The following is a 115,343-nucleotide window of genomic DNA, read 5'->3' on the forward strand; positions in this document are numbered from 1 at the left end:
GTCATGCATGACAGGAGGCGACTGTGCGTGCGGTGCTTGAAAAGCCCAGAATCTATCGGCTTGCGGATCGATCAGTTGTTCATCGGTGGTCGTCACATGGACATCGACTAGTGAATCAGAACGCGGGTCTGGCAATCCAAGCTGAATCCATTTTTCGAAGACTTGGATCTCGGAGCGATCCAGGCGGTTCTGGGGAGGCATCTGCAAAGCTTGGTCCTGGTAACGGACTGCATGAAGCAGCAGACTTTGATCGGGAGCCTTCGCAACAGCCGCTGGACCCGAATCACCTCCCGACAGAATCGCAGCTCTTGAGTCCAGCGAAAGCCCTCCATCGTGTTCTTCGGCCGAATGACACTCGAAACATCGTTCGATCAGTAGGGGCCGAACTTCGCGTTCGAAAAACTCGATCTCAGCACGCGAGAATTTCTCCGCCGCAGTAACTGAATCGGAATTCGTTGTGGTGCCAAATCCGACACAAACGAACACAGCAACGGCCATCCAACGAGAGGACATGGGATGCTCGTTTTGGCAGGTGGGGGGATTTGTGGGGGCGAGCCAGAAATTTTTAGGGCGAGCCCCGAGGTGGGAGTGATTTCTAGTTTACCGTTCCTCGAATCGCCCAGCATTGAATCGCCCTGCATTGAACTCCGATTTCTATCAGGAAACATTAGCCGAAGTCCGGTGCGAATCAGAATGACAAGCAACGAGTGTGTTTTTTGCAAATTCATTGCCTTGTTCCCTCGGATCAAGGGTTTCTGGCAACGAAGTTGCTATCGCGGTGTGCTGACAGATATCACGTCCAAACAGATCGATTATCGACCAATTGAAAACGATACGGAGGAGCTTGGACGCAAATGGACCAACCGACCTGACAATCCGTGGTCACGCAAAAGGAAGCGAGACGACTTGAAAGTGCCTCTATTTCCGAATTCGCAGTTAGGCAAAGCTTTGCGCATGCACGTCAAAGACCGCCTGCCGAACATGACCAATCGCGATCGAGATGAAAGAGGTAGTGGGGGTTCAATCCGTATTCATGCCGATACAATTCTCGGTGACTGCCGCAGATAAGATTCTGCACCCGCTCTGAAAGAAGATCATTCAGCACATGCCTCACGATACAACCGATACGCCAGAACAAGTCACCAGCCCCAGTTTTGTCATTGGGATTGGAGCATCCGCGGGCGGACTGGAATCGCTGGAGCGTTTTTTCGATGGTGTCGATGACTCATTGAAGGCGACCTTTGTCGTCGTCCAACACCTGTCGCCCAACCACGAAACGATGATGGATTCGTTGTTGAAGCGGCACACGGATATGCCAGTAATGATTGCCCAGGAAGGGCAGCAGTTGCACACGAATCACGTCTATGTGATGCCTCCGAAAAAGGAAGTAACGCTTGACGGGTTGACGATCCGACTGCACGATCAGAACCGCAGTGAACTGCCCCATCTGCCGATCGATCGATTTTTCAGTTCTCTGGCACGAGTCCCAGGCGTTGCCAAGGCCGGCGTGGTTTTGTCAGGAACCGGAAGCGACGGTTCGCGCGGTGTCGTGGCGATCAATCGAGCTGGTGGCGTTGTCGCTGTGGAGTCCGAAGCAACGGCGAAGTTCTCCGGCATGCCGAATGCGGCTGCCGCGACTGGTATCGTTGATTACACACTTCCACCGCAATCGATGGCTAATCAGTTGGCCTGTTGGTTCGCTGAGCATGACGATCTGGGAACCTGGGACAACCGAGACGATGAGCAGCAACAGATTTTTCGGTTGCTGCGCGATCATTGTCACATCAACTTTGCGAACTATAAATCGTCAACGGTGACCCGACGATTGGATCGTCGCCTGGCCATGCGTGGTGTGCAATCGCTGAAGGAATACGTTGCTGTCCTGCAAGCGGAACCGGACGAGGTTGATGAACTTTACCGCGACATGTTGATCGGTGTGACAAAGTTCTTCCGAGACCCGTCTTGTTGGGATCTTTTGCAAGAGAAGATTGTCGACAAGCTGTTTAAAGATGCCGACCCGAAAAAAGGTTTGCGTGTTTGGGTCTCCGGGTGTGCGACCGGCGAAGAAGCTTATTCGATGGCGATGATGCTGCACGAAGCGCGCGAGCGTCTGCAGTCACCTGTCTCATTCAAAGTGTTTGCCAGTGATGTGCATCCGGGATCAATCAAAATCGCGGCTCAAGGTTACTATCGTTCTGAAACGCTGACAAACGTATCGCTGGATCGACTTGAGAAATACTTTGTCCGTAGTGGCGACGGCTACCTGATTTCAAAAGACATCCGCTCCTCGGTCGTTTTCGCGATCCACAACATCCTGCAGGATCCTCCGTTTACCGACATCGATTTGGTTTCTTGTCGGAACCTTTTGATCTACTTCGATTCGCATGGACAACGAAAAGCACTTTCGATGTTTCACTTCGGTCTTCGGCAAGGAGGTGTATTGTTCCTCGGTCCGAGCGAAACGACTGGAAGGCTAAGCAATGAATTTTCGACGATCGATGAAAAGTGCAAGGTGTTTGCCAAACGCCGAAACGCCAGACTGCCGCAAGGCATTGATCTTCCGTTGCAGATACAACCAAAGCTGAATGTCGATCCCTACGCATTCCAGTCCGATCGATCTCCGCAGCGCGAGCGAATGCGGAATTACGATCGCATCCTTGATCACGTAATGCCGGCGACGGTGCTTGTTAATTCGAATCGACAGGTTTTGGAAAGCTTTGGAGGAATCGAACGGTATCTACGCGTCCCACGACGATTGTTCAGTAACGACTTGCTGGACGTCGCGCCAGCGGACCTGCAGGCACCGCTTTCAGCGTTGTTTCGCCGTGTGCAGAGGGATCGCACGAAGGTCCGGCTGCCTGTCACCGGAGTAGAACTTCCCAATGGAGATTTGGGTGATCTGGATATTGTGATGGACCCGGTCCCGGGGGCGTCAGAGGAAGTTCCACTTTACCTTATTCGTTTCACTGTCAAAGAAACGGTACGCCTTGAAGTACTTGATCGTGATGCCGATGCTGCGACGGTTCAGATCGAAAAAGATGATCGCGAATTGTCTGAACGAATTCTGACACTTGAGGACGAACTGCGTCACTCCCGTGAAAACCTGCAGGCCACGATTGAAGAACTGGAATCAAGCAATGAAGAATTGCAATCGACCAACGAAGAATTGATTTCATCCAACGAGGAATTGCAGAGCACAAACGAGGAACTGAACAGCGTTAACGAAGAGCTGCATACCGTTAACGTTGAATACCAAAGCAAGAATGCGGAACTTCGTGAACTGAACGACGATATCAATCACCTCTTCGGCAGCACCGATATCGGGACCATCTTTCTAGACGGTTCACTGGCGATTCGACGTTTCACACCCCGTGTCGCGACGGTGTTTGATCTCCGCCCACAAGACCTCGGGCGTTCGCTTTCCTCGTTCTCGCACACGCTGAATATCGATGATCTAACGGAGCTAACTTCGAAGGTTCTTCATGACGGTGAAAAGTTCGAGCAAGAGGTCGAAGATCGTTATGACAATCACTACGTGCTGCGACTTCATCCCTACCAGATCGAAGAACAGATCGCCGGTGTGATCCTTACACTGACCGATATCACTCGGTTGGTCGAATCACGTCGTCTTGCAGAGAAATATCAACGCCGGTTGCAGCGTGCGATCGATGCGGTACCGATTTTGGTCTCGTATGTCAGCAGTGATGAAGTTTACCAGTACGCCAATCAAGCTTATTTCGATTGGCTAAAACGAGATCGAGATGAAGTCATTGGCCGTAAAGTCAAAGATGTCATTGACAGTAAAGCGTACGCGAACGGCCAGCCGCACATCAAATCCGTACTCGAAGGACATTCGCAGTACTTTGACCAAGAGTTAAAGACGCCGAAGGGAACGATCAATCTTGCCGTTTCGTACATTCCTGACATCAACCGAAAGGGACGCGTTGTCGGCTTTTATGTTTCCGCAGCCAATGTGACATCGCTTAAACGTGCCGAGAGGGAACTTGCAGCGGCGGTCGAATCGGCGAAGAGCGCGAACCGTGCGAAGAGTGACTTTCTTGCGAAGATGAGTCATGAGATCCGCAGCCCGATGACTTCAATCTTGGGATTCGCGGATATTCTGGATGAGCAATTGAATGATCCCGACAATCGAAGTGCGATCGACATCATTCGGACCAACGGTCAGCACCTGCTAAATCTGATCAACGAGATTCTGGATCTGTCGAAGATCGAATCAGGTAACTTGGAGTTAGAAAAGGATCACTTCGATCTGCCATCGCTGTTGATGGAGTGCCACAACACTGTCTTGCCCAAAGCAGAGCGTGGACAAGTTGAACTGCAATTCGAAGTCGATGAATCAGCAAAGGGAAGTATCTGCAGCGACCGTCGCCGCCTGCGTCAGATCGTTTTAAATTTGCTGACCAATGCGGTGAAATTTGCCGCCGGCGGGCACGTTTCACTGCGTTGTTCGCGTTGCGAAGATTACTTTGTTATTGCCGTAAGCGACGATGGCTGTGGGATTGCGAAGGAGTCTCTGCCGCAATTGTTTCAACCTTTCTGCCAGGCAGACGACACTTCGATCCGTCGACACGAAGGTACCGGCTTGGGGCTGACGATTACAAAGCAGTTGGCCAGCCAAATGGATGGCGATGTTTCCGTCGAAAGCAAGCTGGGGGAAGGATCCACGTTCACAGTGCGGTTGCCGTGGATCGAAGGAAAGGCGGAGGAAACGATCGAAGATCCACAGCTTCGTCAAAAACAGCTGCCGAGTCTGAATCAGAAGAAAATCCTAGTGATCGACGATCGGCGCGACATCCGGTTCATCGCGGAACATATCTTGGTAGATGCGGGGGCACGCGTGACCACCGCAGAAAACGGCCAAGATGGGCTAGACAAAGCCCGTGCCGCAAATGAGTTAGCGGACCCGTTTGATTGTGTTGTCACCGATATCCAGATGCCAGAAATGGACGGGTACGAGACAGCAACAAAAATGCGTAGCGAAGGGTATGCTGGACCCATTTTGGCTTTGAGCGCTTCGGCAATGGCATCGGATCGTGCCGAAGCTTTGGCAGCTGGATGTGACGAACACTTAGCCAAGCCAATCAACCGAACGCTGTTCATTCGAACGATCGCTCGGCTGATCGGCTTGCTGGAGCGGTAATGATGGTTGTCCAACTACCAGTGGTTCAATACGCAATCGATAAAGAAGACTGTTTGCTTGATCTGAACGATCAGTGGACGGAGTTTGCGGTTTCAAATGATGCTGGCGCTAAATTGCGTCCCGAGTCGGTAATCGGCAAACCGATCTGGGATTACATACGTGATCCCGATTTGCAAACGATTTACCAGCGATTGATTGCACAAGTCCGCAAACACGGATTTGAAATCGTCTTTCCCTTTCGCTGTGATTCTCCGCTATTCCGACGGTACATGCGGATGTCGATGTCGAAACGCGACGATGGCAGTATCTTGTTCGTCAGTCGAACGGAAGAGATCGTTAAGCGGAGCGAAAGCGAGATCCGAGTCGGGCGTGCATATTCCGGGAGCCGCATCGTTCGACAATGCAGCATGTGCAACTTGTTTCAGTTGAGCGACAAAACTTGGGGAGAGGCGGACCAGCTCGTTTTGCAAGACAACACGCTTGCGGGAAATGCACAGCCAAGTCTGATCTGGGGTGTCTGTGAGCCCTGTCGAACACGCATGAAACAAGTGCACGAAGAAAGATTCGGTCGGGCCGAGAAGGCTGACTGACCTTCAGTTCGTCGGTGGATAAAGAAAGTTGCGAAACGTGGCGGTGATAGGGTGCGGCGCCTCGCGATGGGGCACGCTCCAGTAGGGTTTCTCGTCCAATCGTGCTTCCAGTGCATAGGAAGTCATCGGCGCCAACGCCACATACCATTGCGGTTGTTCTTCGTCGCCTTTGCGCGCTTCAATCAGAACAAACAGTTCTGGGTCGGTACCGTGAGCGAACACAAAAACGGCGCCGTCAACGACGTTCTCTGTTTTGTATCGATAGAGCGGCTTGGACATCAGTTCGAGCTGGTACTCACTGGTTCCTTCAAAGTCATCGCCGACCGAAAATCTTTGGGCGATGCGACGCATTTGCAATAGCCGCATGGCAGTCGAAGCACGAGGGGCCACGTCGTTGGCAATTGGTTTGAATTCGATACCAGGCTTGTTGGGCGTCCATGCTTTTCGACCGTTGTGGCTAAATGTCATCGGTGCTGTCCCCAGCGACTGAAATTCATGCAGCCAGAGCCGTTCTGACTTTGGGATCAGGAAGACTTGTGCCGCGGCAACAGGGCGTCCTTCTCGGTTTGCCCAAAAGAACAGGCCACCATCGTGAACGCCGCTGACTGGATTGGTCCAACGAAGAACGGGACGTTCGATGAATTTGATAGGATCTCCCGAAGCGTCTTTGACTTCGTACGCTGCACCTGATTGCTGCATGAACTCCAGTCTCGCATCGTCGGACTCTTTCATCGATGGCGGCTCTGCAGCGAAAAGTTGATTGCCAACTGTGGCAAAAACGACGGCGATCAGCAGAGTTCTGAACATGGGTGTCCGCTTGTTGAAATTGAATTTTGGAGTAGTTATAGGCAGCGTGTCTATTTTGGGCTGCGTGTCGTCGGCTTGTCAAATCAAGTCCAACGTTTCTAGGCGGAAGATCGGGATGATGCAGCCTGTGGCGTCTGCGAAGTCCGCCTGAACTGCGAAGTGGCGAGATCAGGTATGATACAGAGGCTGGCCGCGATTCACGGGATTCATCTCTATCGTGATGCTGCCTTTTCCGATCGCTAGATAGGTCGAAGCTATCGGTATTTCCTCAAGACCTCCCCGCCACCACCGAATTGAAACAATCCGAAATGGACCATCGCTATAGATCCATTGTCATCGCGTTCGTTCTGACTTACGCAAGCTGTCTCTGTATGTGTAGCCGCTTAAAGGCTGCCGAGCCGATGGGGATCGCAGTGGAGCTGAGGTCGCAGGATCGGCATTCATCTGATTCGCCATATTTGCCGAAGATCGATAAGCAAACTTGGAAGGCTCAGGAAACAGCAATCATCGTTTGCGACATGTGGGATTCGCATCACTGTTATCGTGCTGTCCAGCGGGCGACTGAAATGGCGCCCCGCATGAATCGCTTGATGAATGTGCTCCGCGATCAAGGTGTGACGGTCATCCATGCTCCCAGTGGCTGTATGGATGCTTATCAAAATCACCCCTCGAGGCAGCGATCGATTAGCGAGCCCAAGGTGGACGAACTTCCCGACGATATAACGAAGTGGTGTTATTCGATTGCGGAAGAAGCTGCTCAGCAGTATCCGATCGACCAAACCGATGGCGGCGAAGACGATACCGAAGGCGAGCACGAGGCATGGAGAAATACGTTGCTGATGCAAGGCCGGAATCCAGACGCACCCTGGACCAAGCAAATGGACCTGCTGCAAATTGATCCGCAATCGGATTGGATCAGCGACCGAGGTGATGAGATCTGGAGCATCTTGGAAAACCGATCCATCAAGAACGTGATGTTGGTCGGTGTGCATACCAACATGTGTGTGTTGGGGCGTCCCTTTGGGTTAAGGCAATTGGCCAAGAACGGTATGAATGTCGTCTTGGTCCGCGACCTGACCGACACGATGTATAACCCGGCGGCGAAGCCCTATGTCAGTCACTTTACCGGTACGGATCTGATTGTCAGTTATATCGAGCGAACGGTATGCCCGACCATCAGCAGTGATCAAATTCTAGGTGGCAGCCCACATCGTTTCCGTAATGACGATCGACCTACGATCGCGATGATGATCGGTGAATCGGAATACAACACTGCTGTGTCACTTCCAGCTTACGCGCTCGAAAACTTGGGCAAGCAATACCGGGTTGTCTACGTGCTTGAATCGCTGGATGCAGCAGATGGATTTGTAGGGCTAGAACAATTGGAGCAAGCGGAATTGTTAATTGTCAGCGTCAGAAGAAAGCTATTGCCAATCAAGCAGTTGGAGTTGGTTCGGCAATTCATCGAATTGGGAAAGCCCGTGATTGGAATTCGTACGGCAAGTCATGCGTTCTGCCTAAGAAATCCTGAATCAGCTAAACAGGAATCCAAAGCGGAGTTTGCTCAGTGGCCGGAATTTGATTCGCAGGTCTTTGGCGGGCACTACACCAATCATCACGGAAACAATTTGGCGTCGTTGGTCTCATTCGTCGGCGAACCGGGGCAGGAGAAAGGTCAATCGACAAACCCGATGACCAGTTCCCTGCTGCAGGGCGTTGATAGGCAACCTTTTCAGCAGGGTGGATCTCTGTACAAGGTTCGTCCACTGGCCGATGGAACGCAGGTTCTCGCGGTCGGCCGAGCTAACGGAGTAGAGGAAGAGCCCGTCGCATGGACCTATCAGCGATCCGATGGCGGTTGGTCTTTCTACACGTCTCTAGGGCACGAGAAAGACTTCCTTTCTGCCCCATTTGTGCAGATGCTGACGAACGTCATTAATCAACGATGTGAGCCGAGAATCCCGGCGTCACACTAGAACGTTTGTTGACGATCGTGCCTTTTTAAAGTTAGTTTAAGGTGAAGCGAAACGAACGCCTGTTCGTCATCGAGTTCGCATCCCAAAATCGTGACTTGCGTCTGTGAAATCGCACATATGGTGTGCGATCACAGAAAAGTCGGAATGGGCCCGCCTGTATAGTCACATTGCCCCGAAGACTAGGTCGGGCCCCTTCCGGACTACCAATGACGGTACACCACGATTTTTGGTGCTGCTCACCTTGTAAGTGAATCCCCTAATAAATTTCGCGAGTTGAGTGCAAATCGTCGCGAAGCTGTGTTGCGGAACCCCCTCGATGCTAAACAAATTTTCCGGCAATGACGCTGTACCCCCGACTGTTCTTCAAACAGGCGTGGATTTGGTTCCGCATTCCACTTCAAGCTTGATCGAGTTCGTTCAAACGGCAAATCGTATCGCCGCGATGATTGCCGCAGCGCTTGAAAAAGGGGACTCATTCGAACCGTTAATCAACACAGAGTCTGATCTGATCTACGTCAAGTCAGCCGACCAACGTTTGCTTTGTTCCAACGAAGCGTACCGGCGTGTTTTCACACCAGATGAATTGCCCGTCGGACGATTCGGCGCATCGTTTTTGCACAAAACGATCATTCCGATTTCCGAAGCCTCCGACAGATTGATTCTTGAAGGCTGCATGGAACTGCTCTTTGAACACTACGGTCGAGATTCAGAAGGGCAGTTGTCACTATTTAGGACGGCGAAAAAATCACTCATTGGTGTGGGGCAGGGATCGTTCGCGATTCTTGGGATTACGCGAGTTGAGAAGACCTTCATCGATTCGGACAACGAAATCGCCAAGGGGGCTTTGCTTGCCGATCAATGGCGCCGTTTCAACGAACTGCCGGAACTGGATCGCCAAATTGCGATTTCGCTCGCACGAGGTATGACGGCCATGGAGATCGCTCAGGAGCGTGAGGTTTCGAAGCGAACGATCGAAAATCATCGCAACACGATTCTTCAGGAGTTGGGCGTCGGATCTCCGCTCGAGATGATCAAGCTTCTGGTCCGTCTCCAAGAGAAAGGCTTTGGCGATCTGGGGGTCTAGTGTTTCGTTCCATCGGAAAAGTAGGGTTAAAGCCCTATAATCCGCAAAGCGTTAACGGCGGTTATGGCACGGATAACCGGGGCTAACGCCCATCGGCTCATCCGGAACAGAAGGCGACCTATGAGCCGCACCGCGTTAGCGGCGGTTATGGCGTGGACAACCGGGGCTAACGCCCATCGGCTAATCTGAAACAGAAGGCGACCTATGAGCCGCACCGCGTTAGCGGCGGTTCTCGCTCGGGCAACCGGGGCTAACGAGCAACCGGCTAATCTGAAGAAGATCTTCGCCCCAATCTTGTTGAACGTGTACGCACAGTGTTCAACAAGAATACCCGAGATATTGTGTTCCAGGAACTATTCGAAAGTCCCGTACTTCCAGGTGACTGTTGTCGGAGGGTGTAATTCGGTCTGACCGATCCCTTGATTGACAAACTCGCCATCGATTTTAAAGGTCCACCCCATTCCTGAGGTTGTGCCTTTTCCGTCAATGGATTCAATGAATGCGGTGGTGCCGCTGCCGCGGAAAGCGATTTGGGCAGTCCCAACCCGTTGCATGACGGTTTCAAGTGTTGAACCATCGGAAACGTTTTCAACGTCCTCGGTGATCACGTTTCCGTCACCCGGATCGATTTCTATCGAAACTATCCCATCAGGTTGTGGCCTGACCGTGCTTTCTGTTTCGGTCTGACTGGTACATCCAAGGACGAGTGCGACGAGCAGGAAAGCGCTCATCGCCATCAACTGTCTACGTATCATTAGTTATGGTTCGACCCACCACCGGTGGCATTCAAACGGGCAAAGAAGTCTGGCAGGTGTCCAACATAGCAGTTGCAGTGTTTGCAGACACTCGCATTCTTCGAAATTGCCACACCACAACGGGTGCATGGTCGCAAGCTCGGTTCTTCTGCCACCGGAGCGGCGGGAATCGCCGGTGCGTCGCCCAACATGCGTACAACAGCCGTATCGGTGACGGCCTCACGAATTTGGTAGCCGAAGACAAACTTCTCTTTGCATCGTGGGCATCGAACCGTCTTTCCGATCAGTTCGCTACCGCCACGGACTTTGTGGCCTCGTGGACATTTACACGTCACGCGTTCTGCGTTCATTTCACTCATGGTATTAACTCCCCCTCTTCCTATGATTGTTGGGAATCCATTCGCATTGGTTTGAACCCCGGGGTGACAGGCCAGTTTCGCACGAATCCGTGGCGCGACGCGTTGACTTTCGCGTCGTCGATGACTGACCGGCATATCGTTGGTGCCGTTACTAATTTCCGGGGCACCCCTTGATTGGGGTTAACTGTTCAGATTCGAGCTCCGCTGCTCGATCTTGGTCCTTCAAACTGATCTACATTGAAAGACCCGGTTTCGTGGAAAATGTTCGAAATGCCAACCGAGTAAATTCAACTGACAGAGGTACTGCTGGCCTGCATCAACGCCATTGCGGCATCATCAACGCTGGCGATTTATCTAGAGAACGCCAACAAGCCAATTCGCAGGAGAAAAACGGCGAGGGAAACTGCCCCAATGAAGGTGCACAATTGCCCTCGCAGTGTTTTTCCGAACACGTTCCGTGATTTCGTTTCTGCAGGTGTATAGAGTTTTATCGGCACCTGAACAGCGGCATCTTCGAAGTGCTACATTGAAGGAAGAGAACCATCCCTTGAGATCAATCGATTGCGAAATGCGTACCCGAAACCAAAATGTCGCACAGTCTGGGGCTTTACAATCCGGACGCTTACGAAGCATCTGTTCAGGTAAGCGAAAGGCGGTCCTGGCTTCTGTCCTCGGTTTATCTGTCGTGGCCTACAACGTTGTGCTGGTCGCGGACGACAAACGGGCCCCTGCCCCGAAGTTTGACGACAATTCGACTCGAGGCATCTTCTTTAACTCGATCGGTGACGCGATCCAGGGCGAAAGGCCTTCGCTGCAATCGCTTCGCAAGACTCAGATGGTTGTCGCTGCCAATGCCGGCGGCGGTACCAATGGCGAATCCGATGCACCCGACGGCAGTTGGGACAAACTGGTATCGGCCACTTCGCTTGAAGACGAAATTAAGCGAATGAAATTGCACTACGACAATGTAGTGACAACGCCAGGCCCGTTTAAAAGCGGCGGATACGAAGAAGCGAGATTAGACCTGATGGTGCTCAGCAGCATGTTCGCTGTGATCTCAGAGTACAAAGGCCAAGTGCGTTGGAAAGACGATGCCGCCGCCGCACGCGACCTATTGGGCCGAACGGCATTCAATTGCAACGCCGGTACCAATCAAGTTTTTAACGAAGCGCGAGCCCGCAAAGATGACTTGCAAGACTTGATCAGTGGCAGCGGCTTGCGAGGTCGGAAAGCCGAAGACGGAAATGACTGGGCTTCGATCGCCGATCGTGCACCCCTGATGGAGTACGCAGAATCGCTAAACGATCAGTTGCGTGAAGCGACCACCAGCAAGGAACTGGTCGAAGCAGAACCGGGTGACGCACGGCGGCCTGCGGAGCTGCTGGCGGTGTTGTCCGAAATCCTTATCAAAGAAGGAATGGATGAAGCGGACGACGGCGACTATCAAGCCTACAGCCGAGCGATGCGTGACGCGGCTTTAGAAGTTAAACGTGGTGTCGAGCTGAAAGACTATGGCATGATCAGCAACGGAGTCGGCGCCATCATGCAGTCTTGTGACAACTGCCACGGTGAGTACCGCTAGGCGGTTATCCATTTGCCGAATGATCCTTGGCCGGACGATTGCTGACCACGATCATTTCGACTGAAAAAAAAGAGCCAGGCAGTGAAAACGGAATCGTTCCACTCCTGGCGTCATTGATGTGCTGCACAATTTCATCTGTGTGCAACTTCAACAGCATGCGGGCAATCGGCGACTACTGTGCTTTCTTCAGTGTCGACATGTATTCGACGAGGTCAACCAAACCTTGTTGGCCAAAAACGTGATGCAAGTTTTCTGGCATGATCGACTTCTCGCTCTTCTTCATCGTTTCGATGTCGTCACTGGCGATCTTTCGATCAATCGCATCCGCGGTTCGAATTACAACTTCGTCGTCCGTTTCGGAAACTTTCAATCCAGAGATGACTTGCCCATCAGCTGTCAGAACGACGAAGTTTTCATAGTTGTGGCTGATCCCGGCACTTGGCAATAGGATTGCGGTAAGCATCGCTTCGCGCGAAAGCTTGTTTCCGATCTCGGAGAGGTTGGGGCCGACATCTTTGCCAAAGCCGTCGACGATATGACAGTTCGCGCAAGTTGCGGTGCTGCGGAAAAGTGACTTTCCACGTTCGACATCGCCTTTTTGCTTCGCTAGGCGGTCGACGGGTGGCAGCGGCTGTGAATCTTTTTGCGCCGGCTGTGGTAACACTTCAGCAGCGGAATTGCGGATCTCCGCGTCGTCGCTTCGAGCGAGCATCGCACCTGCAATCAACAGGGTGTCACCGACAAGCGATTTGTCTTTCGCTTGTTCGATCAGCTTTCGTTGACCACCTTTGCTGCGTGCAAGCGCCGCAACGGCAGCTCGTCTGAGATCAAAGTCTGCTTCAGCATTCTTACTCAGTTCGCTCAACAGCCATACGGATCGGCCGTTGCCTAGCAGTCCGAGAACCTCTGCGGTCGCGATAGCTTGATCTTTTGACACAAGCTTATTTCGAATTAGCGTCCGACCTTCTTCCATATCCAGCAGCAGTTCAGCGGCTTCAACGGCTGCCGATTTGTTCTCTGAATAAACTGTTTCGATCAGTTGCTGCTCGATCCCTTCAGGCTGAAAACGCTTCACCAGTTTGATGAATTCGGGGGTGCCTTGAGTTCGTTGGATCTGTCGTTCGATCGCAGCTTTTACTTCGGGGTGCTTTCGGTAATCGAATCCTTGCATGCGTTCGATCGCTCGAACGGCAATCGCGTCTCGCCTTGCCAGAGCGGCATCATCGCTGGGGCTGGCTGATGTCGCCAACGGAATGTCACAAGTCAGCGCTAACATTGCGGCAAACGCTAGTCTTCGCGTGTGGATCAGTTGAAGTCTTGGGTATCGCATGAATGGTCTATTGAAATTGTTTTGGGGATTTGAATAGCGATTAAACCTTGAAGTCAACAAGTCGCTATGGGAGCAATCGCTTTAGCACTTCGTTGCGAACTTCAGCGGGGTGAAATTCAAGACTTCGGAAGTAACGATCCGTTTCATTCAGTGATCGAGAAGGATCAGAGATCAGCGACACCATTGCCTCGGCGGCTTTGGGAGCACGAACTCGCCAAACAATGTCGCGACCGGATTCCGTATCCCAGTGGCCTTTGACATCCTTCAAATAAGCATCAAAACATTCGGCCGCGCGTTGGTCGCTACCGATCCCGAGAGCTTCCAAGTACCAACGGTCTTTGCCCTCGTATTGCGTCGCAAGTTTGGCCCAGATTTTCGGCATCGCAGGGCTTTCGTCGTATCGCAAGGCGATTGCCAGTTCTCGGCGAACGGCAGGCGAATCATCCTCAGCCGCGTCACCGAGCCAGCTTGATGGTTGCTCGGTCAGTTGTTTTGCCAACCGAATCGCGGCGATGCGCAGGTGGGGATTTTCGTCCGTCAAAGCTTTTTCGACATAGTGTTGGCCGCGACCAGGAATCTTGCCCAGCAACCAAAGTGCGCGAGCTCGGAATCGAGGGTTGGAGTCACCGTATAGCTTCAGCAGCTCTGCTTCGGCGGAGGTTCCCATCGCGTGCAGCGTTTGCCATGCACGTGCCTGGATGGCTCGGTTGGGATTACGCAATGCGCTCACCGCACCTGCCGCAGTTGAATAGTCGTAGTTGGGGACGATGTACTTCGAATCTGGCGGAGCGACTCGGAACAGTCTTCCGCGATCGATATCGCCCTGGCGGTGGCCACCGACACCTGGATCGTACCAATCGGTAACAAACAGAGAACCGTCGGGAGCAACACAAACGTCCGCGGGGCGGAACCAGCGATCTTCGGTACCGGTCAAGATCGGCTCGATGGTGGCTGTGTAACCGGCCCCGTCGACCGACGTCGGATAGGCTCGGACCGTGTTGGGGCCTGGGTCGCAGTGAATGATCTGGTCCCAAAAGCGTTTGGGAAGCAAGCGGCCTTCGTAGAAACAAATGCCACTGGGTGAACCAGCACCGGTTTGCAACAAGTTAGGAACAACACCGGGGTCATTGAGATGCCAGTGGCGATGCATGATTTCTTTTTCGATATTCATGCGATCGTCACGCCATCCGGCACCGGTAATTTCGTCGCGATAGCCGTAGTTGCCGTGTTCCATGACGAAGTTGATTCGCGTCCCGCGGTTGCCATCGTCATCGTTATCGCTTTGCCAAATCGTGCCAAAGGAATCGACTGTGGTTTCCCAGTTATTGCGGAAGTTGTGTGCAAGGACTTCGAAATTTGATCCGTCCAGGTCACATCGGAACGGCATTCCGCCGTAAAGCGGTGCGCCGTTGTCGACGACAGCGCGACCGTGGATATCGATCACGGTGTTTCCATTGGCGTCTTTGACTTGTTCTCCGGTGTTCCCAAAATTCCAATACAGTTTTCCGTCGGGGCCGAACAGGAATGAGTGTCCGGAGTGATCGTGTTGTGGGTTTCCAACGCCCGTGAAGATCGCCGTTTTGGATTCAGGGATGTCGTCACCATCGGCATCGGTAAATCGCCACACGTTTGGCGATGCGGTCACGATGACCTCTCGACCTTTGGGGCCATCGAGAACACAGATACCCATCGCCGAATCGACATCGCGACCTTGGTAAAACGTTTTGGTTTCATCCATCACCCCGTCGCCATTGGTGTCTTCGAGGATCAAAATGCGGTCGCCTTCGGGGCGTGACCCGTTGTTGCCACGATAGTTCATCACGTCACACACCCAGGCTCGGCCTTGGGTATCGATGTCCAGATTCGTCAGGCTTCGCAGGACCGGTTCGCTTGCCGACAGAGTCAGATCCAGTCCCTTGGCGACCGAAATGCCGCTGACTGCATTTTCCGGTTCACGTTGGGCTCCGCTGTCGGCGTTTCGAGCGACCGAACTGACGGTTGTCGGTGCGGCATCGGCATAGACTAAGAAACGGACGCTGGTTGCTTGTCCGTTGTTTTGATCGGTTCCACCGTTATCAAGGCCTCCGATGGCTGTAAATTTCGTGCAGCCTTTTGGCAATTGAAAGTGGATCAAGCTATTGGCGTGGGTACCGATTGCGTGACTGCCAATCGTTTCGCCTTTAACCGACCAGCGTTGTCCATTGCAGTTGGCGTCTTTTCGAACCGATGCCCAACCCGAGGTCGCGGATTTCCATCCGAGTTCGACAAGTGACTGGGGACCGGCGGCGCTGTGCACGGTCGGGTCAATCCAGTCTGCCCAGTCGCACGAGTATCCATCGCCTCCGTCATCGACGATTAGGTACAAGTCACGGACATCGTTGATCGGGACCTCGATCTTGACTCGGTTGCCAGGCGTCTTCGTGGTGATGACGTCACTGGCATACAGTCGACGTGCTTTCGATGATTTGGCAGTTTGAGGCTTTTCAGATTTGTTGGCCTTGCTGTCGGCTGACGCATCGAGATGGAATTTCTCGATGACTTGTTCCTTGTTGAAATTCTTGGGTTGATCGTAGTCTTGATTTTCAAGCAGGTCGTCAAAGCCAACCTGCTCTTTGCCCAAGCTTGCGCCGGTCGGATCAATTTCCGAGCCCGCGGTCCAAAGGATGGCGTTGGTGACCAGTCGGCGAATGTTGTCGTTGCCCCAGTTCCAGTGATAGTGACCACCGGTGAAGCCGAACGAGCGACCTCCATCGGCACGATCATAGGCCCAAGCAACCGTTTGAGGTTCTCCGGCGGCAACACTCTTTCGCACGATGGGGTTCCCGCTATGTGCTCCATCGGGACGCTTCATGGTGTGTTCAGGTGCGACGGCGGCCAAAATCGGAGTGATCTTTCCGCCTTCTTTGAATCGCATGTGGAAGTACCATTCGTCGTCGGCGGAAAACGATTCCACTCCCCGCGTGATGGGATGGTTTGGCAATGAGTTAAATTCGGCAACCCAGTGTGGATTCACGCTGTAATTGATTTCGAAATGTCCGCCAAGCAGGTCAACCCAATCGTCACCTGGCTCACCCGGAACCATCTCGACAGCGTAGTGCAAGCAGACCAGTCCACATCCTTTGCTAAGTCGCTTGCGAAGCTGATCACGGTGCTCGATCGCAATGTGTCGTCCACCACCATCGCAATAGATCACGATCGTGTCGGCATCTTCGATTTGTTGTTCGCTTGGCCACTGGCGAACAATCGTGACTTTTGCGTCAGAGCTTTTCTCGATCGCGTCTTGAAGGATTCTCAGTCCGGCAAAGTGTTCGTGGGCGCCATAGTTGTGGGACCGAGCACCGGCGACCATCAGGACATTTTTCGTGTCAGCTGCGGACCCAATCGAGTGGGTGAAAAGTAGTAGCTGGACGAGCAGCGTCATCGCCCAGCAACGATGTTGACACATCATGTTGAAGTGGCCTTTCGGGGGGAAGCTTATTGGGTGGGAAAGCAGTTAGGGAACCGAAGATACCCAGCGGTTAAGGGGCTCAATCGGTCCGTCCGCCTAGTTTAGCAAACCGTTGGAGCGTCATAGTTGACGCGCGGACAGTCTAACAAGAATTCGCCATTGGGGCACGACTGCAGCCGAGTGATCTTCGACGGGCTAGCGCTTTGACAAATGGGGAATGGCTGTTGGCTAGAAAAAAGACGGTTGTCGTTCCGCCCTCATTGAAATTCCACGCGAGTAGCACACACCATACTGGTGATGCGATCCAAGGATCGGCAAGGCTGTTCTAACGGAATCTGCTGCCCTATGCAGAGCGAGCAAGTTCATCACGCCAGTTGGGGTACCCCACCTCGATTCTTGGGTGGATTTACGATTAAGCTGGTGGGAGGGAACTCGAGGGCTTTTTACAGTATTGTGCTTCTACTGAGTGATTTCAGTGAATCCTTTCGAGACCCTTGTTTCAGTAAGATTCGTATTGGTGTCACCACATCGCAAGCGTAATCGCCGCGCGAGTTGAATTTGAACGATTAGGATTGCGATGGAGATCGATCGGCAACGAATACAAGATGACTTGCGCGGGATCGTGCGGGGCGATGTCTTGTGCGATGACGTATCGCGAACCTTGTACTCGACCGACGCCAGCATCTATGAACTGCAACCCATCGGAGTTGTTCGGCCCCAGTCGGCTTCCGATGTCGTTGCGATCGTGCGTTACGCGTCTGAGCACGATTTGCCGATCCATCCGCGTGGCGCCGGAAGTGGCGTCGCTGGAGAATCGATCGGTCCGGGATTGATCTTGGATTTTTCGCGATACATGCGTCGCATGCAGATGGATCGCAATGACGGCCGTGTCGTCGTCGAAGCCGGAATGACGCTGGCGGAATTGAATCGGGGTATCCGGTCGTCCGGCCGTTGGTTTGGGCCTGACCCGGCAACGCGTAGCATCACAACAATGGGCAGCGTGCTTGCGACCAATGCGTCCGGCAGTCACTACTTGCGCAGCGGATCGGCACGTGACAATATTCATTCGCTGCGCGTTGTCACGATGGAAGGTGAGTTGCTGAATCTGTCCAAGCACCAACCTTCGCAAACGGGCATTCCCGGTCGGTTGGCTCGCGGCTTGGTCAGCATCCGCGATCAACATCGCGAATGTATTGAGGCCCAGGCCGCATCCGCACCGGCACGCGGCGGCTATCGGTTTGACGGAGTGATCGACGAAGATAACAACGTTGACTTGGCAAAGTTTCTGTGCGGAACTCAAGGAACACTCGCTTTAATCGTCGAAGCGACAGTAAAAACGGAGAACATCCCAAGGCATCGAGGTGTCGCGGCTCTGTTCTTTCACCGTTTGGAATCTGCCGCCCGAAGCGCTGTTGTTTCGCTCAAGCACGGCCCAGTTGCTTGTGACATGATTGGCCGTCGCTTGCTAGGCATCGCAAGGGAAACTGAACGGCAATTCGGCAACATGTTGCCGCGTGAAGCCGAAGCGATGCTGTTGCTGGAACTGCAAGGCGATTCGCTGGCCGAATTGAACGATCGAATTGATTTGCTTAAAAGCGAACTGACCCGAGGTCCCGACGGCGCGTTCCAAGCGTCCTCGACCACCAACCAAAAACAACGCGATCAGTATTGGAAGCTTTGCCGCCGCGTCACACCACGGTTGGGGCGCCTGCGTGGCAAGGAAATGCCGATCCCATTTACAGAAGACATCGCCGTCGATCCGCAAAAGCTTCCCGAAGCATTAATCGCGATCCAGAAAACACTTCGTGATCACGAATGTACGTCAACCGTTTTTGCGCACGCGGGGCACGGCCAGCTTCACATTCGGCCGTTCTTAGATCTGTCCATCGCCGAGGACCGAAACAAGATTCGGCAGGTCGCCAATGACGTCGCAGAGGTCGTCTGGAAAATGGGCGGCCAAGTCTCAGTCGAACACGCCGCAGGGTTAAGCCGCAGTGCCCTTTTGCCAAAACAATACGGCGACTTTTGGTTAGCGATGGGGCAGATAAAACGTCTCTTCGATCCTCACCATCGACTGAATCCGGGAAAGCTGTTCGGCGCCGTCCTGCAGCAGCCCGATGAAAACCTTAGACCGATCGGTGATTCGATCCAAGTCGTCTCACCTGCGAGAACGCTGATCGAAGCATCCGAACGCGTCGTTCAGGAATCACGTTTGCAAAATGGCACGGTCCCACAGTTGCCGGTGATGCAACATTGGCCAGCGAATAAGATGATCGATCAGGTCACGCATTCGTGCAACGGATGTGGACGCTGTAGGACGACCGCGGTTGATGAACGGCAGTGTCCGGTTTATCGAACGATGCGGAAAGAAGAAGCTACGCCCCGTGCCAAGGCGAATTTATTGCGGGGTGTGTTAAGCGGTAAAGTCGACGTCGAATCACTTGCCAGCGATCGGGCAAAATCGGTTGCCGACCTGTGCTTTAACTGCCACCAATGCCGTGTGGAATGTCCGTCGACGGTGGACATTCCAAAAATTGTCGGCGAGATCAAAGCCCACTATGTCGCGACAAATGGATTGCCGTTATCCGAACGTCTATTCACACGCCTGGACTCGATCGCCAGTATCGGTTCGAGGTTGCCGCGGATTTCGAATTTGCTGCTGAAGAATCGTGTCACACGTTGGCTTGCTGAGCAGATGTTTGGGTTAGTGTCGACACGGCAATTGCCATCGATCGCCGATACCAGTTTCGTTCGCTACGCGGCCCGCCGTCGCTGGACAAAGCGAAGCGAATCAGAAGGCACCAAGGTGCTCTATTTCGTCGACCACTATGCAAATTACCATGATCCCGATGTCGGTCGCGCACTTGCAGAGGTCCTGCAGCAAAACGGCATCGGACTCTATGTGCCCACATCCCAGTCGGGCAGCGGGATGGCCAGGATCACCGCTGGCGACTTAAAGGGGGCACGCCGGATCGGGCGTCGAAACCTTCGACTTTTGGCCGAAGCGATCCGAAGCGGTTACACCGTCGTGGCGACCGAACCGTCGGCAGTCCTATGCCTCAAACATGAATACCCAAATCTGTTCGACGATGAAGATGCCTATCTGGTCGCCAAACATTCATTCGAGGCGTGTGACTTCTTGATGCATTTGGATCGTGAAGGAAAACTTGATCGCCAACTTAATCCAGTCGATGCACACTTTGCTTACCACCGCCCCTGTCATCTACGGGTGCTTGATCCTGACTTGGCCGCTGTCGAACTTCTGCGATTGATTCCAGGTTTGCTTGTCGATCATGTCGAAGGCGGTTGTAGTGGGATGGCTGGTACCTGGGGGTTGCAGCGAAAAAACTATCGCAACAGTTTGCGGATCGGTTGGCCGATGATTTCTGCGATGCGTTCCAGCGGTATTCCGATCGCATCGACCGAGTGCAGTGCGTGCAAAATGCAGATCGAACATGCCGCTGGGATGCAAACGATTCATCCCATCAAGCTTCTGGCCTACGCATATGGACGACTTCCGAAAGTCGGTGAGCAATTAGGCCTGTTGAAAGGGGGCATGGCATGAAAATCGAAATACTCTTGTTCGCCGCCTTGCGTGATGCAGCCGGGGAATCGTCGATCCGAGTCGACGCGGACGGGATTGAAACCGCAGGTGACTTGATTTCTACCGTAGCAGACGTTTTGCCCGAAGTTGCCCAGTTGATTCGCCACAGCCGGCTTGCGATCGATGGAGCCTATGTGGGTGAGCAAACGGCAATTGATGCATCCGCATCCGAGTTCGCTTTGATCCCACCTGTTAGCGGTGGCTGACCCATCAGACGCATTCATTTCTAGCGAAAGATCCAACCTCATCATGGATGACAAGAAGTCCATTCTCATTCGTCTCGTTCACGCCCGCATCGATTTGGCCCAATGGTCAGATGTTCTCGCGGATCCTGATACCGGGGCTCATGCTTGGTTCTCGGGCGTGACCCGCCGGAAGACGAGGGATCAATCCGGGACCGTTCGCGTCACGAAGACGCTGTACTACGAAGCTCATGAATCGATGGCTTTGCGACAGCTCAGGCAGATTGCTGAAGATGCCAAGCAAAAGTTCAACCTTTTCAATGTCGTGATCGTCCACCGTCTTGGTGAAGTCGCGATCGGCGAATCGAGCGTTTTGGTCGGCTGCAGCAGTGCGCATCGTCGCGAGGCGTTTGAAGCCCTGCCGGTCATCATGGATGAATTAAAGGCCGACGTGCCGATTTGGAAACGGGAAATGTTTGTGGATGAAACGACGCAATGGATACACCCGTGAATCAGCGTATCTATCTTGATCATGCCGCCACCAGTGTTCCTAAGCCGGCGGCGACCGTCAACGCGATGATGCAACAAATGCTTCATCACGAAGCCTCTGTAGGACGCGGTGCGTATCGCAGTTCTGTCCGCGCTTCGGCAAAAGTTGCGGAACTACGTGCCGAGATCGCTAGATGGATCAACGCACCGAGTGCGAATGAAATAACGTTGCAGTCCGGAGGCACTGAAGCGTTAAATTTGGGGCTGTTCGGGTTGCTACGTCCCGGAGATCACGTTGTGACATGCGCTGCCGAGCATAACAGCGTCCTTCGCCCAATCCACGAATTATCACGCTCGCAAAGTGTGGATTGCAGCATCGTTGACGTCGATGGGCAAGGATTGGTCAGTGTCGAAAGCGTGATGAACGCTCTGCGTCCGAACACTCGAATCGTTTCGATTCTTCATGCCGCAAATGTTAATGGTGTGGTCCAACCGATCGCGGAGATCGGCGCGGCTCTAACACAGCAATTTGAAGTTGATCTGAAGCCAATTTTAATGACCGATGCGGCTCAGTCGTTTGGCTACCTTCCTATCGATGTGCAAACACAGGGTATCGATTGTCTAGCGGCTCCCGGTCACAAAGGCGGCCAAGGTCCACTTGGGACCGGGTTCATGTACCTCAATCAACGCTACCATTCAAAGTTGCGTCCGATCGTTTTTGGCGGAACTGGCAGCCAGTCAGACGACTTGGAAATGCCAATGAGTTTTCCCAGTTCATTTGAAGCAGGCAATATGAACGTCCCCGCAATGGCAGGTTGGTTAGCCGGACTGGCTAGTTGCCGCGGTGAAAAATTAGCTGCCGATTGCGTGTCAGAACGTTATCGATCACTAGGCAAGTTGGCTGAAGAACTTTATCTGCGGCTTGAACGGATCCCGGGAGTGCGGGTGATCGGTCGTCCGGATCAACTGAGGTTGCCAATCGCCAGCATCGAAGTTGATGGAATGGGGGCCAGTGAAGTGGCAGCAATCCTGGATAGTGAGTTCGGTATCGAAGTCCGTTCTGGATTGCATTGTGCAGCGTTAATTCACCAAGCCATTGGCTCGCCAACGGACGGCACGCTCAGGATTAGCTGCGGTGTCGGAACAACTCTGGATGAACTCGACGCTTTGTCCAGTGCCTTGGAAGAACTGCTTGGTGTGATCCCTAACTGACAAGTTCAGCTAGCGAGACCAGCGGGCTAATTCAACGGGCCAGCTTTTGGCAAAAGCGTTCAGAATCGAACTGTCGAACGACGATGTGACGGTAAAAAAAACAGCTGCGAGAATCTCGCAGCTGTTTCGATTGTCTTCTTGATGGCGACTAGCAGGTTTTACTGATCTGCTTCGCCATAGCCTACGACTTGGTACAGGTGGAACGTACCTTTACCATCAAGGCCGATTCGGATGTAGCGAGCTTGAATGGGTTCGTCGAAGTCGATCATCCACTCGCCTTTCATCTCATCGGCCGACCAGACTTTGTCATAGCTTTCGCCGTCAACACTCGTCCAAACCGTCAGGCCTTCGGCGCGGCTATGGAATTGACTTTCCTTTCGATTGACCAATCGCAAGTGTTTGATCTTCGAAGGTTGGGCGAGACGGATTGTGATGTAGGGCGAGTCGACATCGTGCTCGGAATGGAACGCGAAGTCAAAGTCTTGCCGTGCATCCTTGGTCAACAACAGATGTGCGTCATTGTTCCATGTCCCATTGCTGAAGTTCGGACCGAATTTAATCGCGGCGTCGTAAGTGATTTCGCTGCTGCCATCGTGTGAACGCAATTCAGGGGCTTTCTTGTAGGCCGGACTGATCCAGCCATCTTTGGAAGCCTTGTACATATTGCGTCGGCTGGAGAGGAACTCAATCAGATCCAAGAATTCGATCGGAGCGATTTGCTTGGCCAAGCCTTCGGGCATCGAGCTCGCTTTCATCGGCTTTTCGATTTCAATGTCGTCCAGCAAGATCGTTCTTTGTTTTCCATCAGCGATTCCCAAAGTAACTTTCTCTTTGTCCTTGGCGATCACAAAACCGTTCACGGTGTCACCATCAACTGTCAAAATATTGACTGTCTCGTAGCCTTTGCTGATCTCAGCGTTTGGCATCAGGACGGACCTAATGATCTGATGTTTCTGCATCCGCGAACCGATATCAGTCAGGTCTGGGCCAAACTTTTTGCCTAGTTCGCCAATCTGGTGACAGGCCGAGCAGACTTGCACGTAAACACGTTCACCTCGCTGGGCATTTCCACCACGCAGGTTGGCGAGTTGACCGATCGCTCGATTGCGTTCTCGCTCAGATGCATCAACGTTTTCTGCAATCTCAAGCGGCAAGACCGCTGCTCCACCAGGCCCATTGATACGGCGATAACGGATGAAAAAGGCTTTGGCGGCTTCAGAACTGCCAGCCAAGAAGTTCTCATCGCGTTCGATATCATTCCACATTGGCTGCAACGCATGCAGCGTGTGCTCCAGTGTGTAGTCCAGCCAATAATCCATCGGATGATTGGTCACGCTTAGCGCCAGTGCGACCGCGTCTGGGGTCTCCAGGAAACTGATGCCTCGAACTGCTTCAAGTCGGACGCGTGGGTGCGGGTCTGATGTTGCTTCGGCAAGGTATTCGTGGGCGGAATCGATTCGCGTGATTTCGTTGGTGATTGTGTGAATCGCTGCTGCACGAGCGAGCGGATTATCGCTGCCCAAGATGCGATCCAACAGCGAGGTGTCGACCTTTCGGAAACTCTCTTGGATCCACATCGCTTCACAAAGTTGCAGCGGGTCGGTCGTGTCTGCGACCCAGCGATCGATCGCTGCCATCACTTTGGCTTCATCACGATCACGGAGAACTCGTCGAACTCGGTATCGGGTTCGCAATTCAGGAACGAGTAATTCTTCTAGCAGTCGCGCCTCTGACATGTAGGACAAGTCGACCTTATCCAAAAGCGGCTTGTTCTTATTGACTAGACGATAGACACGACCGTGCGTGTGGTCACGATTGGGATCACGCTGTGAGTATTGCATGTGACCGATCAAGGCATTGCACCAGTCACCGAACCAAACGGCACCGTCGGGACCAATTTTAGGATCGACGGGGCGAAAGATCATGTCGGTGGATGAAAGCAGGTCTTCCACACGTTGGCCTTCATACCCAGCCTGGTCTTCTTGTGCATTTAAAGTGAAACGCGGCATCCCGTGCATGTTGATCACGCACGCGTAAATGAATTGGCCTTGGATTTCATCGGGCAAGTGACGCGACAGCAGGAATTCGTTTCCAACCGCTGGTCGCATACCTTGATTATCGAATACGGGTTCCAACGTCTTTCTTGTGTTGACTTCTTTTCCGGCCAAAGGCGAAATCCAGTGCTGCCGCGCGTTGGTGCCGTCGCCAATGATACCGTTGCCCCATTGGTCGAAGACCAAACACCACGGGTTACCGTATCCCGGTGTCCGGTAGTGGAGAAAGCGACCGTTCTTTGGGTCGTAGACATAGGCGCCACCGGTGCCTTTATTGCGAAAAGGACCCCACGGAGTTTCCAACGTGGTCGATAGCGCGATGCCTTCAAGCATGTGAAGGTAACCACCATGCGAGAACTCCCATGCACCCATGGTGTGGTGCGTGTCGTCTGTGGCGATTCCGTCAATCAACTGAATGACTTCGTCGGCTTTGTCATCACCATCGGTGTCTTTAAGAAACAGGATGCGAGGTTCGTCAACGACCAAAACTCCATCGTCATAGAATTCGAAGCCGGTTGGGCAAATCAGCTTGTCATAGAATGTTTTGCACTCATCAGCCTTTCCATCGCCATCGGTGTCTTCAAAAATCAGCAAGCGATCGCTTGGCGGTGCCGCACCCGGCTGCCATTGCGGATAGTTCGGCATGCACGAAACCCACAAGCGACCTTTTGCGTCGAACGCCAATTGGTTCGGGTTCGCAAGTTCTGGAAACTCACGTTCAGAAGCAAAAAGTTTGACTTCCATTCCGTTTGGAACGGACATCATATCGATCGACTCTTCCGGGGTTGGGTAAACCAGCTCGGTGGGTTCACGCATCTTCCGAAAGTTGTCGTCGCGTGTACCAAACATGGTTTCCGGAATGACGACTTCACCCGTTTGCGAATCGTCGGGGGCGTCGGCAACAGGTTCGTTCTGGACCAAGTCCCAGATGTACTCGTCGCGGACTTCAACCATGTTACGGATCTTTCGGTATTCACTTGGGAACGTCTCTGTATCCCACGTACGGCGTCCGCCATAGACATACCAACCGTTTAGCATCCGATAGTCTTGCAGGTGTAGCCAAGACTTGTCATTGACCCATCGCTGAACCGTCGCGAAGTCGGCTTCGCTAGAGTCAGCTTGTTGCTCGAACAGGCTCTCCTGTAGCTGCGTGGCAATAAGTTCATCGCCAGCTTGATTTAGATGAATTCCGTTGATGGTGTATTGAGAACCTGGTGTCTCGGCAAACGCTTTGTCTGTCGCGGTGAAAAGATCAACAAATGGCAGATTCAATTCGTTTGCCAGTTGCTCGATCGCGTCGCGATAAAGCTTTAGCGTGTTGTTGCGTTCGGTGACATTCGGTTCCAGATCATTGCCAGTCGATTCGAATGCTGCTGGGCTGATCAGGACAAACTGTGCGTTGCCGCTGGAGTATTTTCCGTTGACGTATTCGAGGTAGGACCGATAGTCATTGATGAATTTCTCAATCGCTGCCGGATCCGAACCGGCGTAAGACTCGTTCGTTCCAAAGAAGCACAGGTAGGCTTCGGGGGCGAACACTGACAGCGGATCGTCGATATCGGTGTAGTTGCTGGGTCGTTGTCTGACGGAGACTTCGTCGGCCGGCCAACAGAAATTTCGGAATTGAAGTTCCTTGTCTGGGTGCGCCAGATGCAGGTTCGTTTCGAAATTGCCATACAGGTTCATCCGTTCGCCGAGCGAACTGCCCACCGATACAATTTTCAAACCTTTGCGAAGCTCAAGCTTGGGGCCATCGGCATTACAAGATTGCGACAGCGCCGTCGTCAAGGAAAACGCGGCTAGCAAACAAATCAAACGCTTCATGTTTGTCCTTTGCGATATAAACCATGTCCAAGTTTTAAGAGAAGTGTTGGACAAAGATTGAGGTAGGAGTGGATGGGGCGGGAGGTGCCAAATTGTCGTCGCCGAATTGAGATGGCGTACAACGATCTGGAACCAAATGGCGTCGCGTTCGCCATGATGCAAGTATAGCTTAAACGACAAAATTCTCAGCACCCCGACGCGATTTCGCAGGCCCAATTTATCGATTTGGTTGCTCGCACAAATCGCCGTTGCGCTGGGTTTCCGAAGCGTACAGCGATAGGGACGCTGGTGAATCTTCCTGGCGAGGATGCAATCGTCCGTGATTTACCGGCCGAAAGAGAAGGTGGGTTCACAAGACCGCCCAGTGGGGAGGCTCAACTTGGCAACCAGTCCCGTTCGCACTTTCGTAACCGATGCCAGTTAAATTATTGGGCAAGTGAATTTAGCGAACTGATGTTTCGGACACATTGTATTTTCAATCAGACTCGCGGCTTTCGCTGTCCTGTTTTGCGCTTACTTAGTAGACCGGCTTTTACCGATGACGGAAACGAACACGACCGCCGCTTGTAGCGATGAGAACGCTGCGCAGCGGTGCTGCGACTGGAAGGGTGCGGCGCTTCGAGGTGCCTTGGTGTGTGGCAGTTTGTCAGCTGTGATTGTCTTGTGGACTTGGCTGGTGGGCGGCCGAGCTTTGGCGGAGCGAGCCATGACTGACCTGGCGATGCCAACAGCTCTTTTGTGGCTGATCATGCTATTTGGAATCACGGCCGCCAGGTACTGCAAACAAAAGGCAGCGGCCCGTGTTTGCGCTTTCGTGTTTCTGTTTGTATTCGTGTTTTTCAACCCGATGGTGGCAGGGCCGCTGTATCAATCAACCGAATTCGTACCCGACAAAGATCCGGTGAGCAGTCTGGAAGAACCGCTTGATGCAGTGGTCTTGTTGGGAGGTTTTGCAACGAGAAATGATTTTGGCCAAGCTCAGCTGAACAATGATGGTGAAAGGCTGATGACGGTTGCGAAGCTCTGGTATGCGGGAAAGACGAAGACGATCATCTGCACCGGCACGGCTCACGTTGGCCAGAACCATCCGTCGGTGCTGTCACGCGAGCTGTTGCAGTCGATTGGTGTGCCTGAGGAAGTGATCTTTGAAATCCCTGGCGAGAACACTTCGCAGGAGATGGAATCGATGGAATCTTTCCTGGCCGACCCGCCCCGTCTGTGGTCTGCCAAAGTCGCATCCAGTGATTTGCGTCTCGGTCTAGCAACCAGTGCTTATCACATCCCGCGGGCACTACGTCTGGCAGAACGCAGGCAGTTGGACTTCATACCGATCCCTTGCGGTTTCAACGCAACGGAGTCGGCTTGGACGCCGCGAGAGTTGATACCGAATGCTGGAGCGGCAAAGAAGATCGCATCGGTTTGCAAGACATATCTTGCGGCGATGGTTGGAAGGTAGCATGGCGCTGCATCGCCAGTTAATATCGCTAGCAAGATGCTATGTTGAAATCGATATGTCAGAGCGCTCCACCGCATGGCTGGAAAGATCGCAACTCTGAGGAGCTGTAAGCGGGTCCCGATGATGCGTGTGACAATCCCCCAGGATCATGGGCAGGCGCCGCAGGCTAGCAAGTGAGATCAAACAGAACGCGACCCCGACGAATAGGAGACTGTGGGGGTTAGTTTCTCGGGCGTGGTGGTCAGTCGCGTTTGGGGGAGCCTATTTCGCGGAGATCAGCACCCGTAGATGGGCCGGGCAGGATGGCGGTGGACCTTGCCGATTTAGGCCTGCGAGCTCCGATGGAGGGATGGCCTGATTCTTGATATCTTTTCACTAGTCTGTTCTCTTGTCATCTGACCAAAATGAGGTGACGGCATTCCGCTACCGGGTGGTTTTTCTGAAAAAACTCCGGGCGGATACCCGCCAAAGAACAGAAAAAGTCGAGAAGCGAACATAAACTCTGTCCGAAATTCGAGTTTTTCACGAATTTTGAACGTGAGGGCGTTTGCCTTTCGCATAAAACCGTCCAATCTGGGCATGACGAAACCGCCTGGATTATCGGACAATGAAAACAGCTGGATGAGGTTCGCGGGACATTTTTGACCCTACCGTGGTTTTATGGCCGCTTACTTTCCCAAATTGGATTAGCTTCAAAGTGGGGGAGAGAGTTTTGGGTGGTGATAATGCCTTATCCATCGCGGGGTGCATCTTTTTGATGTCACCCCATGTGGACGATATAAACGTTTACGCTGAGAGAGTTAACCTGAACGAGATTAACAATTCGTCACTCGTTCATTTGAGCCTGAAAAGCTTTTACCCCCCAAGAGCTAGGAGAATCAATGAGTAAGAATGTGTTAGTGGCGGACGATCACTTGGTAATTCGGATGGGCCTGAAAGCGATGCTTGAGGGAACAGATCTCGTCGTCGCGGCTGAAGCATGCAATGCTGCTGAAGCGATCGCCGAAGTCGAGAAGTCGACCCCTGATTGCGTGCTGATGGATATCCGCATGGAAGGTGGTGACGGCCTTAACACGCTCGGTCGACTGAAGCTGGATTATCCAGATCTGCCGATCGTTTTGTATTCGGCTTATGACAACCCGACTTACATCGCCCGTGCGGTTGCACTGGGAGCGGCTGGGTACGTTCTGAAGTCGGCTCCGAAAGAGCGTTTGATCGACGCCCTGACGACCGCTGCCAATGGCGAATCAGCTTGGACTCGCGAAGAACTTCGTCGTGTCACAGGTGCTTTGGCAACTCCACGATTGAGCCAAGATCTGGATGTCCCTTTGACTCATCGCGAGAGTGAAGTTCTGCGTCAAATGGCGCAGGGTTTGACCAACAAAGAAATCGCCAAAATGCTGGGCATCAGCTACGAAACTGTGAAGGAACACGTCCAGCACATCCTGCGAAAGATCGGTGTGACCGACCGAACCCAAGCTGCCGTTTGGGCGGTTCGTCGAAACCTCGTCTAGTTGACGGTCTTTCCAATCATCAACATCGAACGGTTGTTATGGAGCAATTCCTGACAACCGTTTTTTAATGCGCTGCCGTGGCTGGCATGGCTGACGCTGCTGGTGTAGCTGACGTGGACGGAGCAAACCGTTTGCACGGCAGCGACGGGAACAGTCGTCTTCGAAGCTCGAAAAAGCGGACCACATCCGGCTCAATTGCTTCGTGTGTATGTCAGGGTGACACCGACTTTAGATACGCCATCAGCTCCAGGATCTCTTCCTTGGTGTATTGATCCAAAAGAGCTTTAGGCATCATCGACGTAGCACTCCTTTTGGTCAGTTCAATGTCGTCTTGCTGGATGACAATGGGTTCCTTGTCGTCGGGGCTGCTGACCATCGTTAGGATGTCGTCGTTCTCATCGAGCACAATTCCCGAGTACGTTTTTCCTTCCGTGGTCAAAACCGTTTGCATCGCGTACTTGCTATCGATTTTATGAGACGGTTCTAGGATTTCACGCAGGATCGCCATGTCGTCTTGTTTCCACCGAGCATAAACGTCTGTCAGTTCAGGCCCGACAACTCCGCCGCTGCCCTTGACCTTGTGGCAACCGACACAGGACGCTTCGTTGAAGATTTTCTCTCCGATGGACGCTGACCTACCGGCCAGTCCGTCGCCAAGGTTGTCGCGGAAGTCGTCGATGGACCACGCTTTGACGAATGAACGGTTGCTTCCGAGTGGATTCACCGGTTCGGTCGGATTCTGATTCCAAGCGTCTAAGTCCTCCACGACGATCATGACGCCGTACATGCGGTACCAGTGTTGCGGGAAGGTGCAAACATAGGGGTACTCACCAGGCGTTTTCGGAGCCGTCAAGGTAATTCTGGCCGACTTGTCCGGCGCGATCAGATCACTCGCCGCAAGGATATTTGTTGACTGTGGCACGTAGGGCAGTCCATCGGTGCCTTCCGGGCCTGCTGTTAGGCCAGCCATCGCTACGCTTTTCAGTGTTCCCGGTTGTGTGACAACCAGGTTGTGAGGCATCAGATCGTGGTTTTCAAGTAGGATCTGAACCGGACGTCCGGCTTCGACAGCGAAATAGGGAACGTCGTACCGCATCTCTTCTTCGACGGTTCCGATTCGAACAACTCGTACCGCGACTTCCCTCAGGCGACGCCGAAGTGCCTTTGCCGCATTCGGTTCCACGACGGTCAACAGACGATCGACCGACCGCATCGCGTCGATAAATCCGTCGGTTGTTCGGTTTGCCGGTTCGGTCTGTTCGGCAAAGGCCACAAGCACGCTCGCTGCTTGTGCTGACGCGGCCGCGTCGAAAGATTGAGTGGGAAGTCGCAGCAGCCCTCGGCACGCACTGACACGAAGATCGGCATTGTCCACGAGACCGATCAATAGGTTGAACGTGTTGTGGGGCTCTCCAGGGATCGTTGCCAGTGCAGAGATCGCCGCACGCCGAACAGTGATCGAAGGCGACTGCAGCTGTGATACCGCAAATTCTCGCTGAGCGTTCTGAAGGGAGTCACTCGGCAACAATGCGACAGCTGAAAGCCTGGCGTTGATCGCCGAGTCAGAGTCCCTGCAAAGGATATCGATGTCTTCCTGTTGGCCGGCCACAATCAATGCGGCCATCGCGACGGCGCTTTTCATTGCATCGCTGTTACCAACCAATTCAATTAGCTGTTCTTTCTGCCCGTTGAGTTCCTCTGGAGGTTGGTCCAGCAGAGTTTTGCCGAGCAAGTTGACCAATCGCTTTGATTCAGAATCCGAACTTTTGATTCCAGTGATCGCGGAGAGCAGCTCCGTTGTAAACGTCGTATCGCGAAGTTTGACCAACGCGTTAAACGCTTCTTCGCGCACTCCGGATGTCATTGCCGAACGCAAGGTGATCGCTTCGTACACGGGAATGTACTTCGGATCGTCCGTTGAGCGTTCGACCATCAATAAACGAGTGTCATCCAGACGCCCAAGTTGATAGGCAACGATTCGTGGAGACTTATCCAAGAATATCTTAGGTGCGTTGTTTTGCTGGGCACTGGCGTCTGTACTTGCAGCCAACAACGCGATCGCCAACGCGGCGCGTTTCAAAAGTGGAGCGTCCATAGATGATAGATTCGGAGGGGCAAAGTCTTGGTTGTCGGAAGATCCAGCGAGCGTGATTTGAACGCTTCCGCTAGTTTTCTTCCAAAGCACGCATGGTTTCATCAAGCGTGTATTGCAAGTAGTCGTCCATCTCGTATTCCAAGACACCGAGAGCCATTTCGACTGCCGATTCTCCGTTCAGGAAACTCGCAGCACGAACACCTTCCAGACGTACCGTCGGATGCTTGTCGTTAATTGCTTTCGCGATCCGATCTGCCGCATCATCGATAGCGTGCAGCATGTGCGAGATCAAACGGACGCAGGCGGCACGGGCGCGATGGTTGTCCGATGACGATAGCTTGTCCAACAGAGGCCGATGGATTTGGTTGTGTGTTTGATACATCCACAAAGCCTCCATCTGATGGTGCTCGATCTCTGGATTGGATGCGTCAAGACTTTCGATCCAGGACTCCAACGACGCAATCACCTCTTCGCTGCTGCGTGCTGCGAGTTCACGACGAGCGCGATAACGCGTTCGGTCTTCGGGACTTTTTAGCAATTCAAGCAACGCCGCGATCGGTTCACCTTCGATCTTTGCAGGCTCCAATAAAGGGCGATCTTTGCATGTGACACGCCAGATCCGGCCGTGCGAATGATCACGGTGAGGTTCACGTAGATTGTGTTGCAAGTGGCCGATCAAAGCATTGTGCCAATCGACGATATACAACGACCCATCGGGGGCGAATTGCATATCCACGGGACGGAAGTTGCCGTCGCGGCAAGACAGCAACGCCTCCTTTTCTTCACCGACGAATCCACTTCCTTCTTCGGATTCGCGGATCTGATGGTTCAAGATTGCGCGTTCACCGATAACGTTTGTGACCAGAAAGTTGCCTTGCCATTGCTCGGGAAAGTGACGACTGGAAACGATCGCGCATCCGGCAAGTGGACGGATACGTTTCGGGTAGAACGTCGGATGTCGGTATTGAGGATCGCCACCGCCAAGTTCTGCCACTCGACGATGCTGGCTGCCGCCTGGGTGCTTGTTAGGGTATTCGATATGCCCGGTAATCGGAGCCGCCCAGTAGGAGAAACCGGGTGACGCGTCACCGATGAAGTCTTGTCCCCAACGGTCGTAGCAGTATCCCCATGGATTGGCGAATGCGAAATTGCAATGCACGTCCATCCGTTGTGTCCGCGGATTGTATTTCCAAATGCCTGCTTCTCCGCAGCGTCTGGGACCATACGGAGTTTCGACAGCAGAGAACTTGAAGGTTCCTTCCTGAAAATACAGGTTGCCACCGGGGCCCCATTCGAATGCCGCAATCCCGTGGTGAGAGTCAGCTGAATCCATGCCGACAATCTGACGAACGGTCTCATCGGCCTTGTCGTCACCATCGGTGTCCTTCATAAACCAGATATCGGGCTGGCGAGACACGTACGCTCCGCCATGGCCGAGTTCGAATCCGGTCGGCTGGTGTAGGTTGTCGGCAAAGACTTTGCAGACGTCAGCATCATGGTCGCCGTCGGTATCTTCAAAGATCAGTAGCTTGTCATCCATCGGTGACTTCGGCTGCCAGTGCGGATACGATTTCATCGTCGCGACCCACAGACGCCCACGGCTATCGAAGTTCAAAGCAACGGGGTTGGACAGTTCGGGAAATTGTTCTTCGCTGGCGATCAGCTGGATTTCAAAGCCTTCTGCCAAGTCGAACAGTTTGATTTGCTCTGAAGCGGGTAGGTATTGCAGTGTACCGAGCTTCCCTGCTTTGGCGTTTTTGTCCCCTGGAATACCGACGTTGGTTTTGGGTTCGATAAACGGCAACGTGCTTGAGTCGTCAATTTGATCGGCAACAGGCTTGCCAGCCGCGACCGCCCAGATCCTGGCATCACGATTGGCCGTCATTTGGTCCAGGATGGAAAGTTCGCGTTCCATCACATCACGGTTGTTGTATGTACCGTCGCTGCCAGCGAGTCCCCGGTCGCCGTAGATCGAAAACCCGTTGACCGCTCGATAGCGGTGGAACCAATGAAAGTTTTTGTTGTCAATCTCGGCTTTGAGATCGCCTGGAACCGGGACGTTTAATTCATTTCCGAACAGCGCTTCGTCCAAGATCGGAGCCAACTTTTGGTAGCCGGCGTCATTTAGATGAAAGCCATTGATCGTCAGCGGGGCGTCCGATTTTCCGAACAGTTCGTCCGTCGGATGAAAGAGGTCGACAAACACGACACCCGTTTCCGAGGCAACTTGCGACATCGCATGTGTATAGATTTCCAAATTCGCATTCTGCTGCTGCCCGTCTGACAAATCGGGATCGTCGGATCCTTCGAATGCGATTGGGGAAACCAGGACGACTTGCGGACGTCCTTTGCCAAAATCATTGGCGAGTGTTTCGGCAACGAGCTTGGTCAGGTCTGTCTTGAATTCTTTAAGTCCATCTTCACCGGCGAACGATTCGTTGTAGCCCAAGAAATACATCACCACCGATGCTTGGCTATGCGTCAAATGTTCCTGAGGCGTGCCGAAGTTCTTTGATCGAATTCGAAGGTTGATTTCGTCGGCAGGAAAACAGAGATTCCGCACGACAAGGTTGTGGTTTGGATACCGCGTATGCAGCAGCGATTCCCACTCGTTTTGCACTTGCATGCGTTCACCGAGTGCGTTGCCAACTAGGCAGATGTGGTCTCCTTTTTGTAGTTTTAAGTCAGCCGCGTCGACGTCGATCGTGAAACCGCATAGACCAAACAATGCGGAGGCGGCGATCAGTCGCCGTGAAATCTTATGCAAAGCTTTCATTGAGATGTGCTGAATAGCGGGGTGGGATGATGGGAGGGTGCCTATCCGAACCGCTATTCTAAACCGAATCAAACCCGCCCGCGTAAAGGCGACGAAGATTCGTCGACGCATTCTAAGAATGGCCCAGATTCAAGTGTGGCCCAGTTTCAATTGTGGTGCAGTCTAGAGACTAAACCAGTGCACGTTGCCGACGGGCCTCATACATCAAGATCGATGCGGAGACAGATGCGTTGAGGCTGTCGACCGAACCATGCATCGGAATGCGAATTCCATCGACCCGCGATTGGCCTTCCGTCTTCCAGCGTTCAGCCAACCCATGTGCTTCGTTTCCGATGACGATTGCGGACGCACTCGTTAGATCGCGATCCCAAAGCTCCTCGGATGTTTCAACGCGTGCGGCAAAGATCTGGTACCGGTGACGTGCCAAAAATTCACGAGCTTCGGATTCGCTAATCGCCGCCGATGGAACGCGAAAGACCGCGCCTAAGCTGCTGCGAATGGCATTTGGATTAAATCGGTCAGCCAATGAGTCAGTCAGCAAGATTGCATCGACACCCGCCGCATCTGCACAGCGAAAAACGGCGCCGACATTGCCCGGCTTCTCAAACTGGTCGAGAACCAAAACCAAGCCGCCCGCAGGCAGGTTCAATTGATCAATTCCCCAATCGGGTTCTTCAAACTCTGCGACAACGCTGCGTGCAGAATTCCCGTATGAGATCTTTTCCATGACCGGGTCGGATACCGGTTGGATCAACTGACCACACCGCTTTTGTACCGATTCGGGAACCGACTGAAGATTCGTAAACAATCCGTTGGCGACCAAACCGGCATCGAGTGCTTGGATTGTTTCACGCCAGCCATCAACAATGACTTTGTTCGCTTTTCGCCGGGCTCGATTGTCGCGAAGTCGGACGAGGCGTTTGACGGTCGGATTGTTCAGACTGGTAAGCACGATCAACAGACAAGTAAGGGCTTCGTCAAAAACAGAAGCCTAATTGTTTTCCCGATTTCCCGATAGCGGAAGTCGGCAGTAGCACGGCCACTGTGCAATTCGTCAAAGACGTTTTATGCCGGCAGACAAATCGACGGCAATGTTTGAACACGTCGCGGTGGAACAATCACCCCCTAGTGAAGTCCGTAGCGATTCATCTTGTAATGCAGTGTGCGAATGCTGACGCCAAGAGCCTTTGCGGTATGTTCGCGGTGAAAATCATTTGCCAATAAAGATTCCTGAATCGCTTCTCGTTCGGCAGCCTCAGTCACTTCGGCCAGGGTCAGTGCTGAGCTGCTTTTCGCTTCCGTTGACCGGGTGAGTTCTCTGGGTAAGTCTGTCTCGGCAATTTCATCTCCGGGGATCGTTACGACCAAGCGTTCAATCACGTTCCGTAGCTGCCGAATGTTTCCAGGCCAACTGGAAGAACAAAGTGTTCTCATCGCATCGCTACTAATCGACTTTTGGTCTCGTCGATGGCGAGAGCAAAAGTGAGTCAGGAAATGGTCAATTAGCAGCGGGATGTCTTCACGACGTTCACGCAATGGCGGTACCAGAATCGGTACGATGTTCAACCGATAAAACAAATCTTCGCGAAAGGTTCCTTCGTCGACCATCTGACGAATGTCTCGATTCGTCGCGGAAACGATTCGTGCATCGGATTCCATCAGCCCTTCGCCACCGATTCTTGCAAAGCGGCCGGTTTCCAGAACACGCAACAAGTCGACTTGGCATTTCGATGGGATCTCTGTGATCTCATCTAAAAACAGTGTTCCGTTAGCGGACTGTTCAAAACAGCCAGGCTTTTGCCTTGATGCTCCCGTAAACGATCCTTTCTCGTGTCCGAATAATTCGCTTTCGAGCAATGTTTCTGGCAGCGCGCCTAGGTTCACTGCCAGGAACGGTCCTTGTGATCGATGGCTCAAGTCGTGAATCGCACGAGCGATCAATTCTTTACCGCTGCCGCTTTCACCTTGGATCAGCACCGTGGCGTCGGTATCGGCAACTTGGCGAATTTGTGCAAGCAACTCTTTAAGCGTTCGGCAGTTGCCAATGATGCCGGTGACTTCACCAGCCTCGGCCAAGCGTTCTTTCAGTTGGTGGTTTTCGTGCTGTAGCTTGTGGTGTTCGACGGCACGGCCAACCTGTTGCCGGATCAGGTTTAGATCGACAGGCTTGGTGATAAAATCAAATGCACCGCGACGAAGCGCATCGACAGCGGTGTCAACGGTTCCGTGGGCGGTAATCACGATGGTGGTCGTGCCGGGGTTTAGCTGTTTGACAATCGATACAAGCTCAAGCCCATCGCGATCGCCGGGCAAGCGAATGTCTGCAATGACAAGCTGGTGCTGCTCGGCCTGAAATTTGTCGAGCGCTTCATTGACTGAGCCTGCGGTATCGACCCGGTCGGCATATTTTTGAAGCCCCTTGGCAAGCCCCGAGCGGATATTGGGTTCGTCATCGACAATCAGGATCTGAAAAGCGTCTTCCATAGAGCTGCGCGGGGCTGATGTATTGTCGATTGTCGGGGGTGTGGATGCGAGAGTCATTGGTACCGATCAAACACGATTGCTCTTGGATGGAATAGGTCGCTTAGCTTGGGCCGCGTGGTATTGCTCAGCGGGTAGAGCCCTGTCCTTATCCGATGAATCGCTGCATCGATTGCGTGCAGTTCGTTGCACGCATGCTGCAGGATATTGCACATTTCGAAACGCTGGAATGGGCTAAACCCGATTCATTGTTCGCGATTGCGAAAGCAAATTCTCGTCGCACGCAAGAACGAGTTCCCTCATCTTGGATTGAACGCGGCAAAATTTCTTGTGTGGCACATCGCGTGCCCTACATGAAATTAGTTGCAATGCGGGGTCGTTTTACGCCGCTTTGTAGACTGATTATTCACTGCGTTTATTGTGGAAAAAGGGCTTGGGTCGAGATGTCTTCAATGCTTACGACTGACGCCGATCCAGAGTGTTCGGATCAATCGTCACCACCGAACTTGCGTGAGATCGTAAAAGCTGCGGCCCATTACTTGCCTTCGCAGGGTCCGATCACAGTTTTCGTGCACCACAACACATTGCACGCGTTTGATAACGACGACTTTGAAAAAGCGATTTTGAAGGGCGGGGCGATGTTTGATTGCCAGCCCTATCTTTCGGAGAAGGATTATCGTGGCAAGCTCGCAAGCGGTCGGATCCGGATTGAAGACCTCGATGCGGCGCTGCAGGAAGATTTGGCCGAGGAAGCTGATCGACTGGTCGCAACGTTCGGAACTCGCTACGCGCTGCGTCTGGCGATGCTGCAGCATCCATTGCATTGCGGGACGACTCATGAACTGCGCTGGATCGTTGCCGAGACCGATGCACTTCGGCGGTTTCGACCAGAGGTGGAGACCGAAATACGTCAGCAATTGCTCAAGACGACTCGCCAATACGTCAGTAGCTTACGGGTATCGCCTCAATCGACCGAACCCAACGAATTGCTTAACAGGACACTTGAAAGGTTTGACCGAAGCGATCCACAAACGTGGGACGAGCGGCGGTGGGAAAACTTCACTCTGAACTATCTATGGCGTGTCTGCTGTGAAGGCGTTCGCCAAACTGAAGAAAGCCGTTCGAGCGAAAGCGATTCGGTCTTGGATGCCAAAACAGAAAGAGGCGATTCCAAGCGTCGAAAACAAGATGGCTGGAAGCGACACCGTGATTGGTTGCTGGACGCCAGTGGTGACGACGCGGACGATTTGGTTAACGAAATATTGATCCCGTTTTGTGCGGCATACTTGGATCAAGGGTTTTCTGATTGGACCATCCCCAACCGGGATTTGGGTTTTTTTCAAGCCTTTCTGCAGTTGCATACGCAGCCCGTGATTGGTGTCACTTCAAACTTTCGGCTGTTAAGGCAGCAATCTCGCCGCGTCATCAATCTCGGGATGAGCGAACAGGACTTGATTCGCGAGTCGCTGGATTACTTCGGTGTTAATGCAGAACACACCGAAGAGTTTATTTTGCAAAGCTTGCTCGCTTTGCGGGGTTGGGCCGGGATGATTTGGCAGATGGAGACCAACGCAGATTGGGCACCACATCCTGCCAAGGCAGACAGCTTGCTCGGGTTTATTGCGATTCGATTGCTGCTGGATCGACTAGCCTTTGAGCAAGTTTCCAGCAGCACGCTTGGATTCGAAGGGACACCTCAAGAGTTTGTTCAGCAGTATCGCGACTGTTCGGAAATGCGTGAGCACGAGCGATCCGAGAAAAATGAATTTGAACGTCGGGCATTCATCATCTTTCAACTGGCGCAAGTTCGCGGCTGGGCGCCGCGAGATCTGCAATCGTTGACGCATCAGCAATGGGCGATGCTACTGGACGAGATCAACGCTTTCGATTCGATCGAGCGAAGGCGGATCTATCATCGCGCTTTCGAACGGCAATACCGAAACGCGGCGCTGGATGCGGTGATCGCGCACAATCAGCGACTGCAAACGCGTTCGAAACATGAATCCGGTGATTGCGTTTGCCACTACCAAGCGGATTCGAATGCCGTTCTGTCGCCCAAAGAGGAGTCCTGCGAGAAACAGCGAGACTCGGCCAGTCAGTCTGAAAGTCGGCCCAAATTACAGGTCGTCTGTTGTATCGATGACCGCGAAGAATCGTTTCGCCGACACCTAGAAGAGATCGAACCTGAGTGCGAGACATACGGGATCGCCGGCTTCTATGGTACGGCGATGTATTTCCGCGGTGCCGGTGACGCGCACTTCAAACCTTTGTGTCCAAACTCGATCATTCCCACGCACTACGTGATCGAGGAACCGACTTATTCAATGTTAGAGGTCGGTCGACGTCGATCGTTGGCACGACGCCGAATCGGCCGTTTGACCTACCAGACTCACTTGAGCACTCGGTCGTTCCTCGGGGGAATCGCAACCGCGGTGGTCGGATCGTTTGCCGCGTTCCCGCTCGTTGGCCGTGTGCTGTTTCCGCGGACGGCTTCAAAAATTCACGCGACGATCGACCAAATCGTCGAACCTCCGTCGACACAACTTCGGATTGAGAAGGTTGCCAACGGAGTCGATGACTTTGGTTTTACGATCGGCGAGATGGCCGATATCGTCGAAGGTGCGTTACGTGCGTCTGGGCTTTCTCGCAACTTTTCACCACTCGTGTTGATCTTGGGACACGGTTCAAAAAGCTTGAACAACCCGCACGAATCGGCGTACAACTGCGGCGCTTGTGCCGGTAGCCAAGGTGGCCCTAACGCTCGAGCGTTTGCAGTGATGGCAAACGATCATCGTGTACGAAAGATGTTGTCACAGCGTGGAATGGAAATTCCCGATTCGACCGTCTTTGTCGGCGGATACCACGATACGACAAACGAATCGGTGACCTTTGCCGACCTGGATCGATTGCCGATCACTCATCGCACAAAATTTGAAGAGGCGGCCGAGCTGATCAACCAAGCTCGACAACGCAACGCACACGAACGTTGTCGACGTTTCATGTCGGCACCATTGGATTTACCCGCTGCGGAAGCTCTTCGCCACGTCGAAGACCGTCCCGAAGATCTGTCGCAGGCAAGGCCAGAATACAATCACGCAACCAATGCCTTGTGTTTCGTTGGGCGTCGTCAGTGGAGTCGAGGGTTGTTTCTCGATCGTCGTGCCTTTCTGACTTCTTACGATCCGCGTAATGACAACGCCGAAGGTTCGATCTTAGAAGGGCTTCTACGAGCTGCGATCCCGGTCTGTGCCGGTATCAGCCTAGAGTATTATTTTTCGACCGTTGATACCGAAGGCTACGGTTGCGGTTCGAAATTGCCACACAACATCACCTCACTGTTGGGCGTGATGGTGGGATCGGCCAGCGATTTACGTCCCGGTCTTTCCGAGCAGATGGTGGAAATTCACGAGCCGATGCGAATCCTTTTCGTCATCGAAACGACTCGGGAAGTGATGAAACGCATCATCAAAGACAACGAAGGGATTTCACGCTTGGTCAATGGGAATTGGGTGCAGCTAGCGGTCTTTGATCCGGATCAAGGCCGGATGTACCGATACGTTCGCGGCGAGTTTGTTTTGTACGCACCGCACGATCGAGAAATATCTGCGGTGACTTCATCGCACGATTGGTATCGGAATCAACGAGAGCATCTTGGATTTGCGTCGATAATCCCGACACGGTCCAATAGCCCCGCTCAGTCAAGTACGGGAGAAGACGTTCTATGTTAGATCAATGGTTTTTCATTTTGGGTCTACTGGTCGTCATCAGCCCAGCAGTGCTGTTGGCAGTTCTCGGCACCGCATCTTTGCTGGGACGGAACCTTAGCGAACAGTCGTCCGCGCGTTTAACGCAAACGTCAGTGATCTCTGGTTTAACGGCTTCACTAGCGATCTTGGCTTTGATGTTGTTCTCCGGTGAACGGCACGTGCCAATCGAAGTCGGGCACTGGGTGCTGATCCCAGAAGAGAGTTTTCACTTTCATTTCAAGTTCGTTTTTGATCGCCTTTCCGTACCCTTTGCGATTTTGTCGTTTGTACTTTGCGGAACCATTGGTGCGTTTACGAACAACTATCTGCACCGAGAACGTGGCTACAACCGGTTCTTTGTGCTGTTCGCATTGTTCCTGGTCGGGATGATTGTCTCTTCACTGGCCGGAACGATCGAGACGTTGTTTCTAGGCTGGGAGCTTGTCGGACTGTCCTCGGCGTTGTTGGTTGCCTATTTCCATGACCGCAAGAATCCAGTCCGCAACGGACAGCAAGTCTGGGTGATCTACAGGGTTGCCGACGCGGCATTCTTGATTGCCGCGTTGACATTGCATCACCTTACCGGCGCGGGTGATTTTGACAAACTTATGGGAACCGGTGCTTGGCCCGAAGGGCATGCGACCATTAGCCACTCCCACGCATTGTTCGTTGGCATGTTGCTGCTGGTTGCCGCAGCCGGAAAGTCCGCCTTGGTACCGTTCTCAGGTTGGCTACCACGAGCGATGGAAGGTCCAACGCCATCGAGTGCAATTTTCTATGGCGCGTTGTCAGTCCACCTGGGAGCCTACTTGTTACTTCGAGTCAGCCCTTTGCTAGAGTTATCCGTGGTGCTGAGCACCGCTGTGATTCTGATAGGACTCAGTTCGGCAATCTTCGGCGCGTTTGCGGCGAGAGTGCAGACCGATATCAAAAGCGCTCTCGCGTTCGCTTCGTTAACGCAAGTTGGCATCATTGTCGCCGAAATCGGTTTCGGACTGCGATACATCGCACTGATTCACATCATCGGACATGCCTGTTTGAGAACTCTGCAATTGCTCAGAGCACCAACGCTGTTGCATGACTACAACGATATCGAGAACGCGATTGGCGAACATCTCAGTCACGACCCCAGTGCATGGTCCCGTTGGGTTCCGATCCGAGTTCGTGAATGGGTCCACTGTTTGGCTCTCTATCGAGGCTTTATGGACGATGTTTTAAAGGCGACGATTGCACGCCCAATTGTCAGGATTTTCCGCTGGTGTGACCGCATGGAACGCCGCTGGACTGGATTTTTGTCCGGCGACAAAAACGCGAACGGACGTCAGGAAACGCCCCGAGGAGAATCATTGGAGGAGTTTGTCTAATGACAGAGTTACACCTTCCCTGGTTGGAACTTTCGGTTCTGATGCCGATCATCGGCGCCATCGTCATTGCACGCTTGCGCAGTGCGAATCATTCACGTTTGCTTTGTCTAGCAATCTGTTCAATCACATTGCTGCTGACGCTTGGCGAATGGATTGACTTCATCGGTTTGCGAAGTTTCGAAGCCCATGATCACTGGGACGTGCTGCAGTTGATGTTTCACAAACAGATCTTTGTGATCGATGAGTTAAACGCACCACTGCTACCGCTTGGCGCATTGCTGTGTTTGCTAACTGTTCTTTCGACGCTGCGAACAAAGCAAACGCGATTCTCGTTCCACTGGATGCTCGTTTCCGAAGCGATCTTGTTGGCGACTTTGTCATGCCGAAACGCATGGGGAATTGTCTTGCTGTTGGTCGCGGCAGTTTTTCCGGTTTGGTTTGAACTGCGACAGAGAAAGAAATCAACGCAAGTATTCACGTTTCATATGGCGTTGTTTATCGCTGCGTTATTTATCGGACAATCGTTGGTCGATTTGGGTTTTGTCTTTATCGGAGGCGCCTTTTTAACCTTTGCCGGGCTACTTCGAACTGGGATCGTGCCGCTGCATTGCTGGATGACGGACTTGTTTGAAAAATCGTCGTTCGGAACAGCATTGCTATTCGTCGCACCGATGACGGGAGCCTATGGGATCATGCGGTTGGTTCTGCCGATCGCTCCCGAGTGGGCGCTTCAAAGCATCGCGATTGTGTCCTTGATCACGGCGGTCTATGCCGGCGGAATGGCGCTGGTGCAAACGGAAGCTCGACGTTTCTTTTGCTACCTGTTCCTCAGCCATTCGTCGCTCGTTTTGGTTGGGCTGGAATTGGCGACACCCATCGGTTTGACCGGTGCGCTCTGTGTATGGCTATCGGTCGGATTGGCGCTTGGCGGATTCGGACTGACACTGCGTTGTGTCGAAGCACGAACGGGACAGATTGATCTCAGGCGATACCACGGACTCTATGAAAACATGCCGACTTTGGCGGCATTCTTTTTGTTGACCGGGTTGGCATCGATTGGATTTCCCGGCACGATCGGCTTCATCGGTACCGAACTGCTAATTGAGGGCGCCGTTGACGTGTACCCGCTTGTCGGAATGGCTGTCGTTGTTGCAGCGGCACTAAACGGAATCGCGATTCTTCAAGCGTATTTCAGAGTCTTCACGGGAACCCGGCACTATGAGACATTCTCATTGCGATCGCGGCTTTCCGAAAAAATTGCGGTGATGATCCTGACGGTGCTCATCATCGGCGGAGGCCTTTATCCGCAAGCGGGTGTGGCTTCACGTTATCACGCGGCAAGCGAACTGCTTCGCCATCGAACCGATTCGCTTGAATCAAACCAGAATAGTCGCACGGCTCTACTTAACAATTCAGAACATGAACACTGATCAATCGACTCATCACGAGACTGCGGAAATCCCCCGTGGAACCGCGAGCGGGTTTATCAAATATCTCAAACACGATTTGCTTTCGGGTTTGTTGGTTTTCTTGATTGCGTTGCCATTGTGTTTGGCGATCGCTGTGTCCAGTGGCTACCCACCGATTGCCGGGATCTTCACGGCGATTGTTGGTTCAATTCTGACCACATTCTTAAGCAACAGCGAACTGACAATTAAAGGCCCCGCAGCCGGATTGATTGTTATCGCGATCGGCTGCATCAATGAGTTTGGTGGCGTCGGAAGCCATGAAGCCTATCGGGCGGCACTTGCTGTAGGTGTCGCCGCCGCTGTACTGCAGATCTGTTTCGGGATTTTCAGAGCCGGGATTTTGGGCGAGTTCTTTCCGATCTCGACAGTGCACGGGATGCTGGCTGCCATCGGCGTGATCATCATTATCAAGCAAATCCCGTTCGCGCTTGGCGTGATCAATCCGGAAACGGGGCGTGCCCCGAGTGCGGAGCCCTTTGAAATGGTGCGTGAGATTCCGCACTACGTCCTGTCAGCCAACCCGGCAATCGCGGTGATCGGTCTTGTGAGCGTGCTGATCATGTTCATCTGGCCGAATCTGGCGAAGAAGCTTGGGCCTTTGAAACGAGTTCCCGCGCCGATGGTCGTGTTACTATTCGCGATTCCGATGGGGATGGGGTTCGATTTGTTGCACAAGCACTCCTACACCTTGCAGAATCATGAATACCAACTGAGTGATCAGTATCTCGTTAACATGCCTGATCGTATCTTCGGCATGTTTGACGAAGTAACCTACCCCGATTTTTCTGCGCTGCGACAAGGCCGAGCTTGGTGGTGGGTGATGATGTTCTTTATCATCGGCAGCCTTGAATCTCTTTTAAGTGCGAAAGCGGTCGACTTGCTAGACCCGTGGCGTCGCAAGACAAACATGGACCGCGATATCATCGCGGTCGGTGTCGGAAACTTGGCGGCGTCGTTGGTCGGCGGCTTGCCCATGATTTCAGAAATCGTGCGTTCACGTGCCAATATCGATAACGGTGCACGTACACGATTCGCTGACATGTGGCACGGAGTCTTTCTGCTGCTTTGTGTGGCTTTAATTCCGACGGTCTTGCACCGGATTCCGCTAGCGGCTCTTGCGGCGATGCTGATCTACACAGGCTATCGGTTGGCGCACCCGGTGGAATTTCTGAACGTCTATCGGGTCGGGAAAGAACAACTGGCGATCTTCGTGACGACGCTGGTTGTCGTTTTGGCAACGGACCTGCTGATCGGTGTTGCTGCCGGGATTATTTTGAAGATCATCATCCACGTGATCAATGGAGTACCGATCAAATCGCTGTTCAAGCCCTTCATTGAAATACAAGACGTCGACAAGCAGACCAGTATGATTGTGGCGCGTGAATCCGCCGTCTTTAGCAACTGGATTCCGTTCCGCCGGCAAATCGAACAGATCGGCTTGGTGCAACATCGCAACGTGATCATTGATGTTTCGGAAGCCAAGTTGGTCGATCACAGCGTGATGGAAAAGCTTGAGGAGATGGAACGTGATTTCGAACAGGAAGGTTTGACATTTGAAGTGCGCGGACTTGATTCGTTGCAGCCACTTGCAGACAACGCCCATGCCGCCAGAAAACGCGGCATGGCTTCGATGCGTCGTTTAACCATCGTTGCCAGTTCTCAGATCGAAGACTGGTTGGAAGCTCGACTGGTGCAGTTAGGCGCCACCGGCTACACAGTGATTGATTGTCGTGGCGCGGGACGAACCGAATTGCAATTGGGCAATTCCGAAAACAACGATCTGGTTCGCATTGAAGTCGTGATGACTTGGAAAACTTGTGAACAAGCAATCGATTTCCTGCGATCGGAAGTGATTCCAAATCATCGCATTACCGCATGCGTCGAGACGGTGGACGTGGTCCGACGGCAAGACTTTGAATCCTTGACCGAATCATCGGCAAGCTTGGAACCCGCAATCTCTGAAAGCGTCTGATCGTCCGATCATCCGATATGGCTGGCCCATCTGGCTAGCCTTTCTGGCTGGCAAAGTATAACGAGCCCACTGTCGGAACTTTCGCTTGCTGGTAGGATCAGTGGCATGGCAATTCCATGCCATTGATCTCACTTTAACTCTCGATGGTTGTCTGAAACCGTCTGTCCAGACACGGTGCTTGGACCTCTTTGTCTAGGCCCTCGTACGGTTGCTGGGATCGTCAATCAATAGTGTCCAGGGAATTGGATCTCACTCGTCATTTGCATGTCTAACGAACAGATTCTTGAAGCAGTCCGCTCGGAAGTAAAAAAACGCTTTGCCAATCAAGGGGCCGGTCACGGTTTCGATCATATCTACCGCGTTGTAGTCGCCGCCAATAAAATCCAGGCCGAAGTCGGTGGTGACCCGTTTGTGATCGAACTTGCTGCATTACTGCATGATGTTGGCGACGCTAAGTTTCATGACGGTGTCGAACGGAGCGGCGAATTCTCGCGGCAGATCCTTGGCGATCTTTCGCTGGCCGAAGAAATCATCGATCACGTGGTCCATATTGTCGACAATCTCTCATTCCGGAAACGCGAAACAGCGGCTGCGCTGTCAATCGAAGGGCAAATCGTTCAGGACGCCGACCGACTGGATGCACTTGGGGCAATTGGAATTGTGCGTACGGTCGAATACGGTGCTGTAAAAGGGCAAGTTTTCTTCGATGTGAATTCACCGACAAGCCCCTGCGGTGTGAATCACTTCTACGAAAAGTTGTTCAAGCTCCGAGATTTGATGAATACCGAGATTGGACGACGGATGGCTCGGCAGCGGGAACAATTCATGCACTCGTTTTTAGATGAGTTCTACGGTGAACACGGAATCGAACGTCCCAAACAATGAATTGATCGATTGGGACGACTACCAAAAAGTTGAACTTCGGTCGGGTACAGTCGTGGCTGTTGAAGATTTCCCGGAGGCTCGGAAGCCTGCGTTTAAGGTGACCGTTGATTTTGGGGACTCGATCGGGATTAAACGCACTAGCGCTCAAATCACAGCCAACTACAACAAGGAATCACTTTTGGGGCGGCAGGTGATTGGGGTTGTGAACTTTCCCAAAAAGCAGATCGGTCCCATCATGTCCGAATTCCTGCTTGTCGGTTTCTATCGTGATGACCAAACCGTCATTCTTGCGGTGCCCGACGCGGATGTTCCCAATGGTGCGAAGTTAGCCTAGCGTTTTAGCTTGGGTGGTATCGCAATTATGACGGGGAAAGACGCGTTGATTGTGTTCCGATCGAGCGAGGTGATGCTCGAATGCACTTAGGAGGGAACGACATCCACGCTTGCCGTCTTGGACTATGCGTTTTGTAGTCGCTGCCTGTAGTCGCTGGAATTCAGTGGCTTGAAGATGACGTCGCAAGTAGGACCAAAATACAACTTCCGTCATCAATCACGGTCAGTCCGGCTTCACGAGCCGCTTGGCTCGCTTGTGCATCTTCGGCACCGGGCTGCATCCAAAGGTGTTTGACGCCCATTTTGATCGCTTCGGCAACGATCGCTCGTGTGACTGCTGGCGGTGTTATGATCGACAGGGAGTCTGGTACGACCGGAAGTGCCGAGAGATTGGGATACGCGGTATGTCCTTCGATAACTTCTGTGATCGGGTTCAGTGGATAAGTCTGACGTCCCGAGCCGAGCAATGCTCGAAAGACTTTGTTGCCATACTTGTGCTGACGGGCAGAGGCTCCAGCGACTGCAAATGTATTCGCACTCAAGAAATCAGAGATCTGCTTTTGCATGGCAGTGATCTAAATGGCTAGCGATGATCGAAGCGAAACCGATACCGGCGAAAGGGATCGATCCAACTAGCCCGATCACCGAAAATGACATGGGCATTGTTGCTTCAAGTCAAGGCGATTTCTAGATCATGTAAGCGGGTTCTAAGACTTCGCTTTCGATCGCTGGAAAGACAAAGCGAATTGTGGTGCCCTTTCCTAGCACTGATTCGACTTCAATTTTGCCGTCTAAGGCCAAACAAGCTTCTTTGCATGCGGACATTCCGACTCCACGACCGGATGTTTCTGTGATCTTATCTTTGGTTGATAAGCCGTCTGCGAAAAGCAGTTCTTGGGGCGTTTCACCTTCCTCAAGTCGAATACCAAGCTTTGCTGCCCGCTTTGTAACTTGATTCCAATCGATCCCGGCTCCGTCATCAGCGATCTCCACTGCAAACGAGTCCCTGGATTGATATGCGGAAAGTTTGATCGTACCAGTTGATTTCTTTTTCGCGTCGACTCTGCGTTCAGTCGTTTCTACACCATGATCGACTGCGTTTCTGACAACGTGAGTCAGCGAATTCCAGAATGCGTTCCATGTCTCGGTGGGTGGCGTTCGAATTTCTGTGGAATCGATCTCGACGCACAATCCTGGTTTGTCGAGTCGTTCGGCAAGACGCTTAGCGCGTTCCGATAGCAGATCAAATCGTTGGGAGACGCTATCCCAGGTCCATCGCTGAATCATCCCAACGATCTCATTGACGCTGGCTCCTCTAGCAGCCTCCTCAATGGTCGATTCGATTCTCGCCTTGTCGATTGTGACTTGGTCGCTCGTTTCGTCAGGGATGATCATCGCCAAACGATCACGAATCGATTGCCACTGTGCGCCAATCGCTTCGCGTTGAACTTCGTCACAGACATCGCGCTGCTCGGCCAACTCGTCCTCAAGGTGATGTAGCCATTGCGAGAAGCTACGAAGGCCGAAGATTCCGAAATTTCCTTTCAGCGTATGAATCCAACGTTTCTGATCGGCTATCGTGCCTCGGCCATGCTCGATCAGTTTGACCAAGCGTTCCGACTCACTGAGAAAGCCTCGAACGCTGCGCGGGTCACGGACAAATCTTGCGAAGATTGCCATCTGCTCTTGTTGAAGATCGTTGGCATGTTCTGCTTCCAACTCGGCAGTGATGTCTGTGCAAATAAGTAACAGCTGTGCAAGTTGCTTGCTGTTTTCAAATACGGGTTGGTAGGAAAGCTTGAAAACCGAACCTTGGTGCTCCATTCGTTGAGGCAATTGTTGAAGCCCCAATTCGAGCGGCATCCAATCGCATTGCAATTGTTCCCAGTTCAGCTCCATCAATTCACCGGCGACGGCATTTGATTCGCTCAGGTAGTCCCAGATAAATTGACCTTTCGCAGGAAGTCCAAACCACGATTGGAAGCGGCTTGACGGTGGACTGGCGAACTTGCCGTCGAGCGTTAGCATCGCCAAGCCTTCGGCAATGTTATTGATCACCAACAACGCGTCTTTGTGAGTTTGTTCGGCTTCCTGCAGCGCATCTTCGGCGACGACTTTTGCATCTCGTAGCCGTGCGGCAGATTCTTTTTGGACGACTTCGAAAGACCAGACCGTGAAGAAGATCGCGAGGACCAGCCCACCTTGGACGATGGATACGAATGCGTCTTCGAACGAGCGAGGAACTTCCGAATCCGGAATCAGTTTAAGTTGGTGCGGAAAATAGAGCACTGTCACGAAGGACAACACAATCGCCACCCAAGCCAAGCCAGCTCGACGCCCGAGAGTGCTGACGGCCATCATCGGCGCCGCGAATAGCCATCCCATGACGGGTGAATGCAGGTTGCCCGTGCCAAGGATGACAACCGCCACTGCGGAAAACGAGCTAAAAACCGTCAGGTGTGCAGCCAGACTCCAGCGTGCATTTCGACGGAGCATCACCAATGCGGTACCGCCTCCAAAAAATCCGATCGACGCACCCGCAGCGGTGAAATACATCCCCAGGCAGATGTACATCAGCGCGTAGAGCAATCCCGCAAAGAAGGCGACGTTCGCATAGAAAAACGTTTGCCGAGCGAGGCGGGCCAACTCGGAATCTTGTTCCAAGTTGGACCGGAAAAGCAAGGCTGGGACGTTTATGCGAACTTGACGGGCTGATTTCTGGGTCGATTGGTCCACAGTTGGCTCATTGGGTCAGTGCGTAACGAAGGTTAGCACGATCTACCGAAGCCAAGGGGGGCGTCTACTCTCGTCCAGCCAAGGATTTTCCCTCAATGTTCACTACCCAAAAGCAATGTCGGGGAACAGGCAAAGCCTTGTGTAGACTAAAGACGAACGACAGCCGCAGTGTCGCTCAATGCGACCACTGTGGCGTTTGTTTACTGTGTCGTTTGATGATGGAGTCTTCGGATCAAGCCAATGAATCACCTGTAACGGTGACGTTTCCATTGTCTTTGACAACAAGAACCTCACCAACAGGATGTCTTCGCCTGAATGCGTCAACTATCCGATTTCGTAGCGATCGTCATCAGCCGGCGGAAAGATCTTGACCGCATGGGTTTCATCGCCATGGTTGGTTGTCGACTTTTGAGATGATCCGGCGGACGCAGTCGAGCCTTGCAGGTCAGCGGTTTCAGCCGTTTCGACACGCAGTTTGGCCAAGCCGATTTGCACGACGGTACCAGAATCGATTACCGCTTTGTCGACCTGTTGACCGTCAACAAAGATCCCGTTTTTCGATCCGAGGTCACGCATGACCAGCTCGCCTTCGGCGCCGATGACAAATTCACAATGTCGTCGGCTAATCGAGCCGTCTTCCAGGTGGATGTTGGTCAGCATGCCGCGTCCGACAGTGACGGGGGTTTCTAAAACCCAAGTCCGCTGGTCTTTTAATGTGTCGCGATCAAGTAACGTAAATTTGAATTTCATCGCGGACTCCGAAATCAATCTTGTTAGAGGTAATAGCGATGATCGGGCAGACCGCCCAGATGAGAATTTCACTTTAGCCTTTAGCGATGCCAACGTCCACTAGATGTCGCTCAGGAACGCAGAGCAGACACTCGATGTCGCTGGAAAACACAGAGCAGACACGCGATGTCGCTCAGGAATGTGGAAGTGACGCCGTTGAAGTCAGCCGCGTTTCGGGTTTGCGAACTGGGCTACTTTCGCACATTGGGTTGGCTAGGCCCGATCAATACATCAAGATCAACACTTCGGCGGCGGCGTTGAATCGGGCATCGGGTTGAAGTTGGCCGACAAGACAGCGATGCGGCCGCGATGGATAGATGACTTTCGACCAAAGGAAATCAGACAGCGATGAAAATTGTGATCATTGGTGGTGTTGCAGGAGGCGCGTCCGCTGCCGCACGTGCTCGTCGATTGAGCGAAAACGCTGAAATCGTTGTTTTGGAACGCGGCGACTATCCCTCGTTCGCCAACTGTGGGTTGCCGTACTACGTTGGTGGCGAAATACAGTCACGCGACAAGCTACTCGTGGCCCCCGTTGAAATGCTACGGGCACGGCATCGATTGGATGTTCGTGTACGTAGCGAAGTCATTTCGATTGATCGAGAAGCGAAGACGGTTCAGGTCCGCGATCTTGGCAACCAAAGTGAATATACCGAGTCGTACGACAAGCTAATCATCGCGACTGGTGCCGCACCCTTTCGGCCACCGATTCCTGGGATCGAAAGTTCTCTTGTGTTAGGGCTGCGTGATCTGAATGATGCCGACCGCATGCACAAACTCGCCACCTCCGGCTCTCGTCGTGCCGTGATCGTGGGTGCGGGATTCATCGGGATTGAAGTGGCCGAAAATCTGTTGCATCGAGGGCTCGATGTGACGGTTGTTGAATTGGCCGGGCAGATTTTGCCACCCTGGGATGCCGAGATGATCGCACCGATGGATCGGGAACTACGTGGGCAAGGGATCAAGATTCGCTTGAATGATTCCGTGACTGGCTTTACCGAATCCGGCGAAGGTTTGACCTTGGATTTGAAGTCTGGAGAAACACTACAAGCCGACTTCGTTGTCCTTAGCGTTGGTGTTCGTCCCGAGAATCGTTTGGCGACTGAAGTGGGTATCGAATGCGGGCCGCGTGGTGGAATCGTCACCAATGCGCACATGCAAACGAACGATACCGATATCTATGCTGTTGGAGACGTTGTTCAAGTAAACGATTTCATTACCGATGCGAAGATTCAGATTCCGCTCGCCGGTCCAGCAAACCGGCAGGGACGAATCGCGGCAGACCATATCTTCGGACGCGAGTCAACCTATCGTGGCACGCAAGGGACAGCGATCGTCGGTGCTTTTGGCAAAGCTGCCGCAATGGTTGGACAAAGCGAGAAGCTGCTCCGAGCAGCAGGGACCGACTATGAAAAAGTCTATATTCACCCGTCGGACCATGCGGGCTACTACCCCGGCGCCAGCCCGATGACGCTAAAGCTGCTTTTCGATCCAAAGTCCGGCCAAATCTTTGGTGCTCAAGGGGTGGGGACCAACGGCGTTGACAAACGAATCGACGTGATTGCCATGGCGATCCAGGCCAAACTGACGGTGGAGGATCTTGAAGAGGCAGAGCTTTGCTACGCTCCACAATTCGGTCATGCCAAAGACCCCATCAACATGTTGGGGTTTGTTGCTTCTGGAGTCCTACGGGGCGATCACCCGGTGACTCAAGTTGAAGCGATTCCTTCTGCGGACAAGATCGGCGATGAAATCGTTGTGATCGACGTACGTAGTCCACAGGAGAATGCCGGCGGTGCGATTCCCGGTGCCATCAATATTCCGATCGAATCATTGCGGGACCGTTTGGATGAAATTCCCAAAGACAAGATGGTTTTCACGTACTGCCAAGTTGGGATGCGAGGCTATCTGGCGACCCGAGTTTTAATGCAAAACGGTTTTAATGTCCGCAATATCAGTGGCGGCTACAAAACTTGGCTGCTGCACCAGAACTGATTCGAACGAGCGCGTAGCCGGAGTTCAGCACCCGAGCGTCGAACACCGTCCCGCGGAGGTGAGAAGTCTCCTGCTATTGCCTGTCCTCGACTCAATCGATCCTCTTAACGGATCGATCCTCCTGTGTCGCGAATGACTGACGGGCACGAGGGCAGCGGCACACCGTTTTGACTTTGCGGGTTGGGTTGGCGAATCTTCGTCGATGCTCCGGCAGACTGCATTTTCTTGCACTATTAATCGAATCGAATTAATCGTCCCGACGATTGTTATCAGTACGTCCGGCATGTCCACGAGGCGGCGGACGGTGACTGGTGACTTGAGACAGACTTGCCCAGACGGGGAAAGAATGCGATTTTGGATTGCGATCTTCATTAGCATTTGCGGGTGCGCGATTTCGTTCGCGCAAGAAGGTGGCCGATTAATGCTCCCGGAAATCGTCGTCGAAGCGGATCGCGGATCAAATGCTGATGAGGCTTCTGGAAACACAGACAACGCCGCGGCGCTTCCTGATGCAGCTGCCGGCGAAGGCCCACTAAATACAGGCGGTGCAACGGAGTCTCCGTTTGGAAACACTCCACCACAGCAAGTTCCTTCGCAGCCAACAACACAGTTTGAGTCCGGGATCAGCCGTGAAGACTCGCTGTTGGGGCAGGCATCGTCCGCATCGACGGGGGCCTATGGACAGACCGACTTGCAGTCTCGTCCGATCAATCGCCCAGGGGATGTGCTGGAACTGATCCCCGGATTTATCGCGACGCAGCACAGTGGAACTGGAAAAGCGAACCAGTACTTTGTGCGTGGAATCAATCTTGACCATGGGACCGATTTCGCGGTCCGTGTTGACGGCATTCCGATGAACCTGCCCTCACACGGACACGGCCAAGGGTACCTGGATGTGAACTGGTTGATTCCAGAACTGATGCAAAGTGCTGAGTATCGACTGGGGCCTTACTATGCGGACATTGGCGATTTCAGTTCGGCCGGTGCTGTCGATATTCAGATAGCGAAGGAGTTACCCAATGGTATCGCATCGGCGACCGCGGGATCCTTTGACTACTATCGAACGTTGATCGCTGATTCGGGTGAATTCGCAGGTGGAACGCTTCTGTACGCATTCGAGACGACGTTTTACAACGGTCCGTGGACTGTAAAGGAAGACTTTGACAAGCTGAACGGTTTGTTGCGTTGGTCGCATGGCAACCAAGACCATGGCGTATCAATGACCCTGTTTGGGTATGACAGTCAATGGACGGCGACCAATCAAGTTCCTGTACGAGCTGTCGATGCAGGAATCGTGTCTAGGTTTGGAACTCTTGATCCGAGTGACGGTGGAAAGACGAGTCGCTACGGCATCAACGGTCAATACTGGAGCCACGATAGAGACGTGACAACAAAAGCAAACGCCTATGTCAGCTACTATGACATGGACTTGTTCTCGAACTTTACGTTCTATCTGGATGACCCCGTCAACGGAGATCAAATCGAACAGGTCGATCAACGGTGGTATGCGGGGATGAATCTAAGTCAGACCTACCATCGCGAATGTGTTGACCATACCGTTGGTTTTCAGTTTCGAAATGACAACATTCACGAGCTGGCTCTCAATCGAACCCGAAACCGACAGTTTGTCTCCCCAGTCCGAAACGACAGTGTCGATCAGCAAAGCTACTCGTTGTACTACGAGAACAAAGCGATCCTGACGCCATTGCTGCGTAGCACGATCGGTCTTCGTGGTGACTTCTACCGATTTCACAATCGAGCCAATGTAAACACCGCGGACACGGGAACGGTTGACGATACGGTGCTCAGTCCAAAGTTGGGAATTGTCCTTGGACCTTGGTCAGATTCGGAGTTGTACGTGAACTGGGGGCAGAGCTTTCACAGCAACGATGCTCGCGGTGTGAATTCTTCGACCGATCCGGCGGATCCATTGGTCAAAAGTGATGGTGCGGAAGTGGGGGCTCGTACTTGGTTGACACCTGATTGGAATTCAACCATCGCGTTGTGGTATCTAGAAATCGATTCGGAGTTGCTGTTTGTCGGCGACGCCGGCACGACGGAGGCTGGTCCGGCTAGCCACCGAGGCGGCATCACATGGACGAACTTTTTACGACTGACCGACTGGATGACAGCCGACGTCGATTACTCGCATGTGCGTCCGCGATTTACCGGTGGAGACCGAATCCCGAACGCGGTGGAGAATGTTGTGACGACCGGGATTACCGCACAGGGGCCTGATTCGCCCTGGTACGGTACGTTCCGATTGCGGCACTACGGACCGGCTGCACTGAGCGAAGATAACTCCGCACGAAGCAGCACAACGACGTTGGCAAACATGCAGGTAGGTTATCAAACACGCAGGATGACGATGGCGGTTGATATTTTCAATCTATTCGACAGTGATGACAATGACATCACGTATTTCTACGAATCTCAGCCGCTTGGTCTCGCAGCTGCCGAAGACCTGCATTTCCATTCGGTCGAGCCGTTGATGGCCCGTGCGAGCGTCACTTGGCGATTTTAGCAGGCGAGTGACGCAATGTCTGGCGTCACTCAGTCTGGAATCCCAAGTCACCAGACTGAGTGAGTCATCCGAGGCGCGTCACTGCTTCATTGGTAGGTCGCTTAGCGGAGTCGCGATAAGTCCACGCTTTCCGTAGACCGACGATCCAAACCCATTCTTGTAGCGAGGGTGCAGGATCTTTCCCGGAAACTCGACTCGTTGAAAGAACTCAGGGTCTGGCTTTTCCGTCTCGCGAATCTTGTTCTGAATCGACTCGTTTGGCTTCACCCACATAAACGACGGTGCTCCACCGCTGGAGGACCCTGAGGACCACAGATAGGTATCGCCTTCCATGATTTTGACGTTGGAAAAGTAGGGCGCCACGGTGACGGTCTGCGATGCCCCACGGCCAATTTGTTCGTAAGTCACCGTTTGTTGTTTGGATCGCCCCATTTCGGCTTTGATCACAATAGATGCCGATGATTGCACATTCCATCCCGCAGCACGCGCGGCGGCTTCCAAGCCTGCTCGGGCAAGTGAATTGTGAGCACCGCAGTTGGTTTCGATCGCTACGGTGGAACCCGGACCGAGCGTCCAAAGACGATCGCGATCAACGTTTGCGACTGTCGCGAGGACGCTGTCACCCGGCAATTCTACCGCACCGATCACAAAAGCTTCGAAGTTTCGATCACGTAACTGCACGCCGTAGCAAAAGCGGCCCGCGGCTATCTTAGTGATATCGCGGAATCCGGTACGGCTAACGACTTCGGCAAACGCAGGCTTGTAGCTCCAAATCGGTAGCTCACGTTCTAAATCGAACAGGGTTTCACCGTCGACAAGCAACGTTTTTTCATCTACCCATGCAAGCTTTTGGCCGAAAGGAGAACCGACGGAGCTGGCGTTGTAGCGATCTGGTTCTTGCTGCGATCCAAGGTGCCAAACTGCAAGCTGGTTGTTGGTGAGCACCGCAAGTTTTTCACCGGCGGCATCGAAAGCGACTGCCGAGGTACGTCCGCCTTCGATTGGCAGCGATGCCAATGTCGCACCATCCGCAGCTGAAAGTAGGCGGATCCCCTTATCTTCGGGCAGGGCAAGGTAACGCTTACCTGGACTGATCACCGGCGGCGCGTCAAAGAATGATTCCTGTTTGACTTGATAGACCGCCGATCGATTTTCGATATCCCAGACGACATACTGGGAATCGCCCCAACGGTGAATGACGAGGTTTGGACCGACAAACTCGGCGAAGGGATTGCCCATGTTATGCCCTGTTTGGCTGATCCAGCGAACGATGGGTTTCGCTTTGTCAGTTTTCGGGCTGGCTGACCAGACGCAGAGTGTGGTTTCGCGATTGTCGGTTGATCCGACCGTAAGGACTTTTTGAGATGCCGGATCAACGGCAAGTAAGACTTCACCGTGTGGAATCGATTGAATCTTGTGGACTTTTCCATCCGCAATCGTCGCCCAAACCAGCCGGCCTGGAAATTTTTCCTTGGCATGTCCGCTACCCGATCCGGTAGCCGCTGCCATCCAGCCTGCCGAAGATCCGATGGGGTAGACCGATAAAAGGTTGTCCCAAAAATCTAATTTTGGAAAAACCGCACCTCCTGATGGGATCGTCATCTGAACGCGGGGAGGGTCAGCGGAGACCGACGATAGGTCGGTTGCCGATTGCCATCCGGCCGCGATCGCCAGACTGCCCGTTTGGAAAATATCGACCGGTGGCGGCGGGATGATCTTTAGCGGAGCGTTTCCAATGATCCGCTCCAGTCGACGTTGGTCGGCATCGGCTAGCTTCGAAATCGGCAGCGTGATTTCGGTATCGGTATCCAGTCGGTACAGAGTCACCGTCTGAGCATCACGATCACTGTCAACCACGGCGGCCTTGATCGAGAACTGTCCCGACTGGTCTTTCCAGTTGTAGACCGGCGAAATCACATTCGCTTGCCAAGGGTAACGCGTTTCATGAATCGGAAACGTGCGTCGCTTTGAACTGGATGCGAATTCAAAGTCAGCCATGACTTGATTTCGATTGACATCCACCACCGTTGCCGGCAGCCAGGAGCCCAGAAAGAGGACTTCGATTTCTTCGCCCTCAGAAGGTTTCAAGCTGATGCCCGAAGGGATGCCACCCGATTCTTGCGCGTCCGCGTGATAATGCAAAGGCACGCTGGCGAAAAGGATCGTCGCGCCACTCAACAAGATCTTGGCGCAGGTTGTGCGAAAAGCTGCCATGATTGTGATTCGAAAGAATAGGAAAAGATCGAATGAAGCAGGCCGACAATTGTACTCGATCCACCATCCCAATATGGAACGAACTTGATACAACAAGGGCATGAATAATCCAAGCCAATCCGGCCAACCGCGACTGTCTGCTCAGCCCGAAATCGATCGTGATACGCTCGCGTCCGAATATTTTTCGTTGCTTCCCTACGAGCCCTATCCCGTTCAAGAGGAAGCGATGCTGGCCTATTTTGCCGGCGACCCGGGCCTTGGCGATCAAGGAGTCTTGATTTGTGCCCCTACCGGTACCGGCAAAACCATGATTGCCGAAGCGGCGGTGTATGAAGCGCTGCGGACGGGCAAGCGGATGTACTACACGACGCCGCTGATCGCATTGACCGATCAGAAAATGGACGAGTTGCAGGCCAGCGCGGTCCGATGGGGATTTCCCGCCGACAGCGTTGGCTTGGTCACAGGAAATCGCCGCGTCAACGGTGACGCTCCTGTTTTGGTGGTCGTCGCGGAAATCCTGTTGAATCGGTTGCTTAATCCCGAAGTGTTCGATTTTGGCGAGGTCACTTCGGTTGTCATGGACGAATTTCACTCCTTCAACGATCCGGAGCGTGGGATCGTCTGGGAGTTGACGTTGGCACTATTGCCAGCTCACGTTCGAACGATGCTGCTGAGCGCGACGGTTGGGAACGCGTATGAGTTTACATCCTGGCTTTCGCGTGCACATAATCGCCGATTGCAACTGGTGACCGGCGACGAACGCAAAGTACCGCTTCAATACGAATGGGTTGAAGACGAGATTCTGAACGACTTCGCCGAACGGATCGCTCGCGGTGATGACGTCGAACGTCGGACCCCGTCGTTGGTGTTTTGCTTCAGCCGTTCGCAGTGCTGGACCGTCGCGGAGATGTTAAAAGGCAAAAGCCTGATCGATAAAAGTCGACAAAGTGAACTTGCCGACTATCTAAATTCCGCGGATCTATCGACAGGTGCGGGACCAAAGTTAAAGCAGATCTTGATGCGCGGCGTCGGGGTTCACCATGCCGGGGTGATGCCACGCTATCGCCGTATGGTCGAAGAGTTATTCGAACGAAAGTTGTTGGCGATGTGCGTCTGTACCGAAACGTTAGCCGCTGGGATCAATTTGCCAGCCCGCAGCGTCGTGCTGCCTAGCCTGATGAAAGGTCCCAAAGACAAAAAACGGTTGGTCGACACCGCATCGGCGCAGCAGATCTTTGGCCGAGCCGGTCGCCCACAATATGACGATCGAGGCTATGTCTATGCGTTGGCTCATGAAGACGATGTCAAGCTTCACAAATGGCGTGAAAAGTTCGACTCGATTCCCGAAGACACCAAAGATCCCGGGTTGCTGAAGGCCAAGAAGCAGCTGAAAAAGAAAATGCCCAAACGGCGTGCCGGGGAAACTTATTGGACTGAGCAACAGTTTGTCTCGTTGCAACAAGCTAAATCAGCGGATCTAGTCAGTCGAGGGCATCTGCCATGGCGATTACTCGCGTACATGCTGGGCAAATCGCCTTCGATACAACCGCTGCGTGACTTGGTCGGTCGACGGCTGATGACGCCGAAGAAGACCGAAGAGGCTCAGCGCGGGCTCAATCAAATGCTCGTCACGCTTTGGCAAGCCGGATACGTCGTTCCGTCTCCGCTACCTGAAGTCAAAGGTGAATCGAATACGAAGCCTGGCGTCTCAAAAAAAACGCAGGCGGATTCCAAAAAGCAAGACGAGCTGCAGCCCGAGCCCACGGGCGGTTTGTTTGGTGACTTGCTAGACCAGATGCGTAGCGATGAACCGGCTGCGGAGTCTCCTGCTTCGGAAAACGCGGAACAGGTCGAAACCGACGAATCCGATGGTTCGAAAGAACAGGTGAGTGTTAAATCGTACGATCTGGAAAACTATCAACCAGTCGAAGCCAAGCCGACTGAGAAACTGGATCGATTGGTTCATCTGAGAAGTATCAATCCGATTTACGGCGTTTACATGGCGGATTTGATTGCCAGTGCGGATGACAATGAACGGATTGCAACCTTGGAAAGCGTTCTGGAGGTTCCCGGCACGGTTGCACGATACACACGGATGCCAAAACTTGAAGACATGCCGCCGGGCAAATTGGCAACCGAATACTTGGATGCCGAATTGCTAACGCGTGGTATCGCGACAGCAGAAGAGCTTGGTGCCAGTTCCGGCGAGGATGACGAAGAAATCCGCGATCGTGGCTTTGGCCGTGTGATGTTTGACGAACCCAAAGTCTGGCCATTAACGATTGGCGAGAAAGTTCATCGCTTGTTTCAAAATGACTTTCCGCGAATCGACAACGTTCGGATTCGTCCAGTTTGGATTGTCGGTGAATTGTTGAACTATGACTTGGATTTCAACAAATACATCACCACGAAGAAATTGCAAAAGGAAGAGGGCATCCTGCTGCGACACTGCTTGCGGATGATTCTGTTTCTAGACGAGATGGCAAATGTGCCGCCCGAATCGACAACGGTCGAGACCTGGGAAGACTGGATGGATGACTTGGCAGACAAGCTGACGATCGCATGTCAAAAAGCCGACCCACAGACGACGAATGAAATCCTGGCCGAGGACAACGGCGACGATGACTTGGTCGCCAGTGGACGCCGATGAATCGCAAAGGGGTCAGGCCTCTTTCTTTGCGTCCTGGGGTGGCTTGCGGATTCTAGGTCGGCTCCTGGGACGCATCGTCGACTCTAGGTTCATCCGTCGTGCGATCGATTCGCCCCAGCCTTAGTCACCCATCGGGGCACCTCGCTGAGCACACCGGCGCACCGCTTCTTATTCCTTTTCCGACAAAGCCTGATTCACTCGGGCAACCCATTTCGACGGTCGTGCAAGCGGCCAAGGTGATAGCCGTTTGGGCTCCGAGTCCTATTTGTTGTGCCATCTCCAAAGCGATCCCCAACGCCATAGCTCGGCACCGTCGACCAGGCCCGCTCGTAGCGCATTGCGTTCGACGCAGCGGCACACTACGTGAAAGTGAACATCATCCTGAATCGGAAAACTCTTGTAGCGTTGTTGGTAAACGTGGCCCGTTCCACCGGTGTGGTAGTGCGAGTGGTACCGCATCGTATGCGTACCGCCGACCCAGCCCATGAAGCGGCTCATCTCACCGTCGAACAACGGTCGGATCACCAAGTGATAGTGATTGGGCATCAGTTGATAGGCAAACAATTCAACTTGATGGATCTCCAGGGCCTCGCCGAGGATCCGCTCAAACGCAGCGTAGTCTTCATCCTTGTGGAAGATCTCGGCTCGGAGATTGCCACGGTTGAGAACATGGTAGAGACCACCAGCTTCATCGGCACGGGGAGCTCGAGGCATTGTCCGGGACCCTACGAAATCGCGTCAGCATCAAAAACGCAGACTGGCACAGCCGTTTTGACCACAAAAGAGGCCTGACCCCTTTTGTGCGCAGTTTCCATCATCCGGTGCGTTAATCAGTCAGACTTCAATGGCAAGAAATCGCTCCAAAGTTCATCTGCTAAAGTCAACGGCATCGGTTTATTCTTTGTGAAATACTGCTTGATTGCTGCATTTCGAATTGTGCATTGCCTGACGATTTTTCTTTCGTCGATGAGTAGCAGTACCAGGTGCGTTGGATCTTGAGGCCATTCCAAGCGTTCACCAGCTATGCAAACTCCACTGCTTGAAACCTCTGGTCGGTCACGCGAGATATCGTAAGGCTGATTACCACCTGATCGGCTAAGGTACGCGAAGCAGGCTTGTCCATCTCCTTCCTTTAGCCCGATTGAGCCTCCACTTGAAACAGCATTCTTGCGAGCGACTGACCAATGGTCGTGCCAGAAGCTCTTTGGATTCCAGTTCATTCTTGATGCGACAAGCAGAAGCATCGCGCATATTCCAACACAAAGAAACAATGACAGTAACGAAAAACGATAGGTCTTTCCCATTGTTCACTCAGCTCCACTAGATTCCGCATACTATAGGTCTATTCAAGGGGATCATCGTAATCAGGGTAGTTCGGTGCCCCCTTTACGGACTTGATCTTTACTAGCTCTGATTCGAACTCGATTTTGTCGGATGAGTTTACAACTCCAATTGAATGGCCCCCAAAAACCAGGCCACCTCACAGATCCAGTAGTGGACCGCAGAGTCGCCCCCCTTGAAAACCACCCATTCAACCGCACCTTTGCTATGCTCCAGGCTGCTACTCACTCAACCGAGGCTAGCGCCTTTTCGGCTCAGAAATCAATCCAAACTGAGCCGCATCGCGCTAGCGACGGTTAATAAAGCATCAACGGAAACACCGACAGGTTGCTACTCACTCAACCGAGGCTAGCGCCTTTTTGGTTCAGTAACCAATCCAAATTGAGCCGCATCGCGTTAGCGACGGTTGCAAAAGCATCAACGGGAACACCGACAGGCTGCTACTCGCTCAACCGAGGCTAGCGCCTTTTCGGCTCAGTAACCAATTCAAACTGAGCCGCATCGCGTTAGCGACGGTTGAAAAAGTATCAACGGGAACACCGACAGGTTGCTACTCACTCAACCGAGGCTAGCGCCTTTTCGGCTCAGTAACCAATTCAAACTGAGCCGCATCGCGCTAGCGACGGTTGAAAAAGTATCAACGGGAACACCGACAGGTTGCTACTCACTCAACCGAGGCTAGCGCCTTTTCGGCTCAGTAACCAATCCAAACTGAGCCGCATTGTATTGGCGACGGTTAATAAAGCATCAACCGGAACACCGACAGGCTGCTACTCGCACAACCGAGGCTAGCGCCTTTTCGGCTCAGAAATCAATCCAAACTGAGCCGCATCGCGTTAGCGACGGTTGAAAAAGCATCAACGGGAAGAGGCATAAAAGTGTTACTTCGCGGTGCGGCAGTGCCATTCGTACCTGACACCTTTGCTATGTACGTACACGTCACGTCAATCGAATCGATTAACGTGACGACGGTTCGGAAGTCGCTATGACGCTTCGGACGGATGCACGTAGGGCTTTCGATAGGGACGCTTTAGCTTTTCTGTCGCTTCGTCATCACCCACGACGGTGTGGGTTTCCGGATCAAATTCCAGGGTGCGGCCTTGCAAGCTCTGCGAAACGTTTGCCAGGATGCAAGAGGCACTCGAAATGTGACCCTGTTCAATATCCGCGACGGGCTTTGATCGATTGTCGATCGCTTGCAAAAAGTCTTTCATGTGTCCACGAATTGCCGAGGCAACATGAAGTTCAAGACTCCAATCACGTTGATCGGTTTTGTCGGTTGGGAATTTGTCCAACTCGATCACCGTCTTCCCGGTTAGCTTTTCCCCGCGACCATGTGGTGTGTATTCATATTTATTGACATCCAATTTCAAGGTGCCTTTGTCGCCGTAGATGATTCCCGCCCACGGCCACTCCGGATCCGGGGCGTGACCCCAGCTGCGGTGAATCCAGTTGACGTCCATCTCGTCAAATTCATAGCGGGCCGTTTGCGTGTCGGTAATGTTTGCTTTGGATTCCTTATCGACATAGATGCCGCCGTTGCTGCTGATCCGTTTTGGCCAGCCTAGTCCCAGTTGCCATCGGACCATGTCCAGCATGTGAACGCACATGTCGCCAACAATCCCGTTGCCGTACTCCATGAACGCTCGCCAACCGCGAGGGTGCACCAGTTCGTTGTAGGGACGCATCGGTGCGGGGCCGGTCCAAGCTTCGTAATCCAAGTTTGCTGGCGGCGCGGTGTCTGGCGGATTCTGGCGGGCTCGCATGTGGTAATAGCAGCAGATGTCGGCATAAGAAACGTTGCCTAGCAGTCCCGCGTCGACAACCTTTTGTTTCGCTTCAAGCAAGTGTGGTGTGCTGCGACGCTGGGTACCAACTTGAACCACGCGGCCGGTTTTACGTGCCGCATCAAGCATGGCTTTGCTTTCCAGGACATCACACCCCGTTGGTTTCTGGACCCAGACGTCAGCACCGGCGTTAACTGCCGCAATCATCGGTAACGCGTGCCAGTGGTCGGGCGTATCGACAAGAACAATGTCGAGGTCCTTTTCTGCCAGCATGTCCGTGTACGAAGCATACGTCCGTGGTCGCTTTTTAGACTTTTGACGACTGGCGATAAGGTCTGCACATTCATCGAGAAGTTTCGAATCGACATCGCAAAGCGAAACAACCTCCACCGGTTCCACATTCAAAAGCTGTAGAAGGTCACATTTGCCGTACCAACCACAGCCAATCAAACCGACTCGCCGTGGTTGACTGCGTTCGGCCGCATAGGCTTGGTTGGCGATCGATGCCGCGGTCGCAGCCATCGCGGTTCCGGCTAAAAACTTTCGACGGTCCATGATGAAAACCTATTGGTTAAATGAAGTGACGAGTGGATGGGGAATTGTGATGAGTCAACCTAATCTCGACAGGTCGTTAACGCTGCCGGTCCAACGTCGGACTACTGATCAAAAGCGATATCCATGACGACGCCACGTGGTCCGGCATTCAAAATTTGGCTGGGGCCGATCTCCGCACGCTTTTCCCAATCATCGTGGATATGTCCACAGACGACCAATTTCGGCTGTTTGGATTCGACACAGTCGCGGATCGATTGGCTTCCACGAACACGTTCGGTGCTGTCGGCATCAACGGTATTGATCGGTGGCGAGTGAACAACGAGCACTCCAGACTGAGGACAATCGGCAAGCAGTTCGCTTGCTTTTTCCTCATCGAAGTCATACGACCATGATCCAAACGGGGTGACCGGTATGCCGCCTCCCACACCCCAAAATGGGACGCCCAAACATTCGCACCCGGTGCCGTGCAGCACCGTTGCCGATGACCAAATTGCCGCCGCATCACGCAGTTCTTTGTAAGTTTCACCGTTGCCGGGAACCAACACGGAAGGCTTTTCGATATCCTTCAAAATCGAAAGCGTATCGGTCAAGCCGGCGTGTCGGTTTGCAAAGTCGCCTGCCCCGATGACGATGTCGACTTCTTCGGAAAGTTCAACCAAGTGTTTGGCGGCGTCGGTATTGCGATGCAAATCACTAAAACAAAGAAACTTCATAGGTACACAATCTCTCTCAGCGAAACCGTCTTGCGCCGTTCAGATTCTTTCGGCGGGGCGGTGATGTTGCGGGACAGTGATGTTTCGGGTCACTGGTGATGTGGAGCAGTGATGATATCGAAACCATGCATTTGTAGGTTTGTGGCTTATCAGATCGTTCTATTTGCCAATTGCGACAAGGTATTCTTGCCGTCGGCCGCCTTCGTTCACACCGGTGCGAAGATAGAGACGATTGCCAATCGCAACGGGTGATGCAAAGATCGAGTCGCCGGTTTTGATTTCGGCGATCATGTCAAATCGGTCTGGAATCGCAGAGATCACGAATACTTCGCCACGTTCGGTTGCAACGACCAAGTTACCGTCAGCCAGCAGAGGTGAGGCGCTGATGCCACCGCCGAATAGGCGTCGCTTCCACATCTCTTTGCCGTCCTGTGTTCGCCAGCAATAGCCCACTCCATTATCGGCAATCGCGAACACGTAGTTATTGATCGCCAGCAGCGATTGCTCGTAGCACTTAACACGATTGCTCCAAAGTTGCTGTGCCTTGCCGTCTGCTGACACGCACCATGTCCCCGAAACGGGATTGCCACCGCTGACCAAGACTCGGCGCCCGTCCCAAACGACGGTACCACAGATCGCTTCGGTGGTTGTCGATGCGCTCCACATCAGACGCCCGTCACGTGGATCATAACTAGATAACGTGTCGGCACCGGCAATCATCATCTGTGTTTGGCCCGCGATTTCTGTAATCGCGACGGATGCGAAATTTAAGTTTTCTGGGCGAGGGACTTTCCAAACTTGCTTGCCCGTTTCACGATCGAGTGCGTAGATGCCGCTGTCCTGGCCGTCGTACTCGGCAGCAATGATGACCAGCTCGTCAAACAAGATTGGGCTGGCTCCGTATCCGAACTGGAATAACGCCGGTTTGAAATCACAAACCTTTTTCTGCCAGATCTTGCGACCGTCGGGATGCAGTGCGGTGACGACGATCGCGTCGTCAGTGTGAAACGAAGCGAACAAGCGTTGCCCGTCGTAGGCCATCGTTGGCGAGGCGAGTGAGTTGTTTGGGTGGATACGATCGGGAAGCGTTCCCCGATGTAAAACGAATCGGTCGAGTAGCTGTCCGGATTGCGCGTCGACTTTGATAACCGACTGTGTGCCATCTGCATCATCTGCAGTTGTTAGGAAGATACCTGCAGGGGTCACAATTGGTGTGGAATGTCCACGTCCAGGGATTTTAGTTTTCCAAGCGATGTTCTCGCCTGTTTCTAAATTCCATTGCCTCGGCACATTGACATTGTCGGCGGCGTGGTTGTTCATTTCTTCGCCACGCCACTGCGGCCAGATGGACGCATCTTGTGCGTGGACAGTTTTTGGGGACGCCGTGTGGCAACAGGCGATCGCCAGCGAAGCGATCAGGCAGAAAGAAAATCGAAAGTGGTTGAGCACGTTATAATTAGCCTTGATTCAAGGTCAGTGATGAATCGGTATCGTCCAGCATTGGCAATGCAATTAAGACTCCCTGAGTATGACGCGAACACGTCCATTTTTCGAGACCGCGAAGCAGTTTGCTTATTGCCGTCGCGGGCGGGGTGATCGTTCAGCAGCGCATTGAGCCCGCGCGTCAGCAGCGAGCTCAGAAGTGCATTCAGCAGTGAGTTCAGCAGCGCGTGCTGTACGCGGGAGCTTACGCACATGTTACATTGTCGGCCAGTTGGTCCGTTTTCACTTACTTGGCGAAGTTACAGATGCGTGCAGGAATTGTCGGCGTCGGTTTCATGGGTTGGATTCACTATCTTGCCTATCAGCGAAGCCAGCAGGCAGAGCTCGTTGCATTTTGCAGTCGTGACGCTGCGAAACGCTCTGGTGATTGGCGAAATATTCAAGGTAACTTTGGCCCCCCCGGTGAGCAGATCGATGTTTCCGGAATGAATGTCTATGAATCGCTCGATCAGATGTTGAACGATGATACGATCGATTTGATTGATATTTGTCTGCCGCCGGCCTTGCACGCTGACGCTATCGAAAAGTCGATTGCCGCGGGAAAAAAGGTGCTTTGTGAAAAGCCGCTCTCGTTATCAGCTACGGATGCAAATCGCTTGGCTAGTCTCGGCAATCCCGGAGACGTTCTGGTCGCGCATGTGTTGCCATTCATGCCAGAGTTTGGATTACTGGTCGACGCAAAGGCCGATGGAAGATTTGGCAAGCCCATTGCAGGAAGGTTTAAACGTACGATTTCACCTCCCGATTGGATTCCCGACTTTTACCAGCTCGATTCGGTCGGCGGTCCACTGATCGACCTGCATGTTCATGATGCGCATCTGATTCGAGTCTTGTTCGGGATGCCTGAATCGGTCGAAACCGCTTGCCTGCGAAAGGACGACGTCGCGAAGCTTTATGAAACGGTATTTCGCTTTCCCGAGGGCTATCCTGTATCGGCGGGCGGCGGCGTGATCGATTCTCCCGCACGCGGCTTCACCCACGGCTATGAAGTCTCATTCGAAAAGGCGACGATCCAGTTCGAATTCGCCGCATACGCCGACGACACCACAGCAGTCATTCCGTTGGTCATCTTGCACCAAGACGGTACGGTCGAACGTCCTGAGCTAGGCGGTGGAGATCAGATCGACAGCTTTGTCAAAGAAATCGACGCGGCCGCAAAAGCAGTTGATACGGGCGAAGTGTCTCCGCTGCTGGACGGCAAGTTAGCTGCCGATGCGATTCAGATTTGCGAATGGCAGAATGAATAGCCGATTCAGGGGACAATTCGCTAGTGAAACGGAATCAAGGTCATGCCGGTAGCAACGTTATCGTTGAGAACCTGTTTCCAAGCTATCTGAAGATCCAGGATCGCGTGGTGCTTTGCGTGAGAACGGTGGATTCACCATCGAAAGGCCCAGCAGCAAAACGACATTCGCAGTGATAAGTTCGTATCGCGTTATAGGACTTGAACTGACCCAACTGTGCCACTGAATTCCCAGCAACAGCCCAGAGCCAAGCCCGACGACGAGCATTGAAGTCGTGTCGAAGTTGATTGACCGAAACATCGGATGAATCTCTTGAAGTGTTCGGTTTCCTACCAAAACGAGAGGATGGCAGGCTGATCGATTATCAGACAGTTGCCCGATTTGTTCTTCAGCGGCAAATCGATTCGCGGGGTTGGAGACTTGTGCCTGAAATCCGCTTGACCGTCTGAACAATGGGACCGACAAAGGTAGGGCGCCGATTTGGTCGCGTCTGGTGCTCGCAGAAGATTCTGATCAAAAGATTTTGAATCTGGATTGTGATTGCCAAAAGTACGAGAATCGAGGAAAGTGACGGTTGTGGAAAGCAACGGTTTGCGTCAGGCGGTAGTGACGTTAATGGTGTTTCCTTGGCTGCTATAATTGGCGAATCCCATTCGGTGACGAACCATCAATCGGATCCTTATCGAGAAGCGACGAATGCGGCGTTGCTAGGCCTGTTGGTCAATCTGGCTTTAGCAATTGTCAAGCTACTAGCGGGCATCGTCGGCAATTCGTTTGCGCTGCTTTCTGATGCCGCCAATTCGATTGGCGATGTTTTGACGTCCAGCGTCGTGTTGTTTGCACTTTGGTATGCACGCAAACCGCCGGATCCGGAACACCCTTACGGCCACACTCGGATCGAAGCAATCGCGGGTTCGAATGTTGCGGTGCTCATTCTTGTTTCGGCCATCTGGATCGGCTTTGAAGCGTTTCAGCGTATTTTCAGCGATCATTCGATACCACCGGCTTGGACGCTGTGGATCGCCGGATGCAACGTTCTAATCAAGGAAGTTTTGTATCGCTACAAGATTCGAATTGGCCGCCAAACCGGTTCCTTGGCGATCGTGGCCAATGCCTGGGATCATCGTAGCGATGCGCTTTGTTCGTTCGCCGTTTTGATCGGGCTTAGTCTCGTGAGATTCGGTAATGGCGCGATGATGTGGGCTGATGAGATTGCGGCGCTAGCCGTTGTCGCGGCAATCATTTGGAATGCGTTCGGTCTGCTGAGGCAAAGCACGCATGAATTGATGGACGCTCAGGCGGACGAAGGGACCGTCGCGGCGATACGAATTGTTGCCGAAGATGTCCATGGGGTCGAACACGTCGAAAAGCTTTTTGTCCGCAAGTCCGGTTTGGAGCTATTCGCAGACATCCATTTGCAAGTTGACCCAAGTCATACGGTCGAAGAGGGGCATCGGATCGGACACGATGCGAAAGCTGTGTTGTTGGAAGAGTTTCCGAATCTACGTGACGTGCTCGTTCACTTGGAACCGTTTGGCAATCGCTAACGAGCAGCGTCGGATGACTTTGTTACAGACATCATCGGTGGCTGCATAAAAAACGCCCGGCGGTAAACCGGGCGTTTGCATTTGATATTGTCTGGACCGACTGTCGTTACAGCGGCAGGCGTCCAGTTTGGATCTTTGGAAAAGTTCCGGTCAAGCCTTCCTTCATGAACGCGACGACGTCAGCTTCCTCTTGCGGCGTCAGATTCAATGGCTTCATTTTGTCGCTCAACCATTCGTTTTTGTGGCCGCCCTTGTTGTACCAAGCAACCACTTCTTCAAGTGTCTTTTGGCTTCCGTCGTGCATGTATGGGGCCGACATCGCAATGTTGCGAAGGGTTGGCGTTTTGAACGCTCCCTTGTCCTTCTCGACCTTGGTGATCTCATAGCGTCCCAAGTCTGGTTCGGCGACTTCCATTCCGACGCCTAGATTGTGGTATTGCTCGTCGGTAAAGTTGGCTCCCGCATGACACGCTGTGCAGTTGGCTTTACCAAAGAACAGTTTCATGCCGCGTTTCGCCGATTCGCTCATCGGATGTTTCGCAATCGCAGCTTTCAAAGCGTCGTATTGCTCTTTCAACTCAGGTTCTTCGTCCAAGTATTCCAGATCATCAGCAAAGACGGTTTCGAAGGTTTCGATGTCTTTTTGAAAATCGTAAGGCGTTGGACCCGTCACGATGGCACGTTCAAAGGCGGCAAGTGCACGACCGACGTTTTCGATCGAAATGCCATCTTTGAAGACCTTGTCGAATTGCAATTTGTAGACCGGATTTGCGGCAAGATCAGCAATGCAAGAATCGTGAGTATTGCCCATTTCAATCGGGTTAGCGATTGGCCCGATGGCTTGGTCTTCAAGCGTTGCGGCACGTCCATCCCAGAATTGTTCTTTACTGACAATTCGGTTGTAAGAAACCGGTGAATTGCGTCCGCCTTCTTGGCCTTGAACGCCGACACCAAATTGCGTCTGCGCACCATAGCCTTCGGCAGGATTGTGACACGACGCACAGGAGATGCTGTTGTCAGACGAAAGGCGTGGATCGAAATACAGCTGACGACCGAGTTCGACTTTCGCGCGAGTCATCGGATTGTCGCTTGGGATGAAGATATTTCCCTTTGCGGCATCGATGCCTTTGGGTAGATCGATCGAAAGCTCTTGGTGGACGGAATCGTTCGCCAACCATTCCGTCGCCTGTTCAACCGACAGAAGTCCTTCGCCTGGGATTCCGGACAAAAGCGATTCGTCTTCACCTAGCATGACGGTGTTGTCGCCATCTGCAGCCGAAACGTTCGTCATGGCTGAGGCAACAGACACGGTACCGATGGCGACGTAAATCGCTGAACGGACGAGCGAACGCTTGCTGGTCCGCTGATTGAAAAATCGACCAACAGAAGAACGTTTCTTTTTAGGCATTGCGAGATTGTCTTGCTGTGAAATTGGATGGGGACATAAGGTGGGCCGTCCGAGTCACGACATCGCCGAAGTGATCGACCGTCGATGAAGCGGACTCAGTGATCGTCAGATGCGGGATGAAGACCTGCGACCAATTGTCCAAACCCTTGGGCAACCGATCGGGCTCTTCACCGCCGAAGCAAACTCGATTCAAGAACTATTCTAAACCGTGAATTGCTGTGCGACTCAACTTTAGCGGAGCGGCAAAAACTGTTGTTCAGATTTTACAACCAGATCAGCGATTTTTCTGCCGGTAACGCTCAGCGGTAGTTCGCTTAGCTGATCTTGATTGACCCACTGCCATTGGTCAGGGGGGAATTGCCGTGTCTTTGATGTTTTATTGGAGTCCGATTTAACCGTTGCTGCGTGAACATGCAGTTGGATTCGGTATTTGGTCACCCCGTGGCGGATAGTCCTTAACCTGGGGCCAGGCAACACAGGTGTGCCAATTTGGTCCTCAAGCCACTGTGTTGCACAGTCGATGGTGGATGTTTCAACGTCAGTCGGTCTGGGGAAATCCCAAAGACCCGCCCATCGAGCATCATCGGGCAGCTTTCGCATGAGGTATTCACGCTGCGATGCTTGATCACGCGACAAGACCAACGCAAATTCGGTGCGGTCTTCATACTTGATCTTCTTGACCTTCCCTGGGATCTCTTGCTGCAATCCGAGCGCGGCGGTGCGACATTGATTTAAGATCGGGCAAGCGTCACAGTTTGGGTTCCTCGGTGTGCAGACCAAGGCGCCCAGTTCCATTGCCGCTTGATTGAAGGTGCCAAAGTTAGCGCGAGGCAGCATCTGTTCGGAGAAATGCCATAGCCACTTGTTGGCAAGCGTTTCCGTTGGCGAAGCTTTCAGGGCGGCCCAGCGGCTAAAAACCCGAACGGTGTTTCCTTCTAGGATCGGCATTTTCTGGTCGCATGCGATCGAAAGGATCGCCCCGGCGGTATAGCGTCCCACACCCGGCAGATCCAAAACCGCATTCGCATCGGTTGGGAATTCGCCGTTGTACTCCTGGACGATCTTCTTTGCTGCGGCGTGCATGGATCGAACACGCCGATAGTACCCGAGTCCTTCCCAGTGGCGCATCAGGTCCGCTTCATCTGCGTCTGCTAAGGCGGTGACGGTGGGATAACTTTCCATCCAGCGGTGGTAATAGGGCAACACCGTTGCAACTTGCGTTTGCTGCAACATGATCTCGCTGACCCAAACGCGGTAAGGAGTCGGCTCACTGCGCCACGGCAAGACACGTGCATTGACTTTGAACCACTTAGTCAATTGGCGGCGGATCGCACTACGCCATTTCGCATCGTCGCTGGCGTGATCGTAAGGGACCGCAGAAAAATCAGGTGGGCTCGATTGCCGTTTCGGTTGCTTGGGAGAGCTATTGCGTTTCAAGCTTCTTCAGGACTGCAGTTGTGGTAATGATTTGTCGATGGCGACGAATCTCGATTTCGATTTCATCGCCGGGGATATGCGTATTGATCTGTCGCTGCAGGTCATCAAAACGAGTGATCTTTGCATCGTCGATTCGGATGACGATATCGCCCGGCTGGATGCCTGCTTCTGCGGCTCCGCTACCTCGGATCACTTCGTTGACTTCGCAGTAATCTTCGTCCAAGCTTCTGCAAATCACACCAAGGAATCCGCCGCTTCGTGCGGTGATGACGACGCCAGGTAGTTCCGCCCGAAGCTCGTCGACCTGTTCCGGCTGCGTGCCGGTACCCATCAGGTGTAGCGCTTGGCGGATGTTGATCGAAGGGAATTTTTTTAGCAGCGACTCGCTCAACCGGACGTAGCGAATTTCAATCGCATCGATACGGTCTCGCTTTGACAGCACTTCAAGTGACGACGCTGTCAGTTCGCCTTCCATCAAGATCAGCGTCATATCGGATTGTAAACGGATCACCGAATCCAGGACCTCAGGACGGATCGCGTTACCTTCGATGATCGCGTACGGCGTGTTTTTAAGCCAGCGAATCCATGCCAGTTCACGGACACTGCCGTTCCAGTTGCTGTCGATCCGAATCAAATTCTGTGGACGACTTCGTGATCCCAAAGCGACCGTTTCGACGCCAACGATCACTCCGATTTTGGCCAGTTCTTCGCGAGCTTTTGCGTCACGACTTTCGGAGAATGATTTCAGAACCGACTTCGCGATCGTGGCTTTGGTTCCGAACCCTGACTTGGAGATTGATTCCAAAGTCGCGATCGCACCATCGCTTTGCCACGGAGGTTCGTCTTCGGCAATCAATGAGAGTATCTGGATGACCGTTTCTGTCGAATCGAGTTCACCTTCATCAAGGAGTTGCTTCAACGCCGGGATGGAATCGTATCCGCCTTCGACTAGCTTCTGCCGAGCGATTTTCCTTGTTCGATAGCGGTCGCTCTGAAGTTCCTTTGCCCACTGAGCAAGTGAACGCTTTTTGGGCTTGGGAAGCAGATCTCCGAAGCCGACAGATGAAGGCTTTATTTCCGGTTCGCCGGAAGGTTTCTCGTCCGATGTTGTTTGAGACGCAGAATCTTGAGCGTCACCGGTTGATTGGGCTTGCGCGCTCGAACAGCCCAAGAGCAATAGACAGCTCCAGAGCAATAGTCCGAGCACCAGGACAAATCGGCGATTGTCGATCACACGCAATTGATTTATCGCTGGAGTCATTCGCATGTGCCCTGGAAGAAGCAGTGTTAACGTCCTGTTGTTTCATCGTCGCCCTTCACTCCATGAAGGTAGCGTTCAGTACCGCTGGTCTTGTGGGGCCCACTGGTTTTGCGCAGTAGCAAGCGACTTTGTGAGAGATCCCATTGACATTCACCAGCAATGATTCCCTCTCGTGAACAGGATTTCTTCGGCAGCAGGGTTCCAAAATGTTCAGTCAGCGGTGTTCTATCAGCGGCGTTCTGTCAGTGCGGTCCATCGCCTTGGGTTCCAAACAACCGACCGTCGATTGTGTCGGCCGGTTGTTCTCTTGGAAGCAGGGTGGATCAACCGATTGACCAGCGTTCTTTGAACCACTCAACGCGGTCCGCACGTCGCGGGTTGTACTTGGTCGATGGATTGAATTTATGAGTCTTTAGGAATGACATGAAAGCCTTTCCGGGGACTTCGGCGTGCTGTGCAACCATGTCGACATGCTCGCTTTCAGGCTTCCAGTCGTACAAAACCTTGTTGTCCGACTCGAATTTTTCGTCGAGATATTCGATGTTTGACGAGCTGCTGACGACGAAGTCACAGTCTCGCTTGCATAGAAAATTCAGCAGTTTAGAAGCCAAAGCGCGGGTTTCTTCTAGATTTCCGTCGCAAGTCGCCGAGGCAATGTTCCAAATGGTGACAAAGCTGTGCTCATCCTGGTCTTCTGGCGAAATTTTGAAATCGATTTCTTCTTCGGCGGTCGCCATTTGCATTGGTTCCTTTCAGTGGAGTGTTTCAACAGGTCGATTTTAGCCGATTCTGTTTTTTTCTAACAGTGTCTCCCAGGGCGTGACCGGACGTGTCATCCAGGTCTCGATCATCTAGGCAAACGAATCAGCCATTTCGGCGGTTCAAAAAATTCATTTCGCTGAATTGTCTTGCCCGGAGTACACGTCATGACGCAATTGATGCTCTTCGATACCGACTCGCTGACCACCACCGCTGCCCCTCTTGCGACTCCTATTGTTCCCACCACGAAGGCTTCGGCCAAACGTCGTGCAGGTTCTTCATTGGCGGCAAGCCGTCGCTCACCAGCTCAGGCAACTCGCATTCGCCAAACTGAAAACGCCCAAGTTGCTGAAAACTCCCAAGTTATCGCAGAGACGAAGCCGATGATTTCGCCCAGCCAGACTCAGAACACCCAAAGCAGCAGCGGGCAGCCTGGCGACGAGAACATGCACCGTATGGGGGATTTGGCGCGTTTGGTTTTGCTTCGCTACCAGCTGGTTGCCAAGCGTCGCGAAGAGCTCTTGGCGCGATCAGCCCGTCGTGCGGCAGCACGAGGCGACAACTGCACACTCGCTCAGGCCCTCTAAACCCAGCTGACCAGCCAACCCAGCCGATCAGCCAGCATTGCTGGTGGAGTTCGCAATCGCTGCGGAAAGCTCATCAGTCCCCCACCATTGGCTGGGGATTTGTTTTCGAAGCCTGTTTTGAAGTCGCCTGCTTTGAAATTTGAGCCGAACGACGACGGAGCATCCACGCTGTCCAGAGTGCTCCAACCATAAAACCAATCAATCCCGCTAGCGCCAAAAGCATCGCCAAGGGAACGCTGACTTGAAACAGCAATGGCATCCGGACATCCACCGAGGCGGTATTGGCCAGCGAAAAAATCACCAGCACTAACACGCCTGAAATGATCAGACCCCAACGAATTCGCGCCCACATCCAACTGACCTAGCAAGAGAAGTCTGGAAAATTAAAGCCGCAATGCTAGCATCGGATATGCTTGCAATGGGTTTGTTCTTGTGTCTTTTTACAAACCATTCGCTTCTGGACGAATCGTAATGGCCGTCGAGCAAGATTTAATCGAACAACAATTGTTTTCCTTCATGGACGCGCCGCCTGTTCACGCGGTGGCGTTGAAGGGGCAAAACCGTTTACGCTCGAATGGGACCAGTCTAACCGCGATCGAAAATGGAGTTCGCAAACGCTCCCTGGCTGCGGGCCCCCCAACTGCGGAAGCTCGAAGAAACCGGTCTGACATCGCAGGCACCGGTACGAAAGCAGAGTTCGCCCCAGAACCAAACGCTGATCAACCTGATAGTGACAGCCCATCTGCCGGTTCTGGTACTGCTAAGCCTACGCGAGAGCAAGTTATTGATGCTTTGCGGTCCAAGGTTGGGTGTGTTAGCACGGCGCGAGTGAGCCATGCAGGTGTCTTTTCCACGGGCTGCCGACAAGTCGATCAGTGGTTACCCGGACAGGGTTTGCATCCGGCCAGTTTGACCGAATGGGTCGCCGCTCATGATAGCGCGGCTGCGGAATCGGTCGCGATGGTCGCCGCCGCACAACGTCTCGCCGAAATTCAGTCTCGGCCGTTAGTTATCGTTGACTGCGAAGGAACGTTTTATCCGCCAGCGGCGGTCGCATTGGGTGTCCCTGCTAACCGAGTCATTTTGCTGCGTCCAGGCGTTGGTAACGATGCGATTTGGGCAATCGATCAGGCACTGCGTTCGCGAGCGGTTGCTGCCGTGTTTGCTCGATTACCGATGCGGTTGGATGATCGCGATGGGCGTCGACTTCAGCTTGCGGCCGAAGAGGGGCAAACGCCAGGTTTGTTCATTCGAAACTTTCAGGCTCGGCACGCACCCAGTTTTGCCGAAACACAATTTTATGTTGCCGAGCGAAAACGTCCTGCGATCGCCAATGATCGCCAGGGCGCCAAACGTCTTTCGGAAACACACGATCAAGAAGTCATTTCGATAACGCTTGATCGTGTTCGTGGTGGTGTTAGCGGAAAGCACATTGAAGTGCGATTTGATGACACGGCTATTCTTCGTCCCGTTCCGTCCAGCGATCCACAGCGTCATGAAACGGCTGCTAAGCGTCTGGCTTCGCAACTGGCCAATCCAGCGATTGCGCAGCGAGTGGCGGCGAAGCGAAAGTCACGCGTCGCTTCTTGAGATCGATTCATCGAGCGATGCATCATTGGCGTCCGACGCCAAGTCATCGCTTGCGCAGCCAGTCATCCTTTGGAAGAACGATCCTCGCAGGGGACGAATCGTTGTCGATTGCTGCGATCGTTCGGCGCAGTTAGGCGTACGACCGGCAATCGCGATTGCTCAAGCGACCGAACTTGTTTACCGAGCAACAAAACACAACACTGCTGAAAACGCTTCGGCTGTAAAGCCAATCGAACCCATCGCTGTAGAACATGATCCGATCGCGGATCGTCTCGCCCTTGAAAAGATTGCCGACCAATTGCAAGTCGCTATCTCTCCGATGGTTGCCATCGAGTCTTTAGAAAAGCGACCTTGGTCGGGCCGAGTCCTATCGGAACCTGACACGCTGTTTTGTGACCTTCATGGGATCGTTCATCTCTTTGGAAATGAACAAGGCGTCATCAATGCCGTGCACCGAATCCTTCACTCCGCTGGAGTGATTGGAAAAGTTGCGATCGCCGACACGCCCGCATCGGCCTGGGCCCACGCACATTACAACCCCCAAGCGGATTTCATTTCGAACCAAGGCGTCGGTGACTTGTTATCGATACCGGTCAACGGTTTGCGCATCGAAACCGAAACGAAATACACCTTGGACCGTTTGGGAATTCAAACGATCGGTTCATTGCTGCGACTGCCACGTGCGGGATTGGCACGACGACTTGGGGAAACGATCGTCAATCGCATTGGCGAAGTCGTCGGTGAGATCGATGTTCCGATCGAAGTTCACCATGGCGATCAGCAGGTTGCTGAGTCTCTAGAACTTGAATACCCGACCGATGATTTAGAGATCATCGATGATCGCATTGAAGGGCTTGTTGAACAAATCGTCGCGAGGTTGGCGACAAACCAACGTGGGGCACTGCGGTTGGTCTGTCGACTTGACTTAGTCGGTCATTCGCAACTTACCACGACGATCGGTCTGTTTGCCCCCACACTGGATGGGAACCATCTTGCCAGCTTAGTGCAATCGAGTGTCGAAACATTGAAGGTGAAAGCACCGATTGTCAAGTTGACGTTGCAAGTGTTGCAAAGCGACCGGATGCGCAGTCGGCAAAACTCGCTGTTCACCGAAGCTGAATCATCCATCGCGTGTGACTCGGTCAGTGACCGCTCACTTGCCCAGCTAGTTGATTCCTTAACAGGACGTTTGGGACGCAATTCGGTGCTCGGGATCCGTATGGCGAACAACCCGCTTCCTGAAAAGGCTTATCGCGTTTACTCGCTAACTGATCACCGCACGCGTCGAGCGCTTTCACGTCTGCCTTCAAAGATTCGTCCGGCAAAAACTGGAAAGTCATTGCGTTTGCCGTCGGCGTCCGATACGAGGCGCCGGCCAATGCGATTGTTGCGAACACCAATTCAGCTAACATTGATTCGCGGCAATGAAGCATCGAATCAAAGCACACAAATGGATCGTCCTGTTTCAGCTAAGCTGCCGGCATTCCGAACGGATGGTCAAAACCACTACATCGCATATTGGTGGGGACCGGAGCGAATCGAAACCGGATGGTGGGAGGGGCCATCGGTTCGACGAGATTACTATCGCATCGAAACTGACACCGGACAGCTGTGGTGGATCTTTCGAGACATCACGTCTGGCAACTGGTTTTTGCATGGACGGTTCAGTTGAACAGATTCAGCGCTACACCATTGAATTTGATCCGTCGCTGTGGGTTGACCCTTAAGCAGGGCTGCCGATCGATTTTCTAAGGGAAAATCGACCTCTTTACTTCCGTCGAAAGTTTTCATCTTCGAGGGGTTCCGGGATTTTTCGATCTAGAGTCCTCAAGGAATGGTGTTCCCTGATGGGGGATCACCAGGAGTGGCTGACGTTTTCTGGGCGACGCCCCGACCAGTAATTGTGTACCGGCATTCCGGTTCACAGCTCGCAGCCAAGTTGTCACTTAATGGCTTTGCCACTTGTTGGCACAGTGAACTGATCAAACCACCGAGTGCGGTATCAAGACGGATGTCGTCGAGCCAGCATGGTCGTAGCGTTTGCCGGTCGCTGCAAATGTCACAGTTTTTTCCGGGGACCAGGAGTGCGAGTCTACACAGATCTACCACTTCAGTATCGTGTCGTTGCATTGTGCATCGCCGGACCAACATTAATGGTCGCGGCAATGCTGTATGTCTATAAAAGCGATTGCCACCAACGCGCATTAGAAAACACCATCGAAAAGGCTCGTGCGATCTGTCTTGAGACAGAAGCGTCAGAAGATCAACGTCGGATGGATTGGGACAACGGCGTGATCTCGCATGACGAATTTATCGCGCTAATCCGTGACGGACGAAAGGAGGAGGCCCTGCCTTTGCTTCCTGTGATCGCGGCACAACACGCGGCGATGAGTCGTTCGTCTGAAGGTGGTTACGAGTTCCGTGTGCCGGTTGATAAGGCTCGCAATCCAATTCATGTCCCAACGGAAATGGAGCTTGCTGCACTGAACGAGATCCGGCGATTGGATCTTAGCGAGCACACATACGTTGATACAGCGAATAATCGGGTGCATTACTTTCGACCAATTCGTGTGTCGCAAAGTTGTTTGCAATGTCACGGTGACCCTAAGACCTCCGAGACGATATGGGAGACTGCGGGTGAACCCGCATTGCCTGGCAAGGCGATGACGAACTGGAAGGATGGCGACATCGAGGGGGCTTTTGAGGTGATCCAGTCACTCGATAAAGCCGATGCGGCGGTGACGAGGCAAATGGCCAAAGTTGGCGGTGTGGCAATCATCGGACTGCTTTTAACCGCCGCCGCGACATGGCTCGCACTCAAACGTACTGTGACATCACGGTTATATCGTTCGGCTCATTCGATCGAGAAAGCGACACATTCGCTCCGCCGTCTGAGCGATCGGTTGGAAGAGTCTGCAAAATCAACTTCGTTTGATTCGACATCGATGACCGCGTCAGTCGCAGAAATCTCCTCGAGTGTGAGCGCCTTGGCTTCGGCTTCTGAGCAAATGTCGACGAGTATTGCGGATATCTCGGAGAACATGAATCGAGCGGCGGCAGTGGCGGTCCAGGCTGTACAAGAGTCGAACGATACAAACAAGGCGATCGAACACCTCACAGAAAGCAATCGAAAGATCGAGAGCGTTATTTCGATCATCAACGGTTTGGCTGAACAAACAAACTTGCTCGCCTTGAACGCTACGATCGAGGCTGCAAGAGCAGGTGAAGCTGGCAAAGGGTTTGCCGTTGTTGCGAACGAAGTGAAAGACTTAGCGAACGAAACCAGCAAAGCGACCAAAAGTATCACCGAAGCGATCAGCGAGATTCACTCCGATAGCACCGTTGTTACCGACTCGGTTCGTAGGATTCAAGGAATCATCGCGAGGATGTCCGAATCACAGCAGTCCATCGCATCTGCAGTTGATGAGCAAACGGCGACAACATTGGAGATCAGCCGAAGCATTGGCGAAGTCGCCGCGGCGGGTGACAACCTAACCGCACAAGTTGCCAGTGTCGCGAGCAACACTCAAACCAATGTCGTTCAGATCAAAAGCAGTCGCGACGCCGTTGTCGGAATAGAAGAAATGGTTCATGAGCTACGCGAAATCATCGACGGTGCTAGCCATGTCCATCATGTCGTTAGCATCGATGACTGATAGCCTACTGGTTTGAAAATGTTGTCTTTCAATGCGTGGAAGTAGCGTGATGTTCCGCTGGTTTCGCGGAGTAGAAGGCGACATTGTGAGAAACAGCATCTCAATAACAACAGATCTTCAATTGATATCGAGTCGGTCGTGAAATCAACTTTGATCGACCTAGTCGCTTTTGACTTGTGTTTTGGAAATTGCCCTCATCGGTGATAGGCCAAGGACAAGTTTTACAGGCAAGTGTGAAACGTTCGGTTCGTTTGTCGCACGACATTCAACCAAACTTTGTTTGCTTCAAATTTACTGACACTATCCTCAAGAACGATAATGCCCGGGGGGGACTGATCGTGATCTTGCAATCCGTTTTACTTGACTTGGCGTGGATTCACCGTAGTGTGAATCATGTAGAGATTAACAACGCGACAACGAATCGCGTCCCCACATTACTCCCTTTGTGTGAGCATCTAGAGGCCTTTACCCGCAAGCCGTACGGCTTCGATGGAACTGAATCGGAACTCTAGACTTGCCTCGTCAAACGAGGCTGAATTTGTACTCACATTTTCTTTTGACCCCTGCTGGGTTCATCGGGAGAACAGCATGACTTCTGCAACTGCACTGACAGACCGCACGTTTAAATCATCCACCGCAAAAGCAGTCGAAAAACTAGAACAAGCCAACGGCTTTCAGACCCCACGCGTTCTGTGTATCGATGACGATCCAGACGTTTCGCGGTCCATCCAATTGCGTCTAGGACGATATGGATTGGATGTCAGCGCCGCCTACTTTGGTACCCAGGGATTTTGGGAAGCGACCACGAACCATCCTGACTTGATCATCATGGATCTCGCTATGCCCAACGGTAATGGCGAATTCGTCTTGTCGTCGATTCGTGCCAATACACATACGCAACAGATCCCCATCATTGTGCTGACAGGGATGCGTGATCCGAAGCTAAAGAAGCAGATCCTCAGCGCCGGTGCTGATGAGTTTCTTACCAAACCGGTCGAGTTTTGTGAGCTGTTGGAAGTGATTTCACGCTACGTCAAGGTGCCAGAGATTCCACCGGATGAGCAATCGACGTTCGAGAAACGCCGTCGTCGTATGCGAAGGAGGTCACGATGAAAGTCCTATTGATCGAAGATAACCCAGGCGATGCCGAACTGATTCGGCGAGCGCTCCGTTCTTCACACATCCAATTTGACTTTCACGCCGAGTCTCGGTTGGAACCCGCACTGTCACGTCCGGACCTAGAAAGCTTCGACATTATCCTGACTGACCTGACGCTGCCCGATAGTGACGGATTGTCTAGTGTCGAGAGGGTCATCGAATGTGTCCCCACCGCGCCGGTCGTTGTGCTAACGTCATTGCCAAACGATGAAGTCGCGATCGAAGCGATTCGTCGCGGGGCACAAGACTATATCGTAAAAGACCACGCAAACGAGTACACGCTTAGCCGTAGCATTCGACATTCGATCGAACGGCAATCCATGTGTACCGAAAACGAGCGGTTACTTGCAGACCTAGAAGAAAGCAAAGAGCTCTTAGAAAAAAAGAACGCAAAACTTCAAGAGCTTTGTGAAGCAGCCCAGCAGTCGATCGACAATATTTCGCATGAGTTCCGTACACCACTGACGGTTATCATCGAATACGCTTCGATCATCAGCGAAGGAATCGTTGGTGATGTCAATGATGAACAACGACGCTTTCTGGATGTAATCGCTGATCGTGGAAACGATTTGAACAACATGGTCAATGACATGTTGGACGTCAGCCGACTCGAGTCCGGTGTGATGGGGATCTCTCGCGAAGAACATAGTGTCGAGGAAATCCTTGACCATGTCGAAGGGTCTCTGATGCGCAAGGCACAGGTCCGCCAGATTGAATTGACCACGAATATCGAAACAGGCCTGCCCCACGTCTATTGCGATGCCGAAAAGATCGGTCGAGTCATTATCAACTTGACGATCAATGCGCTCAAGTTTGCGAGTGAACGCGGCAAAGTTTCAATCGATGTCCGTCGTGTGTCGGACGACGAGATTGAATTCGCCGTGTCCGACAATGGTCATGGTATTCCCGCAGACAAGCTGGAAGAGATTTTTGAACGGTTTTCTCAACTGGGTTCTGGTCCGATCTATCACAGCACCAAAGGATTTGGCCTCGGACTGAATATCGCTCAGAACTTGGTGAATTTGAACTTCGGTTCGATGACTGTTGATAGCGAAGTCAACAAGGGAAGCACGTTCAGGTTCACCGTTCCAATCGCGAGCCCACAGGGAATTGTTAAACGCTATTTGCAATGGCTGAAAGTGCAGCAAGACATCTGTGACATGTTAAGCGTCATCCATGTCAGTTGCGATTCGGTTGAGGAGTCGGATGAAATCGATTCGTTTCTGCGGTACCTGGTACGGCCGTACGACTTTGTGAGCCGAACGCGGTCGGATGGATGGACATTGCTTGTCAATGCGCCTCGGTTTGAGCTCGAAACGGTTCAGAAACGGATCGAGAATGAACACGAATTTCTCAGCCGGAATCGGCCTCAAGGCCCACTTTCGAAGATTCATGTCGAATTGGATCGGTCTTGGATGATCGACGATGCGATCGATCATCTCGTCGATTTGGTCGAGCCTGTTGAACCGGAGGCCTGTTATGTCTGATCAACTAATTCTGATCGTTGATGATGAAGAACAAATTGTCAGCAGCGTACAGCTCCGGTTGAAGGCACATGGATATGAAACTGTCACGGCCCACAACGGAATCGAAGGAGTGGAGAAGGCAAAAGAACATCGTCCCGATGTGATCTTGATGGATGTCCGCATGCCGCAAATGGACGGGATGCAGGCGCTACGACTGTTGAAAGACACCGAGGCGACCGCAGGCATCCCTGTGATCATGTTGTCGGCAAGTGTGGCCGATCAGCGGACGACGATTGATGCCGGAGCAAGGTTTTTCGTACCGAAACCCTTCCAATTCAAGAAGCTTCATGATGCCGTCAAGGCGATTGTGAATTGATGTTACAGCAGGAAACCGAGTCTCTTTTCAAGAGTCTGACAACGATGAAACCTAAAACAATTCTCTTCGCCGATGACGATCCCGATTTGCTTCGGCTGCTCGTCGCGAAATGCAAAGCGATCAGCCCTCATCTAGAAGTTGTTTACGCCCGAAACGCGATGACGGCGCTAACGACGACCAACGTGCTACGTCCGGATTTGGTCTGTATTGATGTAAACATGCCTCGTGGCAACGGAATGGCGGTCTGTGAAATGATCGCCGCACACGCGGATCTCAATTCCATCCCCATTGTTGTGCTTACCGGCATGCAAGACGATGACACTCGAAAACGATGTCAGCAGATCTCTGCCCACTACGTCTCCAAGTCGGGAGCAGTTTGGCACCAGTTGGAACCGATTATTCGGTCAATTCTTCCATCGGAAACGGCTCCAGAGCCCGAGATTGAATCGGAATTGGAAATCGATTCTGTCGAAACCGAAATGTCAGTGGAAGACTTTCTCAACGCTCTCGATGCTCCGCTTAGTGCGCCAGTTGAATCAATTGAGGAAGCGGTCACCGGCAGCAATCCGACTGTTCTGGTGATCGATGATGACCCAGCATGGGGTGGATTGATCAAGCGTCGGTTGGAATCCAAGGGCATTGACGTTCTGCATTCAGTCGAAGGACTGGGAGGATTTCGCCAGGCTGTACAGAACGATGTGATCGGCATCATCCTGGACTATGAAATGGATGACGTCCAAGGAGACTACGTTCTTGGAAGGCTAAAGGACAATCCGATCACCAAGGACATTCCAGTGATCGTTGTCACAGGCCAAGCCAACAACGCTCTGAAACGCAAGGTGTTAAACATCGGCGCTTCAAGTTTTCTGAATAAGCCTTGCACGTGGGATCGTTTGTGGGCCGAATTGCAACGCCGCACCGCGTTGCCTGTCTAGGACCCTTTGGATTCCACAAACGCTGGACGCGCCACCCTCGCACGGGCGGGCACGGGGATCAAGGTCGGGTTTCACCGTCCTTGATCGGCGACCCGATCAACGGTCGATCGTCTATTTGATTAGGGGCAAATCGACGAAAGACTACAGCTAGTTAGGTTGTCGAAGACGAGCCAGGCCATGTATCACCAATGCATGGTACTGGCTCGTGGCTTTTAGAACTCGCGACGCGATGAACTAGTTGGAAACTAATTCGCGAGGCCGACAAGGTGCAGTGCTGATCAACAGTTGATCGGGGATGCAGATATGAAAGGTGGATCCGACGCCGATTGCTGTTTCCACAGTAATTCGACCTCCCATCTCGGTGACGATTCGTTTGCAAATCGCCAGGCCGATTCCTGTACCTGAATACTCTTCGCGGCCGTGTAGCCGTTGAAACGGCTCAAAGATCTTTTTGTCGAACTTTGGGTCCATTCCGATGCCATTGTCCATCACGCTGATGGTGCAATATCCGTTTTCGACTTTCGATCGAATCTCGATCAGCAGCGGTCTGGAGCGGTCGGAATACTTGATCGAGTTTGTGATCAGGTTTTGTAGCAACGAGTACATCTTGGTGGGCACTGCAAGGATTGTCGGCAGTGCCTCACAGCGAAGTTCCGCATTGGTTTCTTCGATTGCCATCGCAAGGTCCTGCCGCAAGTCTTGCATCGCAAGATTCAAATCGACCTCTTCAGGTTCTGATTGTGACGATCCGAATCGCGAATACTCCAACAGGTCGCTAATCAACTCCTGCATGCGTTTGGCATTGTTGTTGGCGAAATCGATATAGCGATTGGCGTCTTCATCGAGCTGTTCGGCGTATTCTTGTCGCAACAGATCGGTGAAGCAGGTGATCATTCGAAGCGGTTCTCGAAGATCATGCGATGCGACATGCGTGAAACGCTGCAGTTCTTGGTTTTTTCGCGCCACATCATCCGCATTCTCCTTTTGTTGAGTGACGTCGATGATGATTCCTGCGGCGCGGAGCGGCCGACCGCAGGCACGTCGTTCGACGATCTTTCCTCGTGATTGGATCCATTTGTAGGAACCATCGGAACATTGAATTCGCGTGATCGAACCAACTGTATTGGACGAAGCATCTTGTTGCTGTCCGAAAATACCTCCCGGGCTGTCTTCTGGGTGCAGTAGCCGATGAATCTCTTCAATCGAGCTCGTATTTCCGTTGATGTTGTAACCGAACAACTTGTTGAATTGATTGTTGACTGTGACGCTTGCACTGCCGTAGTCAACGTCCCAGATTACCGCTTCGGCTGAGTCTACAACCAGTTCGAGGCGTTCTCGCCATTCGGCCGCTTTACGCTGTGCCTGATAAAGCTTTGCATCTCGATCAGCAATTTTGCGTTCAAGGTGCTTTTGTTCGACTGCGGATCGAATGGTGCTGTCGAGGATTTCCCCCGTCAACGTGGCTTTCACTAAGTAATGCTTGGCCCCGCATCGGATCGATTCGGTTGCGATCGATTCGCGTCCCAATCGGGTCAACGTGATTACCGGGAGAAAGGGGTGGCTGAGTATCGTCTTTCGAATGAATGCGATACTTCCCTCACAAGGAAACGCATCATCGATCAAAACACAGTCAGGAACCTTCTTCGCTAAAAAGCCGTTGGCTTCTTGAAGTGAACTCGCCGTCGATGCGTTCACGGCGATCGTGTTCAGGTTTTTTAGGTTCCGAGCAATCCAATCACGGTCATTCGCATCACCGTCGATGACCAAGACTGAAAGTTCATGTCCACAGGTAATGGAATCATTCACTGTCGCGATGGCGTCATCGATGATTGATAATAGTGGCTCGTACTGAAGTTTAGAGACGCTGATGAAATCACGGACACTGCTGTGAAATACGTTTGCGGCGACAAATTCGTTGCGGTGACCGGTCAAAATGACGATCGGTAACTTTGGATTTTTTTGGTGAAGTAAGTCGACGACCGGTTCCGCACATTGACATTCAATTTTTTCGTCGAGGAAAACGACGTCGGGACTTATTTGGTCGGTTTTGTCTAGGCCGCTAAGGCAATCATCGGCATGATGAAGTGTGAAGCGGCGATCTGGATTTCCAATCGCCTGGCCACAACTAAGTATGCTCGAAAACTTATCGAAGCTCGCGCGATCGGGCGTGATCACAAGAATTCGGCAATCGCGATCATGTTCGGCGTTTTCATTCATAGGCTTACAGCGTTCCAAGTAAGGCGATGACCTATTGAGGACATTCGAGACGGCCTTCGATTCGACCGATCGCGGCGAGTTAACGGCAGTTTGCAAAGATGGCTAAGTCGACAATGCACGTAACGGATCCAGTTGCTTCGTCTTGGATTCGTCGTAGGACGGCACCGATGGCAATCATCGGTTTTCAAAGTCTGCAAGCTACTGATACAGCATCAGAATGTGAGACCGAGTATTGATCGCGCCAATCGCCGACGCATTTATCAGTGTTCGCCCTGAACGCCGCGTCGGTACCACGACATTTGAAAGGAGCGACTCGATTCACCGGTTGGACTTCCCTTACTTGGAGACGTCTAGTGACATTCACTGTCGCAGTCTGGCGGTAGAACCGAGTGTCGAACAACTGACGACACGCTTTGCACACCCGAAGTATCACAGCGCGTTCATGTAAACAGCGGCGGGTTTCTCCAATCATGGGGGGAACCTACAGCAGGGTCACAGAAGCACACTGTACTTGTCAGTGGACCATTCAGTACTTGGGTGGATCGCTTGCTACAAACGATCCTGAACGCGACGAAGAAACGACTGCGGTCGTCTGAAAACCAACCTGCCAAACGTCATTCGGCAAACGAGATTAATTTGGCCATTCAGCTGAAGTCTCGTCGAAGGATACCAGCAAAGCTTTTAGCTGACAGCGTTCCCTCATCGAATCCGATCGTCCCCAAGATGATCGGCAATCGCTAGATCAAATCGCGTAGTGAGCGAATCGCCAGAGGTTCCTTGGTGGCAAAGGGTTCGCCGTATCGTCGGGCGATTAGGTTTCCGAAGTAGCCGGCGTCCGTTGTCAGTCGGTCCATCATTGTTGGCGGATCTGTCGGACGGCCAGTGATGAATTGACTTTCGTACGCCATGATCGATGCGAGCTTGCGTTCGAACGTCTCACTGATGTCAACAATCCAATTCGGCTGAACAGCTAAGCGAAGATGGATACAGAAGTAGTAGTACAAACGCTCGGGATGGAATCGCTCGCCAGGCATGTCTGACTTGGAAAGCTTCGAATAGAAACGAGCGGCTTCGATCATCTCCGTCGCCGCAACATGATCGGGGTGGGCGTCGTGAAAGAATGGTGCAAAGATCCAACGTGGGCGAAGCATGCGAAAATAGCTGGCCACATGTTTTCGGTTTTCGATGGTGTGCACCAATTCGCGATTGGTTAAACCTGCATTGCCGCGCCATGTTGGTCGAAGGATCTCTGTGGCTCGCAACGTTTCAGCTCGTCGAATCTCTTCGCTGCCGTGAGGAGTGGGCTCACCGGTGGTAAGATCCAAAATCCCAACTCGCATCCCTTGATCAACCATCTTCGCAATCGTTCCCCCCATTCCCAGCTCCGCGTCATCGGGATGAGGCGCGACCACGAGCATGTCCAATGGCTCGATCGGTTCAATGGTTTCCGGTCCGTCGGTGTGAATCTTCATCGTTGGTAAATCGGGAGGTAGTGATAGCGTACCGATAGCGACAAAATCGCGAGTGACGTCGAATAGACCATGCCGACGTTTCGTTCTTCGCCGCTGGGGGACATCCAAGACCCATCACGTCTTTGTCGCGGCAGCAGCAAAGACGCGACGACCTTTCTCGCTTCTTCGTTAAACTTGCCACCAGCTTGATACATTCCTTGGGCGTAATAGTACAGCCCATAGAATAGGTATCGCTCACTAACCTTGGGTTCGTTTTGCAACAACCAGTTTGCCGCCGCCGCAACTTCTTTGGCGTCGTATTCTCCGCACACCTGCATGGCCAACAAACCCGCAGCGGTCATCGTAAACGAGGGATGCGTTTGTCCGGGGGTGTAGCTGAAACCACCGCTTCCGGAGCCCTGTCCACTGAAACGCCCGGTGAACGAATTTCGTAGGTATTCAAGCGCGCTCTCGATCGCCTCGGCAGGAACATCCAATCCATCGTTCTTCGCTGATCGCAAAGCCATCAGCTGCCAAATCGATACCGACAGATCGCTTTCCGGAGATCCCGGCGTGTATCGCCAACCACCTTGCAATCGACGAGCTTTGGGAACTGCCTGTGATGCAAGGATCAGTCGAATGGCATGTTCCAGTCGGTCATGGATGGCATTGTTCTGTTCAACGGTGGCGCCCATGCCTAGCATTTCAGTCAGCATCAGTGTCGCGATGCCGTGGCCGTACATCCGTGATCCGTCGTGCTGTCCCAGGTAGCCGGAGTCGGTTTGATGGTGAGCACGTAAAACGAAATCGATTGCGGCACGCATCGCGCGGCCGTTACGCGTCGGCTCAGATGGCTCCGTTCCCACCGCGGCCATTGCCATAATGGCGAGTGCTGTCAGAGCGACTTCGTGTCCTCGGTCGGTAATCGATCCCGCCGCAATATGACTGCCCGTACGTTGATTGCTGATCAAGTACTCGACCGCGCGGTTGCAGGCATCGTCAAGTTGATCGTTGACATACAAGTTGTCGACGGAAAGGTCTTCTTGTGCGACTGCGCTACCAACGTGCCAAGGAATGAGCCCACCGGCACCGGCTGCAAATCCGCCTGTTATCGCGGCCAAGAGATTTCGCCGCTGAATACCACTCATTCTTTCGTCTCCGCCGAGCGTTTACTGATCGCTTTGAAGTACGCTTTCACTTCTGCCGCGTAACCTCTCGGGATACGTGTCTTTCGGCCTTGGTTGGCGTTCTCGACCCCTTGTTCGCGAAGGTCTCCCCAATCGCCGTCGACAATATCAACATCGCCGACTTGGTTGCTGCCGTTTGGCGGCTCGCCGCTGCCGGCTTCCGAGACCGGGTTGGACGACTGCTTTGATCCTTGTGATTGGTCACCTTGCTGACCTGATTGAGCTTGCGCAAGACTTTGCATTCGCTGTTTGGCTGCTGCCTGCAGTTGTGCGTCAAGCATCTGGGCCAGGGTTGGCGACGCTTGAGCAGCATTCCCGGCAGATGAAGCGTCTGACTGCTGACCGGCTTGGTCGCCTTGACTTGCTCCGTTAGCCTGCGAACTGCTACCGCTCGGTTGTCCAGAACTTTGCTGCATCCCTTCGCTCGGATTGCCAGCCTGTCCGTTCTGGCTGTCCTGCTGACCTTGGTTGGCAGATTGATTTTCAGACGATCCTGAAAGTGAGCGATCCAATTCATCCAGCGTCTGAGCCATTTGTTCGGGGCTAGCCTGGTCGAATGCTGTCGGCCGAGATTGACTGTCGGAACTGTTTCCGTCTGCCGGTGAGTTCTGGTTTTGGCTGGGCGACATATTCGGTTGGCGTGTCGCATCGGCACTAGGCAGAGGCTGCTGATTCATTTGTTCCGAAGCTTGTGAATCGGAATTCGCGGATGAACTGTCTGCCGGGGCTTGGTTGGATGCGGATTGAAACTGTTCGGTCAGCCGATCCGCTTGCTCATCGATCTGCTCCGACGCTTGACTGATCGCTTCGCTCGCCTGCGGTGAAACCGAATCATCTTGTTGGGTTTTGTCCAAGAGGTCGCCGGCGGATTTTGAAGACTGCGCCGGTTGCATTTCGGTGCGTTTTGCCGCTTCGGCCAACTGAGACGCGATCGCTTCACGCTCGAGCCGTTTTTCGTGTCTTGAGGCTCGCATCAAATTGTCAGCCGCCTGTTGTACGTCTCGCGAAACGGCGTCTTGTCGGTCGCCACTATGTCTGGCATGGTCACGGCTTGCGCGTAAGTCATCTGCAAATTGTGATTGCTGAGACATTTGATCGAGTTCGCGAGCGATATTTTCGAGCCGTTGCCCAACGTTTTCGGCAAGCTTTTGCCCCAACTCGGAGGCCGGGTTTGCCTTTTCTAGATCGTTGGCCTTGGTGTCATTGATATCGTTGGCGCGGCGATTGGCGTCTTCTCGGCGGTCACGAGCGAGTTGCTTCGTGGTCTTCGCTTGCTCTTCAGTCCGCTCAGCTTCGGCGAGACGATCCTGTTGCTTTGCAATTTCGTCCTTTCGCCATTGATTGTCAGGTTCGTTCTTTAAACGTTCCTGTTCACGTTTGATTGATTCGGTGGATTCTCGGATCGTTTGTTGAGCACGATTAATGCGTTGATTGGCTTGCGTTTCATTTGAATTCCATCGATTGCGTTGCTGATTGAGTGCGTTCAATTCTTGATTGCGAAGTCGATTTTCATTTTGTCGCATATTGGCAGCCGCTCGATCTCTGGCATCATCCGACTGGTGGAGATCTCGTTCGGCGGAGCGTCCCAGTTGCTTGGAAGCTTTGTCGACCGTGCGGTGAGCTTCACGAAGTTGTTCTTGCATCTGACTTGCCGCTTGCTGCAATTCGGAAAGCGTCGAATCGCCGCGTCGAGCCTGCTCGGTCGATTTGATTGCCTGGTCGACTTGCTGACGAGCGTCTTCAAGGAGTTGTCGGCCATCGGCATCATTGCCCCAGCCGGCTGCAGATTGGGCGGTCGGTAGCGTTCGATCCCGCAAGGTTTCGGCGCGTTGGATAAACTCTTCAAGCAGCATCCGCTGTTGCTGTTTCTGTTCACTGAATGCATCGTCGTCCTGTTCAAGTGAACGTTGCAGTTGCCTTTCTTGGTCTGCGGATTGGCGCAGGCTGCGGACGGCATCATCAACAATCGAATTGGAAATGTCACTTAAGGATTCCTGCATCGGCTCATTTCGTTGCAGTTCCTCTTCGAGTTGACGCAGCAATTCACGCGGATCTTGTGAAGCCGAACGAGCCATCTGTTCGGCTTGTTCATAGCGGTTTTGGAGCTGTTGTGCAGCTTGCAGTTCTTGCTCAGTTTGCCGGAGCTGTTCGCGTGATTCAGAAATATCTTCTCCCGCGTCAAGCTTTTCGAAATGTTCCGCGGTCTGTTGCAGTCGGTCTTCCAGTTTTGACAAACTCTGTTCAGCTTGTTCCATGGCCCGCTGACGTTGTTGGTCAGTGGATGCGTTTTCGGCTTGTTTCGCCGTTTGTTTTGTCTCTCGCAAAGCTTCAGCGATCATTTCTGCAGCCGCATCCGCATCGCGAGCCCGCTGACGTTGCTGTTCATCGGTGATCGTTGCAGTGTTGGCTTCATCGATCAATGACTGCACCGTCTCGGTCGCTTTCTCGGCGGCTTCATCGATCGATTCCAAAGCCTGGTCGGTAGCTTTGGCGTCGGAGGGGTCCTGCTGCTCAGTTGACTTGGCGGCCTCATCGGATTTCTGCGCCGCCTCGCGAGCCTGCTTGGCAGCTTCGCGGGCCTGTTCGGCAATTGTTTGGACGTATTTCCGCAGAGTTTGACGAGCTTCCGTTTGAAACTGCTGGAGGTTGGTTTCGCCAACATCGATCCCTCGCGAAATTCCCTCGAGCGGTAGTGCTGCGGAAACGAAGGGATCGTTACGCCAAATTCGAGCGTCGAGTTTATCTTGTGCTGATCTCCACTGGTCGCTGTGACGAATCTGATCCAAGTCGCCAAGGAATTCCCAGTCGATCCCCGCATCCCGAAGGTAGATCAACGCGAGTTCAAGTCGGACATTTTGATACTTCATCCAAATCGAGTGGTAGATCTTTCGAAGTGCTGAACTGTCAGGTTGTCGCTCACCATCGCGGATTGCCAAGATGGCTTTTGCCGTGTTGCGAAGCTCACCTGTCGATTCCAATATTCGGATCGCTTTCGCGATCGCGTTGAAAACCTCTTCTGGCGATTCTTCTTTGTAAGGTTGGAAACCGGATTCGGTGACGTTTTTAATCGCTCGACTATAGAGCCCAAGATCGGACGCAAGGTCAAGATCTGAACGCTGCTTATGGCGACAGAGGCTTTCCCATCCGGCCGACCGAACGAGGAGCCGATTGAGCTGTGTCGTAAAACGCAATTGATGCCAGCGGGTTTCGATTGCGGCAAGTGCGGCTTTGTTGGCGTCCTTTTCTTCTTTTTCCGATTTGACGGAACGCTCCCATTGCCGTCCGCGATCTCGCAAAGAGTTGGTTTCGGTCGTCAAAAATCCAACTTCGCGTAACATGTCTCGTTCCAACCGCACCAAGTGGTCGTGGATCCCGTGATCCATCACGTCTTGGGGCCGACTTTCTACTTCGCGCAAAAGAGATTCAACGACCGCTTCGATTTGATCTCGTTCTGCTCGCTCTTCGACGAGGGTTTCCAGTTGCAAAACCCATCGCTCGGACCATCTGGACCAGCGATCTCCGATCAGATGCTGTGCGGTCCGCGTTGGCAGCTGCGTCTCGTATTTTGCCAACAGACGATCAATCTCTTTTAATTGACCGGCAATCAGGACCAAGTACCGGGGCAAACGCTCCGAAGGCAAGTTTTCGGAAAGCTTTGCGACGTTTTGCCGAAGCATATTCACATCCGCGTACATGGCTGACAAAAAAGCAGCCGCGAAACGTTGTTGTGTGAATTCTGCTAACCGTTGACTCTGGTTTTTCGCACTGCCAGCTGCGGAGGCGAGTTCGGAAAGGGAGCGTTTTCGATTGGAAGTGAACGCCTCTTCGTGATGATCGTCTAAAAACGCCAGTTCGTGAAACGCTTGGTCCAATGTCGTTTCAATATCAATGACAACACGCCCGGACAACTCTGTAATCGCAGCGCTGCCTTCGTTACCCGTCACTGCTAATGTTTGCCGAATTTGTTTTACCAATTCGACGGAGTCTTTTTGCAGCTCAGACCACTTTTTCCGTTCTTCAGCGATGGCGTCCAGCTGATCGTCTTTAGCGAACTCGCGAACGCTATCAGACAACGTTTGAGTCGCCTCGGCCCACTTCAACAACGATTCGCTTTGAAGGGCCAAGTCTTCGAGGAACTGATGTCGGTCCGCATCAAAGCCATCGCCGGCGATCAACAGTTCGATAATCGGTGACGTCGACCGATTGCCCTTCCGATCGACAGCCACCAACCGAGTGCGGACGAGATCACCGGCTTTCAATTGATCGTTCGGTGACGTTTCACCCAAGCGATGAAGCAGATCCCACGACCATTGCAAATCGTGTTGCCGAGCGGGAATGTCGATCGGCAACGCATAGCTTTTTAGCACTCCGCCGTTGATCGTGATCTCCTGTTCGATTTGACTGATCGGCAAATCGTCGATGACCTTGGCCTTCATTTCTAAGACATCCAGGGAGGAAACCATTTGGCTCATTTGAATGCTTTTGTCCCACTGCACGATCGGGCTTAGGTCCAAGACCGGAACGATCATGTTCATGGGGGCGAATGGGTTGTCTAGGCCGCTTTGAGCACTAGTCGCTTCGACTTGATATTGTCCCGATGTTTTGATCGAAACGGAAGCTTTGAATTTCGTTCCGTCCTCGTTGACCGGTTCCATCAGGCTTTGACTGCCGCGAACTCCATATCGGATGGCCGCGGTTTCGACGGGTTGGTCAAATGTCACAGTGACCTCGGCCGTCGTCCCTTGCAGTGCCTTCAGATCACCGTGTTCTTCTTCCGCGCTGCGATCGTTCAGCTGTGCATATTCCGGCAGACGATAGAGCTTTTCGAAAAGTACGACCTTTGGTCTTGGCAAAGGCGTCAAACGATGCCACGAAGTGATGGCATCACCGGCGAGGATTCGATACCGAAGGGGAGTCGACCCGACGGAAAGATTAGCCGCAAAGGTGTCTCCAGTAGGTTGTTCGGCGGAGACTGCTGAATCATCCGCAGAATCGAGTGGAATCGCATCGCTGTCTTCGTCTGTTTCGCTTCCTCCGGATGGTCGAAAATCGCTGGGGTTCAGCCGCGGCGTCATCGCGCTTTCAACTTCGTTTCCATCCAGGTCTTGCCACTGCAGTAGGACTTCGGAATCTCCGTAGTCCAAAACGCTAACGACGACCGCGACCGCGTCTCCCTGAGCGACATACTTCGTCGGCGGGTCGGGTTGCACAATCGTGACTTTGGTCCGAGACGCGCGTTCGATCGAAAATCCAGGCAGCGCGGCACGAGCCAAACGTCGGCCGAATTGCGCCGATGGGACCAGCATCAACAGGCTGCATACTCCGACGACAATGAAGCCACTGACCAGCCATCGTCGTACCAGTTTTAGTGGTAACAACTGAGCTACCTGGACGGCGGCAATCCGCTTGCCCACGCGTGATTGCAAGACCCGTTGGAAATAGGGTGAGCCGTTGGCGTGACGCGGATCGGATAGTTCAACTGCGGAAACTAAGTCTTCACGCAATGTCGGAGACATCGAGTCGAGATGCTTGGCCAAGTGCAGATCATCGGTTTGTCTCAGGGGCCGAATTGCTGCAAACCACACGACCGCTCCGGTCGCTACGTACACGCCGACTGCGAGCGCCCAGCGCAGGGGATCGTTAATGAAGAACAGAAAATCCAACATCGCGACGGTGAGCGCCGACAAGACAAACGTCAGCAGTGCGACACCGATACCACGCAGCACCAAAAGCAAGCTTCGCCGACGTCTAAACTGGCCGAGGCTTCGCCTGGTGGCCGGATCCAGATCGCTGGTTTGCTGTGCCGCAGTATTGAAGAATTGATCGCTTGTCGTTGACATGATTCTTTCTCGCTAGGTCTTGCCTATACCAAGCCCGCCCGCTTTCGACACCACCATTCGATCGCTAACAGCAGAATGATGGGACAAAACCAAAAGTAGGATTGCCACAACACCGTGTCCGTTTCGATGATCGTTCCACTGGACAGCGGTTTTAGTAAATCAAGAATTTGGCCCGAATCGGATTCATGAAAATATTCACCGCCTCCGGACGAAGCGATCTCTCGAAGCGACGATTCGTCTAGGCTCATCCGCTGCATCTCCGCGCTGCGGCTTTCATTGATCCAAACCGGTGTCGATGCTAGCAGTGCCGACTCGTCAAAGCCGCTGGCTCGGATTCGAATCGAGTACTCATCTGCGGGAAGGGATAGGATCGTCCCGCGATAAGTTCCCCGTTGCGGCTGATCGACGGACATCGGAACGGTGGCGATGACGACGCCATTTCGCATCACCATCGCATCGACGGTGGAGTCGGATACTGGATTGCCGCGGCCGTCTCGCAGACGCGCGCGGACCTCAACGGCAGAACCGGCGGCGTATTCGACCTTGTCGGTACCGAGTGAAACGAATTGATCGCTCGCCGAGTAAGGAGGCTCCATTGCGGCGACAACTAACTGATTCCAAAATCTCGCATGGAATCGATCCGCAACCTTGTATCGCCAACGCCAGGTTTGGTCGGAACCACAATAAAAGACTCGGCCCGAGCCATACATTCGTGTCGCCAACCAAGGTGTGGTGCGTCCGCCACGAAGCACTGCCTCGGCCCAAGATTCGGCGCCGTCGGCAAGCTCGACATTCATCGTCCAACTGGGCGACGGCAGCTGCATCCAAAACTGACCTAAGTTTTCGACGCCGTCGACAAGCGCCAAAGCCGGTTGCTCAAGACCCGCCGATGTTGGACGGACTCCTGTGGGCTGATTGGTTTGGCTGGATCCGATGTATCGCACCGGCATCAATTCACCAAGTTCGGTTTGCGCCAGCGTGCGAAGCTTTCCGAACCGACCTTCGATGACAATTAGTCCTCCGCCACCGGCAACGTAACGAATCAGCCTTCCGCGATCCTCCGACGTGAAAATCGATGGGTCGATTTCACCGATAAGTACGGCATCGTAGTTTGATAAGCCGGTATCGCTATCGGGAAATTGGTCGTCCTGTTCACCGCGAGGTAGCGTGGGGTTTTGTGTGCCGGGACCAAAGACAATCACATTGGCCTTCCACGCAGGATCGCGAACGAACAGATTCTTTAGATACCGTGTTTCCCAGCGACTTGAACCGTCGAGAATCAGAATCTTTCGATCGCGTGTTGACGCGGTCACACGGAATTCCGTTGCGTTATTCTTATCGGAATAGTCGCGACCCGAAGTCTCAATCGACGCGGTGAACTGTAGCACTTCGTTCGTCCGTTCGATCCCGCGAGGCAGTCGTTGTTGAAGCCTCTGAAGTATCGGCTGCACATCGATTTCGAATGGGACGGGGCGAGTCGTATCGGTGTCGATCAGCAGATCTTTCTGCCAAACGACTTCCCCTTCGGATTCGATCTTCAGTTTGATCGGTGTGCCTTCCTCGCCAAATTGTTTGAGCACGATTTCGCCAGCAAGCCGACCGGCTCGCGCGACCGATTCTGGCTTGAGAACTTCGACGATACCGACATCATCGGGCTCATCGACCGAACCGAAACCCATGGTTACGACGTTCGTTCCACCAATAGAAAGTTGCTTGGCAATCGAACTGGGCGAGCGTTGTCCGCTTGAACGCGCGTTGTCTTGGCCATCGCTTAGGATAACGAGGGCTGATCGGCGTACCGAATCGGTTTCGGTGGTTGTGTCTGGTGCCTCGTCTCCCGAATTTAGGTTTAGCGACGACAAAACGGAAACCAAGGGACTCGATAAGTCTGTTCCGGTTCCGTTTGCTGCGATGTCCAGCGACGAGGGCAGCGGCGTATCACTATCGCTAGACCAGATCGGCACCGCAGTGTCGCGATCAAAAGCGATCACGTCCACGGCGTGTGTTTGCTTCATTTGTTCCAGCCAGCCCGGTTCACTCGGCGTTCCGACTAAATAGTCACTCGCTCGACGCAAGCGGTTGGCAGGACCATCAGGCGACTGACTGTCACTAAGCGACATACTCTGTGACGTATCGACAGCGAAAACGACTCGGCCTAGTGTCCCGATCACCTGGCGACGATGCCAAATCGGGCCAGCCAGAATCAGCACCACCAACGCAACCGCAGTCGCACGCAAACTGGGCAATAGCCACGAGTAGGGCGTTTGAAGCGTTTTGGTTTCACGTTGATACAGAAACAAAACGGTGACGACAGAAACGGCGACCAAGGCCAGGACCAGCCAGACCGGCAGATCCCCTGCAAAGCGAAGCGGGAATAGGACTGGGAAGATCATCGTAGGCCTCCTGCCGTTCGTCGTTTGGCGAGCAGGTTTTGTTGAAGCCACAATTCGCCGACCAAGGCGACCAAAAGCACAGCCCACAACCATCGCCAGATTTCACGACCAAACGATCGTGATCGATCGGCTGCCTGTAAAGCGTCAGCGTTGTCAAATGACGCAGCACCCAGTGTCTCTCTCAATCGGGCAACTTGCTGAGATCCGGCTCCGATCAAGTTGGACTCAATCGAATCGACAGTGACCAATCGAAGGACACTCGTCGTGTGGGGATCGCCTTGCGTCGATGACTGTTTCTCGCGGCGTCCGACAGAGTACAGCCCTTCTTGGTAAGTCTCGGTAAAACGTACCGGTTGACCATTCGACGGTGGCGAGATTTCGCGTTCGCCTGATGGCGATTTGACAATCCAGGTGTAAGACGCGGGATCAAGCGATTGGTCTGTGGCTTCAAACTGTGACTGTGGGATCACAAGCGGCAATCCAACAGAGGATGTCGCGTCGGTCTGTTTGCCGGCAAGGTCTAAGACCATTTGGCCGATCAGAGGCAAAAAGATCGGGCGAAGCGGAAGGTTGCTCCACTGATTGTTGGCCGTCAATGCGAACTGGACAACGTTGCCTTCACCGACCTGGGCCGAAACGGCCAACGCTTTTCCGTCAGTGGTTTGCATGAGCACGCGGCGGTTTGCAAAGGTGTCGGACTCGGTGGTGGGATCCAGCGTCAGCTGGCGAAACGCATAAACGTCCACATCCGAAAAAGGGTTGCCGTCACCGGAAAAAATCGTCCACGGTTCGTATTGGCGACTTGGGTTATCAATCGAGAACTGATCGACCGGTTGGCCGTTTTCGTCCAACGCTGCTTCTAAGGTGCTATCAAGCTGTGCAGGAAAATGAAGCGTTGCAGTCTTTCCGATCCAGTCACGATTGTATGTTTCGGTAACAACGTCTGGACCATCAAATACGATCAACGAGCCGCCTTGATTGACGAAGTCGGCCAGGCGAGATTGATCCGTATCGCTCAGTCGATCGACATTGGTTAACGCGACGACGTCCGGTGCTGACTCGGACATCATTTCATGAAGCCGGCGTAATGGGATCGTTGTCGAGCGAATCGGATCGGGACGGTCGTCACCTCCGAATGCGAATGGGCTCAGTGCGATCGCAAGATAGTCCGCATGCCCTTCGAGAGAACGGCGGCTTGGTTTTCCATCAACAATCAGCACATTGATCTCTGGCATGACTTCGACGAGTGTGCTGCGTCGATTGTCGTCGATCAACATGTCGACCCGATCGATCATTGCCGTCACTTGATGAATGCCGGGCTGATCGATGGTCTGTGTCAATCGGTTCGTCACACTGCTCTTTGCGTCAATAGAAATCGTACGCGGATCCAACGGTTGTCCGTCGATTGACCAAGTCAGCCGGACATCGTTGGCTGGTACCTCGCCGGAGTTGCGGATCGTCGCCGAATAGACGCCTGACCGCTCGCGAACGACAACGGGCGAGACGACTTCAACAGCATCAATAGACACGTTGTTCAGTTCGGCCCATTGAGGTGTCAATTCGAGAAAATCGAAGATCGTTTCGTTTGCCGAATCGGTTCCTGATTGAACTTCGGTCGCCAGACGCTGGGCCATTTCCAGCGTCGAAACGTCAATCGTGTGTTCCTGAAAATCACTGACCAACAAAATTTGCCGCCGAGGGTACGAAGCGTCTTGTGATGCGACGACTGCGGCATCAAGCAATTGACCGATCGATACGGGGCCGCCGATCGCTTTGACGCCACGCAGTTTGTTGACAGCTTCAGCGACACCCATTTTTGGCGCGATCGCGGATACTCGTGACGAACGGACCAACATCACTTCGTCCCGCCTCGATAGCTCACCGAGCACCTTGCGCAATTCTTCTTTCGCTGATTCGATCAGGGGAGATCCTCCCGTGGCTGTCAGTGACATGCTTCGTGAATCGTCCAGTGCGATGATCAGCGTCTTGGGGGCATCACCCGCAAGGGCTTTAAGTCCCGTCCAAACCGGTCGAGCCAAACAGAGGGCTAGCAACACCGGGATCAGGCAGCGGATCAAAAGCAACAACAGATTGGTCACTTGCATCCTTCGGCGATTGACCCGAATCACATTGTCGAGCAGGTGCATCGCCCCCCAGTCCAATGTCTTAAACCTGCTTCGAAAAAAGAGATGAATGACCAACGGGATCGAGAATGCTAATGCGCCGAAGGCTAAGATTCCGTTCAACAGATTCATCGAGACATCCTCCGTCTTGCCGCGACGTATTCGTGCAAAACATCGACGAAGGATTGGTCCGTTTGAATCGGTACCAGGTCGACACGACTGCGGCGACATGCCTCTTTTAATTGGCTGTTGTGTTCCTCAAGACGTTTCCGATACGCGTCGGCCAGCACAGATGCGTCAACGGTTTGTTCGGGCGATGATTGTTCAAGATCTTTGAACTGGATGCGACCGCTGAATGGAAAGTCAACTTCATCGGGATCCAAGATCTGAAAGAAAATGACTTCGTGTCCCGCCGCACGAAACTGTGCAAGTGATCGCGATAGCGAGTCGATATCACCCATCGAGTCGGAAAGGATCGCAACGAGTCCTCGGCGTCCCAGTTTGGGAACGACTTTGCGGAACACACTGCCTAAATCCGTTTCGCGTCGATCATGGTTCGCTAACAATCCCGTTAATATCGCGCGAAGGTGCGAGGGTCGACTTCGTAGCGGAACGAGTTGTCGGACGTCGTTATCAAATGTGATCAGTCCGACAGGGTCTTGCTGGCCTAGCAAAAAGTAGGCGATAGCGGCAGAAAGTCGGACCGCATAATCTCGCTTGGTTAATCCATCAACACTTCGAGTTCCGCCGTATTCCATTGACCCGCTTTGATCGACCAAGATGGTGCATCGAAGATTGGTTTCTTCTTCGTATTGGCGGATGTACAGTCGATCGCTTTTGCCGTAGACCTTCCAGTCGATGTTCTTTAGCTCGTCACCTTGAACATATTGGCGATGCTCTTTGAATTCGACACTGAACCCTTTGTGGGGTGAACGGTGTCTTCCGCTGCAGTAGCCTTCAACGACATCACGTGCCAGCATTTGAAGTCGTGCAACCCGCGAAAGTTCTTTCGGTTTTACAAAGTCCAGTATTCGCATTGGCGAAATGGTGCGACAGGTTTGGAAAGTGGGAAGCAGGGAGGGTAGGTGAATGCCAGAAAGATCGCAGTTTCATTGTCAGCTTGTTAGCCCGGCATGGTATTCCCGTTCATTGTAAGCAATTTTGCATCCCGCTAGTTCTCGTTTGTCCCCTCCCGTCGGGGAGCACGCATGTTGAATCCTACACAGCTCGGCTTTTTGTTCGCGATTACTGCCAACGTAATTTGGGGGCTATTCCCGATTTACTGGGCATTCTTGCGGCACATGCCGGCCGTTGAGCTGGTCTCGCACCGAATTGCCTGGGCATTTGCTTTCTCGGTTGTGATCGCCGCGATCCGGTTTTTCACGGTCAATCAGGATATTCGCAAAGAGCTGCTGGCGAACATTTTTCGCTGGAAAACCTGGGCGTTGTACTCCGCATCGGCAGTGCTAATCGCGATCAATTGGTTGGCATTTTTATGGGCGGTGACTCACGACCAAGTTCTGCTGTCGTCATTGGGGTACTATATCAACCCCCTTTTCAACGTCTTGTTGGGCGTGATCGTTCTGGGGGAAACCCTGCGGACATCGCGATGGGTCGCGATTGGATTCGCAACCGTTGGCGTGACCATCATGGCAGTCGGCACCGGCGAGATTCCTTGGGTGTCGTTGATCATGGCGTCTTCGTTTGCCGGATACGCACTGCTGAAAAAGAAAGCCGGACTGGACGTTTTGTACGGCCTGTTATTGGAAACGATTGTCTTGATCGTCCCGACTATCTTTTATCTCGGTTGGTTGCAATCCACTGGCGATGCGACATTCGGGAATATCAGTTTGGGGACCGATTGCCTACTGATTTTGGGCGGGCTGTTGACGCTACTTCCTCTCGCCCTCTTTTCAGCGGCAACCCAGCGAGTGCCCTTGTCGATCATTGGTGTTTTGCAATACGTCGGGCCCACGCTGCAGTTTATCGTGGGTGTCGCGTATTTTGGCGAATCGGTAAGCCTTCAGCGACTGATCGGTTTTGCATTCGTTTGGACTGGTGTTGCTATCTTTCTGTACAAGAGGAAACCACAGCCAGCTCCTAGCAGCGCAATCCTTGGAACATACGGCCGCTGATCTTACCGTTTCAGTCCTAGCTAAAACGTACGAGCGTCGACTTTTGGACTCGCACAAAGCCTAAGGCGAGAAACCCAAGAGTCGGCTCCGCGGTCGGCGGATTGCGTGATGTTGCGAGCCCTAAATGGATCGATTGCGGATCAGATTCTTTGTTCAAAGAATCATGACTCGCCTCAACGGTCGATCGCGCTATGATGAGCCGGTGGGCCGCATCGGTTCACGCCTGTCCAATCGGGTTCGTATTGCTCTCGTACAGCTCGCCGCTTTTCACGTCTTATCACGGCCATGCAAACACTTGCAAAATCACTGCTGAAACGACGCGAAGCTCTTGCGCATTACTATTCACGAAAGTTGCTCCCTGATTCGTTCAGTATCATCAGTGATGACTGTTGGGGAGGCCAGATCTATCGGCAGCTAAAGCTTCCTTACACGACACCGACTGTGGGGCTTTTTGTCGAGCCATCTGGCTACCTTGATTTTGTCGAAGCGATCTTGGCGAAGCGAACCGAGACCCTGACATTCATTGACAGCGACGAAGCGTATCCGGTCGCGACGTTTGCCGGTATTCCGTTGCATTTCATGCATTACCACTCCGAAGACGAGGCGCGTGATAAGTTCAGTCGACGGATCAGCCGAATCGATTGGAATCATTTGTTGGTCAAAATTGATTTCGGAAAGGACGGATACACCGAATCCGATACCGAGCGTTGGAACCAACTTCGGTTGGAGCATGCTGTTGCGCTTTATTCGCCTACCGTTAGGGTTCCATCATCCGGGATCTACAACGGAGTACTAATCGAAGACTGGATCATCGACGGTGCATCCATGTTCAATCAGTCACGGCGATACTTCGATGTCTTCCAATGGATTCGCACGGGACAGGTTCGAAACCAAATCAGTTATCGATTGGCAAACTCACTTCTGCTGGACCCGTCTTCGCCGGGTCGATTGCGACGACGGATCAAGAATTCATAGACAGATTCTTGCTTGCCAGTGCTCATAACCACCACTGCGACGGGAAGTGAATCTTTCGATCGAGTCACATTGATTTTTGTCTGCAGGGTCTGGCGTTCGTAGGGGATTTTTGAAGCATTCGGATTAGAGTACCATTCGCAGGTCGAATGACCCGAATTGAAATCACAAACGAATAGCTGATCGGATGACAAAGATCTTTCACAATCCCCGTTGCAGCAAATCTCGCGAGGCTGTCGAGTTGCTCCGCAGCAGAGACATCGAATTCCAAGAAGTACGCTACTTGGACGATCCGCCATCGGCCAAAGAACTGAAGCAAGTTGTGAAGATGTTGGGCATCAAGCCAGCCGATCTCGTTCGGCGAAAGGAAAAGCTTTTCAAAGAGTTACAGCTGGAAGACCAGAAATTGTCCGACAAAAAGTGGATTGAAATCATGGTCGAAAATCCAAAGTTGATCGAACGTCCGATTGTCATTCACAACGAACACGCCGCAATCGGTCGACCGATCGAGAAGATAGTCGAGCTACTCGATTCAGATGGTTAGCATGGCTTTCCGAGTTCGGGCATGCGAAGTTTGATGATTTGCGATGGTCGGCTCAAGCTATTTCAAACTGCAGCTGTGAATCGCATTGCAGAAATGGGCAGTGCACATCGGTGGTGTTCGAGTGACTATATTCGGGAGCGGCGGTGGGTCGAAGTTCGGCGTTGCTGCTGATTCTTCGAACCAAATCATGCAGTCACTTGAATGGAAAACGCGTTTGTTTATCGCTCCATTGCAGTCCTCATCTCTAGTTGCATCGGCCGAGGATTAACCTGGGAAATAGCGCGACAGGTTGTCTGTTTTGCGGCCTTTCTGCTGCTGGTGATATTGGCGAGCAGTGGTGTCTGTATTGCTGAAGAGCCATTCGTCATCGCATTCGACCGCTTCGGTCAGCATGATGAGATCGACAAAGCCACCAGTGGTGCTCTGTTGGTGAGTGAACTGAACTGTGTTGCTTGTCACGATTCAGATGATCCTTGGTTGCAACCCAAAGGTGGCCCTCGATTAGAAGGTGCCGGGAACCGAATTCAGTCAGAATGGATCCGCGAATTTCTTCAATCTCCCCATGCCGCGAAGCCTGGCACAACGATGCCGGATGTCTTAAGTCAGCTTCCCAGCGGACAGCGAGACGAGGCGATTGAATCTTTGGTGGCGTTTTTGTCCTCAAGGCAAAAGGAATTCACGCAGCCGAAAGCGGGTGGCGCACTCCCGGTCATCCATCAGTTCTGGAATCATGGTGACACGCAACGTGGAAAACAGTTGTTCCACACGATTGGTTGCGTTGCGTGTCATCAGCCCAGTCGGGATTTCGATACCGCCGAAGCGACTCCTTCAGCAATCGATGAACTAATCGAACAGCTTGATGCCGACGAATTGGAAGACCTTGGACTTGCATCTGCAGCACGTCGGGTTCAGTCAATTCCACTGCCTGATCTTTCGGCAAAATACTCCTACCAGTCTTTAACCACATTTTTGTTGTGGCCACACGAAATCCGACCCAACGCCAGGATGCCTTCGCTTCGGTTGTCGCCTGCAGAGTCAGCCGATATCGCTGCCTACTTAGTTGGCCTAGGAGACCCGTCTAAGACGCCGCAAGAAATTCGATCTCGAACATTCGCAGATGACTTGATCGCCAAGGGGGCAAAGCTATTTGCCGAACTGAACTGTCAACGCTGTCATCAAACTACAGATTTGCCCGATCAATCTGCTGGACGCCCTTTTCGCGAACTCGATTTCGAAGCGGACACGGGATGTCTAAACAATACTAGTGGTCGTTCGCCACGATACGGACTGACGCAAATCCAAAAGGACGCGATCACGACGTTTGCGATAGCGGAAGAGGGTCCACTGGCAGATCCAGAGAACCAGATCCGTCATCGAATGTTGCAGCTGAATTGTTTTGGGTGTCATGAGCGAGGCAGCATTGGGGGCGTTGGCCGATACCGAAAGCCATATTTCGAAACCTTTCATCATGTCGACCTCGGTGATGAAGGACGCTTGCCACCGACTCTTCAAAAGGTAGAAAACAAGCTCAACTCGAACGTGCTTGCGAAAGTGTTTGATTCGAAGACCAGTTCGCATCGACCTTTCATGAAAGCGAGAATGCCTGCGTATTCTGCAGAGGCCGTGAAGCCGATCTTGTCTGGGTTGTCGAAGCTCGCAAGTGCATCTGATACCACGCATCTTGAACTTGGCGACGATTCAAAGAAGGCGATTGATGTGGGACGTGAGTTGGTTAACACCGGTTGTGTTCAATGCCACGCTTTCGGCGGTGAGTCGTTGCCAGGTGTCGTCGGAATCGATTTGCAACAGATTGATCAGCGAATTCGACCGGACTGGTTCTACGAATTTGTAAAGAACCCGAATGCGGTAAAAGAACGAACACGGATGCCAACGTTTTTCCCCAACGGAGAAAGCAATCGCAAGGATTTATTGGACGGCGACGTCGATCGACAATTGGCCGCGATCTGGGCTTACCTCGGTAAATTGCCGGGTAGCGGACTTCCCCGTTCGATTGACGAGATACGGTCTGCGAACTTCGAACTGGTTCCGAACGAAAATCCAATCGTCCTGCGGACATTTATGGACGACGCTGGGACGCACGCGATCGCGGTCGGTTTTCGCCAGGAACTGAATTTTGCGTTTGATGCTGAACGGTTGCGGTTGGCTTTGATGTGGAAAGGGCGATTTCTTGATGCGAAAGGAACCTGGTACGAGCGTTTTACTCCACCTGCCAATCCACTCGGAACGGAACGGATTGTTTTTCCGTTGAACGCGGGAAGGCTTTTGCCCGATGAACGGGCGCAGTTCCGAGGTTACCGTTTAGACGAACACGGCGTCCCTACGTTCCTGTATAGGATTGGCGATCTTGATTTCACGGACAAGATATCGCCCAGTTCAGAGAAAAGCCTTAGACGCACAGTCACGATGACTCAGCTGAAATCATCAGCGAACAGATTGCAGCTTCACTTGCACAGCGGCAAAGAACTTCGTCTTGATGCTCGGAATCCTTTGTCTTGCACAGATGAACTTGGTTTGTCCGTTCGACTCCTGTCACCAGATTTGACAACTGAAATTCGGCAAGTCGATTTGATGAAGGTCTGGCTTCTGAAAGCTGCAACTGGAAACAAACAGAAGATTGAATTGGAGTATCAATGGTGAACAAGACACAATCAAAGTTTGTTGTTTCAGTACTTTCAGCATGCTTGTCACTGTCGACCGGGTTGAATGCATTGGCCGACGATCGATATTTCCGTATCGTCGATGTCGCAACTGCGGCGGCAACAACGGATTCACGTTCGAAAAACTGGAAGCCCGCAGACGACGGAGTCGCACTTGAAATCTCCGGGATGAGTTTTTTGCAGGATGGGCGATTGGCGGTCGCGATCCGGAAAGGGGAGGTTTGGCTTCTTGACGGTATCTACGACGATTCGCCCGACAATCTGACCTATCAACGTTTTGCAGACGCGTTACATGAGCCGCTGGGTCTGCTTGAACAAGACGGTGATCTGCTAACGGTGCAGCGAACCGAGCTAACCCGACTTCGCGATACCAATGGTGACGATGTTGCCGACGAGTATTTGACGGTGGCAAAGGGTTGGGGAGTGACCGGGCATTACCACGAATACGCTTATGGTCCCAAAGCAGATGGAGATGGAAATCTTTGGATCACCTTGAACATCGGAATGGGCTTGAAAGGATCGCAGCTTGATCGGACGGTCCGCGATCCAGTTCTGGGGTATCGCCAAGGACTATGGCGTGGTTGGGGTATGAAAGTTTCTACCGATGGCGAAATGGTTCCGGTTTGCGCCGGAATGAGATCACCATCCGGAATCGGAGCTAACCAGCAGGGCGACATGTTCTACACCGACCAGCAGGGAAATTGGGTTGCCACCAATTCGCTTCATCATATGCGTACCGGAGCGTTCTTCCATCATGCCGAATCGCTCGCGTCAATGAACCAACCTGGCTCTACGATTCACGGCGTAAAAAAAGTACCAGGCGGTCTGCCGCTTCCTCAGGCACTGAAGTCTTTCGAACAACTGCGACCACCGGCCGTTTGGTTTCCGTACAAAAAGATGGGACAGTCGGCGACCGATATCGTGCTCGACGAAAGCGCCGGAGCCTTTGGTCCATTCGCCGGGCAGCTATTTGTCGGCGAATTTACCCAGGCGGGTATCAACCGTGTGTTTTTGGAAAAGGTTGGTGGCGAGTATCAAGGCGCCTGCTTTCCATTCAAGTTAGGTTTCGCCTCAGCGGTGCTGCGTATGGTTCAAGGCCCTGATGGCAGCCTATTTGTCGGTTTGACCAACCGTGGATGGAGCAGCCTTGGGCGATCGAGTTATGGATTGCAGCGATTGGTTTGGACGGGTGAAACGCCGTTCGAAATTAAAGAAATGCGAGCCAAACCTGACGGCTTCGAACTTGAATTCACTCGACCGGTTGATCGAACAACCGCGGAAGATACTGCGTCGTACAAAATGAAAAGCTACACATATCTTTATCACTCCGCTTATGGAAGTGACGAGATCCAGACGGAATCGCTGGGCATCGAAAGTGCGCAGGTATCTGAAGATGGACGAACGGTGATGCTGAAGGTAGACAATCTGCGAGAGTTGTTCGTTCATGAATTGAATGCGAGCGGCATTCGGGATTCCAACGGTGATGAATTGCTTCATCCCGAAGGGTATTACACCCTCAACCGAATCCCAACATCACGATAATAAAGGGGGAAAAGACTCTTCCCGCTGGTTATTTGGTCGGCCGAATTGGCGTCTATTGCGTTTCTCTCCTCATCGTACATCGTACATCGTACTTCGTACTCAGCGAAGCGGTACTTCGTACTCAGCAGAGCGGTACTCGTACTCAACGAAGCGGTACTCGTCATTCCCACCCGACTGATGGCACTTGGCGCTTCAACCGAGTTTCAAAATTCGTCTCTTCGCGAGTCGCAAACGCTTTTCGAGTACGAGTACGAGTAGGAAGTACGAGTAGGAAGTACGAGTAGGAGGTACGAGTAGGAGGGGGTTGCCAAATTAGGCTGCGACGCTGGCTGTTGGTTCTTCTTCGATTTCTTCTTTGACAAAGACTTGCCGTAAATCCATTGCCAAGCTGAACATTGTTGGAACGAGGAACAGCGTGAAGACTGTCGACACGACAAGGCCTCCCAGAACGACACTTCCCAAGCCTCGGTAGAGTTCGCTACCGGCACCAGGGAATAGCACCAGCGGCAGCAACCCAAGTACGGTTGTTGTCGTTGTCATAAAAATCGGGCGGATCCGCGAGCGAACACTCTCCAAAATCGCCCTGTGCGGTTTCATCTTGTCAAACCGCATGTGATTGAGCGATTGGTGGACGATCAAAATTGGGTTGTTCACAACCGTCCCGATCAAGATGACAAACCCCAGCATCGTCAAGATGTCCAGCGATTGCATGTAGTACAGGTTTAGTAATCGCAATCCCAAAACGCCACCGACGGCTCCAAGTGGAACCACCAGGATGATGACCAGTGGATACAGCCACGATTCGAACAAAGCCACCATCAATAGGTAAGTAATCAGCAGTGCTAATAGTACGTTGAATCGCAACGCTTCCCAGGTGTCGCGGAGTTTGTCGGCCGTTCCCGCTAGATTGATCCGATAGCCGGGCGGCAATTGGCCACTCTTTGTCATCGGTGCGACGACTTCGGATTCGATCCGTGCCATCGCATCTTCCAAAGCAATCTCCTGCGGTGGTGAAACTTCGATCGTGATCGCACGGACTCGTTCGCGGTGATTGATCTGCTCGGGACCGCTACCGAGTTCGACATCGCTGAGCGCAATCAGCGGGACGAGGTCGCCACCGGGTGTTGCGATCGGAAGACCGCGGATGTCCTGGGAACGTTCTGCCAACCGCGTTTCCCCTTTAATGGTTAAGTCGATCTTGTCACCATCGAGGAAGTAGTCGGCTGCATACGCTCCATCGACCAACGCGTCGACGGTGTAGCCCAGATCGGAACTATTAATTCCCATCTCGGCAGCCTGCATCAAACGCGGCTTGATGTGCAGTTCCGGGGCAGAAAGGTCAAGGCTGGGGACCGGACGGACTTGAGCGTCGGGAAAGATTCCCTTCACCCGTCCAAGGACCTGGCCGCCAAAGCCGACCAAGTTTTCTAGCTCTGGCCCCGTGATTTCGATGTCAATCGTACGGCCTGCGGTTAGGCCCTGCTCGAACAGACTCGATTGCTTCGCAACGGCAAAGGTTCCGGGTAATTGCGATCCGACTTTCTGGATAAGCGGAATCAGACCGCTGACCTGAGCCGGATCTTGCGCTCGAATCCCCATGAAGACTTGCCGCCCGCGAGCGACGAAAAAGAAGTCACCGATCACGGGAAAGTCGAGGTTGGCAGCTTCGGGAGATCCCGGCACGACATCCCAGTAGGGACGCAGATTTTTTTCAACCGTTTCACCCATTTCCACCAGTTGTGGAAGGTTGTAACCGGGTGGCGGGAGCAAAATCCCGAAGACCAGGTTTCGATTTCCCGTTGGCAAGTATTCGACTTTGGGCCAGATCAGCCAGCTGAGACCCACCGCGGCGGCAATCAAGGCGATTGAAAATGTTAGACGACGTGCCACGCCCGCCAAAATCCATCGGTTGATGCTGACGGTCGTCCGAACGACGATTTCGCCGAGAGATTCCAATGACCCCACGAACTTGTTTTTTCGTTTTGGCAAACTTTGCGAAACGGTCTTTGCGGTCGACTTGCGAGTTTTCAGTAGGCGCCGCGAAGCCATCGGAATGAAAGTCATCGAAACGACAAGTGACAGCGCAACTGCACCGCTAATTGCCAAAGCAATGTCACGGAACAGTTGCCCGGCTTCTTCTTGGACAAAGACGATTGGCAAAAATACCGCGATCGTTGTCAGGGTCGAAGAAAGCACAGCACCCCAGACCTCGACGGTGCCGTTGATTGCAGCATCAAGCGGCTTTTCACCTTCGTCCCAACGCCTGAAAATGTTCTCAAGCACCACGACGGCGTTGTCAACGAGCATCCCAACGGCGAACGCAAGTCCTGCCAGACTGATCACGTTCAACGATCGTCCCATTACGCCCAGGGTCAAAAAAGTCCCGACGATACTGATCGGAATCGCCAAGCCGACGATCAAAGCACCACGAGCAAACCAAAAGCCAGCACCTAGCATCAACGCCAAGGTTAGAAGGAAGAACCAGGGCGAGAACTGTGACGCGATCGCGCTGACCGCGATGGCCGGAATGAAAAGGATCACGCGAAAGCCAAGGTGCAAAAACAGCATCAGAACCACCATGGTAAGTGCGCTTCCGATGAAGATGTTTTGCTGCACCAAGTCTAAAGCCGAATAGATGTACTCGGTTTCATCATAGACCTGGATCAGTTGCAAACCACGATCCTTCAAAATCCCATCATTTAAATCTTTGCAGACATCACGTAGCCCCTGCATCACGTCCAGAACGTTCGCACCTGTTTCTCGCAGTGCGTTCACAGCGATACTGGATTCGCCGAATCGCCGGACCAAACCTTGCGCCTTCTTGTATCCGATACTGACCTCTGCGACGTCGCGCACGTAAACCGGATTGCCATCACGTACAGCAAGCAATTGTTGTTCGACTTGTTCTGGCGAACGGAATTGTCCTAGCGTTCGAACGATCCATCGCCGTTTGCCTTCCCAGTAATCGCCGCCTGAGGTGTCTTGATTTTGGCCACGCAAAACGTTGCGGACGTCCGCGATCGTCAATTGTCGTGCTGCCAGCTTTTCCGGATCGATGATCACTTGCAGTTCGTCTTCCAAACCGCCGAGCACGTTGGCTTGGGAGACACCCGCGACGCGTTCAAACTTTGCTTCGATCTCGTCTTCGGCGAAACGTTGCAGCTTGGGAACCTCGAGAGTCGAACTCGGCAGCAGTTCGTTGACCTCGGGATGCTCTTGACCGAGTAGACGGAGCCGAAGCATCGAAAGCCCGGAGTTTTCGATCTTCTCGATCGCGGCGATGTCGTCCTTCAGTTCCGGATGGTCTTTCGCGAACTGGGCGAAGGTTTCTGCCGATGGTCGCCGCGCGCTAAGGATGAACCACGCGATTGGCCGGTCGTTCGCGTTTGCGGTTGAAATAACAGGTTTGTCGGCATCGATTGGATATTCGCGGACCTGTTCAAGACGGCCGATGACGTCGACGACAGCCTTTTGCATGTCCGTGCCGACCAAGAACTCAATGATGATCTTACCGGAGGAATCAGAGCTTTCCGAAGTCATCTTCGTGACGCCTTCGACGCCTTTGAGCTGTTCCTCTTGCTCGATAACGATTTCCTGCTCAACCTCTTTTGGACTAGCACCAGGCCATCGCGTTTCGACCGTAATCGTCGGCGTTTGGACTTCCGGGGTTAGCTGCATTGGCATGCGCAGCAAAGCGACCCAGCCAAACAATGCAACCAACAAGACACCAACGGAAACCTTCGCTGGGTTTTTGACAAAGAATTCAATCAGCGACATTTGCGGCTCCCTTTTGGCTGACGCTATCGGCTGAAGGTTGAACCGAATTAGGAACGAGATTCACCAAGCTAGGCTCGCCGCTACGATTTGGAATGATTCGTTCATTCCCTTTCGAAACCACGTAGCTACCACTGGGAACATTGCCGATCACTTGGATTAGATCATCATCGGAGACGCCTAGCGTGACTGGGACAAGTCGCGCCTCGGCTTGCTGGCCGGTATCGGTTTTCGTGATCGAGGCCGGATCAACAATCCAAACCACTGTTTGTGCTCCGCCAAGAACCAATGCATCTTTGGGAACCAACATCGCTTGGGTTTTACTGCCTGTCGCCAAGGTGACTCGGGTCAGCATGCCGGCTTTCAGCATCGGTTCGTTTGACTCGGCGATCACGTTCTTGACACGTATTTTCACAGGGAACGTTCGCGATCGCACATCGGCTTGCGGAACGATGAATGCGACCCGTCCAGTAAATGTGTGACCGGGAACAGCAGGCACTTCGACGCGAACAGAATCACCGACGTTGATAAAAGAGACTTGGCTATCGACGACTTTGGCAACAACGTCGACTTCGTCAAGTGCGATGACTTCGGCGATCGCGCCGCCTTGTGTGGCCCAGGCCCCGATGTCGGTATGCTTGACCGTGATATAACCGGCGAACCGTGTGTAAATGGTGTACTTTTTGATCTGGTCTTGAAGCTTGTTGACCACGGCTTCTTGCATTGCGACCTGCGCTTTGGCCTGCGCGATCCGCTCGGGACGTGGCCCGTCGAGTGCCAGTTGCAGTGAAGCTTTGGCCTCGTCATAAGCCTCTTGAGCTTCTTGGGCAGACGAGTTGGCGGAATCATATTCGGATTGCGAAGTCGCATTCTTTTGGCTCAGCACGGCCAGCCGTTCCAACTCTCGTTGGCTGAATTGGGCTGTCACCTTGGCCCTGGAAAGTCTCGCCCGTGCCTGATTGATTTCCTCGGGAAGCGATCCGTTTTCCATCTCTTTCAGTTGCTCGCGGCGTAGATCTAATTCGGCTTGGGCGGCGGCAAGTTCCAAACTGATCGTCTGAGTCAGCAGTTGTGCTAGCGGTTGGTCCTTCTCAACCCGATCGCCTTCTTCGAAGAAGACATCAATCACACGACCATCGACTGCTGAACCAACTACGGCGCGGCGAGTCGGGGTGACCGTTCCGACGAAAGATTGCCCGCTGGCGACTTCGCGGCTGACAACCGGCGAAAGCTCGACGAGGGCAGGCCCTCCTTGGGCGAGGGCTTGTCGAGGCATCATTGCCAGTGTGGTCGCGAGCACACCCAGGCAGATCAATTCACGTTTCAAATGCATTGGATTTATTATTGTTCAGGGACGCGATTCACTTTCGCTTGGGGCCTGTTCCAAGTTTTGCATAATTGTTTTCAGCGTCTTGAAAAAGCTAGCCATCTGTCGGTCTGTCAGACCTTCGGATGCTCGTTTCCGGACTCGGATAGCGCACTGGATGATGTTGTCCCACATCATTTCCGCGCCGTCACACAGCTGAATGACCTTCTTCCTGCGGTCAGTGGCCAAGGCGGTCCGCTGGATCAGGCATTGACGTTCCATTCGATCAAGGACACCAACCAGCGTGGCCGGTTCGATCATCATCCGGTCGGCGAGTTCAACCTGCGATAAATCACCGTCAATCGACAACCAACCCAACACTTGGGCCTGTCGATAAGTCAGACCGTGGGGGACCAATTCCGCATCAAACGCTTTTTGATAGGAACGTGCAGCGATCACGAGCCAATAGCCTGGGCTATTTTCGAAATCGTAGTCCTTTAATTTCGGTCGAGCTGTCTGTTTCGCTTGACCTGAAGGACGTTTGTTGGTCACCGGCGGCATCGAGGCGGGAAGTCGCGTTTCGTCGACGTGAAAGAAGAATCGTTAGCGCCCTAACGATACACGCGCCGACACGGCAAACAAGAGCGATCCGGGGCCCGGGATTCTTTGCCCAGCAGAATTAGACAATAAGTCTGTTTGAAAGCCCCGGCGTGGTTCGCGATTGAGCAGCAAAGTGCGAAATCGCGAAAGACGCTGTCTTAGATTGCATTCGCCCCTGATTTTGTCGTTTTACTCTGAGCCGTCTGTAGTCGAATGGCTCTGGATTTCGTTCGGTGAGGCGTCTTGAGTGGCAAGGCTTCCCAACAACAACGAGGCGGCCGCGGCAGTCCAGACCGAGTAAGACAAGGCCGCTTCGGCACCAGTCGCTGTCGTCATCGCAATGGCAAACGTGGCCAGCAATCCGGCGCTCGCGTAAGCAAAGAATCGTAGTCCCAGCCCCAGCAAAAGTCCGATCGCGATCACCACTTCAGCGATCGTGGCAGACCAACCGGCTATCATCACCATTGAGTCTGGCAAATACCAAAGAAGCAACGCCGTATAGTCGAGGAAGTTTTGGAAGTTTCCCCACGCGACAGATCCCGTTCCGACTTCGCCCCAAATTCCAAATCGATCCGCAACCGCAGATAGGAAACTTGCGGCCAAGGCTACACGCAGAATGATCATTGCGGTTCGAACCGCGTTTGGGTTACTTGGCGTCATGCTTTCGATCCATCTCTTTTGCGTGCGGTTCAGGAATCACTAGCTGTTTCGCATCCGCAGGGTGCAACATCACCACGACGATCTTCGCTGAGGCATTTTTGTCAGGGTTGCGGGCGACACGGTGTAGCACCATCTTCGGCTCGAAAAAGGAGTCTCCTTTTTTCAAGGTTCGAACCGGTTCGTCGCTGATAGCGAATTCGATCGAACCTTCGATGACATACCCAAAAACTGCTCCAGGGTGACGATGCGGCGGATGCGAGTCTAGGGGATTGAAGTCGACAGTCAGTGTCGTGGACTTCATCGCTGTCGGGCCCTCGGTTTCAATGTCGACCGATTGCAGGACTTTAATTTTGGAAGCCAGGTCATGTGCATGGTCAGCCTGAGCGGCGCTTGCACAGAGAGTGACGATGGCGATTGCGATGACAAATTTGAAATGCATTAACATGGTTTGTTTGTCGTGTTTGTGAAGGGACCAAGCGAGGGTGGTGGTTGAAATTCCGTCTGAGGTAGAAACTAGGCCGTCTGCAGTTGCAACTGGTTCGCAAATGCTTCGTCGATCGATCGTGTTTGCTTCAACAAATAGTCGACACCGGAAAGGTCGGATTGAAAGGCGAGTGCAAACCTGTTCCAAGTGTTGATCAGGCCGATGGCCAGAGTCAGGCGTGCTAGTTCAGAGTCGCTTAAGAGCTCAGTTATGGGTTGATAGACATCGTCTTTGATGCAGTGCGATTGGCTGACCAAAGTCAATTCTTCGGCAAACGCAAGCGCCGCTCGCTCGAGTTTGGAATAACACGGAGCTTCTCGCCAAGCTGGAATCAAGTCGATCCGCAGATCGCTCTCGCCCTGCTGCCGCAAACGTTGGGTGTGGAGGCAGACACAAAACGCGCAGCCGTTTAAGATCGAGCAACGAAGCTTGACAAATTCGAGCAAGTTCAATGGCAGTCCGCTGTCTTCGACGTGACTTTCCAACGTCATCAACAGTTGCACTTCTTTGGCCAGAAGTTGCGGGTAATTCAATCGTTGAGTCATTGCGTGACCCCTTCAATTTATTGGTGTGGGTGACCGGCGATGTTAGAAAGATTACCATTGAACTGGTTCGCCCCAAGGTCCACTTTTTGTCTTTCCAATAGGGCCACTTGCGATGCATAAGTCTCGCCCAAGATTTGAATATGAATCCATCTGTCTTGATGACGCAGATGAACGCCCCCTGTTTCGTCAGCTGGAAGATCACTTAAGAGCGGCCATTCATGCCGGAACGTTGACGGCAGGCCAGAAACTGCCCTCATCGAGGCAATTGGCCAAAACACTTGGCGTCGCACGCAATACCGTGATCAATGCGTACGATCAGCTGGCAAGTGAAGGCTATCTGCAATCGATCCATGGTTCTGGAACCTCGGTGACATGCGAGCTACCGAACTCGGATCACGTTTCGGAGTCGAGGGCCAGGAATCGGTCGATAGATTCGGATTCGCTTCGCTTGGAACTGTCGAAATACGGGCAGTTGATGAAGCAGTATGAAAACTTTAATCCCGATGCTGGATATCCGAAGCCATTTCGCCCACACATGCCTGCACTGGACCTGTTCCCGACAGAAGCTTGGAAAAAGCTAACGGTCAGTCAGGTTCGAAGACTGGATCCAAACCAATTGTCCGGTGTCGATCCTCAAGGCTATCGGCCTTTGCGTCGTGCAATCGCGGAATACATGCTGACGTCGCGAGGTGTGAACTGTGGTGACGATCAAGTGCTGATCACTTCCGGTGCTCAGCAGGGGCTCGCATTGATCGCGCAGCTGCTTCTTGACGCAGGAGACAATGCGGCGATTGAGGATCCGGGGTACTCGCCAGCACGTCAGATTTTTGATCTGGCAGGACTGAAGACGGTATCCGTAGATCACGACGAAGATGGAATCTCGATTGACAGTCTTTCGGAGTTACCAAAGCAACAAAGACCGAAGTTAATCTACACAACCCCCGGAGGTCAGTGGCCAATCGGGATGACGATGTCACTGGCTCGGCGAATGGAGTTGCTCGGGTTTGCGGAGTCGAATAAGACTTGGGTGATTGAAGATGACTATAACGGCGAGTTTCGATATGTAGGACGGCGTCTACCTGCACTGACCAGTTTGGATAACTCTGGCCGAGTCATCTACATGGGATCGTTTAGCAAGTTGACGTTTCCGGCGATCCGATTGGGGTTTCTGATCCTTCCCAAGACGTTGACGAAAACGTTTTCCTACGCTCGCTGGCTGAACGATCGCTTTTCTCCATCCATCTGGCAGATGGTGCTTTGTCGATTTATCGAAACAGGGCAATTTTTGAAACATCTGCAACGGATGCGTGTCGCATATGCCGACCGGCAAGAGTCGCTGTGTACGGGACTTGATGCGGCTTTCGGCAACAACATGCGGTTTACACGCCAGCCGTCCGGGATGCATTTGACCGTGTTTGGTCGCACGAAAAAGATCGAGCAACGTTTGGTGAAGTCGGCCAAGGAAGCCGCTGTCGATTTCCATCCCGTAAGCCTCTATACGCACGATCCAAAAAAGGGCGCTGGGCTGATTCTAGGATTCGCGGCCTATACCAAGTCAGACACGCTAGAAGCGATTCAGCGATGGCGCGAATGTTTTGATCGATAGCGTTGTCTATCGACCAGCCGCAATACAGATCAGCCGCCACGCGCCAGCGTGCGGTTACTAACGGGTTCGATTCCGCGCTCGGAACCGCACGCTGGCGCGTGGCGGCTGATGGGGATGTGAATTGTTTTGCGTTCGTGCGTCGATTTTGATTTCGCTAGCGGTCAGGGGCTGTTGGGTCGGGGGGATGTTTGCGTTTCGATTAACCGCCACGCGCCAGCGTGCGGTTACCGACGGGTTTGGATTCAGGCTGTGAACCGCACGCTGGCGCGTAGCGGCTGATGGGGATATGAATTGTTTTGCGTTCGTGCGTCGATTTTGATTTCGCTGGCGGTCAGGGGCTGTTGGGTTTAGGGAATGTTTGCGTTTCGATCAGCCGCCACGCGCCAGCGTGCGGTTACCGACAGTTTCGATTCCGCGTTCGGAACCGCACGCTGGCGCGTCGCGGCTGATGGGGATATGAATCGTTTTGCGTTTCCTGCGTCGAATTTGATTTCGCTGGCGGTCAGG

Annotated in this window: 76 protein-coding genes (1 of these 76 only partly in view); 38 read left to right on the top strand and 38 right to left on the bottom strand. The window is 52.9% G+C overall.

Going from position 1 to position 115,343, the window contains the following annotated elements:
* Positions 1-513, bottom strand: the 5' portion of a protein-coding gene (locus LOC67_RS22055; RefSeq protein ID WP_230264978.1) for a PSD1 and planctomycete cytochrome C domain-containing protein. Its footprint begins 2,259 nt before the window's first position; only the first 513 of its 2,772 coding nucleotides appear in the window; it begins with the start codon at positions 511-513; its stop codon lies beyond the left edge, outside the window.
* Between the two features lie 592 nt (positions 514-1,105).
* Here LOC67_RS22055 and LOC67_RS22060 point away from each other — a divergent pair.
* Together LOC67_RS22060 and LOC67_RS22065 are read left to right on the top strand one after the other, a co-directional pair.
* Entirely contained in the window at positions 1,106-5,161 is a 4,056-nt protein-coding gene (locus tag LOC67_RS22060; RefSeq protein ID WP_230264979.1) for a chemotaxis protein CheB, read from the top strand.
* Positions 5,161-5,751, top strand: coding sequence for a PAS domain-containing protein (locus tag LOC67_RS22065; protein ID WP_230264980.1), 591 nt, complete (start codon positions 5,161-5,163; stop codon positions 5,749-5,751). The genes LOC67_RS22060 and LOC67_RS22065 overlap by 1 nt, the downstream gene beginning before the upstream one ends.
* 3 nt (positions 5,752-5,754) lie before the next feature.
* On the opposite strand, the gene LOC67_RS22070 is transcribed toward LOC67_RS22065, so the two are convergent.
* Positions 5,755-6,558: a hypothetical protein gene (locus LOC67_RS22070; protein WP_230264981.1), complete on the bottom strand. Its 804-nt coding sequence runs from the start codon at positions 6,556-6,558 to the stop codon at positions 5,755-5,757.
* Between the two features lie 308 nt (positions 6,559-6,866).
* Here LOC67_RS22070 and LOC67_RS22075 point away from each other — a divergent pair, with 308 nt between their 5' ends.
* Together LOC67_RS22075 and LOC67_RS22080 are read left to right on the top strand one after the other, a co-directional pair.
* Complete coding sequence (locus tag LOC67_RS22075; protein ID WP_230264982.1) at positions 6,867-8,534, top strand: ThuA domain-containing protein; 1,668 nt, start codon at positions 6,867-6,869, stop codon at positions 8,532-8,534.
* 316 nt (positions 8,535-8,850) lie between these two features.
* Positions 8,851-9,618, top strand: coding sequence for a LuxR C-terminal-related transcriptional regulator (locus tag LOC67_RS22080; protein WP_230264983.1), 768 nt, complete (start codon positions 8,851-8,853; stop codon positions 9,616-9,618).
* Between the two features lie 353 nt (positions 9,619-9,971).
* On the opposite strand, the gene LOC67_RS22085 is transcribed toward LOC67_RS22080, so the two are convergent.
* Entirely contained in the window at positions 9,972-10,373 is a 402-nt protein-coding gene (locus tag LOC67_RS22085; RefSeq protein WP_230264984.1) for a DUF4430 domain-containing protein, read from the bottom strand.
* The gene (locus tag LOC67_RS22090) at positions 10,373-10,732 is read right to left on the bottom strand and encodes a hypothetical protein (protein WP_230264985.1); all 360 of its coding nucleotides are present in this window, start codon (positions 10,730-10,732) and stop codon (positions 10,373-10,375) included. The genes LOC67_RS22085 and LOC67_RS22090 overlap by 1 nt, the downstream gene beginning before the upstream one ends.
* A gap of 568 nt (positions 10,733-11,300) precedes the next feature.
* Between LOC67_RS22090 and LOC67_RS22095 the strand changes: the two genes are divergently transcribed.
* Complete coding sequence (locus LOC67_RS22095; RefSeq protein ID WP_230264986.1) at positions 11,301-12,314, top strand: hypothetical protein; 1,014 nt, start codon at positions 11,301-11,303, stop codon at positions 12,312-12,314.
* A gap of 172 nt (positions 12,315-12,486) precedes the next feature.
* Here the strand turns inward: LOC67_RS22095 and LOC67_RS22100 are convergent, their stop codons facing one another.
* Together LOC67_RS22100 and LOC67_RS22105 are read right to left on the bottom strand one after the other, a co-directional pair.
* Positions 12,487-13,644 carry a c-type cytochrome gene (locus tag LOC67_RS22100; RefSeq protein WP_230264987.1) on the bottom strand — a complete coding sequence of 386 codons (1,158 nt, stop codon included), beginning with the start codon at positions 13,642-13,644 and terminating at the stop codon, positions 12,487-12,489.
* A gap of 64 nt (positions 13,645-13,708) precedes the next feature.
* Positions 13,709-17,065, bottom strand: coding sequence for a PVC-type heme-binding CxxCH protein (locus tag LOC67_RS22105; protein WP_230264988.1), 3,357 nt, complete (start codon positions 17,063-17,065; stop codon positions 13,709-13,711).
* Between the two features lie 604 nt (positions 17,066-17,669).
* On the opposite strand from LOC67_RS22105, the gene LOC67_RS22110 reads away from it, so the two are divergent.
* Genes LOC67_RS22110 through LOC67_RS22125 form a run of 4 tightly spaced genes read left to right on the top strand, consistent with a single transcriptional unit; the run spans position 17,670 to position 22,579 of the window.
* A complete protein-coding gene (locus tag LOC67_RS22110; RefSeq protein WP_230264989.1) occupies positions 17,670-20,657 on the top strand; it encodes an anaerobic glycerol-3-phosphate dehydrogenase subunit C in 2,988 nt (995 codons plus the stop codon).
* Positions 20,654-20,902, top strand: a complete 249-nt coding sequence (locus LOC67_RS22115) for a MoaD/ThiS family protein (protein WP_230264990.1) — start codon at positions 20,654-20,656, stop codon at positions 20,900-20,902. The genes LOC67_RS22110 and LOC67_RS22115 overlap by 4 nt, the downstream gene beginning before the upstream one ends.
* Before the next feature lie 43 nt (positions 20,903-20,945).
* Positions 20,946-21,389, top strand: a complete 444-nt coding sequence (locus LOC67_RS22120) for a molybdenum cofactor biosynthesis protein MoaE (RefSeq protein ID WP_230264991.1) — start codon at positions 20,946-20,948, stop codon at positions 21,387-21,389.
* Complete coding sequence (locus LOC67_RS22125) at positions 21,374-22,579, top strand: aminotransferase class V-fold PLP-dependent enzyme (protein ID WP_230264992.1); 1,206 nt, start codon at positions 21,374-21,376, stop codon at positions 22,577-22,579. Before LOC67_RS22120 ends, LOC67_RS22125 begins: the two co-directional genes overlap by 16 nt.
* 158 nt (positions 22,580-22,737) lie before the next feature.
* On the opposite strand, the gene LOC67_RS22130 is transcribed toward LOC67_RS22125, so the two are convergent.
* Positions 22,738-26,457: a PVC-type heme-binding CxxCH protein gene (locus tag LOC67_RS22130; RefSeq protein WP_230264993.1), complete on the bottom strand. Its 3,720-nt coding sequence runs from the start codon at positions 26,455-26,457 to the stop codon at positions 22,738-22,740.
* 538 nt (positions 26,458-26,995) lie between these two features.
* Between LOC67_RS22130 and LOC67_RS22135 the strand changes: the two genes are divergently transcribed.
* Together LOC67_RS22135 and LOC67_RS22140 are read left to right on the top strand one after the other, a co-directional pair.
* Complete coding sequence (locus tag LOC67_RS22135) at positions 26,996-27,913, top strand: YdcF family protein (protein ID WP_230264994.1); 918 nt, start codon at positions 26,996-26,998, stop codon at positions 27,911-27,913.
* An 881-nt stretch (positions 27,914-28,794) separates the two neighbouring features.
* On the top strand, positions 28,795-29,427 hold the full coding sequence (locus LOC67_RS22140; protein ID WP_230264995.1) for a response regulator: 633 nt from the start codon (positions 28,795-28,797) through the stop codon (positions 29,425-29,427).
* A 211-nt stretch (positions 29,428-29,638) separates the two neighbouring features.
* On the opposite strand, the gene LOC67_RS22145 is transcribed toward LOC67_RS22140, so the two are convergent.
* The 4 genes from LOC67_RS22145 to LOC67_RS22160 all read right to left on the bottom strand — a co-directional run bounded on the left by LOC67_RS22145 (position 29,639) and on the right by LOC67_RS22160 (position 36,782).
* Positions 29,639-31,522 (bottom strand): c-type cytochrome, encoded by a 1,884-nt coding sequence (locus LOC67_RS22145; protein WP_230264996.1) that lies wholly within the window; start codon positions 31,520-31,522, stop codon positions 29,639-29,641.
* 70 nt (positions 31,523-31,592) lie between these two features.
* Positions 31,593-34,298, bottom strand: coding sequence for a PVC-type heme-binding CxxCH protein (locus tag LOC67_RS22150; RefSeq protein ID WP_230264997.1), 2,706 nt, complete (start codon positions 34,296-34,298; stop codon positions 31,593-31,595).
* 169 nt (positions 34,299-34,467) lie between these two features.
* Positions 34,468-35,250 (bottom strand): TrmH family RNA methyltransferase, encoded by a 783-nt coding sequence (locus LOC67_RS22155; RefSeq protein WP_230264998.1) that lies wholly within the window; start codon positions 35,248-35,250, stop codon positions 34,468-34,470.
* Between the two features lie 173 nt (positions 35,251-35,423).
* A complete protein-coding gene (locus LOC67_RS22160) occupies positions 35,424-36,782 on the bottom strand; it encodes a sigma-54-dependent transcriptional regulator (RefSeq protein ID WP_230265093.1) in 1,359 nt (452 codons plus the stop codon).
* A gap of 449 nt (positions 36,783-37,231) precedes the next feature.
* Here LOC67_RS22160 and LOC67_RS22165 point away from each other — a divergent pair, with 449 nt between their 5' ends.
* The 6 genes from LOC67_RS22165 to LOC67_RS22190 all read left to right on the top strand — a co-directional run bounded on the left by LOC67_RS22165 (position 37,232) and on the right by LOC67_RS22190 (position 46,549).
* Positions 37,232-40,507, top strand: coding sequence for a DUF2309 domain-containing protein (locus tag LOC67_RS22165; RefSeq protein WP_230264999.1), 3,276 nt, complete (start codon positions 37,232-37,234; stop codon positions 40,505-40,507).
* The gene (locus tag LOC67_RS22170; RefSeq protein WP_230265000.1) at positions 40,501-41,889 is read left to right on the top strand and encodes a proton-conducting transporter membrane subunit; all 1,389 of its coding nucleotides are present in this window, start codon (positions 40,501-40,503) and stop codon (positions 41,887-41,889) included. The genes LOC67_RS22165 and LOC67_RS22170 overlap by 7 nt, the downstream gene beginning before the upstream one ends.
* Positions 41,889-43,319, top strand: a complete 1,431-nt coding sequence (locus tag LOC67_RS22175) for a proton-conducting transporter membrane subunit (RefSeq protein ID WP_230265001.1) — start codon at positions 41,889-41,891, stop codon at positions 43,317-43,319. Before LOC67_RS22170 ends, LOC67_RS22175 begins: the two co-directional genes overlap by 1 nt.
* Positions 43,309-45,330: a SulP family inorganic anion transporter gene (locus LOC67_RS22180; RefSeq protein ID WP_230265002.1), complete on the top strand. Its 2,022-nt coding sequence runs from the start codon at positions 43,309-43,311 to the stop codon at positions 45,328-45,330. Before LOC67_RS22175 ends, LOC67_RS22180 begins: the two co-directional genes overlap by 11 nt.
* Before the next feature lie 264 nt (positions 45,331-45,594).
* A complete protein-coding gene (locus tag LOC67_RS22185; RefSeq protein ID WP_230265003.1) occupies positions 45,595-46,215 on the top strand; it encodes an HD domain-containing protein in 621 nt (206 codons plus the stop codon).
* A gap of 1 nt (position 46,216) precedes the next feature.
* A complete protein-coding gene (locus LOC67_RS22190; RefSeq protein ID WP_261367080.1) occupies positions 46,217-46,549 on the top strand; it encodes a tRNA-binding protein in 333 nt (110 codons plus the stop codon).
* A gap of 160 nt (positions 46,550-46,709) precedes the next feature.
* Here LOC67_RS22190 and LOC67_RS22195 read toward each other — a convergent pair whose 3' ends face one another.
* From LOC67_RS22195 to LOC67_RS22205, 3 genes are all read right to left on the bottom strand, one after another.
* Positions 46,710-47,114, bottom strand: a complete 405-nt coding sequence (locus LOC67_RS22195; RefSeq protein ID WP_230265005.1) for a CoA-binding protein — start codon at positions 47,112-47,114, stop codon at positions 46,710-46,712.
* A 121-nt stretch (positions 47,115-47,235) separates the two neighbouring features.
* Positions 47,236-49,212 carry an ATP-binding protein gene (locus tag LOC67_RS22200; protein ID WP_230265006.1) on the bottom strand — a complete coding sequence of 659 codons (1,977 nt, stop codon included), beginning with the start codon at positions 49,210-49,212 and terminating at the stop codon, positions 47,236-47,238.
* 396 nt (positions 49,213-49,608) lie between these two features.
* Complete coding sequence (locus LOC67_RS22205; protein ID WP_230265007.1) at positions 49,609-50,034, bottom strand: FHA domain-containing protein; 426 nt, start codon at positions 50,032-50,034, stop codon at positions 49,609-49,611.
* A 134-nt stretch (positions 50,035-50,168) separates the two neighbouring features.
* Between LOC67_RS22205 and LOC67_RS22210 the strand changes: the two genes are divergently transcribed.
* The 3 genes from LOC67_RS22210 (at position 50,169) to LOC67_RS22220 (ending at position 54,592) form a co-directional block, all read left to right on the top strand.
* Positions 50,169-50,351 carry a hypothetical protein gene (locus LOC67_RS22210; protein WP_230265008.1) on the top strand — a complete coding sequence of 61 codons (183 nt, stop codon included), beginning with the start codon at positions 50,169-50,171 and terminating at the stop codon, positions 50,349-50,351.
* 70 nt (positions 50,352-50,421) lie between these two features.
* The gene (locus LOC67_RS22215; protein ID WP_230265009.1) at positions 50,422-52,068 is read left to right on the top strand and encodes an FAD-dependent oxidoreductase; all 1,647 of its coding nucleotides are present in this window, start codon (positions 50,422-50,424) and stop codon (positions 52,066-52,068) included.
* 421 nt (positions 52,069-52,489) lie between these two features.
* Positions 52,490-54,592, top strand: a complete 2,103-nt coding sequence (locus LOC67_RS22220) for a TonB-dependent receptor (RefSeq protein ID WP_230265010.1) — start codon at positions 52,490-52,492, stop codon at positions 54,590-54,592.
* Positions 54,593-54,670: 78 nt separating this feature from the next.
* On the opposite strand, the gene LOC67_RS22225 is transcribed toward LOC67_RS22220, so the two are convergent.
* Positions 54,671-56,806 carry a hypothetical protein gene (locus tag LOC67_RS22225; protein WP_230265011.1) on the bottom strand — a complete coding sequence of 712 codons (2,136 nt, stop codon included), beginning with the start codon at positions 56,804-56,806 and terminating at the stop codon, positions 54,671-54,673.
* A gap of 100 nt (positions 56,807-56,906) precedes the next feature.
* Between LOC67_RS22225 and LOC67_RS22230 the strand changes: the two genes are divergently transcribed.
* Positions 56,907-59,456 (top strand): DEAD/DEAH box helicase, encoded by a 2,550-nt coding sequence (locus tag LOC67_RS22230; RefSeq protein WP_230265012.1) that lies wholly within the window; start codon positions 56,907-56,909, stop codon positions 59,454-59,456.
* 261 nt (positions 59,457-59,717) lie between these two features.
* On the opposite strand, the gene LOC67_RS27665 is transcribed toward LOC67_RS22230, so the two are convergent.
* From LOC67_RS27665 to LOC67_RS22255, 5 genes are all read right to left on the bottom strand, one after another.
* Positions 59,718-60,170 (bottom strand): transposase, encoded by a 453-nt coding sequence (locus LOC67_RS27665; RefSeq protein WP_315861077.1) that lies wholly within the window; start codon positions 60,168-60,170, stop codon positions 59,718-59,720.
* A 116-nt stretch (positions 60,171-60,286) separates the two neighbouring features.
* On the bottom strand, positions 60,287-60,700 hold the full coding sequence (locus tag LOC67_RS22240; protein WP_230265013.1) for a hypothetical protein: 414 nt from the start codon (positions 60,698-60,700) through the stop codon (positions 60,287-60,289).
* A 1,080-nt stretch (positions 60,701-61,780) separates the two neighbouring features.
* The gene (locus tag LOC67_RS22245; RefSeq protein WP_230265014.1) at positions 61,781-63,139 is read right to left on the bottom strand and encodes a Gfo/Idh/MocA family protein; all 1,359 of its coding nucleotides are present in this window, start codon (positions 63,137-63,139) and stop codon (positions 61,781-61,783) included.
* 101 nt (positions 63,140-63,240) lie between these two features.
* The gene (locus LOC67_RS22250; RefSeq protein WP_230265015.1) at positions 63,241-63,852 is read right to left on the bottom strand and encodes a metallophosphoesterase; all 612 of its coding nucleotides are present in this window, start codon (positions 63,850-63,852) and stop codon (positions 63,241-63,243) included.
* A gap of 159 nt (positions 63,853-64,011) precedes the next feature.
* The gene (locus LOC67_RS22255; protein ID WP_230265016.1) at positions 64,012-65,172 is read right to left on the bottom strand and encodes a PQQ-binding-like beta-propeller repeat protein; all 1,161 of its coding nucleotides are present in this window, start codon (positions 65,170-65,172) and stop codon (positions 64,012-64,014) included.
* A 428-nt stretch (positions 65,173-65,600) separates the two neighbouring features.
* On the opposite strand from LOC67_RS22255, the gene LOC67_RS22260 reads away from it, so the two are divergent.
* Both LOC67_RS22260 and LOC67_RS22265 read left to right on the top strand, forming a co-directional pair.
* On the top strand, positions 65,601-66,602 hold the full coding sequence (locus tag LOC67_RS22260; RefSeq protein WP_230265017.1) for a Gfo/Idh/MocA family protein: 1,002 nt from the start codon (positions 65,601-65,603) through the stop codon (positions 66,600-66,602).
* Positions 66,603-67,135: 533 nt separating this feature from the next.
* The gene (locus tag LOC67_RS22265; protein ID WP_230265018.1) at positions 67,136-68,146 is read left to right on the top strand and encodes a cation diffusion facilitator family transporter; all 1,011 of its coding nucleotides are present in this window, start codon (positions 67,136-67,138) and stop codon (positions 68,144-68,146) included.
* A gap of 106 nt (positions 68,147-68,252) precedes the next feature.
* Here LOC67_RS22265 and LOC67_RS22270 read toward each other — a convergent pair whose 3' ends face one another.
* The 4 genes from LOC67_RS22270 to LOC67_RS22285 form a co-directional block, all read right to left on the bottom strand.
* Complete coding sequence (locus LOC67_RS22270) at positions 68,253-69,437, bottom strand: cytochrome-c peroxidase (protein ID WP_410001168.1); 1,185 nt, start codon at positions 69,435-69,437, stop codon at positions 68,253-68,255.
* A 348-nt stretch (positions 69,438-69,785) separates the two neighbouring features.
* On the bottom strand, positions 69,786-70,991 hold the full coding sequence (gene mutY, locus LOC67_RS22275) for an A/G-specific adenine glycosylase (RefSeq protein WP_230265020.1): 1,206 nt from the start codon (positions 70,989-70,991) through the stop codon (positions 69,786-69,788).
* Positions 70,978-72,252: a PDZ domain-containing protein gene (locus LOC67_RS22280; RefSeq protein ID WP_230265021.1), complete on the bottom strand. Its 1,275-nt coding sequence runs from the start codon at positions 72,250-72,252 to the stop codon at positions 70,978-70,980. Before LOC67_RS22280 ends, mutY begins: the two co-directional genes overlap by 14 nt.
* A 323-nt stretch (positions 72,253-72,575) precedes the next feature.
* The gene (locus LOC67_RS22285) at positions 72,576-72,989 is read right to left on the bottom strand and encodes a hypothetical protein (protein ID WP_230265022.1); all 414 of its coding nucleotides are present in this window, start codon (positions 72,987-72,989) and stop codon (positions 72,576-72,578) included.
* Between the two features lie 189 nt (positions 72,990-73,178).
* Here LOC67_RS22285 and LOC67_RS22290 point away from each other — a divergent pair, with 189 nt between their 5' ends.
* Entirely contained in the window at positions 73,179-73,598 is a 420-nt protein-coding gene (locus LOC67_RS22290) for a hypothetical protein (RefSeq protein WP_230265023.1), read from the top strand.
* Between the two features lie 73 nt (positions 73,599-73,671).
* On the opposite strand, the gene LOC67_RS27795 is transcribed toward LOC67_RS22290, so the two are convergent.
* Positions 73,672-73,950 carry a lipopolysaccharide assembly protein LapA domain-containing protein gene (locus tag LOC67_RS27795; RefSeq protein WP_410001166.1) on the bottom strand — a complete coding sequence of 93 codons (279 nt, stop codon included), beginning with the start codon at positions 73,948-73,950 and terminating at the stop codon, positions 73,672-73,674.
* A gap of 119 nt (positions 73,951-74,069) precedes the next feature.
* On the opposite strand from LOC67_RS27795, the gene LOC67_RS22295 reads away from it, so the two are divergent.
* The 7 genes from LOC67_RS22295 to LOC67_RS22325 all read left to right on the top strand — a co-directional run bounded on the left by LOC67_RS22295 (position 74,070) and on the right by LOC67_RS22325 (position 82,779).
* On the top strand, positions 74,070-75,188 hold the full coding sequence (locus tag LOC67_RS22295; protein ID WP_230265024.1) for an ImuA family protein: 1,119 nt from the start codon (positions 74,070-74,072) through the stop codon (positions 75,186-75,188).
* Positions 75,094-76,860 carry a Y-family DNA polymerase gene (locus tag LOC67_RS22300; RefSeq protein ID WP_230265025.1) on the top strand — a complete coding sequence of 589 codons (1,767 nt, stop codon included), beginning with the start codon at positions 75,094-75,096 and terminating at the stop codon, positions 76,858-76,860. Before LOC67_RS22295 ends, LOC67_RS22300 begins: the two co-directional genes overlap by 95 nt.
* 412 nt (positions 76,861-77,272) lie before the next feature.
* The gene (locus LOC67_RS22305; protein ID WP_230265026.1) at positions 77,273-78,844 is read left to right on the top strand and encodes a methyl-accepting chemotaxis protein; all 1,572 of its coding nucleotides are present in this window, start codon (positions 77,273-77,275) and stop codon (positions 78,842-78,844) included.
* A 588-nt stretch (positions 78,845-79,432) separates the two neighbouring features.
* On the top strand, positions 79,433-79,957 hold the full coding sequence (locus LOC67_RS22310) for a response regulator (protein WP_230265027.1): 525 nt from the start codon (positions 79,433-79,435) through the stop codon (positions 79,955-79,957).
* On the top strand, positions 79,954-81,489 hold the full coding sequence (locus tag LOC67_RS22315) for a hybrid sensor histidine kinase/response regulator (protein WP_230265028.1): 1,536 nt from the start codon (positions 79,954-79,956) through the stop codon (positions 81,487-81,489). Before LOC67_RS22310 ends, LOC67_RS22315 begins: the two co-directional genes overlap by 4 nt.
* On the top strand, positions 81,482-81,844 hold the full coding sequence (locus LOC67_RS22320) for a response regulator (protein ID WP_230265029.1): 363 nt from the start codon (positions 81,482-81,484) through the stop codon (positions 81,842-81,844). The genes LOC67_RS22315 and LOC67_RS22320 overlap by 8 nt, the downstream gene beginning before the upstream one ends.
* Positions 81,844-82,779 (top strand): PleD family two-component system response regulator, encoded by a 936-nt coding sequence (locus LOC67_RS22325; protein WP_230265030.1) that lies wholly within the window; start codon positions 81,844-81,846, stop codon positions 82,777-82,779. The genes LOC67_RS22320 and LOC67_RS22325 overlap by 1 nt, the downstream gene beginning before the upstream one ends.
* A gap of 234 nt (positions 82,780-83,013) precedes the next feature.
* On the opposite strand, the gene LOC67_RS22330 is transcribed toward LOC67_RS22325, so the two are convergent.
* A complete protein-coding gene (locus LOC67_RS22330; protein WP_230265031.1) occupies positions 83,014-84,996 on the bottom strand; it encodes an ATP-binding protein in 1,983 nt (660 codons plus the stop codon).
* Positions 84,997-85,533: 537 nt separating this feature from the next.
* On the opposite strand from LOC67_RS22330, the gene LOC67_RS22335 reads away from it, so the two are divergent.
* Positions 85,534-85,737: a hypothetical protein gene (locus LOC67_RS22335; protein WP_230265032.1), complete on the top strand. Its 204-nt coding sequence runs from the start codon at positions 85,534-85,536 to the stop codon at positions 85,735-85,737.
* On the opposite strand, the gene bshB1 is transcribed toward LOC67_RS22335, so the two are convergent.
* Genes bshB1 through LOC67_RS22365 form a run of 6 tightly spaced genes read right to left on the bottom strand, consistent with a single transcriptional unit; the run spans position 85,734 to position 99,027 of the window.
* A complete protein-coding gene (gene bshB1 / locus LOC67_RS22340) occupies positions 85,734-86,468 on the bottom strand; it encodes a bacillithiol biosynthesis deacetylase BshB1 (RefSeq protein WP_230265033.1) in 735 nt (244 codons plus the stop codon). The two genes, LOC67_RS22335 and bshB1, sit on opposite strands and share 4 nt — an antisense overlap.
* A complete protein-coding gene (locus tag LOC67_RS22345; protein ID WP_230265034.1) occupies positions 86,465-87,595 on the bottom strand; it encodes a prenyltransferase/squalene oxidase repeat-containing protein in 1,131 nt (376 codons plus the stop codon). Before LOC67_RS22345 ends, bshB1 begins: the two co-directional genes overlap by 4 nt.
* A complete protein-coding gene (locus LOC67_RS22350; protein WP_230265035.1) occupies positions 87,592-93,474 on the bottom strand; it encodes a hypothetical protein in 5,883 nt (1,960 codons plus the stop codon). The genes LOC67_RS22345 and LOC67_RS22350 overlap by 4 nt, the downstream gene beginning before the upstream one ends.
* A gap of 23 nt (positions 93,475-93,497) precedes the next feature.
* Positions 93,498-95,867 carry a hypothetical protein gene (locus LOC67_RS22355; RefSeq protein ID WP_230265036.1) on the bottom strand — a complete coding sequence of 790 codons (2,370 nt, stop codon included), beginning with the start codon at positions 95,865-95,867 and terminating at the stop codon, positions 93,498-93,500.
* Positions 95,864-98,122, bottom strand: a complete 2,259-nt coding sequence (locus tag LOC67_RS22360; protein ID WP_230265037.1) for a BatA domain-containing protein — start codon at positions 98,120-98,122, stop codon at positions 95,864-95,866. The genes LOC67_RS22355 and LOC67_RS22360 overlap by 4 nt, the downstream gene beginning before the upstream one ends.
* On the bottom strand, positions 98,119-99,027 hold the full coding sequence (locus LOC67_RS22365; protein WP_230265038.1) for a DUF58 domain-containing protein: 909 nt from the start codon (positions 99,025-99,027) through the stop codon (positions 98,119-98,121). Before LOC67_RS22365 ends, LOC67_RS22360 begins: the two co-directional genes overlap by 4 nt.
* A gap of 171 nt (positions 99,028-99,198) precedes the next feature.
* Between LOC67_RS22365 and rarD the strand changes: the two genes are divergently transcribed.
* The 5 genes from rarD to LOC67_RS22390 all read left to right on the top strand — a co-directional run bounded on the left by rarD (position 99,199) and on the right by LOC67_RS22390 (position 105,861).
* Positions 99,199-100,125 carry an EamA family transporter RarD gene (gene rarD, locus LOC67_RS22370; RefSeq protein ID WP_230265039.1) on the top strand — a complete coding sequence of 309 codons (927 nt, stop codon included), beginning with the start codon at positions 99,199-99,201 and terminating at the stop codon, positions 100,123-100,125.
* Positions 100,126-100,410: 285 nt separating this feature from the next.
* Positions 100,411-101,100, top strand: a complete 690-nt coding sequence (locus LOC67_RS22375; protein ID WP_230265040.1) for a DUF1919 domain-containing protein — start codon at positions 100,411-100,413, stop codon at positions 101,098-101,100.
* A 184-nt stretch (positions 101,101-101,284) separates the two neighbouring features.
* Positions 101,285-101,641, top strand: a complete 357-nt coding sequence (gene arsC, locus LOC67_RS22380; RefSeq protein WP_230265041.1) for an arsenate reductase (glutaredoxin) — start codon at positions 101,285-101,287, stop codon at positions 101,639-101,641.
* Between the two features lie 201 nt (positions 101,642-101,842).
* A complete protein-coding gene (locus LOC67_RS22385) occupies positions 101,843-104,299 on the top strand; it encodes a c-type cytochrome (protein WP_230265042.1) in 2,457 nt (818 codons plus the stop codon).
* Positions 104,293-105,861, top strand: a complete 1,569-nt coding sequence (locus LOC67_RS22390; RefSeq protein WP_230265043.1) for a hypothetical protein — start codon at positions 104,293-104,295, stop codon at positions 105,859-105,861. The genes LOC67_RS22385 and LOC67_RS22390 overlap by 7 nt, the downstream gene beginning before the upstream one ends.
* Before the next feature lie 312 nt (positions 105,862-106,173).
* Here the strand turns inward: LOC67_RS22390 and LOC67_RS22395 are convergent, their stop codons facing one another.
* The 6 genes from LOC67_RS22395 to LOC67_RS22420 form a co-directional block, all read right to left on the bottom strand.
* The gene (locus LOC67_RS22395; RefSeq protein WP_230265044.1) at positions 106,174-109,638 is read right to left on the bottom strand and encodes an efflux RND transporter permease subunit; all 3,465 of its coding nucleotides are present in this window, start codon (positions 109,636-109,638) and stop codon (positions 106,174-106,176) included.
* A complete protein-coding gene (locus LOC67_RS22400; RefSeq protein WP_230265045.1) occupies positions 109,625-110,968 on the bottom strand; it encodes an efflux RND transporter periplasmic adaptor subunit in 1,344 nt (447 codons plus the stop codon). Before LOC67_RS22400 ends, LOC67_RS22395 begins: the two co-directional genes overlap by 14 nt.
* A gap of 15 nt (positions 110,969-110,983) precedes the next feature.
* A complete protein-coding gene (locus LOC67_RS22405) occupies positions 110,984-111,493 on the bottom strand; it encodes a MarR family winged helix-turn-helix transcriptional regulator (protein ID WP_230265046.1) in 510 nt (169 codons plus the stop codon).
* A gap of 237 nt (positions 111,494-111,730) precedes the next feature.
* A complete protein-coding gene (locus tag LOC67_RS22410) occupies positions 111,731-112,201 on the bottom strand; it encodes a DoxX family protein (protein ID WP_230265047.1) in 471 nt (156 codons plus the stop codon).
* Complete coding sequence (locus LOC67_RS22415) at positions 112,188-112,640, bottom strand: cupin domain-containing protein (RefSeq protein ID WP_230265048.1); 453 nt, start codon at positions 112,638-112,640, stop codon at positions 112,188-112,190. The genes LOC67_RS22410 and LOC67_RS22415 overlap by 14 nt, the downstream gene beginning before the upstream one ends.
* Positions 112,641-112,714: 74 nt before the next feature.
* Positions 112,715-113,230, bottom strand: a complete 516-nt coding sequence (locus LOC67_RS22420; protein WP_230265049.1) for a carboxymuconolactone decarboxylase family protein — start codon at positions 113,228-113,230, stop codon at positions 112,715-112,717.
* A gap of 112 nt (positions 113,231-113,342) precedes the next feature.
* Here LOC67_RS22420 and LOC67_RS22425 point away from each other — a divergent pair, with 112 nt between their 5' ends.
* On the top strand, positions 113,343-114,836 hold the full coding sequence (locus tag LOC67_RS22425; RefSeq protein WP_230265050.1) for a PLP-dependent aminotransferase family protein: 1,494 nt from the start codon (positions 113,343-113,345) through the stop codon (positions 114,834-114,836).
* Positions 114,837-115,343 lie beyond the last annotated feature (507 nt).

It is taken from the genome of Stieleria sp. JC731, assembly GCF_020966635.1.
Taxonomy (GTDB): domain Bacteria; phylum Planctomycetota; class Planctomycetia; order Pirellulales; family Pirellulaceae; genus Stieleria.

Excerpts from the sequence above, each read along its gene's own strand:
- LOC67_RS22315 (WP_230265028.1), top strand. The coding sequence starts at position 79,954 with ATGAAAGTCCTATTGATCGAAGATAACCCAGGCGATGCCGAACTGATT.
- bshB1 (WP_230265033.1), bottom strand. The coding sequence starts at position 86,468 with ATGAAGATTCACACCGACGGACCGGAAACCATTGAACCGATCGAGCCA.
- LOC67_RS22415 (WP_230265048.1), bottom strand. The coding sequence starts at position 112,640 with ATGCATTTCAAATTTGTCATCGCAATCGCCATCGTCACTCTCTGTGCA.
- LOC67_RS22285 (WP_230265022.1), bottom strand. The coding sequence starts at position 72,989 with ATGGCGACCGCCGAAGAAGAAATCGATTTCAAAATTTCGCCAGAAGAC.
- LOC67_RS22115 (WP_230264990.1), top strand. The coding sequence starts at position 20,654 with ATGAAAATCGAAATACTCTTGTTCGCCGCCTTGCGTGATGCAGCCGGG.
- LOC67_RS22100 (WP_230264987.1), bottom strand. The coding sequence starts at position 13,644 with ATGCGATACCCAAGACTTCAACTGATCCACACGCGAAGACTAGCGTTT.
- LOC67_RS22080 (WP_230264983.1), top strand. The coding sequence starts at position 8,851 with ATGCTAAACAAATTTTCCGGCAATGACGCTGTACCCCCGACTGTTCTT.
- LOC67_RS22180 (WP_230265002.1), top strand. The coding sequence starts at position 43,309 with ATGAACACTGATCAATCGACTCATCACGAGACTGCGGAAATCCCCCGT.
- LOC67_RS22220 (WP_230265010.1), top strand. The coding sequence starts at position 52,490 with ATGCTCCCGGAAATCGTCGTCGAAGCGGATCGCGGATCAAATGCTGAT.
- LOC67_RS22165 (WP_230264999.1), top strand. The coding sequence starts at position 37,232 with ATGCTTACGACTGACGCCGATCCAGAGTGTTCGGATCAATCGTCACCA.
- LOC67_RS22215 (WP_230265009.1), top strand. The coding sequence starts at position 50,422 with ATGAAAATTGTGATCATTGGTGGTGTTGCAGGAGGCGCGTCCGCTGCC.
- LOC67_RS22330 (WP_230265031.1), bottom strand. The coding sequence starts at position 84,996 with ATGAATGAAAACGCCGAACATGATCGCGATTGCCGAATTCTTGTGATC.
- LOC67_RS22360 (WP_230265037.1), bottom strand. The coding sequence starts at position 98,122 with ATGAATCTGTTGAACGGAATCTTAGCCTTCGGCGCATTAGCATTCTCG.
- LOC67_RS22095 (WP_230264986.1), top strand. The coding sequence starts at position 11,301 with ATGCGTACCCGAAACCAAAATGTCGCACAGTCTGGGGCTTTACAATCC.
- LOC67_RS22085 (WP_230264984.1), bottom strand. The coding sequence starts at position 10,373 with ATGATACGTAGACAGTTGATGGCGATGAGCGCTTTCCTGCTCGTCGCA.
- LOC67_RS22255 (WP_230265016.1), bottom strand. The coding sequence starts at position 65,172 with ATGAACAACCACGCCGCCGACAATGTCAATGTGCCGAGGCAATGGAAT.
- LOC67_RS22420 (WP_230265049.1), bottom strand. The coding sequence starts at position 113,230 with ATGACTCAACGATTGAATTACCCGCAACTTCTGGCCAAAGAAGTGCAA.
- LOC67_RS22175 (WP_230265001.1), top strand. The coding sequence starts at position 41,889 with ATGACAGAGTTACACCTTCCCTGGTTGGAACTTTCGGTTCTGATGCCG.
- LOC67_RS27665 (WP_315861077.1), bottom strand. The coding sequence starts at position 60,170 with ATGCCTCGAGCTCCCCGTGCCGATGAAGCTGGTGGTCTCTACCATGTT.
- LOC67_RS22410 (WP_230265047.1), bottom strand. The coding sequence starts at position 112,201 with ATGACGCCAAGTAACCCAAACGCGGTTCGAACCGCAATGATCATTCTG.
- LOC67_RS22260 (WP_230265017.1), top strand. The coding sequence starts at position 65,601 with ATGCGTGCAGGAATTGTCGGCGTCGGTTTCATGGGTTGGATTCACTAT.
- LOC67_RS22145 (WP_230264996.1), bottom strand. The coding sequence starts at position 31,522 with ATGGACGCTCCACTTTTGAAACGCGCCGCGTTGGCGATCGCGTTGTTG.
- LOC67_RS22280 (WP_230265021.1), bottom strand. The coding sequence starts at position 72,252 with ATGACTCCAGCGATAAATCAATTGCGTGTGATCGACAATCGCCGATTT.
- LOC67_RS22170 (WP_230265000.1), top strand. The coding sequence starts at position 40,501 with ATGTTAGATCAATGGTTTTTCATTTTGGGTCTACTGGTCGTCATCAGC.
- rarD (WP_230265039.1), top strand. The coding sequence starts at position 99,199 with ATGTTGAATCCTACACAGCTCGGCTTTTTGTTCGCGATTACTGCCAAC.
- LOC67_RS22325 (WP_230265030.1), top strand. The coding sequence starts at position 81,844 with ATGTTACAGCAGGAAACCGAGTCTCTTTTCAAGAGTCTGACAACGATG.
- LOC67_RS22205 (WP_230265007.1), bottom strand. The coding sequence starts at position 50,034 with ATGAAATTCAAATTTACGTTACTTGATCGCGACACATTAAAAGACCAG.
- LOC67_RS22425 (WP_230265050.1), top strand. The coding sequence starts at position 113,343 with ATGCATAAGTCTCGCCCAAGATTTGAATATGAATCCATCTGTCTTGAT.
- LOC67_RS22120 (WP_230264991.1), top strand. The coding sequence starts at position 20,946 with ATGGATGACAAGAAGTCCATTCTCATTCGTCTCGTTCACGCCCGCATC.
- LOC67_RS22290 (WP_230265023.1), top strand. The coding sequence starts at position 73,179 with ATGACGCAATTGATGCTCTTCGATACCGACTCGCTGACCACCACCGCT.
- LOC67_RS22400 (WP_230265045.1), bottom strand. The coding sequence starts at position 110,968 with ATGCATTTGAAACGTGAATTGATCTGCCTGGGTGTGCTCGCGACCACA.
- LOC67_RS22320 (WP_230265029.1), top strand. The coding sequence starts at position 81,482 with ATGTCTGATCAACTAATTCTGATCGTTGATGATGAAGAACAAATTGTC.
- LOC67_RS22060 (WP_230264979.1), top strand. The coding sequence starts at position 1,106 with ATGCCTCACGATACAACCGATACGCCAGAACAAGTCACCAGCCCCAGT.
- LOC67_RS27795 (WP_410001166.1), bottom strand. The coding sequence starts at position 73,950 with ATGTGGGCGCGAATTCGTTGGGGTCTGATCATTTCAGGCGTGTTAGTG.
- LOC67_RS22295 (WP_230265024.1), top strand. The coding sequence starts at position 74,070 with ATGGCCGTCGAGCAAGATTTAATCGAACAACAATTGTTTTCCTTCATG.
- LOC67_RS22195 (WP_230265005.1), bottom strand. The coding sequence starts at position 47,114 with ATGCAAAAGCAGATCTCTGATTTCTTGAGTGCGAATACATTTGCAGTC.
- LOC67_RS22395 (WP_230265044.1), bottom strand. The coding sequence starts at position 109,638 with ATGTCGCTGATTGAATTCTTTGTCAAAAACCCAGCGAAGGTTTCCGTT.
- LOC67_RS22300 (WP_230265025.1), top strand. The coding sequence starts at position 75,094 with ATGAAACGGCTGCTAAGCGTCTGGCTTCGCAACTGGCCAATCCAGCGA.
- LOC67_RS22110 (WP_230264989.1), top strand. The coding sequence starts at position 17,670 with ATGGAGATCGATCGGCAACGAATACAAGATGACTTGCGCGGGATCGTG.
- LOC67_RS22135 (WP_230264994.1), top strand. The coding sequence starts at position 26,996 with ATGACGGAAACGAACACGACCGCCGCTTGTAGCGATGAGAACGCTGCG.
- LOC67_RS22210 (WP_230265008.1), top strand. The coding sequence starts at position 50,169 with ATGTCGCTGGAAAACACAGAGCAGACACGCGATGTCGCTCAGGAATGT.
- LOC67_RS22065 (WP_230264980.1), top strand. The coding sequence starts at position 5,161 with ATGATGGTTGTCCAACTACCAGTGGTTCAATACGCAATCGATAAAGAA.
- LOC67_RS22250 (WP_230265015.1), bottom strand. The coding sequence starts at position 63,852 with ATGAAGTTTCTTTGTTTTAGTGATTTGCATCGCAATACCGACGCCGCC.
- LOC67_RS22090 (WP_230264985.1), bottom strand. The coding sequence starts at position 10,732 with ATGAGTGAAATGAACGCAGAACGCGTGACGTGTAAATGTCCACGAGGC.
- LOC67_RS22245 (WP_230265014.1), bottom strand. The coding sequence starts at position 63,139 with ATGGACCGTCGAAAGTTTTTAGCCGGAACCGCGATGGCTGCGACCGCG.
- LOC67_RS22385 (WP_230265042.1), top strand. The coding sequence starts at position 101,843 with ATGGAAAACGCGTTTGTTTATCGCTCCATTGCAGTCCTCATCTCTAGT.
- LOC67_RS22270 (WP_410001168.1), bottom strand. The coding sequence starts at position 69,437 with ATGACGAACGTTTCGGCTGCAGATGGCGACAACACCGTCATGCTAGGT.
- LOC67_RS22365 (WP_230265038.1), bottom strand. The coding sequence starts at position 99,027 with ATGCGAATACTGGACTTTGTAAAACCGAAAGAACTTTCGCGGGTTGCA.
- LOC67_RS22355 (WP_230265036.1), bottom strand. The coding sequence starts at position 95,867 with ATGATCTTCCCAGTCCTATTCCCGCTTCGCTTTGCAGGGGATCTGCCG.
- LOC67_RS22390 (WP_230265043.1), top strand. The coding sequence starts at position 104,293 with ATGGTGAACAAGACACAATCAAAGTTTGTTGTTTCAGTACTTTCAGCA.
- LOC67_RS22310 (WP_230265027.1), top strand. The coding sequence starts at position 79,433 with ATGACTTCTGCAACTGCACTGACAGACCGCACGTTTAAATCATCCACC.
- LOC67_RS22375 (WP_230265040.1), top strand. The coding sequence starts at position 100,411 with ATGCAAACACTTGCAAAATCACTGCTGAAACGACGCGAAGCTCTTGCG.
- LOC67_RS22230 (WP_230265012.1), top strand. The coding sequence starts at position 56,907 with ATGAATAATCCAAGCCAATCCGGCCAACCGCGACTGTCTGCTCAGCCC.
- LOC67_RS22160 (WP_230265093.1), bottom strand. The coding sequence starts at position 36,782 with ATGGAAGACGCTTTTCAGATCCTGATTGTCGATGACGAACCCAATATC.
- LOC67_RS22070 (WP_230264981.1), bottom strand. The coding sequence starts at position 6,558 with ATGTTCAGAACTCTGCTGATCGCCGTCGTTTTTGCCACAGTTGGCAAT.
- LOC67_RS22225 (WP_230265011.1), bottom strand. The coding sequence starts at position 56,806 with ATGGCAGCTTTTCGCACAACCTGCGCCAAGATCTTGTTGAGTGGCGCG.
- LOC67_RS22185 (WP_230265003.1), top strand. The coding sequence starts at position 45,595 with ATGTCTAACGAACAGATTCTTGAAGCAGTCCGCTCGGAAGTAAAAAAA.
- LOC67_RS22345 (WP_230265034.1), bottom strand. The coding sequence starts at position 87,595 with ATGAGTGGTATTCAGCGGCGAAATCTCTTGGCCGCGATAACAGGCGGA.
- LOC67_RS22125 (WP_230264992.1), top strand. The coding sequence starts at position 21,374 with ATGGATACACCCGTGAATCAGCGTATCTATCTTGATCATGCCGCCACC.
- LOC67_RS22130 (WP_230264993.1), bottom strand. The coding sequence starts at position 26,457 with ATGAAGCGTTTGATTTGTTTGCTAGCCGCGTTTTCCTTGACGACGGCG.
- LOC67_RS22075 (WP_230264982.1), top strand. The coding sequence starts at position 6,867 with ATGGACCATCGCTATAGATCCATTGTCATCGCGTTCGTTCTGACTTAC.
- LOC67_RS22140 (WP_230264995.1), top strand. The coding sequence starts at position 28,795 with ATGAGTAAGAATGTGTTAGTGGCGGACGATCACTTGGTAATTCGGATG.
- LOC67_RS22240 (WP_230265013.1), bottom strand. The coding sequence starts at position 60,700 with ATGCTTCTGCTTGTCGCATCAAGAATGAACTGGAATCCAAAGAGCTTC.
- arsC (WP_230265041.1), top strand. The coding sequence starts at position 101,285 with ATGACAAAGATCTTTCACAATCCCCGTTGCAGCAAATCTCGCGAGGCT.
- LOC67_RS22350 (WP_230265035.1), bottom strand. The coding sequence starts at position 93,474 with ATGTCAACGACAAGCGATCAATTCTTCAATACTGCGGCACAGCAAACC.
- LOC67_RS22150 (WP_230264997.1), bottom strand. The coding sequence starts at position 34,298 with ATGAAAGCTTTGCATAAGATTTCACGGCGACTGATCGCCGCCTCCGCA.
- LOC67_RS22105 (WP_230264988.1), bottom strand. The coding sequence starts at position 17,065 with ATGACGCTGCTCGTCCAGCTACTACTTTTCACCCACTCGATTGGGTCC.